We start from the raw sequence: 98,238 nt of genomic DNA, 5'->3' as shown, positions 1-98,238 counted from the left end.
GGCCTCGATCGGATCCCCCAACCTCGTCCCAGTCCCATGCGCCTCAACCACATCCACATCACCCCCCCGCAACCGAGCATTCGCCAACGCCGCCTCAATCACCCGCCGCTGCGCCAACCCGTTCGGCGCGGTCACACCGTTGGACGCCCCATCCTGATTCACCGCCGAACCACGAATCACCGCCCAAACCCGACGCCCGTTGCGCCGCGCGTCGGACAACCGCTCCAACACCAGCACACCCACACCCTCGGCAAACCCGGTGCCATCCGCCGCCTCAGCAAACGCCTTACACCGCCCATCCACCGACAAACCCCGCTGCCGAGCGAACTCCACGAGCAGGCCCGGGGTCGACATCGTCGACACCCCACCGGCCAACGCCAACGTGCACTCCCCGGAACGCAGGGAATGCACGGCCTGGTGCACGGCGACGAGCGACGACGAGCACGCGGTGTCGATCGACACCGCCGGGCCCTCCAGACCCAGCGCATAGGACACCCGGCCCGAGGCCAAGCTGGTGTAGGTCCCGGTGAGCGCGTAACCCTCCACCTCGCCGGCCGCCCCGCCGCCCATCCGCGGGCCGTAGTCGACGGCGTAGAGCCCGGTGAACACCCCGGTCGCCGAACCCCGCAGCCCGGCCGGGTCGATTCCCGCCCGTTCCAACGCTTCCCACGACGTCTCCAGCATCAGCCGCTGCTGCGGATCCATCGCCAGCGCCTCGCGCGGACTGATCCCGAAGAACTCCGCGTCGAACTCCGCGATATCAGGCAGAAAGCCACCGCGGCGCGTGTACGTCTTGCCCGGCGACTCGGGATCCGGGTCGTACACCGCCGGGTCCCACCCACGGTCCAGCGGGAGGTCATCCAGCGCGTCCACACCACCGGACACCACTGCCCACAGCCCTTCCGGGGAGGTCGCGCCACCGGGGAAGCGACACCCCAAGCCCACGACCGCGACGGGCTCGCAAGTGGACTCCTCCAACTCGCGCACCCGCTCGCGCAGGGTCTGCGCATCGCCGACGGCGCGCCGCAAGTAGGACCGGAGCTTGTCGACATCCTCCACCGGGGACCTCCCGAACTCATGCTTGGACGAACAGGCGGTGCTACACGTATCCGCGCTCGATCAAGGCGTACAAATCGTCGTCGGTGCCGCTTTCCGGACTCGTGTCCGCCACCGTTTCCAAGACATCGGGCACCTCCGGTTCGAGGAGGGCGAAGATGTGCAGCGCGAGCGTTTGCGGGGTGGGGTAGGTGAACGCGACGGTGGCCGGGAGCCGCACTCCGGCCGCCTCGGTGAGCCGGTTGCGCAGCCGCACGGCCATCAGGGAGTCGAAACCCAGATCCTTGAAGGTGTCGGTCGACCTTGCCGCGAGATCGACGCCGGTCAGCTCCCGGTCCTCCGTGCTCAGCACCGCTGCCGCCTCGGCGCAGACCAGATCGAGGACCGATCGTTCCGAACCCAGCTCCGCCGTCCTTGCGGACGGTTGCCTGCCGGACCGCGCGGCGGAGCCCGGGTTCGCGGTGTCGGTGTCATCGGGTGCCGTCAGCCAGTACCGCTGCCGCTGGAACGGATAGGTCGGCAGGTCGATCCGGCGCGGCCGGTCCGCGGCGAACGCCGCCGCCCAGTTCACCGGCACACCGCGCACGTGCAGCTCGGCCAGCGACGCAAGGACCTTGCCCGCACTCCCGTCGTCCTTGTGCAGGGTGCCCACCAGCACCGGCGAGGCCGTCAGTGCGTCGGCGGTCTCCGCCATCGCCACCGCGAGCACCGGATGCGGACTGACTTCCACGAACACCCCACCGCGGTCGCGCATGAGGTGCTCGACGACCTCGCCGAACCGCACCGTCGTGCGCAGGTTCTCGTACCAGTACGAGCCGTCCAGCTTCCGCGTGTCGAGCGGCCCCCCGGTGACCGTCGAGTGGAACTCCACCGCCGATGTTCTCGGCGACAGGCCCGAAGTGGCCGCCAGCAGCCGGTCCCGGATGCGTTCGACATGGTGGGAGTGCGACGCGTAGTTCGCTTTGATCCGGCGCACCCGGACGCCGGCACCGGCCGCCATCGCGGCGAACTGGTCCAGCGCCTCCTCGTCCCCGGAGATCACCACCGACGCCGGCCCGTTGACCACCGCCAGGGTGAGCCGCCCGGGCCACCGCCCCAACCGGTCCCGAACCCATTCGTCCGACGCGAACACCGCACTCAGCCCGCCGGAGCCGGCCAGCTCGGTCAAGGTCCGGCTGCGCACGGCGACGACCCGCGCCGCGTCCTCGAGCGAGAGCGCACCCGACACACATGCCGCGGCGATCTCGCCCTGCGAGGTCCCCACCACGACATCGGGAACCACTCCCAGCGACCGCCACACCTGGGCCAGCGACACCATCATCGCCCACAACGCCGGCTGCACGACGTCCACCCGGTCCAGCGATGCGGCCGACTCCGCACCGGTCACCACGTCCACAAGGGACCAGTCCACCCACGGCGCAAGGGCCCGCGCGCACTCGTCGATCCCGCGCGCGAAGACCTCCGACTCCGCGTACAGCCGCCGCCCCATGCCCGGCCACTGCGAACCCTGACCGGGGAACACGAAGACGACCGGACCCGCCGGACCGGAGTCCACCCCGCGAACCACCCGCGCCGAGTCACCGCCCGCCGCGACCAGGTCGAGACCGGCAAGCGCCTCCGCCCGGTCGCCGCCGAGCACGACCGCGCGGTGCTCGAACAACGACCGGGTGGACAGCAGCGAGTGCGCCACATCGACCGCCGGCACCGACGGGTCGGCGGCCAGGTGATCCCGCAGCCGCGCCGCCCATTCCCGCAACGCCGGCGCCGACCGCGCCGACAGCACCCACGGCAGCACCCCGGAATCGGCCACGGCGGCCGGGGCCGCGGCCGCGACCCCCTCCTCGGGGGCTTGTTCGAGGAGCACGTGCGCGTAGGTGCCACCCATGCCGAACGCCGACACCCCGGCCCGGCGCGGCCGGCCGGGCCCACTCGGCCAGGGCCGCGCGGCCAGGAGCACCTCGAAGTCCGCCTGGAAGTCCGGGATGTTCGGGTTCGGCGACCGGAAGTTCAGGCTCGGCACCAGGTGCGCGCGGTCCACGCAGAGCGCCGCCTTCACGAAGCCGACGATCCCGGCGGCCGGCTCGAGGTGTCCGACATTCGTCTTCACCGAGCCGATCGCCAGCGGGCGGGTCCGACCGGTCTCCCGGAACACCTGGCGCAGACCGGATATCTCGGCCGGGTCGCCGAGCCGGGTGCCGGTGCCGTGCGCCTCCACGTAGTCCACCCCGTCGAACGGGACACCCGCGCGTTCGACGGCGGCCAGCACGGCCGCCGCCTGCCCGCTGGGGCTGGGATCCGGCATCCGGGAGGACGCACCGCCGCTGCCGACGCCCCAGCCGCGGACCACGGCGTAGATGTGATCACCATCGGCGACGGCGAGGTCGAGCCGCTTCAGCAGGACGAACGCCCCACCCTCGCCCCGGCCGAACCCGTTGGCTCGTTCGTCGAAGGTGAAGCAGCGGCCGTCGGGCGACAAGGCGCCGAGGTTCGCAAGGCCGAGTCCGGCCGCCGGATCGACGATCAGGTGCACGCCGCCCGCGATCGCCAGGTCGACCGCGCCGCCGCGGATCCGTTCACAGGTCAGTGCCAACGACACGAGCGAGGAGGACTGGCCCGAGTCCGCGCAGAAACTCATGCCGCGGACGTCGAACAGGCTCGAGATCCGGTTCGCGATCAACGCACCGCTCGAGCCGAGCGCGGCGTAGTGGTCATCCCGGTCGCTGCCGGACAGCTTGCGCAGCACGTCGTACCCGGAGGGCGCGGTGCCGACCACGACATCGATCTCGCGCCCGGCGAGCGCGGTCGCCGGGATCCGGGCGTCTTCGACCGCCTCCCAGGCGAGTTCCAGCCCCAACCGCTGCACCGGGTCCATGGCGGCCGCCTCCGCCGGCGGCGTGCCGAAGAACTCCGCGTCGAACCCGTCGATCGAGTCCAGGAAGGAACCCGAGTTCAGCTCGGCGGCGTCCGGCTGGGACGGGTGGTTCGAGTCGGCCGCCCGGTGCGCGGGGAACGTCCCGACGGTCGAACACCCGTCCAGCAGCAGGCGCCAGAACTCCCGCAGGTCGCGCACTCCGGGAAAGCGGCACGACATCCCGATGACGGCAATATCGGTGGCTGCGCCACTCATGCGAATTCCTTCCGGTCTCACCGCCAAGAGGTCAACAGCTTCCGCAGCTCGTCCGGCGCGTCCATGAAGTCGTAGTGGCCGCCGTCGACAACCCGGAAGTCGACCGAATCCGAGTACAGGCACCAACCCTCGAGGTCGTCGAGGTGCACGTCGGGGTCGTCCCGCCAGTGCACGACGACGATCGGGCAGGGCAGCACGACCGGCTCCACCCGCCGGTACGCCCGCGCGGCGGCGTGATCACGGAGCAGCACGGACAGGCCGACATCGACCATGTCCGGCCGCGGCTCGATCCCCCGGCCGCGGATGAACGACTCCACCTCGGCGCGCAGCTCGGCCTCGGTCATGGTGAACATCCGGTCCCGCGCGGCGTCGTGCGGTGCCGGCTGGCCCGACACGAAGAAGCAGGCCGGCTCGGGCAGGCCGAGTTCGGCGAGCCGGACCACGGTCTCGAACGCGGGCAGCGCACCCGCGCAGTGGCCGAAGAACGCGAATGGCCGGTCGAGCAGCGGCAGCAGCGGTTCGACCAGGCTGGCTGCGAGGTTCTCGTAGCTGTCGTAGTGCGGGTGGGCCAGCCGGTTCTCCCGGCCGGGGAACTGCACCGGGCAGACCTCGACGCCGTCGATCGCGGCCGGCCAGGCGCTGAACGCCGAACCGCCGGACCCGGAGAAGGGAAAGCAGAAGATCCGGGCGGGGTGCGCGGTGGACTGCGGCCGGACGAACCACGGCGACGCGGGGTAGGGGGTGGAACCGGATGTCATGGTGTGGTTCGTTTCTGGGCGACGATGGGCAGGTGGGTCATCCCGGCGATGAAGTACGACCGCAGATGCTGCGGTTCGCCGGCGAGCTCGATCGATCCGAACCGCGCGAGCAGCTCTTCGAAGAAGACGCGCAGGGTCAGCCGGGCCAGCGGTGCCCCGATGCAGAAGTGCGGCCCGAACCCGAAGGCGACCTGGCGCTTGGCGTTGCTTCGCGTGATGTCGAACTCGTGCGGGTCGGTGAACTGGGACTCGTCCCGGTTGGCCGACCCGATCCACGCGACGACCGCCCCACGGGCCGGGATCGTGCCGCCGCCGATCTCGGTGTCGTGCACCGCGTACCGCATGAAGTTGCACGCGGCCGACGTCCAGCGCAGCCCTTCCTCGACCAGGTTCGGGATCAGCGACGGGTCGGCCTGCGCCTTCTCGAACTGCACCGGCCGCTCGATCAGCGCCTGCACCGTGCCCGAGACGGTGTGCGGCGTCGTCACGTTGGCGCCGAGGAGAATGCTGTACCCGTCGAGGGCGATCTCCTCGTCGGTCAGCGGCGCGTCTCCCGCGCGGACGCTCATCAGGTGGTCGAGCAGGCTCCCGTCCGCACCTCCGGCCGCCCGCCGCCGCTTCACCCACTCGGTGACGTAGGTGACCAGCTCGTGGTGCGAGATGGCCAGCGTCGCGGCTTCGTTGCCCAGCTGGAAGTGGGGATCCGACGGGGCGGTCACCATCGCGGTCAGCTGCACGAGTTCCGCCCAGTCCCGCTCCGGGATCCCCAACAGCGGGCCGGTGACGATCGCCGGGAGGAGCAGCGCCTGCTCGGCCAGGTCGAAGGTGCCGCCGTCGAGCGCCGGCTCGAGGAAGCGCACGATCGCCTGCCGGATCCGGTCCTGCCAGCCCGCCACCGCCCGCGCGGTGAGCTTGGCGCCGATCGCCCTGCGGACCTCGGTGTGCCGCGGCGGGTCGGTGGAGGTCATCAACTTGCCGGCCGCGACGTCGTCCTGCCCGAGGTGGGTGACCACCGTGCCGCGCTCCGAGGTGAACTCCCGGTGGTCGCCGAGCACGCGGCAGACGTCCTCGTACCGGGTCAGCGACCAGAACTCCCGACCGTCCGGCAGGACCTGGTGGTGCAGCGGCGCCTTGGCCCGCAGCACGTCCCAGATCGGGTGCGGATCGCCCGAGGTGTACAGGTCCAGGTCGAACAGGTCGACGCTGTCCAGGTCGACGTCGCGCGGGGCACCCGGCGTCAACCTCACCTGCCCGCCCTCCCCTGCTCGATCAGGTCGGCCACCCGGGCCGGGGTCAGTGCCAGGTAGAAGTCGCGCACGGAAAGCTGGACGCCGTAGTCCTGCGCCACCCGGTCGATGATCTTGATGCCGGTCAGCGAATTGCCGCCGAGCACGAAGAAGTCGTCATCCGCCCCGACCTCACGACAGTTGAGGTGTTCCCCCCACAACGCCGCGATCTCCTGCACCAGCGACACCGGCGCACTCGACGGCGCGAATTGTCGTTCCGATACCTCTGCTTGTCCAGCTCGCTGGTCGACCTGCGGCGACAATTCCATTGCCAGTCTTTCCTTTCCCCGCCGACCGGGAGTGCCCGCCCGCGTCATTGCCGGCAAGACAAAATTCATTGAATGGCCAGACGTAGTGTCGCCTGAATTCGTGGCCGGGCACACCGTGTTGGTGGTGTCGGGCGTTCCCCGTCCGGTGCGCTTGAGAATGTCCTGCCGACCGGACAGGACAAGTTCGGCAGCGGCTTCCCCGGGCCGGCACCGCGTTTCTTGACCGGCTGATCCCCTTCGGTCAACGTGGAGGTGATGTATCGACGTTAGCGGCGCCGTGGAATAGGGGAAACAACGTGGGACACACCGGCATGGACGCGGACGTGGTGATCGCGGGGGCCGGCCCGACGGGCCTGATGCTCGCCGGTGAGCTGCGGCTGGCGGGCGTCGACGTGCTGGTGGTCGAGCGGCTCGCGGAGCGCACCGGTGAGTCGCGCGCCGGCGGGATGCATTCCCGCACCCTTGAGGTGCTGGACCAGCGCGGAATCCTGGATCGCTTCCTGGCGATCGGCGAACCGCAGCCGGTGGGCCACTTCTCCGGCCTGTATCTGGACTTCGACGAGTTCGAGTCCCGGCACCCGTACCCGCTGATGATCCTGCAGTCCGCCATCGAGCGGCTGCTGGAGGAGTGGGCCGTCGAGCTCGGCGTGCGGGTGCGCAGGTCGTCCGAGGTGCGCGGGATCCGCCAGGACGGGACCGGCGTGACGGTCGAGGTGGGTACGGCCCAGGCGACCACCGCCACGCTGCGCGCCCGCTACCTCGTGGGCTGCGACGGTGGGCGCAGCGCGGTGCGCAAGCTGGCGGGCATCGACTTCCCCGGCACTCCGGCGACGATGACCGCGCTGATCGGTGACGTCGAACTCCCCGATCTGCCCGAGGACTACGTCTGGGTGCGGCGCTGCCCGACCGGCGACTTCTCGGCGATCGCCTTCGAGCCGGGCTGGCACCGGGTGATCACCTCCGAGTACGACCGGGACGCGGACCGCGACGACCCCCCGACGTTCGAGCGGCTCCGGGAGTCGCTGATCAGGCTCGCGGGCACCGACTACGGCATGCGCAGTCCCAGGTGGATCTCCCGGTTCAACGACGCCGCACGGCAGGCCGCCCGGTACCGGGCGGGCCGGGTGCTGCTCGCCGGCGACGCCGCGCACATCCACTTCCCGGCCGGCGGGCAGGGGCTGAACATGGGCGTACAGGACGCGGTCAATCTCGGCTGGAAGCTCGCCTCGGTGGTGCGCGGCCAGGCGCCGGAGAGCCTGCTGGACAGCTACCACGCCGAGCGCCACCCCGTCGCGGCACGCGTTCTGCACAACACCCGGGCGCAGGCGGCCCTGGCCCGCCCCGGCCCCCAGACCGACGCACTGCGCGAAGTGTTCGGCTCACTCATGGTGTTCGACGACGTCAACCAGTATCTGCGCGGCATGCTCACCGCTCTGGACATCCGGTACCCGACCGACGGCGACCACCCGCTGGACGGCCGCCGGGTCCCCGACGCCGACCTCAAGACGGCGGACGGCGCCACCCGCGTCTACGAGCTGCTGCATGCCGGCCGACCGGTCCTGCTCGACCTGCACGGCAGCACCGAGGTGGCGGCGGCCGCCGAAGGCTGGGCCGATCGCGTCGACCTCGTCGAGGCGCGCAGCGAGGACGACCACTGGCCCGTCCCGGCGATCGGCGAGATCCCCGCCCCCGCCGCGCTGCTCATCCGGCCCGACGGCCATGTCGCCTGGGCGGCCGACGCCGGCGACGCACCCGACACCGCCGCCCTCCGGACCGCCCTCACCACCTGGTTCGGCCCGGCCCAATCCAAGTGAGACACCGCCCGAACCGACCGGGCCCGCAATGCTGCCGGTCGGTTCGGGCTCGCATGACGGCGCCCGTCAAGACCTGGTTGTCCTGACGGGCGCCGCCTTCTGGTTGATCAGCGATCGCGGGCGGACTCCGCCTCGATCACGTCCAGCACCTCCCGGCCGAGGTCGACCAGATACATGTGGTCGCCAGGGAACTCCGCATAGCTGAACGCACCCGTGGTCGCCGCCCGCCACTGCCGGGCCTCGTCCGCGGTGACCAGTCCGTCCGAACTGCCGCGCAGCGAGCAGATCGGCACCGACACCGGTTCGTCGGTGCTCGGGACGTAGTCCTCGTGCATCTCACAGTCGGCCTGCAACGCGGGGAGAATCAGTTCCCGCATCTCCGGATGGTCGAGCGCCTCGTGCCGAAATCCGGCGAACTCCTCGACCCTGGCGAGGAACTCCTCGTCCGGGAGCCCCGCCGCCCGCCGCTCACGCTGGGTCCACGGCCCCGGGGAACCACTGACGACCAGCCGCTCGACCTGCACACCGCGGGTGCTCAGCAGGTGCACCAGCTCGTAGGCGAGCACCGCGCCGAGGCTGTGTCCGAACAGGACGGTCCGCGCCCCCGCGCCGAGGTCGGCGACGACGTCGTCGATCTCGTTCTTGGCCGCTTCGACGACGTTGCGGTACGGCGTCTCCAGGATCCGCCGCTCCCGGCCGGGCAGCTCGATCGAGGTCACTCGCCACCGGCCGGCGGACAGCTCCCGCCACGGATGGAAGAACGAAGGACCTGCTCCCGCGAACGGCACGCACAGCAGCGTGACCTGCTCGCCGTGTTCTTCGGACCTGCCGGGTTCTGTCACCCCGACCAACCCCAATCTCCATTCGATGGTTCGTTTCGACCGGCTGCGGAAATCGATTTCCGGTCACTCAGCCAGCTTGCGGTTGATTACCTCGAACACCTCGGCCACGGGTCCGGGCAGATGCATTTCGTGGTGCACGGCGCGGACATCGTGCACCTCGATGGCACCGAGGACGTACGGCCGCCACAGATGCATGTAGTGCTCGTCCTGAAGCGTCGCGTTGAAGAACACCACATCGCCCCGGTAGACCGGCGATTCGAACTCCATCATGCGGCCCATGTTGTTGGCCAGTACCTTCGACATGGCATCCAGGAAATCGCCCATGTTCTTGGTGCCGATGTACTGGCCGAAGTGGTCCTCGAGCTCCGCCCGGTACTCCGAGAGCTGCTTTCCGGCGTGGATCTCGGTGAATCCGTGGCCTCCCGGCTGGGCGTCCAGGATGGCCACCAGGGCGATCTCGTGGCCACGCCGGTCGAGCGCATCCGCGATGGCCTGCACCATGGTGCCGCCGTAGGACCAGCCGATCAGGTAGAACGGCCCGTCCGGTTGGATCTTCAGCATCTCGGTGACGTAGTCGTCGACCATCTCCTGCACCGAACCCGCGAGCGGCGACTCGCCGTCGGAGCCGCGGGACTGCAGGGCGTAGGCCGGCCGGTCGTGTACGTGCAGCACGAAACTGAAGTACGCCCAGCCAAGACCGCCCCCGCCGTGGAAGAACCACATCGGCGGCTTCCCGGTACCGGGATCGCTGTTCAACGGCAACACGACCGCGAACGGGTCGGCGAGGTCCACGGGAGTGTCGCCGCCGAGCAACAGCACGGCAAGCTCGGCCACCGTGGGAAACTTGATGATCGTCTTGAGCGGGAAGACGATGTCGAACTCGCCGGCGATGCGGCGGCTGAGCCGGGCGGCCAGGAGCGAGTGCCCGCCGAGCTCGAAGAAGCTCTCGTCGATACCGACCTTCTCCCGGCCGAGCAACTCGGCGAAGAGCGCACACAGCTTCTCCTCGTGCGCGTTGCGCGGCTCGCGGCCGATGACGATGGCCGGGTCCTCCGCCGGCAGTGCCCGCCGGTCGAGCTTCCCGTTCGGGGTCAGCGGAAGCTCCGGCAGCGAGATCACCGCGGACGGCACCATGTAGTCCGGCAGCCGCCCGCGCAGGTACTCGGACAGCTCGTCCGCCGGGACATCGGCGCCGGGCTCGGGCACCACGTACCCGACGATGCGCTTGTCGCCGTCCTGGTTCTCGCGCACCACGACCGCCGCCTGCGCCACCCCGGCGTGGCCGGCAAGCACATGCTCGATCTCACTCAGCTCGATCCGGAACCCCCGGACCTTCACCTGGTGATCGGTCCGCGCGATGTACTCCAGGTCGCCGTTCTTGTTCCACCGCGCCAGATCCCCGGTGCGGTACATCCGCGTCCCGGCCGCGCCGAACGGGCACGGCACGAACCGCTCCGCGGTCAGGTCCGGCCGGCCCTGGTACCCGCGGGCCACCCCGGCACCGGCGATGTACAGCTCGCCCGGCACCCCGCGCGGAACCGGGTGCAACCGCGCGTCGAGCAGGTACACCTGGGTGTTCCCGACCGGCGTCCCGATCGCCACCCCCGTCCCCGCCGTCACGGTCGCCATGGTCGACCACGTCGTCGTCTCGGTCGGGCCGTACCAGTTGCCCACTTCGGCGGCCTGCCCCGCCAAGGTCTCGGCCAGCCGTACCGGCACGGCCTCCGCGCCGGTGATGATCCGCAGCCCCTGCGCGGCCTCCGGCTCGTGCGTCAGCAGCAGCTGCCAGAACCCGGGCGTGGCCTGCACCGCGGTGACCCCGTGGCGGCGGATGAGCTCCAGCACGGCCGCCGGGTCGGTGACGGTGTCCTTGCGCGCCATGACCATGGTCGCGCCGCAGATGAACGGGAGGTACAGCTCGGTGTTCGCCATGTCGAACGACACCGTGGTGCTGAACAGCATCCGCTCCGCGGGCGCCAGCGGGAACCGCTGGCGCACCGATGCCAGGTAGTTCGCCAGCGCGCCGCGCGTGATCGTCACGCCCTTCGGGGTCCCGGTCGACCCCGACGTGTAGATCACGTACTGGGTGTTCTCCGGCCGGACGACCACCTCCGGTGCCACGTCCGGATACCCGGAGCAGTCCGCACCGGCCAGCGCATCGGCATCGAGCACCAGCACCGGATCCGCCTGCTCGAGGATGTGGTCGATCCGGGAACGCGGGTGGTCCGGATCGATCGGAACGTAGGCGCCACCGGACTTCTGCACCGCCAGCAGTGCCACGATCAGGTCCACGGTCCGGGGCAGGCACACGGCGACCAGCGACTCGGCCCGCACCCCGCGGTCGACCAACCAGTGCGCCAGCCGGTTCGACCGCTTGTCCAACTCCTGGTAGGTGAGCGACTCCTCCTCGCCGATGACGGCAAGTGCCGCCGGACTCGCCCGTACCTGCCGGTGCACCGCTGCCAGCAGCCCCGGCTCCAGGGTCGGCTCGGCGGTGTCGTTCACCTCGTCCAGCAGCCGCTCCCGCTCCCCCGCGATCAGCACGTCGACATCACCGACGCGGGTGTCAGGATCGGCGACCACCTGCTCGAGAACCTGCGCGAACCGAGCGGCCATGGCCTCGACCGTGTCCCGGTCGAACAGCTTGGTCCCGTACTGGATGTCGCCGTACAGCGTTCCCGAGTCGGCCATCGTCATGCTGAAGAACAGGTCCACCATGGTCTTCGAGGTGAGGGCCTGCACGAACTCCGCGTCGAGCCCGGGGAACTCGAGGACCGGCTTGGCGAAGTTCTGCCAGCCGCACATCACCTGGAACAGCGGCCGGTACGCCGTGGAGCGGTCCGGGTTGATCGACTCGACGAGCACGTCGAACGGCACGTCCTGGTGCTCGTAAGACGCCAGCGCCTTGTTCCGCACCTGCCTGAGCAGGTCGGTGAACGACGGGTCACCGGAGAGGTCCACGCGCAGCACCAGGTTGTTGACGAAGCACCCGATCAGGTCGGCAAGCGCTTCGTCGGTCCGCCCGGCGATCGGCGAGCCGATCGGCACGTCCTCCCCGCCGCCGAGCTTGCACAGCAGCAACGCCAGCGCGGCTTGCACGACCATCGACGTGGTCATTCCGTGATCGGCGGCCAGCTTCTCCAGTCCGCCAGCCACCTCCGGCCGCACGACGAAGCCGACCGTGTCGCCGTGTGTGGACAGTTCCGCGGTCCGCGGGCGGTCCAGCGGCAGGCGGAGCGGCTGCGGCACCCCGGCAAGCGCGGTGCGCCAGTACTCGAGCTGCTGCGCGCCGAGACTGTTCGGGTCCGCCAGGTCGCCGAGCACCTCGCGCTGCCACAGCGTGTAGTCCTTGTACTGCACGGGCAGCGGCTCCCAGGTCGGCGCCCGACCGTCCCGGCGGGCGGCGTAGGCCTCGGCAAGATCCCGGGCCAGCGGCGCGCTCGAGCTGCCGTCCGTCGCGATGTGGTGGATGACCAGGACCAGCACGTGTTCCCGGGGCGAGCAGCGCAACAGACTGGCCCGGAACGGGATCTCGGCCGCCAGGTCGAACCCGTGCGCGACGGCCTCGTCGATCGCGCCGGCCACGCCGTCCGGTGCCACCTCGACCACCGGCATCCGCGTCTGCGCCAACGCCTCCGCCACCGGCAGGATCCGCTGGTGCGGCTCACCGTCGTCGGTCGGCACGTACGTGGTGCGCAGGATCTCGTGCCGCTCGACCACGTCCTGGATCGCCGAGGCGAGGGCGGCCTGGTCCAGTGACCCGGTCAGCCGCAACGCCGCCGTCATGTTCCAGGTCTCCTCACCCTCCAGTTGGTGCAGAAACCAGTAACGACGTTGGGCGAATGACAGCGGAATCATTGCTTTCACTCCTTGACGGTCATCTTGCGCAGGCTGGGGCGACGGGGCGCAGCCGACTGCTCGGACCAGACGGCGAGCGCGGCCACCGTCGGCAGGTCGAAGATCTTGCGGATGGGTATCTCGATCCCCAGGTCGGCGCGGGCGCGGCTGATCAGCCGGGTGGCGATCAGGGAGTGCCCGCCGAGCTCGAAGAAGCCGTCGTCGATGCCGACCCGGTCCACGCCGAGCACCTCGGCGAACAGCCTGGCCAGGGCCTCCTCGCGCGGGGTGCGGGGCGCCCGGTAGGCGGCGCCGGTGAACTCCGGCTCGGGCAACGCCGCTCGGTCCAGCTTGCCGTTGGGCATCAGCGGCAGCCGGTCGAGGAGCACGAAGGCGGCCGGCACCATGAACTCGGGCAGCCGCTCGGCGACGAACCGGCGCAGCTCCGCCGAGTCGATCTCACCCGACGGCACCACGTAGCCGATGAGCTGCTTGCCGGTCTCGGTCCCGCGGAGGACCACGGCGGCCTGGGCGACCTCGGGGTGCGCGGTGAGCGCGGCCTCGACCTCGGCCGGCTCGATGCGGAAGCCGCGCACCTTGACCTGCGCGTCCCCGCGGCCGGCGTACTCCAGTTGGCCTTCGCCGGTGAAGCGGGCCAGGTCACCGGTGCGGTACATGCGGGTGCCGGGCGGGCCGTAGGGATCGGCCACGAACCGCTCGGCGGTCGGCTCGGCGCGGCCGTGGTAGCCGCGGCCCACGCTTCCGCCGACGTACAGTTCGCCGACCGTGCCCGGCGGCACCGGGGCCAGGCCGGGACCGAGCACGTAGGCCCGCATGTTGCCGAGCGGGGTGCCGACGGGTGCGCTGCCCCCGTTGCGCGGGTCACCGGCGACGGTGCAGGTGGTGGCGTAGAACGTCTCGCTCTGCCCGTAGGCGTTGACGATTCGCACGCCGGGGAAGGCCGCCCGGGTCTTGCCGACCAGCGCGGCCGGCAGGGCCTCGCCGGCGAAGACGATGGTCGCCACGTCGGCGCGGTGGGCGATCTCGTCGACCAGCTCGGCGAAGACGGACGGCACGGTGGAGATGACGCTGCCGGTCCAGCCCGTGCGCTCGCCGAGGACCAGGACGTCCCGGACCAGTTCGACGACGCCGCCGGTGGCGAGGGCGGTGAAGATCTCGAACACCGAGACGTCGAAGTTGACCGACGTGCCGGCCAGGATCCGGTGGCCGGGTTCCATGCCCACCAGGGCGGCGAGTCGCAGCACGCCGTTGACCACGTTCGCGTGGGTGACGGCCACGCCCTTGGGCTTGCCGGTGGAGCCGGAGGTGTACAGCACGTACGCCAGCGCCTCGGCGTGCCGCGGCGGTTCGGGGCCGGTGCCGGCCGCGGACAGCTCGAGCGTGTCGATCAGGACGTCCGCGGCGTCGTGCCCGGGCAGCGCCGCGCGGGTGGTCGAGTCGGTCAGGACGAGGTGCGGGCGCGCCTCGTCGAGGATGGCCGCGAGCCGGTGGCTGGGGTACTTGGGGTCGACCGGCAGATAGGCGCCGCCCGCCTTCAGCACCCCGAGCAGGGCGACCACCAGGTCCGCCGACCGCGGCAGCGACACCGCGACCACCGACTCCGGGCCCACCCCGCGGGCGGCCAGCTCGCCCGCCAGCCGGTCCGCCCGGGCGGTCAGCTCGCGGTAGGTGAGCGATCCGCCCTCGGCGACCACGGCGAGCGCGTCCGGGGTCCGCGCCGCCGCCGCATCGACCAGCCCGTCGACCGTGACGTCCGGAGTCGGGACGGCGGTGTCGTTGAACTCGGCGAGCAGCCGGTCGCGCTCGGCCGGATCGAGGATGTCGACCTGCGCGACCGTTTGCTCGGGGGTGGCCGCCAGCTGCGCCAGGACCCGCACCAGGCGGGCCGCGAACACCTCGACCGTGTCGTGGTCGAAGACGTCCTGCGCGTACTGGAGGATGAGCTGCAGGTGTGGGTCGGCCGCCGCCATCAGGGTCAGCGGGTAGTTGGTGGCCGTCGACGGGCGCAGGCCGGTGAAGGCGATCCCGTCCGCGGCGTCGGTGGCGGCGCTGATGCCCTCCCGGTCGACCGGGTACGACTCGAAGACGACCAGCGTGTCGAAGAGCCGCTGCAGGCCGACGGACCGCTGGATCTGGGTGAGCCCGTAGTAGTGGTGCTCGAGCAGACCGGCCTGCCGCAGCTGCAGCCGGGTGAGGACCTCGGCGAGGGTGTCCCCTGGCGCGTGCTCGACCCGGACCGGCAGGGTGTTGATGAACATCCCGACCATCGAGTCGACGTCGGTCACCGCGGGCGGCCGGCCGGAGACGGTGGCGCCGAACACCACGTCCGTGCGGCCGGTGAGCTGGCCGAGCAGCAGCCCCCAGGCGCCTTGCACCAGGGTGTTGATGGTGACGCCCAGCTCGGTGGCGCGCCGGGTCAGCGCGCGCGCCTGCTCGACCGGGAGCGCGACATCGACCTGCGCGACGCCCCGCTCGCCCGGGCCCTCGGAGCCGGGAGCGAGCAGGGTCGGCTCCTCGATCCCGTCGAGCTCGGCCGCCCACACCCGGCCGGACTCCGCCTCGTCCTGCCGGGCGCGCCAGGCCAGGAACTCGCCGAAGTCGCGGGTGGCGGGCAGACCGGACGGGTCGCCGTCGGAGGCGTACAGCAACAGCAGGTCCCGCATCAGCAGCGGCGTGGACCACCCGTCGACCAGCACGTGGTGGGCGGTGAACACCAGCTCGGCGCGGCCGGGTTCGAGGATGGCGAGGGCCAGCCGGATCAACGGCGGGGTTTCCACGTCGAAATGGGTGGCCCGGTCCTCGGCGAGGAACCGCTCGAAGATCTCGGTCCGCTCCGCCTCGCCTTCCGCGACCAGGTCGAGGTACTGCCACGGCAGCGCCACCGTCTCCGGCACCACCTGCACCACGTCGCCGTCCGGCCGGTCGACGAACGCCGCGCGGAGGCTGGCGTAGCGCCCGAGCAGTGCCTGCGCGGCCCGGTGCATCCGCTCCGGGTCGACCTCGCCGGACAGGTGGAACACCAGCTGCATGTGGTACGCGTCGAACGAGGACCCCGCGAGCATGGTGTGGAACAACATCCCGGCCTGCACCGGCGTCGTCGGCCATACCTTGGCCACCTTGCCGAACCGGGCCTCCCAGGTGTCGATCTCCGCTTGGCGCAGCTCGACGAGGGGCGCGTCGCTCGGGGTCAGCCCGCCGGCGTCGGGGGTCGTGGTGTGCCGGGCGAGGGCGGTCAGCGCATCGACCCACAGCCCGGCGAGCGAGGTCACCTCGTCGCGGGTGAGCACACCGGTCGGGAAGGTGAAGTAGGCGGTCAGCTCGTCACCGGCGGCGGTGGTGGCGGCCACCGCGTGGATCTCCAGCGCCGAGAGCACCGGCATGTCCTCGTCCGGCGCGGCGACCAGGTCCCGGTAGGTGTCGTCCGGGGCCCAGCCCTGGCCGCGCAGCTCTTCCGGGATGACCGCCCTGGTGTACTTGCCGAGGTAGTTGTACCCGATCTGCGGTTCCCGCTCGCCGGCGAGCGCGGCGGCGGTGTCCGGGTTGAGCCGGCGCAGCATGCCGTAGCCCATGCCGTTGTCCGGCACCGCCCGCAGTTGCTCCTTGACCGCCTTGATCACCCGGCCGGCGGCCGGACCGCCGTCGAACGCGTCCGCGACGTCGATGCCGGCCAGGTCCAGGCGCACCGGGAACATCGCGGTGAACCATCCGATGGTGCTGGACAGGTCCGCGCCGGGCACCAGGTGATCCTCCCGGCCGTGTCCTTCCAGCCGGACCAGCGTCGAGGACCCCGCCACGCCGCGCAGCTCGCGCCAGCGGGTCAGCGCCAGCGCCAGCGCGGAGAGCAGCCCGTCGTCGGCGCCGCCGCGGAACACCGCCGGCAGCGTGTTCAGCAGGGTCTCGGTGACGTCGACCGGCACCTGGACCCGCACCGTGTCCACGGTGCGCACGACATCGCGGGTCAGGTCCAGCTCCCGGGCGCCGAGCACGGGCTCGTCCTCGCGCAGGATCTCCTGCCACAGGGGCAGTTCGGCCACCCGCTCGGGGCTGGCCGACGCCTCGGCAAGGGCGTGCACCCACCGGCGCATCGAGGTGCCCGCCGCCGCGGGTGGCGCGGGCCGGCCGTCCCGGACCCGTTGCCACGCGGACACCAGGTCCGGGATCAGGATCCGCCACGACACGCCGTCGACGACCAGGTGGTGCAGCACGATCAGCAACCGGTCCGCATCCGGGCCGGTGAACCGGACGAACTGCGCCATGACGCCCGCATCCGGGTCCAGCCGGTCCGCGGCCGCGTCCAGTTCGGCGGGCACGTCGGCGCCAGTGCCGGAAACCTCCCGCAGCAGCGCGGCGGCGGCCACGCTGCCGGCCGGCTCGATCCACAGGCCCGGCTGCGCCCGGTCGAGCCGGGCGCGCAGCGCGTCGTGCCGGTCCAGCACGGCCTGCAGGGTGGCAACCAGCCCCGTGCGGTCGATGCCCTCGGGCAGGGTCAACATCGCGGACATGCAGTACCGGCCGAAACCGCCGCCCAGCGCGAGGATGTGCGCCGCCGTCGGCGGCAGCGGAGCCCAGCCGACGCCGCCGCCCGGCAGTTCGGCCAGGGTCAGGCGCTCCTCATCGGCCCGCCCCTCGACGAGTTCCGCGAGCCGGGCGACCGTGCGGTGTTCGAAGACCTCCCGGGTGCTGACCACGACGCCGCGCGTCTTGGCCCGCGCGACGACCTGGATGGACCGGATGCTGTCCCCGCCGCTGGTGAAGAAGTCGTCGTCGACGCCGATCTGTGCGGCGTCGAGCACATCGGCGTACACCTCGGCCAGGACCCGCTCCGCCTCGGTGCGGGGCGCCCGGTACCCGGCGCTGGACCACTCCGGCTCGGGCAGCGCGGCCCGGTCCAGCTTCCCGTTCGCGGTCAGCGGCAGCCGGTCCAGCACCACGAACAGGGCGGGCACCATGTAGTCCGGCAGCCGCTCGGCCACGAACCGGCGCAGCGCCGCCACCGAGAGACCGGCCCGCAGGACGGAGTCGCCGTCCTTGGCACCGGCCCGCTCGGCCACATAGCCGACCAGCCGCGCGCTGCCGGTGTGGTCCTCGCGCACCGTGACCGCTGCCTGGCCGATCGCGGGATGCTGGGCGAGGACCGCCTCGATCTCGGTCGGCTCGACCCGGATGCCGTTCACCTTCACCTGGGTGTCGGCGCGCCCGGCGTACTTCAGCCGGCCGTCCGCGTCCCACTGGGCCAGGTCACCGGTGCGGTACATCCGGGCGCCTGCGGGGCCGAACGGGCAGGCGACGAAGCGCTGCGCGGTCGCCGGTGCGCCGTGGTGGTAGCCGCGGGCGATGATGCCGGCGACATACAGCTCGCCGATCACACCGGGCGGGACCGGAGCCAGTTCCGGCCCGAGAACGTAGGCGCGCATGTTGGCCAGGGGCGCCCCGATCGGGATCGCACCGGTTCCGGTCCACCGCTGCGGGAGCGTGAAGGTGGCGGCGTAGAAGCTTTCGGTCTGTCCGTAGGCGTTGACGACCCGTACCCCGGGCAGGGCGTCCTGGACCTTGCCGACCAGGTCGGCCGCGAGCGCCTCACCGGCGAAGACGACGGTCTGCACGTCGAGCTGGATGCCGCCCGAGTCGAGCAGCGCGGAGAACACCGCGGGCACGGCACTGACGGTGGCGCCCGACCAGCTGCCGCGTTCGGCCAGTTCGAGCACGTCCCGGACGATCTCGACGCTCGCTCCGGTGGTGAGCGCGGTGAAGATCTCGAAGACCGAGACGTCGAAGTTGACCGAGGTCGCGGCCAGCATCCGGGACCCGGCCTCGACCCGCACCGTCCGGCGCAGCTCCCGGACACCGTTGACCACGGCGCCATGGGTGACCGCGACGCCCTTGGGCGTTCCGGTCGACCCAGACGTGAACATCACGTAGGCCAGGTTGTCCGGTCCGATCGGGACGACCGGGGCTTGCGGTGCGGGGCCGTCGAGGCTCAGGTCGTCGAGGTGCAGTACCGCCGGCCGGCTCCGGTGCACCGTCGCCGCCGTCGCGTGGTCGGTCAGCACCAGCGCCGGATCGGCGGTCGCCAGCAGGAGGTCGGCTCGGGCGGCCGGGTAGTCGGGGTCGATCGGCAGGTAGGCGCCGCCGGCCTTGAGCACGCCGAGCAGCGCGACCGCCAGGTCCGCGGACCGGGGCAGGGCCACGGCGACCAGGACGTCCGGCCCGACACCGCGGTCCCGCAGCACCGCGGCCAGCCGGCCCGCGCGGGCGTCGAGTTCCCGGTAGGACAACGCGGTCGGCCCGGACACCACCGCTGTGGCGTCCGGGGTCCGCGCCACCTGGGCGGCGAACAGCTCCGGCAGCGTCGCTTCCGGCGCCGCGACCGCCGTCTCGTTGCGCCGGGTCAGCCAGTCCCGCTCGGCCTCGGTGAGCACGTCCACCCCGCCGAGCCGGCTCCCGGGGTCGGCGACCACCTGGCGCAGCACGCGCACGTAGCGGTCGACGAGACTCTCGGCCGTGGCGTGGTCGAAGAGTTCCGTCGCGTACTCCAGGCGACCGTAGGCACCCCCGCCCGGGGCCGGGACGATGTTGAAGAACAGGTCGAACTTCGCGGTACCGGTGCCCGCCGGGACCGGGGTGACCCGCAGCCCCGGTATCTCGATCTGCGACCACTCGAACTGCCAGGCCAGCATCACCTGGAACAGCGGCTGGTAGGCGGTGGACCGGTCCGGGCTCAGCAGCTCGACCAGGCGCTCGAACGGCACGTCCTGGTTGTCGTATGCGGCAAGGGCCCGCTCGCGCACCTGGGCAAGCAGGTCGCCGAACGACGGGTTCCTGGACAGGTCGACACGCAGCACCCAGGTGTTGGCGAAGAACCCGATCAGGTCGTCGAGCTGTTCGTCGGCGCGGCCCTCGATCGGGCTGCCGATGGTCAGGTCGTTGCCGGCGCCAAGGTGGTGCAGGAGCACCGCGAGCACGGCCTGGGCGACCATGGGCGCCGTGGCACCGCCGTCCGCGGCCAGCTTCCCGATCCCGGCGAGCAGGTCCGCGTCCAGCTCGAAGTCGACATGGCCGCCGTCGTGGCCGGCCACCGTCGGGCGCGGCCGGTCCAGCGGCAGCTGCACCGGCTGCGGCACGCCGGCCAGCTGGTCGCGCCAGTAGTCCAGCTGCGTGGCGGCGAGGCTGTGCGGGTCGTCCTCGTCGCCGAGCAGTTCCCGCTGCCACAGCGTGTAGTCCTTGTACTGCACCGCGAGCGGAGTCCACTCGGGCGCGTCGCCCTGGTGGCGGGCCGCGTACGCGGACAACAGATCCCGCATGAACGGCGCCATCGAGGCCCCGTCCGCGGCGATGTGGTGGAACACGAACACCAGCACGTGCTCCTGCGGGGAGATGCGCAGCACGGTGGTCCGCAGTGGAAGGTCCGCCTCGAGGTCGAAGCCCTGGCACGCGGCCGCCCGGGTCGCGGCGTCCACCGCGTCCGCGGCCACGTCGGCCACCAGGAACTGCGGCGCCGCCTCCTCCGGGGGCAGGATCCGCTGCTCCGGCGTGCCGTCCGCGTTCTCGGCGACCAGGGTGCGCAGGCTCTCGTGCCGGGTGACGACGTCCGTCACCGCCGCGGCGAGGGCCGCGGTGTCCAGCGGCCCGTCCAGGCGCAGCACGAACGGGATGTTGTAGGTGGCGGACGGGCCTTCCAGCCGGTGTAGGAACCAGAGCCGGCGCTGGGCGAAGGACAACGGGATCATCGACGCGACTCCTGGACGTTCATCGGGCGCAGCATCGGGCGGAGCTGGGGTCGGTTCGACGTGGCCAGCTCCTCGATCTGCGCCGCCAGCTGGGCGACGGTCGGACTGCGGAACACGGTGGTGACCTTGACGTCGACGTTGAGCTCGTTGCGGATGCGGCCGATCAGCCGGGTGGCCAGCAGCGAATGCCCGCCGTGGCTGAAGAAGTCGACGTCGATGCCGACCTCGGCCACCCCGAGCAGTTCGGCGAACAGCCGGCACAGGACTTCCTCGGTGGCGTTGCGCGGCCCGCGTCCGGTCACGGCTTCGGTGTGGTCCGGGGCGGGCAGGGCCTTGCGGTCGAGCTTTCCGCTCGGTGTGGTGGGGAACTCGGCCAGCGGCACGATCGCCGAGGGCACCATGTACTCCGGCAGGTGCTCGCGCACCAGGTCGATGAGGGCCGAGGGATCCAGCCCCGCCGGACCGGCCGGGCCCGGCAGCACGTAGGCGACCAGCCGCTGGTCGCCTGCGCGGTCCTCGCGCACCACGGCCACCGCGCCCTCGACCTCCGGGTGCCGGCACAGCGCCTGCTCGATCTCGCCCAGCTCGATCCGGAACCCGCGGATCTTGACCTGGAAGTCGGACCGCCCGAGGTACTCGACCTGGCCGTCCCGGTTCCACCGCACGACATCGCCGGTCCGGTACATCCGCTTGCCCGGCTCGCCGAACGGGCAGGCGACGAACCGGTTCGCGGTCAGTCCCGGCTGGCCCAGGTAACCCCGGGCGAGTCCGGTGCCGGCGAGGTAGAGCTCACCGGCGACCCCGGGCGCGACCGGGCGCAGCGCCGCGTCCAGCACGTACACCTGGGTGTTCCACACCGGGGCGCCGATCGGCACCCGGTCCGCACCCGGCACGTGCTGCCACGCCGTGACCTCCACCGACGCCTCGGTCGGGCCGTAGAGGTTGTGCACCCCGCAGCCCGGCAGCACCTCGACCGCCTTGTTGGCCAGCGCGGGCGGGAACGCCTCACCCGCGACCTCGATCCAGCGCAGGCTGGTGCATTGCCCGGCCGAGGGCTGGGCGGTGAACGCCTCGAGCAGGGAGGGCACGAAGTCGGCGCCGGTCACCCGCTCCCGCCGGATCAGGTCGACGAGGTAGGCCGGATCCCGCCGCCCGTCCGGGCGGGCGATGACGACCGCCGCCCCCACCTGCAGCGGCGCGAACAGCTCCGGCACCGACACGTCGAAGCTCGCGGTCGTGCTCAGCAGCACCCGGTCCTCGGCGCCGACGTCGAAGTGCGCAAGGCCCCAGCTGAGCCGGTTCATGATCGACCGATGGGCCACCTGCACGCCCTTGGGGCCGCCGGTGGAGCCCGAGGTGTAGATGACGTACGCGGCGTTGTCCGGCGACAGCGTGCGCTCCGGGTTGGTCTCCGGGTAGCCGGCGGCGTCGGGCAGGTTCTCGTCGAGCACCAGCAGCGGCTTGGCGCTGTCCAGCACGAGCCGCACCCGGTCCTCGGGCAGTTCGGTGTCCACCGGCAGATAGGCCGCGCCGGCCTTGACCACGGCGTAGATGGCCACCATCAGGTTCACGGACCGGGGGATGCGCACCGCAACGGACCGCTCGGGGCCGGCGCCCCGCTCGATGAGCCAGTGCGCCAACCGGTTGGCGCGCCGGTTGAACTCGCCGTAGGTCAGCGTCTCCTGCTCGCCGATCACCGCCACCCGGCCCGGGTCGCGGTCCACCTGGGCCTCGAACGCGCCCGGCAGGGTGTCCACGGCCACCGGATGCGCCGTGTCGTTGATCCGCAGCACCAGCCAGTCCCGCTCCTGCTCGGAGAGCACCTCCATCGCGCCGACGAGCGTGGTCGGGTCGGCGAGGATCTGGTCGAGCACCCGGACCAGCCGGGCGGCGATCACCTCGGCCGCGCCGCGGTCGTAGAGGTTGCGCTGGTAGTCCAGGGACAGGCGCAGGTAGGGGTCGGAGGAGTTGAGGGTGAGCGGGTAGTGCGAGCCCGCGAACGGCCGGATGGCGTCGATCGTGAAGCCGGCCGAGACGTTCGCCTCGACGATGCCCTCCCGGTCGATCGGGTAGTTCTCGAACACGACGATGGTGTCGAAAAGGGCGGGCAGCCCGGCGTTGCGCTGGATGTCGGCGAGGCCGTAGTAGTGGTGGTCGAGCAGCGCGATCTGCCGGTTCTGCAGCTCGGTGATGACCTCGCCCACGGTGTGGTCGGCCCGGCACGGCACCCGGATCGGCAGGGTGTTGACGAACAGGCCGACCATCTCGTCGCTGCCGGGCAGGTCCGCCGGACGACCGTTGACCGCGGCACCGAACACCACGTCCTGCTGCCCGGTCAGCTTCGCGAGCAGCACCGCCCACGCACCCTGCAGGAGCGTGTTCAGCGTGACCCCGAGCTGCGCGGCGCGCCGGGCGAGCTCCCGCCCCTTGTCGATCGACAGCGGGACCTCGACCCGGCCGAGGGCGGTCGCCTCCCCCTCGGCGGAGGCGTCCGCGGCCATCAGGGTCGGCTGGTCGATCCCGGCCAGCTCGGCCGTCCACTTGGCCGCCGACGCCTCCCGGTCCTGTGCGGACAGCCAGGCCAGGTAGTCCCCGTAGCCGCGGACCGGAGCAAGGTCACGATCCCCGGCGTACAGCCGGATCAGATCCTTGATCACCAACGGCGACGACCAACCGTCGAACAGGGTGTGGTGCGCCGTCACGATGAGCTTCGCCTGCCGCGGCCCGCAGGTGAGCAGCGCCAGGCGCAGCAACGGCGGCCGGGTGGGATCGAGCCGGTCGGCCCGGTCCGCGGCGAGGGCCGCGTCGAGCGCCGCGTCCTGCTCGGCTTCGCCCTGACCGGTCAGATCGAGGTGCCGCCAGGGAATGGTGACCCGCTCCGGCACGACCTGTACCGGATCGCCGTCGCCCGTGCTGAGGAACGCCGAGCGCAGGTTCGGATACCGCTCAAGCAGCGCCTGCCCGGCTGCCTTCATCCGCGCCGGGTCCACGTGTCCGGTCAGGTGCAGCACGAACTGCATGTGGTAGACGTCGAAGGAGCCGTCGGCGAGCGCCGCCTGGAACTGGATGCCGGACTGCCCAGGGGCCTGCGGCCACACCGCGGCCAGCCGGCCGTACTGCTCCTCCCAGTCGTCGATCTCCTGCTGCCGCACCGAGACCAGCGGGGCGTCCGACGGCGTGAGCCCGCCGATCCGCGGGCGGGCGGCGTAGCCGGCCATGCCGTGCAGCACCTCGACCCACAGCCGCGCCAGCTCCGCGGTCCGCTCGCGGGACAGCACCCCGGTGGGGAACATGAAGGCGGCCTGCAGCCGGGTGCCGTCTGCGGTGTCCGTGGCGACCGAGCTGACCTCGAGCGCGGACAGCGCGGGCAGGTCCGGATCGGGCGCCGGGATCAGCTCGGCGGACCAGGACGCCGGCCCCCAGCCGTTGGCGCGCAGGTGCTCGGGTACGTCGGCGTCGGAGATCCGGCCGAGGTAGTTGAACCCGATCTGCGGTGCCGGGTACTCGGCGAGCTGCTCGGCGGTCTCCGGGTTCAGGTAGCGCAGCAGTCCGTAGCCCACGCCCTTGTCCGGGATCCCGCGCAGCTGCTCCTTGACCAGCTTGACCGCCGTTCCGGTCGCGGGGCCGCCGGCCAGCACGTCGGCAAGGTCCACCCCCCGCACGTCGATGCTGGCCGGGTGCATGCTGGTGAACCAGCCCACGGTCCGGGACAGGTCGGCCCCGGGGACCACGTCCTCCTCGCGGCCGTGTCCCTCCAGCCGGACCAGGGTCGGGCGCCGCGCACCGCGCCACCGGTCCACCGCGAGGGCGAGCGCGGCGAGCAGCACATCGGTGCCGGTGCCCTTGAACGCCGCGGGAAGCGTGGTCAGCACCGCCTCGGTGACCTCGGCGGGCAGCTCCACCCGCACGGTGTCGACCGTGGACCAGACGTCCACCGCCGGGTCGAACGCCCGGGTGCCCAGCGGGGGGTTCGGCGCCTCCAGCATGTCCCGCCAGTACTCGAGTTCCGCCTCCCGCTCCGGGGAGAACGCCTCGTCCTGCAGCGCCGACGCCCAGCGGCGGGCCGAGGTGCCCACCGCGGGCAGCTCGGCCGCCGTGCCGGACTTGACCTGCTGCCACGCCTCGGCGAGGTCCGACATGAGGATGCGCCAGGAGACACCGTCCACCACCAGGTGGTGCAGCACCACCAGCAGCCGGCCCGCACCCGACGCCGCGGCGAACCAGACGAAGTCCGCCATGGTCCCGGCCCGCGGGTCGAGCCGTCCGAGTGCGGCGTCCAGCTCCGCCTTCGCCGTCTCGAGCGCGGCCGGCTCGTCCCACCGGCCGGCGCAGTCGACCCGGTGGATCAGGTCCGCCGCCCGCACGGCGCCCCGCGGGCGCACGAGCAGGGAGGGCTCCTCGCCGGGCACGAGTTGGGCGCGCAGCAGGTCGTGCCGGTCGAGCACCGCGTCCAGCGTCGCGGCCAGCCCGTCCGCGTCGATGCCCGTGGGCAGCTCCAGCACCATCGACATGGCGAACCGGTTCGTTCCGCCACCGTGCTCGAACACGTGCCGGGCCACCGGCTGCAGCGGCATCGGGCCGACGCCGCCGCTCTCGTCCTCCTCGAGCACGGGCACCTGGTGCCGGCGGGCGGCGGCCACCTCGGCCAGCCGGGCCGCCGTGCGGCACTCGAAGATCTCCCGCGTGCTGACCTCGAGGCCCCGGGCCCGGGTCCGGGCCACCACCTGGATCGACCGCAGACTGTCCCCGCCCACCGCGAAGAAGTCGTCGTCGATACCGACCCGGTCCACCCCGAGCACGTCCGCGTACGCCGCGGTGATGATCTTCTCGGCCTCGGTGCGCGGCGCCCGGTAGGCCTCGCCGAGGAACTCCGGTTCGGGCAGCGCGGAGCGGTCCAACTTGCCGGTCGGTCCGAGCGGCAGCCGGCCGAGGGCCACGAACGCCGACGGCACCATGTAGTCGGGCAGTCGGGCCGCGACGAACTTGCGCAGCTCGGCAGCCGAGGCGCCGGACTGCACATCCACGTCGCCGATACCGCCTGCGCCGTCGTCGCCGACGGCTCCCTCGCCGGTGTGCACCACGTACGCGACGAGCCGCCGCCCGCCCGAGGGCACCTCCCGGCTGACCACCACGGCCTCGGTGATCCCGGGGTGCGCGGTGAGCGCGGCTTCGACCTCGGCGGTTTCGATGCGGAAGCCCCGCACCTTCACCTGGCCGTCGTCGCGGCCGACGCACTCCAGCTGACCACGCGCGTTCCACCGGGCCAGGTCGCCGGTGCGGTACATCCGCTCGCCCGCGGGGCCGAACGGGTTGGCCACGAAGCGCTCGGCGGTCAGGCCCGGCCGACCGTGGTAGCCGCGGCCCAGGCAGGTCCCGGCCACGTACAGCTCACCGATCACGCCCTGCGGCACCGGGGCGAGACCCGGGCCGAGCACGTAGGCACGCATGTTCCCCAGCGGGGTACCGATGGGCGCGACGTCGCACTCCGGCCACTCCGCGTCCGCATCGAGGGAGAACGTGGTGGCGTAGAAGCTTTCGCTCTGCCCGTAGGCGTTCACGACCCGGACGCCGGGCCGGGCCGCGCGCACCTGCCGCACCAGCCGGGCCGGAAGCACGTCGCCCGCGAGCACGACCGCGCGCACGTCGGTCGCCTTCTCCAGGTGTGCGACCAGTTCCCCGAGCACCGAGGGCACCGCGCTGATCACCTGGCCGTCCCAGCCGTCCCGCTCGCCGAGCGCCAGCGCGTTCGGCACCACCTCGGCCGTGCCGCCGGTGGACAGGGTGGTCAGCAGCTCGAAGACCGAGACGTCGAAGTTCACCGAGGTGCCGGCCAGCATCCGCCACCCGGGCGACGGGTCGAGGACGCGGGCGAGTTCCCGCACCCCGTTGACGACGCTGCGATGGGTGATCGCCGCGCCCTTCGGCTTGCCCGTCGAGCCGGACGTGTACAGCACGTAGGCCAGGTTGTCCGGACCGAGCGGCGAGGTCCGGTCGTTGTTTTCCAGCGCCCCATTCGGCGGCGCCCATTCCGCGCGGTGGTCGAGGTTGACGCACGACATGTCGCCCCGCGGCAGCTCCTGCCACGTCGCGGTGTCGGTGACCGCGAACCGCGGAGCCGATTCGGACAGCACGCTCTCCGCTCGCCCGGTGAGGTACTGCGGGTCCATCGGCAGGTATCCGGCACCGGACTTGAGGATCCCGAGCAGGCCGACCACCAGGTCCGCCGTGCGCGGCAGTGCCAGCACCACCAGGTCCTCCGGCCCGGCGCCGCGCCGGCGCAGCTCCCAAGCGACACCGTTCGCGCGGTCGTCGAGCTCCCGGTAGGTCAGCGTCCGGTCACCGCACACGATCGCCGGGGCGTCCGGCGTCCTGGCCACCTGGCTTTCGAACAGCTCCGGCACGGTCAGCTCGGAGCTCGCCGTGGCGCTGTCGTTGAACTGGACCAGCAACCGGTCCCGCTCGGCCGCGCCGAGCACGTCGATGCCGCCGATGCTGCGCCCCGGGTCGGGCACGAGTTGGTCAAGCACGCGCACGAACCGCTTCGCCAGGCCCTCGACCGTGTCCCGGTCGAACAGGTCGGTGGCGTACTCCAGCCGGACGCCCGCCCCGCCGGAGCCGTCCGGGATCATGTTGAAGAACAGGTCGAACTTGGCCGTCTTGGTCTCGAGCGCCGCGCACTCCACCTCGAGGCCGGCGAACTCCAGCTCTCCCAACGGTTCCTGCCAGGCGAGCATCACCTGGAAGAACGGGTGGTAGGCGGTGGACCGGTCCGGGTTGAGCAACTCGACCAACCGCTCGAACGGTATGTCCTGGTTGTCGTACGCGCCGAGGGCCCGGTCCCGTACCCGGTGCAGCAACTCGTGGAAGGTCGGGTTCCCGGAGAGGTCGACGCGCAGCACCCAGGTGTTGACGAAGAACCCGACGAGATCCCGCAACTCCTCATCGGTGCGACCCGCGATCGGCGCGCCGATGGGCACGTCGTCACCGCACCCGAGGTGGTGCAGGAGCACCGCCAGCGCCGAGTGCATGACCATCGACACCGTGATGTCCTGTTCCGAGGCCAGTTTCTCCACGGACCCGAGCAGGTCGGGGTCGATCGAGAAGGTGACCAGGTCGCCGCGGGGGCTCATCGCCCTCGGGCGCGGGCGGTCCGTCGGCAGGGCCAGCGGCTGGGCCAGACCGGCCAGGGTATCCCGCCAGTACGCCAGTTGCCTGGCCGCCAGACTGTCCGGATCGGACTCGGCACCGAGCACGTCCTGCTGCCACAGCGTGTAGTCCGCGTACTGCACCGGGAGCGGCTCCCAGCCCGGGGCCCGGCCCTGCCTGCGGGCCGAGTACGCCACGGTGAGATCGCGGAGCAGCGGCCCGAGGGATTCCCCGTCCAGGGCGATGTGGTGCACGACGAGCACCAGCGTGTGCTCGTGCGGTCCGGTCCGCAGCAGCCTGGCGCGGATCGGCACGTCGGCGGCCAGGTCGAAGGTCTGCCTTCCCACCTCGTCGACCGCCGCCGCCCGGTCCTGCTCCGCGACCTCGACGACCGAAAGGCCGAACGGCAGCTGACCGGCGGGCAGCACCTGCTGGTGCGGGACGCCGTTGTCGTCCTCGACGATCACCGTGCGGAGGACCTCGTGCCGGTCGATGACGTCGTGCAGCGCCGACTCCAGCGCGGCCACGCTCAGCTCACCGGTCAACCGCAGGGCGAAAGCGCCGTTGTAGGTCGCCGAAGGCCCTTCGAACCGGTCCACGAACCACAGCCGGCGCTGCGCGAACGACAACGGGATCATCGTTTCTCCAAATCGGTGGAACCAGGAAGCAGGTCGTCACTCAGCTCTGGTCGAGCAGCGTCAGCAGTTCGTCGTTGTAGAAGTCGTCGATGGAGCACGCCCCGGACAGCGTCGAGAAGTACCGGTCGATCTGCTCCTGGTGTCCGACCAGCTTCCGCAGCATCTCGACCCGACCCTCGGGCTTGAGCTCGGCCACGTTGAGCGCGCCCTGGTAGTGGCTGAAGGCTTCGCCGCTCAGGTCGTTCTCGTAGCGCCGCAGCGCCCCGGTGAGCGCGGTGTCGTCGTGCAACCGCTCGCCGATGTAGCCGGTGAGCGACTGGGCCTGGACCCAGGCCTCGGTGATGCCGCGGGCGGTGATGGAGTCCTTGTGGTTCACCGCGTCACCGACCAGCACCCACCCGGGTCCGTAGGCCTTGCGGAAGAAGTTCTCCTGGTGCCCCGTGCCGTACATCTGCTCCACCCGCTGGCCGCCGGACATCCGCTCGTACAGGTCGGGGGCCGTGCTGCGGACGGCTTCGAGGTAGGCGGGTTCCACCGACTTGCGGACCGCGGGGAACTCGTCCTGCGGGAAGTAGGTCATGATCAGGTTGAGGTCGTCGCTGGTCGGCACGACGGCGACCCAGCGCCCCGGCCGCTCGTACAGCTCGAAGATCGCCGGAACCCCGGCCCAGTAGCTGTAGTAGACGCAGGTCGCCCGCGCGTGCTCGATGACCTTCGGCGCACCGACCTTGCGGGCCACCAGCGATCGCATGCCGTCCGCGCCGACCACCAACCGCGCCCGGTCGGTGGCCTCGACGCCGCCGGGCGTCGTGTATCGCACCCCGACGACGCGGTCGTCCTCGAACAGCAGATCGTTGACCGCGCAGGACTCCCGGAACTCCACACCGGCCGCGACGGCACCCTCGGCGAGGATCGGGTCGAGCACGTAGCGCCTCGGCGCGTACGTGGTCTGCTGGCCGTCCATCGGCAGGGAGAAACCCTCGATGCGAACACCGGGCGCCTGGTAGCTCTCCCGGGTGATCGGCTGGCAGCCCGTGTCGCGAACCGTGTCGAGCAGCCCCCACCTGTTGAGCAGCGCCACCCCCTGCATGTGCAGGTAGTGCGAGGACAGCGTGTCCTGTGGGAACCGCACCTTCTCCAGGAGCAGGACGCGATAACCCTGCCGCGCGAACAGCATGGCCGTCGGCGAGCCCGCACAACGGGCACCTATGACAATGACGTCGTACATGGCAACCTCTCTTGCCAAGAACCAGGCCCGGCGCTAGGGGGCGACCGCACCCAAGGATTCGATGTAGACAGAAATCGACGCCACCGTCGGGTTGAGGAACATCTGGTCCACCGGGACCTCGACGCCCAACTCCTCGATGAAAGCGCCCTGAATCCTGGCCATGATCACCGACTGGCCACCAAGGGCGTAGAAGTCGTCGTCGACCGAAATGTCGTCGCGCTGCAGTTCCCGGCACCAAATGGCGCGCACCTTATCGGCAATCATCACAGTCCTCTCGGTGGTCAGCAAGGTCCGTCGACTATGCCGCCGTGCGGCTATCGGCGTTCTGGTTCCGGTACGCATCGACCAGTGCTGCGCGGTCGACTTTTCCGTGCGGGCTCAACGGAATCCGCGGGATGTTGATGAACTTGGCCGGAACCATGTTCCGCGGCAACGTTTTCAGCAGGTGGGCGCGCACGTCGTTCTCGGCGAGATCGTCCCCGGCCGGGACGAGGTAGGCGATCAGCTCGGCGTCACCGGAGGTGGTGTACGCGACGACGACGGCGGCCTCCCGGACCTCGGTCAGCCGGCCGAGCGCACGCTCGATGTCGGTGGGATCGATGCGCATGCCCCGCACCTTCACCTGCGCGTCCATCCTGCCGGCGACGACGAGTTCTCCGGCCTCGTCGACCTTGCCGCGGTCGCCCGTGCGGTACAGCCTGCGCGGCACGCCGTCGACCTCGATCGTCGTGAACCGCTTGTTCTCGGGGCCGGTTCCGTTGAGATAACCCGCGCCGACACTCACCCCGGAAATGCAGATCTCGCCGTACTCCCCCGGCCCGACGCCGCGCAGGTTCTCATCGAGGAGGTGGATGTCGTTGTTGTAGGCCGGCCTGCCGACCGGTGCGATGTCGTGCTCACCCGGCCGGTACTCGGCGAGGTCGTAGGACGACGCGACATCCGCGCACTCGGCGACGCCGTACTGGTGCAGCAGGGTGCACGTGTTGCCCGCGCGCCGCGCCCAGTCCACGATCCGTTCGACCTTCAGCGGCTCCCCGCCGAACAGCACGTAGTCCAGCCGGGTGAGCGCGTCACCGCCACGTGCGGTCTCCCAGTCCACCAACAGATACAGCGTGCTCGAGGCGCAGTGCACCGTGCGGATCTCGTGCTCGGTCAGCATGCGGTAGGCCATCGCGGCGTCGAAGTTCCGGCTCGCCATCAGGTTCTGGGTGGCGCCGCAGAACAACGGCATCATCAGGCTGCGCTGGGAGAGGTCGAATCCGAACGCGCTGACGACCAGGTTGTTCGACCCGCGATGCAGGCCGTACTCGAGCATCAGCCAGTTCAGCAGGTTGAACCAACCCTCGTGCCGCACCGCGGTCAGCTTCGGCGTACCGGTCGACCCGGACGTGAAGACCGCGTAGCACACGTCGTCCCCGGTGACCGGGAGGTCCGGATCGGTCGCCGGTAGACCTGCCAGCTCACCGGACAGCTGCTGGAGATCGATGACCTCGACGGCCGCCGACTCGACCAGCCCGGCCGTCGCCGGGGCGGCCACGATCAGGCCCAGATCGGGGATCTGCCCCAGCAGCAGTTGGAGTCTCGCCGCCGGGTAGGCCGGGTCGAGCGGTACGTAGGCCGCGCCTGCCTTCAGGGTGCCGAGGATGGCGACGACCATGTCGAGCGAGTAGTCGAGGCAGACGCCGACCTTCGCGCCCCGGCCGTGCCCGCGCGCGGCGAGGAGGTGCGCGAACCGGTTCGCCTTCGCGTTCAGCTCCGCGTAGGTCAACCGCTGTCCGGCGCAGAAGACGGCAACCGCGTCGGGGGTGGCTTTCGCGTGCGCCTCGAACCGGTTGTGGACCACGGGCGCCGACGGCAGGGCGACCCGCTTTCCTTGAAGGATCATCAACTGACTCCGGTGTGACAGGTGTCCGGTCGGGCGAGCCGCCGGCGCACCACGGGGAACGGGGCTTGTCCGGCACTCAGGCAGGCTGGCGGGCTATCCGGACCATCCGCATCGCACGGACGTTCATGAGCAGTGCCAACGGGTGCCGCAGCATCAACTCGACGATCCACGGCGCATCGGACCCTCGGTACATCGCGATTCACTCTCCCCTTGAGGATCTGACCGGCGTTCAGTCCGCTGCCATGGCCTCCCGCAGGCTCCTCGGCCGCATGTCGGTCCAGTTCCGCTCGACGTACTCCAGGCACTCGGCCCTTGCCGCCTCGCCGAAGACCACCCGCCAGCCGGCCGGCACGTCGGCGAACACCGGCCACAGGGAGTGCTGTTCCTCGTCGTTCACCACGACGTAGAAGCGGCCGTCCTCGTCATCGAAAGGGTTCGTGCTCAACTGCCACCGTCCTTATCGGTCACGGGTTTGACTCGAGTGGAGAATTCACATCGAAATCCACCGGTGCGTTGTGGATTGGAAATCACCAAGGCCGGACGCGGACCCGTCCTGTCGACAGGACGGCCGGCATCCCCAGCGCCCCTGGATTGCCTACGCCACCGTAGAACTCGGCCGCACGACGCCACAAGGGCGGCTGATCGCCTGCCCTCCCGCCGCCCGCCCGAAGCCGGATCCCTTTGGGATTCCTTGCCAACACGGTCGAAGATGAGCCCGGTCGCATTCGGTTTTCAGACAATTACGTCCGGTCAAGACGATTGACGGCACACGCGGCTGTACAGCCCCATTCCAGCCGAACACCGGCGCGCGGCCGCGATCGCACCTGCGCGGTTCCAGGCAACGTGTGGTGGGACTGATCCCGAATTTGAGTCGTAGCCGCGGCCGACGCCGGCGCTATCCGCGCGGCGGGCCCGCGGGCGCGTTCACGCGGTGGACGGCGCGTGGCCTGAAGGAGTCGATGGTTCGCGGAACAGGTTCCGCGAAGACGGCTTGGCGTTGGTGGTGTGCTCGGGCCAGCGGGCGGACGGTTCGGTGACGGGATGGCTGAAAACCATGCGCGCGGCGGTCTGGCCGCCCTTGGTTGTGGCTGTAGTGATGGCGATACTCCTCATTCATGGTGAGCGCCAATGCCTGGTGTGACTTCCAGGATCTGGCTGGGATACGTCCCGGTGCGACATCGGCACGGGGGTGCTGGGTGGCGCAGCCGTGACCCAGCTGGGGATGCGACGACCCTACCCGGTCGCCGGGGAATCCGCCCGGAGCGTGTGATCACACTCCAGCCATATAACCGTACCGGACTCCCATTGGTTCCCCCAGGCACCGTGTGGTGGCGCAGCTCACCGTAGCGGCCGGCGGCAGCGGCCACCGGCAGGCGGGTCCCCTGGTCGGTTCACGCGGCCCCGGCGTCCGATGGGGTACGGTTGGGCTGTCGAGAGCATCTCGTATGCCGGCGGTCGAGCCGGCTTCGTTCTTGGCGCCAGGTCCGGTCGCGATCCGACTGGAGACGGGAGCGCCATCGTGCTGGGCTCACCGACCCGCACCACTCTCCGCACCGCCAGCATGGCCGGCGAGCGGCCGGCACCGGCAGCCCGGCCCCGCCAGGCCGTCCGGGTCAGCCTCCCATGAGCCGCCCAGCCGATCCCGTCGGATCCCGGCCGCCCGCGTTCGCCGAAACCCGTGCCCAAGCCGAGATCGACACTCACCTGCTGCGCGTCCGCGCCGCCCGCACCGTCGCCGGCCAAGCCCTCGACGACGAGGACCGGGCCCGCCTGCTGTCCATGCTCGGTCTCGACGACCCCCCGCAACCCTCGCGCACCCGATACCACCAAACCGCGAGCGACCCGGAGACGGTCAGCCTGCCCGAGCTCGAACGCGCACTGGCCGGCTACGTCCACGCGGTGGCAATCCACCTCGCGGTCCCCGCCGAAGCCACCGGGTTCGAGATCAGCGACACCATCACCGCCTACCTCGGCCTTCCCGACCGGCACGCCGAGTGCCCCAACCGGGACCTGATGCTGGTGTGGAACGAACGGGACGGATGGCTCGTCGCCACCGAAGCCCGCCCAACCGAAACACCCCGGGTGATCGGCTACCTCGGCGGGCACGACATCCTGCCCCACCCGTACACCGTCGCCCAGTTCGTCAACAACCTGCGCAGCGGCCTGCATCCAAGCCGGCCCCACCCGATCCACCAACGCCACACCCACCGGCGCTTGGCCATCCTGCTGAGCCGCCACCGCATGCCACCGCCCGGCCCGACGGTCACCGGCCGCCACATCGGCCCACTGCCGTAACCGCAACGGCCACGAGCACGGCGCCGGTCACGGACTCAGTCCGCGGGTCCCTGGTCCGCTTCCCCGCGCCGCCGGGCCAGCAGCCGCAGTCCGGCGCCCACCAGTAGGGCCAGCCCGGCGGCGCCGAGGATGGCCAGCCCGACCCCGGTGGCGGCCAGCGATCCGCCGTTGCCGGTGGTCGGTGCGAGCGCCGCCGGGGGCGTCGTACCGCCGGCCGGCGGTGGCGTGCTGGTCGGCGGTTGTTCGCCGAGCTGCGGGGGCGCGACGACGACGATCACGTCGCCGAACCCGCACACGTTCGGGTTGCTGATCGCGCACCGCCGGTAGGTGAACGCGTCGGTGCCGGCGAAACCCGCGTGCGGGGTGTACACCAGCGGTGCCGCGGCGCCGAGCTCGGACAGGTTTGCGGCGTCGCGCGCATCGATCCGCAGCACGCCGCCGCCCGTGACGGTGCCGTTGGCCGGCGGGGTGGTGACCTCCGGCGGGGTGGCCTCGCCGAAGTCGTTGTCCTCAACGGAAATCACGACCGGCTCCGGCCCCCTAGTGCCCGTGACGTCGCTCTTCACCAGCGGTACGACCAGCACCGTGACCGGTGCGTGGGCGCAGATCGGCGGATTGGCCGCGGTGCAGGCCGAGTAGTTGAAGGAGTCGACACCGGCGAACGGTCCGGCCGGGCTGTAGGTGACGGTGCCGGCCGAGGCGATGGCGACGGTTCCGTTGGTCGGAGCGGTACGGATCGTGACCGCGGTGTCCGGCCCGACGAGATCGTTGGCCAGCACGTTCTTGTCGACCGACCGGCCGGAGTTGGTGGCCGCGCCGTCCTCGACCGCGACCAGCAGGACGGCGACCCGCACCTCCGCGGTGTCGCAGACCGTCGGCGCCGACGTCGCGCATACCCGGTAGGTGAACGAGTCCCGCCCGGCGAAGTTCGGGTCCGGGGTGTAGCGGACGAAGCCGGCCGCCACCTCCGCGACGGCATGGGCGGGCGGCACGGTGATCGTGACCGGACCGACGTCACCGCGATCGTTCGCCCCCACCGGGATGTCCACCCAGCCGCCGACGTCGACCGTCGCCCCGTCCGGCATGACCAGCGGGCGCACCGTGACCGGCACGTCGACGCTCGTGCACGCCGGTGTCGAGTCGTCGTCGCAGACGGTGACTCGGAACACGTCCGTCCCGGCGAAGTTCGCGGCCGGGGTGTAGGTGACGATCCCTTCCGGGTTGATGGTCGCCGTCCCATGGGACGGACCGGGGGCGATGGTGACGGTCAGGACCTGCCCGACGTCCGGGTCGTAGTACATCAGGTGCTCGCTGACCGGCCGGTCGGTGACCGTTTCGAGTTCGAGCGTCTGCACGACCGGGGGCCGGTTCGGTTGGGCGCCAACGGTGACGGCGACCGGGCCGTGCACGCACACCGTGGCGGCGGTGGCCGCGCACACCTCGTACTCGAAGAGGTCCAGGCCGGTGAAGCCGGGGTTCGGGGTGTAGGTGACCGTCTGGTTCGGCTGCACCACGGCCGTACCCGAGCCGGGGTCGGTCACGATCCTGGGTGCGCCGATGGTGCCGAGATCGTTGGCCGTGACCGGGATGCTCACCGCAACGTCCACATCGGTCTGAGCCGTGTCGGCCCGGACGACCGGGTTCACGGTCACGGTGACGGTGGCGTCGTCGCAGAAGGCGGTCCGGTCGGCCTCGCAGGCCTCGACCGTGAAGGAGTCGACCCCGGCGAACCCGGTGTTGGGCGTGTAGCTGAACGAGCCGTTCGGAAACACGTCCGCTACGCCGTGCACCGGCGGGGTGTGCAGCACGACGTTGACCGGCTCGCCGACTTCCGGTTCGTATACCGGCACGGTCGCGGTGACCATGGTGTTCACCACCGTGGTCACGGCGACATCGTCGGCGACCGGCGGCTCGTCCGGCGGGGCGTCCACGAACACCGTCACCGTGGCGGTTCCGCAGATGGAGGTGTCCGAGGAGGCGCAGGTCTTGTAGTCGAACTCGGCGACACCGATGAACCCGGCCGGCGGCGTGTAGACGATCTCGGTCCCGTCCACCACGGCGGTGCCCTGGGTCGGCGGGCTCAGCACGGACGGCGCGGTGGTCTCGCCGATGTCGTTGTGCAGCACGTCGATCCGGACCGGCGCGTCGATCACGCTGTAGGCGGTGTCCGGCACGGCCAGCGGTGCGACGACGATGGTCAACGTTCCCTCGTCGCACAGCACCGGACTGCCGTTGTCGCAGACGACCACGGTGAAGTCGTCCGACCCGGTGAACCCGAACCGCGGGGTGTAGTAGAACACCCCGGACGGGTTGAGTGTCACGAATCCGTTGCGGGGCGCCTGGTTCAGCGCGACCAGGTGGTTCTGCTGGGTGTCCGGGTCGGCGAAGGCGACGCTGCCGGCGGTGGGGAACGCGGAGATGGTGTCGAACGTGTTGTCCTCGACCACCGGCGGCTGGTTGACCGGCGTTCCGGGCTGGATCTCGGTGCTCAACTGCTGGACCTCGGTCGACCCGTCGTTGTTGCCCGGGTTCGGGTCGGCGGTGCTCGCCGTCGCCGTGGCCCTGTTCAGCAGGGTTCCGGTATCCGGCACCGTCCCGCTCACGGTGAAGGTCCTGCTGCTGCCCGCGGGCAGCTCGGTCAGCGTCCACCGGGCCGTCGGACCGGGCTCGAGGGTGCCGTCGGGAGCTTCCAGCGCGGTCAGCGCCGCCGGCAGGAAGTCGGTGATGACCAGGCTGCTCGCCGAATCCGGGCCGTTGTTGGCGATGATGAGCGTGTAGGTGATCCGGGTACCCGCGGCGATCACGGCCGGACCGACCTTGGCCACGGTGACATCGGCCACCGGATCTCCGCTCGGCACACAGTCGCCCGGCAGGCTGTTGGCGGTCAGCACGGCCACACTGCCCGTGACGACGTTGGCGACGGTGCCGGACTGGAGATCGAAGATGGCCGGCGGTGCCGGCGGGGTCAACTCGTCCACGACGACCGGCTCGGCGGCGCTCGCCCCGGCGAAGACGCCAAAGGTGCGGGTGAACCCGGAGAAGTGGTACCTGCCGAACCCGAACACCGCGCCTTCGTTGTGCAGCGCGGCGGAAGCGGTCACGCCGGTCGGGGTCTGGGTGTACTTCCCGTAGACGCGCAGGGTGCCGGTCGGGGCCTGGATCAGACCGTGATTGATGATGGTGCTGCTGCTGGTCACGATGACGTCATCGTCGGGGGCGGTGATCATGCACGAGTTCGTCACCGTGGACCCGAAGGTGAACTCCACCGGTCCGTCGAGGCTGATGATTCGGCCGGTGTTGAACAGCGGCCCCTCGAGCTCGAAACCGCCGCGGGCGGTCAGGTCGCCGGAGTTGACCACGGTGGCGCCGTTGCTGGTCTCGATCCCGCTGTCGAGCGTGCCGGCGTTGGTGGTGAGCGAGCCGGACAACAGCAGCAGTTGGCCCCCGGTCAGGCTGGCGCCGGCGACGACCTCGACCGACGACGAGCCGAGCAGGATCGTCTTGTTGATCACCACGGTGCCGGCGACGAAGAGCGCGAACCCCGATCTCGACGTGAACGACGGAAACCTGGCGGTCCCCTGGACGACCAGGCCGCCCGCCGGCTGACGGACGGCATTCGGGTTGAGGTTGGCGTCCGCCGCGACACACAGTGTGCCCCCGCTTTCGAGCAGGTCGATCGGGCCGGTGAAGGTCCCCCCGGTGAGCAGCACGACCTCGCCCGCCGCCACCCTGATCGTGCGGACGCCGCCGCCCGACTCGATGTCGTCCGGCGTGGCGCAGGCCGCCGGATCGACCGCCGCCCGCGCCGGCCGTGCCGCGTGGTACGCGCCTCCGGCGACCATCAGCAGCAGGAGTCCCGCCACGATCCCGCTCGACCATCGCCTGTTCTCACTGGCCCTGCGTGCACTCATGATGATGCCCGGAATCCAATTCGACGCAGCCGAAACCGAACCCCAGACCCCGCGAATAATCCCACGTGTTAGATTTCCGTAAAGCTAATCGTCGAAGTCTAAGCGTGTTCCCGCCGCCCTCGCAACCCGTCACGGGGCGCAATACCTCCACCCCAACGAATTACCACTATGGCCTCGATCGGGCCCCATTCAGCTACGCTAAGTCGCCGAAATCCCAGCTCAGGCCGCATCTCCCGAACGGATACGGCACCGGCGACGGACATTCATGCCAAGGGCCATGCGGCCCGAAGTTCGGATACTCACCCATTGCCGATCGGATTGGCGCGCATCATCGGTCCGGTGAAATAGACCATCACGCTGCCGTCATCCGGATGGCACACCGGTGCGCCACGGATGACAACCCGGCCATGCCGGCGTATCGGCCGGAGCCGGGCGCGGCCCCGGCCCGCCGCGAACGTTGCCGGACCAGGACCCACCCCGTTCGGGTGCCGAACCAGAAGCCGTGTTCCTCGAGAATGGCGCCGTGACCCACCCGCAGAAGCACCACCATCACCGGGTGATGGGGCTGGATCCGGAGCGAGCCATCTACGGCACCGTGGTCCTCATGTCGGTCCTGGCCGTCTACACCGGCTGGGAGGGTCACCCGCACTTCTTGGGAATCGCCGTCGTGATCGTCCTGCCCACGCTGGCGCTCATGCTGGCGCATCTGTTCGCCGGGTCGATGACCAGGCACATGGCCGTGAGGCGCGCGCTGACCCGGCCCGAATGGCGTCAGCTGCTGCGCGACGACGCCGAGTTCCTCCTGGTGGCCATCCCGCCGATCACCGCGCTCGGGATCAGCTGGCTGAGCCCGCTGGACGTGTTCGACACCATCGGCGTGATCCTCGGCCTTGGCACCCTCAACCTGGCCGGCTGGGGGTTCTACGCCGGCTACCGGGCCGGCATGACCGGCTGGCGGCTGTTCGCCTCGGCGCTTGCCGGCGGGGGCATCGGGGTGCTCGTGATCGCGATCCAGATCGTGTTCAAACCGCACTGAGCCGATCGCCCGGGTCCAGTGCAGGAGGCGGTCGACCACGGTGAGGGTGGCCGCCGCGGGGTTCTCTCTGGCCCAGCCGGGCGGGCAGCTGCTTGGCGGCGTCGCGGTGGGTGGCGGTGGTGCGGATCGTGCTGATGGCGGTGGCGAGCTTGGCGGGGGTGAGGGTGCGGCGGGACAGCGGGGGCGGGCTGGCGCCGAGGGCGTGCAGCCGGCAGGCCCAGAAGGGTTGGTTGCCGCCGGGCTCGGGGATGGTGACGGAGGGAAGTCCGGCGCGCAGGCTTCGGGTCGGCAACGGGCGGAACTCACCGGAGCCTGACCGGCCCGCAGGATGGCCTCCAGATCCAGCTTCGCCAGTTCGCCAAGCAGCTCGGGTTCCAGCTCCAGCTGGTCCAGCCGGCCACCGGTCGGCGACCGGCAGCTCAGCCCGCTCGGTGAACGTTCGCAACGGCGCACCCCGATCGGGCGCCGAGCGTCGGTTGGACGGGTCGATCAGGCGCCGATCCGCCCGATGCCGACTCCGGCCCGCACCAGCGCCGGGACGTTGGCCGTCGGATCGAGGGTGTAGGCGTAGGAGTTGCGGGGCTCGGCCACGCCGCCGGCGACCTCACAGGCGCCGGAGCCGGTGAAGATGTTGTTGCGCTGCACCAGCCGGCCCGGACCGGACTCGGCGTAGCCGCTGGCCGAGAAGCACGGGAACGGCACGTTCTCGAAGTAGTTGCCCTCGAGGAGAACCCCACCGTTCATTGTGGACGCGACGCCGTACAGCTCGTTGCCGCGGAAGTAGTTGTTGAACACGTGCACGGGCTCGCCGAACCGCACCCGCGGGTGCCGCTGCCGGGAACCGTCGAAGAAGTTGTGGTGGATGGTGACCGTGAGGTGGCCGGTGTCCTCGCCGGAGTTGCTGTCCGAGTGGCCGATCAGCATGGTCTTGTCGGTCTGGTTGAACCAGTTCCAGGACACGGTCACGTACTCGGCGCCGCGGACGATGTCGATGGAACCGTCGACCGGGGTGACGAACTCGTTGTGGTCGATCCAGATGTGGTGCGAGTTCTGGCCGACGTTGACCGCGTCGTCCTCGGCGTTGGTGAACTTGAGGTTGCGCACGATCACGTTGAACGAGCGGTAGAAGTCCAGCCCGCCACCGTTGATCACGCCCGACGTGCCCACCCCGACGATGGTCTTGTTCGGGCGCACGCCCTGCTTGCTGGTGATGTTCATCGTTCCCTGCACCCGGATCACCAGCGGGCCGACGGTGTCGATGTAGTCGAGGAACTGCTCGGAGGTGGTGGCGGTGACCACCGGTCCCCCGGCGCCGCCGGTCACGCCGTTCTGGCCGAGCGCGTTGACGCCGGCCCACCCGATCGGCGAGCCGGCCGGCGGCTGCTGGGGCGGAGTGCCGGTCGTGGTCGTTGTCGTGGTCGTGGGGGTCGGGCCCGAGGTGCCGCCGTCCACCAGGATGTCGTCGAACACCGCGCTCGCGTTGAAGGTCGCCACCCCGACCTGACCGGCGCCGTACTGGGTGTCGGAGGCCGACAGCGGCGTGCCGCCGTTCACCGAGCCGCGCAGCGTCGACCCGGACACCTCGAGGCGCAGCGTGTACCAGGTGCCGACGGACACCGGCACCTGCGCCGAGGCCAGCGTCTGCGCCGTGCCGCCGACCAGTTTCTTCAGCTCGACGACGTTGGAGCTGCGCAGCGCCAGGTAGTAGTAGTTGGTCGCGTTCTGCGCCCGGGCGAGCAGCGCGACGAACCGGTTCGACCCGTTGAAGGCGGTCGGTTTGACCCGCGTGGTCACCGTGTAGTTCGTCCAGGACGCCTGGCCGGCCCTGGCCCTGGCGTCGGAACTGGTGCCGGTCTGCTGGTAGACCCGGGAGCCGTCGGTGTCCACCGTCCAGGAACCGCCGCTGGTGGTCCAGCCGCCGGCGTTGCCGTCCTCGAAGTCGTCGCTGAACAGCGTCGCGGCCCGGGCGACCGGAGCCGGTGCGAGCAACGCGAAGATCGCCGTTCCGGCCGCCACCAGTACGGCGAGCACCGGGCCGATCCGCCGGAACATGGTTGGCGCGGGACGGGTTTCGGGCATGGCGAACCTCCCGTGTGGACATACGGGTTCACACCTGACAGTCAGGCTAGGGATGCCGCCGTGGACAATCACGCACATCGCGTGGATTTTGGAGCAGGAACTCGAGGATCGGTTGGGCCTGGCCGGCCGGGAAATGCCCGACACCGGGCAGCAGGCGCACCGTGGCGTGCGGGACGGTGCGGGCCAGCCGGCGGCGGGTGTCGCGCGAGTCGAGCGCGGCGTCCCGCTCGCCGGCGATGACCAGCACCGGCATGGTCAGCCGGCGCAGGGTGCCGTCGTCGAACACCGGCAGCCGCTCCCTTCGGGGCCGGAAGTGCCGCTGGACCAGCAGCATGTGGTCGAGAAAACGCCGCACACCGGAGGCGGGCAGACCGCGCGGCGGGCGGCCGAGGTAGAGCCGCATGGCCGCGCGCTTTCCCCACCGCCCGAACGGCATCAGCAGCAGGACCGGGATCAGCACGGCCCATTTCTGCCGGCCGATGCCGCCCGGGCAAAGCAGGACGAGCCGGTCCACCCGCTCCGGGCGACGGGTGGCGTAGTCGACGGCCAGCCAGCCGCCGAGCGAGGCGCCCACGATCGACGCCCGGTCGAGCCCCAGCCCGGCAAGCACGTCGTCCAGCCAGCCGGCGTAGGCGTCCGAGCCGAGCGGCGGCCGGGCCGGCGCGCTGCGGCCCGGCTCGCCGATGACGTCGACGGCGTACACCCGGAACCGGCCGGCCCAGGTGGGCACGTCCCCCTGCCACATGGCGGCGTTGGTGCCGGAGCCGTGCAGCAGCAGCACCGGCGGCGCGTCCGGCGGGCCGCTGGCAACCACGAAGGTCTCCCCCGCCCGGCTCGGGACCCGCAGCCGCTCGTGCGGTACCGGCCAGGCGTCCAGCAGCGCGCCGTAGCGCTCGTCGAGCAGCCGCGCACCCGCCGCCGAGTTGTAGATCACGGCAGTGCTGAATGGTTCGCTCCCGCTCACAGTGTCCATGGTTCGCTCCCGCTCGGCCGCTGCTGGCACCGGCTTCCCTCGTCCGCTGCTCGCCGCTCGTCCCTCACGGCTGCGCTGCTCCTCGGTCCAGCCGGCGCCGCGGCCTCGCTCCCGCTCACAGTGCCCAACGGTTCGCTCCCGCTCACGAGCCGTCCTCCAGCAGCGAGCCGACCAGCCGGAGAAGTTCGGCGGTGTCCTCCGGCCCGCCGACGATGACGATCTTCAGGCTGGCCCGCTCCTCGTCGTAGATCGTCTGGATCCGGATCCGCTCGCCGGTGCCGGCCCGGCCGTTCACCGAGGCGAGGAGCAGCGTGCTGAGCCGGCTCATGGTGTTCTGGTCGATCGCGTCGATCTGCACGATCGTCGTCGCCTCGACGCGCCGGACCCGGCCGGCGGTCTCCCGGGCCGGGGCCGCAACCGGTCCGCCGGTCAGCGCCTCCAGGTCGGCACGGGCGATCCGGTACTGCTTGCCGATCCGGACCGCCTTGAGCCGCCCGTCCCGCACGTAACCACGCACGGTCTTGACGTGCAGGCCGAGCAGGTCGGCGACCTGCTCGACCGAGTACAGTTGCTCATTCATTCCCTATCCTTCCTCAATGCTCCTCAACATACCTTATTTTGAGGGTTTATAGAGAGTTTTAGGGATAGAGGTCGCGCTGCGGGAGGTCGGCAAGGAACTCACCCCGCTCGGGTGAAGGCCAGCGGGTGATCGCCGGTCATATTCCCCATCACTGCCGGCATCGCGGAAAGAGGGCCCATGGACCAGCAAGTGCGCGAGGTGACCGGCTGGCACGCCCGTGCGGCTTCCGAAGTGGCCGAGTCCCTCGGGGTTGATCCGGAGCAGGGGCTGAGCGCGGCCGAGGCGCGCAAGCGGCTGGAGTCGGGAGGACCGAACCGGCTGGCCGGCGGGAAGAAGGAGAGCGCCATCGCGGCGTTCGTCCGGCAGTACCGGGACTTCATGCAGATCGTGCTGCTGGTCGCGGCGGTGGTGAACCTGGTGGTCACCGGGGATGTCGGGACCACGCTGGTGCTGGCCGGCCTGACCGTCTTCAACGCGGTGGTCGGGCTGCGGCAGGAGGCCAAGGCGGAGGAGAGCGTCCGCGCGCTGGCCCAGATGCTCAAGACCGTGGCCCGGGTGCGGCGCGACGGGATCGCGGTGGAGGTCGACGCCGAGGAACTGGTGCCCGGCGACGTCGTGCTGATGGAGGCGGGCAACCGCGTTCCGGCCGACGGGCGGATCTTCGTGGCGGCCACCCTTGAGATCGAGGAGGCCGCGCTCACCGGGGAGAGCCTGCCGGTCGGCAAGTCCACCGAGCCGGTCACCGGCGCCGACGTGCCCCTCGGCGACCGGACCGACATGGCGTTCATGAACACCGCGGTCACCCGCGGCCGGGGCGAGATGATCGTGACCGGCACCGGGATGGACACCGAGATCGGTCACATCGCGCACCTGCTGGCGTCCACCACGGCGGACAAGACGCCGCTGCAGAAGCAGTTGGACAGCCTGTCGAAGATCATCGCGACGATCGCGGCGATCGCGCTGATCCTGGTCGTGCTGCTCGGACTGCTCCGCGGGGAGTCGTTCGACACGCTGTTCATCACCGGCGTTGCGCTGGCCGTGGCGGCCATCCCGACCGGCCTGCCCGCCGTGGTGACCGCGCTGCTGTCCCTCGGCACCCGGGAGATCGCCCGGCGCAACGCGATCATCAAGCGCCTGCCCGCGGTGGAGACGCTCGGCTCCACCTCGATGATCTGCTCGGACAAGACCGGCACGCTCACGCTGAACAAGATGACCGCCCGCGAGCTGGTCATCCCCGGGCAGAACCGGTTCACCGTCACCGGCGAGGGATACCGGACCACCGGCGAGATCAAGCACGTCGGCGGCGGGGATCTGGACCTCGACCCGTACCTGCTGCCGATGATCCTGTGCGCGGACGCGGTGCTGGACGGCGAGAACCTGATCGGCGACCCGACCGAGGGCGCGCTGATCGTGCTGGCGGCCAAGAACGGGCTGGACATCGAGGAGACCCGGCACAGCTACCCGCGGGTGGCCGAGGTTCCGTTCGACTCCGACTACAAGTTCATGGCCACGTACCACCGGATGACCGACTCGCAGGGGAGGGCGGTCATCCGGTGCTACGTCAAGGGAGCGCCGGACGTGCTGATCGCCCGCAGCCGCTCCTACCGCAAGCCGGACGGCACCGTGCTGTCGATCACCGAGGAGAACCGGACCCTGGCCATCGCCGCGAACGACCGGATCGCGGCGGCCGGGGAGCGGGTCATGGTGGTGGCGGAACGGGACTTCGACCCCAGCACGTTCGACCCGGACGCCGAGCTGATCGGGCAGGTGCAGGACCTGACCCTGCTGGCCATGGTGGGCATCGTGGACCCGCCGCGCCCGGAGGCGAAGGCGGCGATCGCGGAGTGCAAGTCCGCCGGCATCCGGGTCCGGATGATCACCGGGGACCACGCGACCACCGCCGCGGCCATCGCAGGCGAGCTGGGCATCGAGGGACGGGCGATCACCGGCACCCAGTTCGCGTCGATGAGCGACGACGAGCTGCTCGCCCAGCTCCCGCAGATCGGTGTGATCGCCCGGGTGGCACCGGAGGACAAGCTGCGCCTGGTGCGGCTGCTCAAGCAGAGCGGCGCGGTGGTGGCCATGACCGGCGACGGGGTCAACGACGCCCCGGCGCTCAAGGCCGCGGACATCGGTGTGGCGATGGGGATCACCGGCACCGAGGTCTCCAAGGAGGCCGCGGTCATGATCCTCACCGACGACAACTTCGCCACCATCGTCGGCGCGGTCGCCTACGGCCGGGGGCTCTACGACAACCTGTTGAAGTACCTGCGGTTCCAGATGTCCACGCTGGTCGCCTACATCGCCATCTTCCTCGGCGCCGGGGTGCTTGGCATCGCAGGCGGGATCCCGCTCAACCCACTGCAGATCCTGTGGCTGAACATGGTGATCGACATTCCGATCGCGATCGCGCTCGGTTTCGACGACGCCACCCCGGGTTTGATGCGCCGGCAGCCACGCCCGGTCAGCGCACCCGTGCTGTCCGCGGCGAACTGGGTCCGGTTGTGCATTCAGGGCGCGCTGATGACGGTCGGATCCCTTGTGGCGTACCAGATCGGGGACGCGCAGGGCGGACCGGTGGTCGGCGCGACGGCGCTGCTGACCACGCTGTCGCTGTTCCACCTGCTGGCCGGGCTGCTCTCCCGCGACCAGTACAACACCATCTTCGACCGGAACAGCATCCCGGCCGTAACCCAGCTGCGCCGCTACGGCCTTGCGCTGCTGTTCATCATCCTGGCCACCACGTTCCAACCGATCGAGCGGCTGCTCGGCACCACCGAGCTGAACCTCGGACTCTGGTCGAGCTGCATCGGCCTGGCCCTGAGCCTGCTGCTGGTCGAGGAACTGATCAAGGTCGCGGTCCGCCACCACGACCGCCGAGTGGTGACCCCCCGGCCCGGACTGCGGGCATCGCCGGCCTGACCCCACATTCCCCAGCCCCAGAGAGGACCCGGCATGGCGTTCAACCTTCGCAACCGCAGCTTCCTGAAGGAGCTCGACTTCACCCCGGACGAACTGCGCTACCTACTGCGCCTGTCCGCCGACCTGAAGGCCGCCAAGTACGGCGGCTACGAGCAGCCCCGGTTGCGCGGCAAGGAGATCGCGCTCATCTTCGAGAAGACGTCCACCCGAACCCGTACCGCGTTCGAGACCGCCGCGCACGACCAGGGCGCGACGGTGACCTACCTGGAGCCGACCGGATCCCAGATCGGGCACAAGGAGTCCATGAAGGACACCGCCCGGGTGCTCGGCCGGACCTTCGACGGCATCGAGTACCGCGGCTACGGCCAGGACCGGGTGGAGACCCTGGCCGAGTTCGCCGGAGTCCCGGTGTGGAACGGGCTCACCGACGAGTTCCACCCCACCCAGATCCTGGCCGACATGCTGACCATGCAGGAGCACTCGACCAAGCCGCTGCCCGAGATCGCCTTCTGCTACCTCGGTGACGCGCGCAACAACATGGGCAACTCACTCATGGTGGGTGGTTGCAAGTTCGGCATGGATGTGCGCCTGTGCGCGCCGAAGCACCTGTGGCCCGCCGAGGAACTGGTCAAGACCTGCCGGGACATCGCCGTGGAGACCGGTGCGCGGCTCACCCTGACCGACGACGTGGACGAGGGCGTCAACGGGGTGGACTACCTCTACACCGACGTGTGGGTGTCCATGGGCGAGGACAAGTCGGTCTGGGAGGAACGGATCAACCTGCTCAAGCCGTACCAGGTCAACGCCGAGCTGATCCGCCGGACCGGGAACCCCGGGGTGTGCTTCATGCACTGCCTGCCGGCGTTCCACAACCGCGAGACCACGCTTGGTGAGCAGATCTACCAGAAGTTCGGCCTTGACGGGCTGGAGGTCACCGACGACGTGTTCGAGTCGCCGAACTCGATCGTCTTCGACCAGGCCGAGAACCGGCTGCACACGATCAAGGCGGTCCTGGTCGCCACCCTCGGTGATTGACGATGAGAGTCGTCATCGCGTTGGGCGGCAACGCATTGCTCCGGCGCGGCGAGCCGATGACGGCCGAGGCGCAGCGCGGCAACGTGCGCTCGGCGGCGCCGATGCTCGCGTCGGTGGCCCGCGAGCACCAGTTGGTGCTGACCCACGGCAACGGGCCGCAGGTCGGTCTCCTTGCCCTGCAGGGCGCGGCCTACTCGGAGACCGAGACGTTCCCGCTCGACGTCCTCGGCGCGCAGACCGAAGGCATGATCGGGTACGTGGTCGAGCAGGAGCTCGGCAACCTGCTGCCGGCCGAGGTGCCGCTCGCCACGATCCTCACGATGATCGAGGTCGATCCCGCGGACCCGGCGTTCGACAACCCCACGAAGTTCGTCGGACCGGTGTACGACAAGGAAAAGGCCGATGCGATGGCCGCCGAGAAGGGCTGGGTGTTCAAGGCGGACGGGCCGCACTGGCGGCGGGTGGTGCCCTCGCCGGAGCCACGGCGCATCTTCGAGATCCGGCCGATCCGCTGGCTGCTGGACAAGGACGTCGTCGTGATCTGCGCCGGCGGCGGTGGCGTGCCGACGATGTACCCGCCGGGCGAACGGAAGCTGGTCGGCGTCGAGGCCGTGATCGACAAGGACCTGGCCGGTGAGCTGTTGGCCCGCGAGGTGGGCGCCGAACTGTTCGTCATGGCCACCGACGTCGACGGGGTGTACCAGGACTGGGGCACCGACCGGCAGCGCCGGATCGCGCGGGCCACGACGGAGGAACTGGGCGGGACCGCGTTCGCGGCCGGCTCCATGGGTCCCAAGGTTGCCGCCGCCGTCCGGTTCGCCGAGCGGACCGGGAACCGCGCGGCGATCGGCAGCCTCGCCGAGATCGAGGCGATTGTGAACGGCGAAGCGGGGACCCAGGTGGTCACCGCCCGATGAATCGGGGAAAGCCATGCAGACATGGGGAGTTCATTCCGAGGTAGGCAAGCTGCGCAAGGTCATGGTGCACCGGCCGGACCTGAGCCTGCGCCGGCTGACCCCGACCACACACGACGACCTGCTGTTCGACGACGTGCTCTGGGTGGAGCGCGCCCAGTACGAGCACGACCAGTTCGTCGCCCGGATGCGGGAGCGCGGCGTGGAGGTGTTCCATCTGCACGAGTTGCTCGGTGAGGCGCTCGCGGCCAGCGACGCGGGACGGCTGCGGCTGATCGAGCTGGCCGCGTCCGAGTACACGGTCGGACTGTCCCTTGTGGACGAGGTCCGCGCGATGCTGTCCGGGCTCAAACCGCAGGACCTGGCCACCCATCTGATCGGCGGCATGACGGTCGCCGAGGCGGGTCTGGACCTCGACCTGTTCCGGGACACCTCGCTGCCCGCCGCGGCGCTGGACGACACCAGCGCGTTCGTGCTGCCGCCGCTGCCCAACACGCTGTTCACCCGGGACTCGTCGTGCTGGATCTACGGTGGCGTGACGGTCAACCCGATGTACTGGCCGGCCCGCCGGCTGGAGGCCTACAACGTGGCCGCGATCTACCGGGCGCACCCGATGTTCGCCGGTACCGACTTCCACTACTGGTATCCGGAGCTCGGTGACGACGGGCGGTTCCACGTCGCCGACTTCGGCCGCTCGTCGATGGAGGGCGGCGACGTCCAGCCGATCGGCAACGGCACGGTGCTGATCGGGCTGAGCGAGCGCACCCAGGCCCGGATGATCGAGCAGGTGGCCCGCGCGCTGTTCGAGCAGGGCGCGGCGGAGCGGGTGATCGCGGTGGTGATGACCAAGGACCGCGCGCACATGCACCTCGACACCGTATTCACCATGCTCGACCAGGAGACGGTCACGTTGTATCCCAAGGTGATCGACGAGGTGCGGGCGATCAGCCTGCGGCCGGGCTCGACCCGGAACAAGTTCCACATCACGGTCGAGGACGGGTTCCTGCCGGCGGTCGCCGACGCGCTCGGCGTACCGAAGCTGCGTGTGGTGGAGACCGGCGGCGACCGCTACGAGCAGGAACGCGAACAGTGGGACGACGGCAACAACGTCGTCGCGCTCGAGCCGGGTGTGGTGGTCGCCTACGAACGAAACACCCACACCATCGCCAAGATGCGCGAAGCCGGCATCGAGGTGATCACGATCGAGGGATTCGAGCTGGGCAAGGGACGCGGCGGTGGGCACTGCATGACCTGCCCGCTGCTGCGCGATCCGATCTAGGCGGTGGGTTCGTGGAGGAGGAAGCTGCCGACACCGGCACCGGCACAGACACCCGCACCGACACCCACGCTGGTACCCGGTGGGCGGTCATCGTGATCACGGTCGTGGCCATCGTGGCGCTGCTCGCGTTCGCCCGGGGGCGGGCGCAACGCGGCCACCATGCCGAGACCCTGGACGGGAGCGTCAGCGTCACCGCGCCTGCGGCGCACCGGGCCGATGTCTGACCAGACCGACGAGGCACCGCCCGCCGCGCCGCCGAGGGCACCCACGCTGCTCGACGCGGTGTTACCGGTCGTCGTCCTGATCGTGCTGCTGGTCTCGACGATCGTGCTGTTCGGGGTCGAGGCCACGGACGGGCCGCTGCAGGTGGCGTTGCTGCTCAGCGCGGCGTTCGCGGCGCTGATCGCGCTGAAGAACGGCTACACCGTCGCCTCGGTGTCCAGCGCGGCGATCGGCGGCGTCACCACGGCACTGGGAGCGATCTTCATCCTGCTCGCCGTCGGCGCCCTGATCGGCACCTGGAACATGGCCGGAACCATCCCGACCGTGGTGGACTACGGAATCCGGCTGATGAGCCCGGCCTGGTTCTACTTCACCGCGGCGGTGGTGTGCGCCGTGGTCGGCACGGTGACCGGCAGTTCGTGGACCACCGCCGGCACGCTCGGCGTCGCGTTCGTCGCGCTGGCACAGGTGATGGGCCTGTCCACCGCGGTGGCGGCCGGCGCGGTGATCTGCGGTGCCTACTTCGGGGACAAGATGACCCCGCTGTCGGAGACCACGATCCTGGTGCCCCAACTGGTCGGCCGGGGTCTGACCGTCGGCACGCACATCCGCAACAACTTCTGGACCGCCGGGCCGGCACTGGGCATCAGTCTGGTTCTGTTCCTGCTGATCGGGCTGTTCGCCGAGCCGGTGGCGGAGGTCAGCACGGCGGCCGCCCAGCAGGCGCTCGGGCAGGCGTTCAACATCTCGTTCATCAACCTGCTTCCGTTGCTGTTGCTGGTGGTCTTCACGCTGCTGCGGTTGCCGCCGTTCCTGGCGATCCTCGGTTCGGCGCTGTTCGCCGGCATCCTCGCGGCGTTCACCCAGCCGGCCGCGGTGCGGGCGTTCGCCGAGGACGCCGGGCTCGGCGCGGGAGCCAGCGCGATCAAGGCGATCTTCGCCGCGATGGGCACCGGGTTCGAGAGCCACTCCGGCGTGCCGGTGATCGACGAGCTGTTCTCCCGGGGCGGCATGGCCAGCATGTTGAGCACGGTCTGGCTGATCCTCGGCGCGCTGTCCTTCGCCGCCATCATGGAGCACGCGGGGTTCCTGCGCCGGCTGCTGGAACCGATCGTGGCGCGCACGAAGTCCCGGGGGTCGCTGATCCTTGCGGTCAACGGCAGCGGCGTCGGGCTCAACGTCGTTGCCGGCGACCAGTACGTGGCCGACGTGCTGCCGGCGCGGATGTTCCGCGACGAGTTCGCCAGGCGCGGCCTCGCCCCGCAGGTGCTCTCCCGGGCGGTGGAGGATTCCGGCACGGTCACCTCGGTGCTGGTGCCGTGGAACACCTGCGGCGCCTACATCTCCGGGGTGCTCGGCGTCTCGACGATCGCCTATCTCCCGTTCTGCTTCTTCAACATCCTCAGCCCGACGCTCAACGTGCTGTACGGCTACACCGGCTTCAAGGTGCAGGTCACTGAACCGGAGGAGAAAGTGCCATGACGGAACAGGTCACCGCGCCGGAGACGACGAGGAAGCGCCGGTTCACCCTCCCCTCCGCCTACACGATCCTGTTCGCGCTCATCGTGTTGATGGCGATCCTCACCTGGGTCATCCCGGCCGGCGACTACGACACCGACGACGCCGGCAGCCCGATCCCCGGCACGTACCACGAGGTCGATCCGAGCCCGCAGCGGGTCGTGGTCGACTCGATCACCGCGCCGATCAACGGCCTGTACGGGGTCGAGGACGAGACCGGGAACATCAACTACTACAACTCCGGCACCCTGTTCGGCGCCATCGACGTGGCGCTGTTCATCATCGTGATCGGTGGGTTCCTCGGCATCACGCTGCAGACCGGCGCCATCCAGGCCGGCATCGGGCGCATGGTCAACCGGTTGCGGGGCCGGGAGAAATGGCTGATCCCACTGCTCATGGGCGTCTTCGCGCTCGGCGGGACGACCTACGGGATGGCCGAGGAGAGCCTGGCGTTCTACGCGCTGGTGATCACCGTGATGGTCGCGGCCGGCTACGACACGGTGGTCGCGGCCGCGATTCTCCTGCTGGGCTGCGGGATCGGGGTGATCGGGTCGACGATCAACCCGTTCGCCACCGGAATCGCGTCCGGCTTCGCCGGCATCCCGATCAGCCAGGGATTCCTGCTGCGCCTGGCCACCCTGGTGGTGGCCCTCGGCGTCGGCATCTGGTTCGTGATGCGCTACGCGGCCCGGGTCAAGAGCGATCCGGCCAAGTCCCTGGTCTACGACATGAAGGCGGACAACGACACCCGGTTCCGGATGTCCGACGCGGACGAGCCGGAGGAGCTCACCGGCCGGCACAAGGTGATTCTGACGCTGTTCGGGCTGGCCTTCGGCGTGATGATGTACGGCGTGATCCCGTGGGAGGACATGGGGATCGGGCTGCCCATGCTGGGCTGGTGGTTCCCCGAGATGACCGCGTCCTTCCTGCTGTTCGCCGTCCTGATCGGACTCGTCGGCCGGATGCGCGAGGGCCAGCTCACCGAGTCGTTCGTCGCCGGGGCCCGGGATCTGCTCGGCGTGGCCCTGATCATCGGCATCGCCCGGGGCATCACCGTGGTCATGAACAACGGCCAGATCACCGACACCGTGCTGCACTGGGCCGAGACCGCGCTCGGGGACGTCGGCGCGGCCGCGTTCGCGATCGTCATGTTCGTTCTGTTCCTGCCGCTGTCCTTCCTGATCCCGTCCTCGTCCGGGCTGGCCACCGTCGCCATGCCGATCATGGTGCCGCTCGCCGGTTTCGTCGGCGCATCACCGGAGCTCGTGGTCACCGCCTTCCAGAGCGCCTCCGGCATCATGAACCTGTTCATTCCCACCTCGGCCGTCGTCATGGGCGGCCTGGCGATCGCCCGGGTCCCGTACGGCCGGTACCTGCGCTGGGTCTGGCCGCTGCTCGCGGTCCTGACCGCCCTCTGTGTCGCCATGCTCGCCCTCGGCGCCGCCGTCGCCTAGCTCCCGCTCCGCACCGCGGGCGCCGGCCTCAGGCCGGCGCCCGCGGTGCCGATGTGTAGGGGATGTCACGCCGGGGCGCGGAATGGTGATCTTCCCGATGGGGAATACCTGGTGTGATCACTTCGCTGTGTTCCGGTGGAGGTGGATCCTTGACGGTGCTTGTGGAGGAGAAGATGCGGGAACGTGCAGGCGAAGCCGCGCTGACGGATGCGCTCGACGCTGCCCAGAGCCTGCTTGCCGACGCACTCACCACGTTGCACACCGGCACGCCCGACGCGGACGAGCTGTCCGAGGCGGTGTGCGGGACCCATCGGGTGATCACCACGCTGGCGGATGTGGTCGAGGCGGTGCTGGAGCACGCGCCGACGATCGCCGAGGGGCACGGGCCGGACGTCGGCAAGGAGCTGGCCGCCGACCTGCGCGCGCTGCACGGGCGGCTGACCAGCGGAGCCCTGCTGCTCGCCCCGGCGCTGGACGACCTGGCCCAGCGGCCGACGAACTGATCACTTCCTCCGTACACACAAGACGGTTCGGCTAGGCTCTGCTCCGTGGATCATCGTCTTGGTCCACCCAACGCAACCTCAGGGGCACCGTGACGCGACCCAGCCACAATCAACCAGCCACCCGCACCTCCGCTGGAACGTAACGACAGCAGTTAATCCCGGAGAGGCGGGCCAGTGTTCGGGATCATCAGGCCGTGCCGGCACCGGCTGTCGCCGGCCCTGCACACGGCGTGGGGGGCGCACCTGTGCGGGCTGTGCCTCGCGCTGCGCGACGAGTACGGCCAGTTCGCCCGGCTGGTCACCAACTACGACGGGCTGGTGGTGTCGGCCCTGGTCGAGGCGCAGGCCACCACCGGCGACGGCACCCGACGCCGCACGGCCGGGCCGTGCCCGTTGCGCGCCATGCGGACCGCGGCGGTCGCGACCGGGTCCGGAGCCCGGCTGGCCGCCGCGGCCTCACTGCTGCTCGCCTCGGCCAAGCTCGCCGACCACGTCACCGACGGCGACGGTCCTCGGGTGCTGGCCACGGCGTCGGCCGGGCTGGCCGGACGGTGGGCCGAGCAGGGCACGCGCACCGGGCGGCGGCTGGGCTTCGACACCGGCGTGCTGCTCGACGCGTTGCGCCGGCAGCCGGAGCTGGAGGCCGCGACCGGGCCGGGTGACTCGCTGCTCGCCGTGACCGAGCCGACCGAGACGGCAACCGCCGAGATCTGCGGGCACACCGCGGTGCTGGCCGGGCGGCCGGAGAACGTCGCGCCGCTGCGCGAGGCCGGCCGGCTGTTCGGCCGGATCGCGCACCTGCTCGACGCGGTCGAGGACCGCGCCGAGGACGCCGAGCGCGGTGTGTGGAACCCCTTGACCGCAACCGGAACCGATCTCGCCGAGGCGCGTCGGCTGTGCACCGACGCGCTGCTCGGTATCCGGCTTGCCCTGCGAGAGGCCATGTTCACCGACGACGCACTGGTGCATGCGTTGCTGGTGCACGAGTTGGAGCACTCGGTGACGCGCATCTTCGGCCACGCCGAGCAGCCGCCGCCGAAGCCGCTGCGGCCGGGGCGCGGGCTGTGGCGGTGGCCGCGGCTGGCCGACCCACCGCACCGGCGCTCGGTCGCCGCCGGCTGCGCGGCGATCCCGTGGATGTGCTGCACCTGCCAGATCTGTTGCCGTGACCCGTTTCCCGGCCCGTGGAGCGGCAAGCCGCGCGAGGCGGTCGGCTGCGACTGCGACTGCTCCCCCTGCTGATCGCCGCAGTCGCCGTGTACCGTGGCGGGATGGGTCTGCGGGTCGGGCAAATGGTGGTTGCGGCGGCAATCCTCTCGGCGGCGGCGTGCAGTCCGGCGCCGGCCGCGCAGGGTGGCGCGGTCCATACCTCCGAAACCCCGGCCGGGCACGTACACGGCGCACCGCCGCCGCCTCCGGCCCCGCTGCGCGACGGCGAGCGGTTCCTCGAGGTCGGCCTTGGCCAGCCGTACCGGCCGGTGCCGCCGGCGGCCGGCACCGACGAGTACCGGTGCTTCCTGATCGATCCGAAGCTCGCCGAGTCGTCCTACATCATGGGCAGCCAGTTCCTCCCGCAGAACGCGGAGATCGTGCACCACGCGATCCTGTACAGCGTCGCACCGTCCCAGGTGGAGCACGCCCGGAGCGTGGACGCCGAGGCCAGGGGCGACGGCTGGCAGTGCTTCGGTGGGGCCGGGCTGGCCGAGGGCTTCCAGTCGTTCGGCGGCCGGGGCACCGGAGTGGACTGGATCGGCGGCTGGGCCCCTGGTGGCAAGGAGACGCTGATCGGCGAGCTGGTCGGCTACCCGATCGAGGCGGGCAGCCAGATCGTGCTGCAGGTGCACTACAACCTGATGTCCACCAAGGGAAAGCCCGGTCCGCTGGACCAGTCCACGGTGCGCCTGCGGGTACTGCCCGGAACCGCCGCGGTCAAGCCGCTGACCGCGGTCCGGCTGGTGGCCCCCATCGAACTGCCCTGCACGGCCACCGAGTCCGGCCCGCTGTGCGAGCGTGAGGCGGCGATCAAGGACCTGGTCAAGCGCACCGGAGCGCAGGCCCGGGCGATGGTCGGTGGCCTGAACTTCCTGTGCAACAAGGGCCAGACACCGGTCCCCGGTGACACCCAGCACTGCGACATCCCGGTCAACGAGCCGATGCTGGTGTACGCGAGCGCGCCACACATGCACCTGCTCGGCCGGTCCATCTCGGTCGAGCTGAATCCCGGCCGCCCGGACGCCCGGATGCTGCTGGACCAGAAGTCGTTCAACTTCGACGACCAGTCGGCCGTACTGCTCCCCCAGCCGGTCCAGCTGACCAAGGGCGACCTGCTCCGGGTCACCTGCACCCACGACGCATCGGTCCGGTCCAAGCTCGCCGAGCTCAAACAGCTCCAGCCGCGCTACGTCGTGTGGGGCGACGGCACCAGCGACGAGATGTGCCTGGCCACCCTCGCCGCCACCACCGGACGCTAGCCGGGCACGCACCGAACGGCGCGAACCGGTGACCCGGGTGCCGGAACCAGTGCGTACGGGTGCCCGCCGATCGGCGACTCGCCGAGCTGGAACCGGGGACTCGCCGAGCACGACCCCGACTGGTTAACCGTTTAAGCAGGCGGCGCGGTGCTCCCCCGCGGGGTCAGCCGGGGATGGGCGACCTGCACGCTGTGCCCCGAATCGGCGACGCCGGCCTCGGCCCGCTCCGCCTCGGCGATCACCTGACGCAGCAGCTCGGCGGCGCGGGCGCCGTAGGCGGGAATGTCCCAGGTCAGGGCCGTGAGCGGGGGGTGGAGCACCTGGCACAGCGGCGAGTCGTCCCACGCCACGATGGACAGGTCACGCGGCACCGCCAGGCCCATCTCGTGCGCCACGGACAGCCCGGCGACGGCCATGATGTCGTTGTCGAACAGGATCGCGGTCGGCCGGGCGGCCGCGGAGAGCATCGTGCGGGTGGCGTGCGCCCCCTCCTCGCCGGTGTAGTCGGTGGAGATCACCGCCGACGTGTCCACCCCGAGGGTCTCGCCGACCGTGCGGAACGCGGAGTCCCGATGCCGGGTGTGCAGCAGATCCGGCATCCCGGCGACCCGGCCGATCCGCCGGTGGCCGAGCGCGGCCAGGTAGCCGACCGTCTCGGTCACGGTCACGGTCTCGTCGGCCCAGCAGTGCGGCAGCGTGCCGACGCCGGTCGGACCGCCGACGATCACCGCGGGCAGGCCCAGCTCCTCGAGCAGGCCCACCCGGGGGTCGCCGGCCCGCAGGTCGGTCAGGATCGCCCCGTCGATGCGCCGCTCGCCCCACCACCGCCGGTACAGCGCCAGCTCGGTGTCCACGTCGCCGACCACCTGCAGCATCAGCGCGGAGCCGGCCTCGGACAGCACCGCTTCCATGCCGCTGACCAGCTCCATGAAGAACGGCTCGATGCCGAGCACCCGCGCCGGCCGGCGGATCGCCAGCCCGATCGCGTTGGCCGCGGCGCCGGACAGCGCCCGGGCGGCGCTGTTCGGCCGCCAGCCGATCTCCTCGGCGATGGCCAGGATCCGCTGCCGGGTGTCCGACGAGACGCCGGGCCGGTCGTTGAGTGCGTAGGACACCGCGCCCTTGGACACGCCCGCGCGGCGCGCGATGTCCGCGATCGTCGGCCGGCGCATGCCCACCTCCACTGAACCGTGTTTGTCAACATTGCCACGACAGGCGGCGAACTCTAGCATTGACCTGAACTTTTTCGGTTAAGCACGAGGGGGCCGCCGGTTGACCAGCTACCGCCCGTTGCACCACGGCTGGTCCCTTACCGGGCCCGACGAGCACGGCGTCGCCGGAGTACCCGCCATCGTGCCGGGTTGCGTGCACACCGACCTCCTCGCCGCTGGGATCATCCCCGACCCGTACCTCGACGCCAATGAGGACACGCTCGACTGGATCGGTCACGCGGACTGGACCTACCGGCTCGACTTCGACTGGGCCGGTGACCCCGCGCAGCGCACCGACCTGGTGTGCGCCGGACTGGACACGGTCGCCACGATCTCGGTCAACGGCACCGCGGTCGGCCGGACCGCGAACATGCACCGGTCCTACCGGTTCGACGTGCGGCGCCACCTCGCCCCCGGCGCCAACACCCTGACGATCCGGTTCGGCTCGGCGCTGCGCCACGCCGAGGCGCTGCGGCAGGCGCTCGGCGACCGGCCGAACGCCTATCCCGACCCGTTCAACTTCATCCGGAAGATGGCCTGCAACTTCGGCTGGGACTGGGGCCCGCGGCTGGTCACCGCGGGTATCTGGCAACCGATCGGGCTGCACGCCTGGAACACCGCGCGGCTGGACCACGTCCGGCCGCTGGCGACCGTGGATGGTGACGTCGGTCACGTCGTGCTCCACATCGGACTGGAGCGCGCCGGCGACGTGCCCGTGACGCTCACCGCCACGGTCTCCGGCGAAGAAGCGACCGCGACCGTGCCGCCCGGCGAGCACACCGCGACGCTTCGGCTGGCCGTGCCCAAGGTGCGGCGCTGGTGGCCGAGGGGACACGGCGACCAGCACCGCTACGACCTCGACGTCACGCTGGCCGACGAGGCCGGCAACCGGCTGGACCGCTGGAGACGGCGGATCGGCTTCCGCTCGGTGCGGCTGGACACCACGCCGGACGCCGACGGGACCCCGTTCGGCATCGTGGTCAACGACCGCCCGGTCTCCGTGCGCGGGTTCAACTGGATCCCGGACGACTGCTTTCCGCATCGGGTCGACCGCGCCCGCTATGCCGCCCGGTTCGGCCAGGCGATCGGTGCGGGCGCGAACTTCCTGCGGGTCTGGGGCGGCGGCCGGTACGAGAGCGCGGAGTTCTATGACCTGGCCGACGAGCTGGGAATCCTGGTGCAGCAGGACTTTCTGTTCGCCTGCGCGGCCTATCCGGAAGAGGAGCCGATCGCCGCCGAGGTCGCGGCCGAGGCCCGCGAGCAGGTGGTGCGGCTGGCCGCGCACCCCAGCCTGGTGCTGTGGACCGGAAACAACGAGAACATCTGGGGACACGCCGACTGGGACTGGGTTCCCCGGCTGGCCGGCCGCACCTGGGGCGCCGGCTACTACCTCGAGGTGCTCCCCCGGATCGTCGCCGAGCTGGACCCGACCCGGCCGTACTGGCCGGGCAGCCCGTACTCCGGCCGGCCCGACCTGCACCCGAACGACCCGGCCCACGGCAGCACGCACATCTGGGACGTCTGGAACACCCACGACTACACGCACTACGCCAGCTACCGGCCGCGGTTCGTCGCGGAGTTCGGGTTCCAGGGTCCGCCGGCGCACGCCACGCTGCGCCGGGCGATCACCGCCGGGCCGCTCGACGTGGCCTCCCCCGCCGTGCTGCACCGGCAGAAAGCCGAGGATGGCAACGGAAAGCTGCGCCGCGGCCTGTCCGGCCACCTGCCGGAGCCGGCCACTTTCGACGACTGGCACTGGGCCACCCAGCTCAACCAGGCCCGGGCGATCCAGTTCGGCGTCGAGCACCTGCGCGCGTTGCACCCGCTGTGCACCGGCGCCCTGGTGTGGCAGCTCAACGACTGCTGGCCGGTGATCTCCTGGGCCGCGGTGGACGGCGACGGGCGGCGAAAGCCGCTGTGGTACACGATCCGGCGCGCGTTCGCCGACCGGCTGCTGACCGTGCGGCCGGACGGTACCGGCCTCGCGGTGGTAGCGGTGAACGACACCGGGACCGAATGGACCGGCGAGATCTCCGTCGCCCGGGTCACGTTCACCGGCGATCCGAAGGCCACGGCCACGTTCGGGCTCGCGGTGCCGGCCCGCGGCGCGCTGCGGCTGCGGCTGCCCGACGAGGTGGGCCGCCCGGACGACCCGGCCACCGAGCTGCTGACCGTGTCCGCCCCCGGCACCCGGCGGTACCACTTCTTCGCCGAGGACGTCGACCTCGCGCTGCCCGAACCCCGCTACGACACCAGGATCGTGGCCACCCACACCGGCGTGGAGATCACCGTCACGGCCGGCACCCTGCTGCGCGACGTGGCGTTGTTCCCGGACCGGCTGGACCCGTCGGCGACCGTGGACGACATGCTGCGCACCCTGCTGCCCGGCGAGTCCGCGACGTTCCGGGTGCACACCGCCGGGCAGCTCGACCTGGCCGCGCTCACCGGGCCGCCGGTGCTGCGCTGCGTCAACGACCTGCTGTCCCGGCGCTGACCGCGGCCGAGTCGGGGCACGGCCGGTCCTCGCCGAGGGCGAGGCAGGCGACCCGGTGGTCGTCGGACACCTCGGCCAGCGCGGCGCCCGCGTCGTTCGCCGTGTGCACCGGGCACCGGCCGGCCACACCGGACAGCTCCGACTCGACCTGCTCCCACTTCCGGTGCAGCTGCGGCACCGAGGACAGCAGCCGCCGGGTGTACGGGTGGGTGGGATTGCCGAACACGGCGCCGGTCGCGCCGGCCTCGACCACGTTGCCCCGGCGCAGGATCACCGTCTGGTCGCTGACGTAGTTGCCGAGGGCCAGGTCGTGGGTGATGAACAGGATGGCGAGGCCGCGTTCCTTGAGGTCGCCCAACAGGTTCAGCACGTCGATCCGGGTGGACGCGTCGAGCATGCTGATGATCTCGTCGGCCACCAGCAGCTTGATGTCCAGCAGCAGCGCCCTGGCGATCAGCAGGCGCTGCAGCTGGCCGCCGGAGAGCTGGTGCGGGTACTTGTCCAGCACCGTCTCGGGCCGCAGCCGGACCGCGATCAGGGCATCCTCGACCTTCTCGCGCCAGACCGCGTCGCGGATCCGGGGAAAGTATCCGGTGCGGATCATGGCGAACACCCGGTCCGCCTTGAACACCGGGTTGTAGGAGCTGAACGGGTCCTGGAACACGCCCTGCACGGTGCGGTAGTAGTCCTTCAGCCCGCGCCCGTGGAACGCCGCGATGTCCTTGCCGTCGAACGTGATCGTCCCCCGGCTGACCGGGAGCAGGCGCAGCACCATCCGGCCGATCGTGGTCTTGCCGCTGCCGCTCTCCCCGATCAGCGAGACCACCTCGCCCGGCCGCAGCTCGAAGCTCACGTCCCGCACCGCGGGCACGTACCGGCTGCCGAGCACGCCGATCCGGAACGACTTCGAGATCCCGTCCAGTCGCAACATGGCTACGAGGCCCTCCAGCAGGCGGCGAAGTGGTCCGGCCCGATCTCGACGAACGGCGGCTCCTCGCCGCACTTGTCGAACGCGACCGGGCAGCGGTCCCGGAACCGGCAGCCAGACGGCGGGTTGAGCAGCGCGGGCGGGCTGCCCGGAATCCCGCTCAGCCGCTTGCCCTCGTAGCGCACGCCAACCTCGGGCAGCGAGGAGATCAGCAGCTGGGTGTACGGGTGCCGAGGCGAGTTGACCAGCACGTCGGTCGGCGCCTTCTCGGCCAGCTTTCCCGCGTACATCACCATGATCGTGTCGGCGATCTGGTACACCAGCGAGATGTCGTGCGTGATCACGATCAGGCTGTCCACGAACCCGTTGTCCCGGAAGCCGACCAGCGCCTCGGCGACCGCGCGCTGGGTGGACACGTCCAGCGCCGAGGTGATCTCGTCGGCGATCAGCAGCGACGGGTTGAGCAGCGTGGCGAGCACCATGACCGCGCGCTGCTTCATCCCGCCGGACAGCTCGATCGGGTAGCGGCCGAGCACCTCCCGGTCCAGCCCGACCAGCCCGAGCCTGCGCTCCAGCTCGGCGGACACCGTGTCGAACGGGATGCCCCGGGACTCCAACAGGTCCCGCACCATCAGGCCGATCTTGCGGGTCGGGTTCAGCGCGCTCATCGCGTACTGCGGGATCAGCGAGACCTCCTTGTACCGGAAGTCGTTCATGTCCGCGTCGTCCCAGATGGGCAGTTCCTTGTAGTCCAGGTCGACCCGGCCCTCGACGTAGCGCATCCGCCCGTCCAGCCGGATCAGGCTCTTGCCCAGGGTGGACTTCCCGCAGCCGGACTCCCCGGCCACGCCCATGATCTCGCCGTCCTCCACGCCGAACGTGACGTCGTCAAGCGCCCGCACGTCCCCGCGCAGCGTCCGGTAGTAGACCTTGAGGCCGGTGACCCGCAATGTCATCGGCTACATCTCCCTCAACTTGGGGTTGAACACCTCGTCCAGGCCGACGTTCATGATGTAGAGCGCGCCGACGATGGCCGTGATGCCCAGTCCCGGCGGGATGAACCACCACCACAGACCCAGATGCAGCGCGCTCCACTTGACCGAGTAGTTCAGCATCAGGCCGAGCGAGATTCCGTCCGTCGGGCCGAGCCCGATGAAGTCCAGCGTCGCGGCGAACAGCACCGCCCCGCCGAACAGCAGGATGAAGACCATGAACAGGTAGGAGGCCATGTTCGGGGCGATCTCCCGGAACACGATCCGGCGCACCGGCGCACCGGAGAGCCGGGCCAGGTCGACGAACTCCCTGGCGCGCAAGGTAAGTGTCTGCGCCCGGACCGCCCTTGCCACCCACGGCCAGGAGAACACCCCGATGATCAGGGCCTGGACCTGGACGCTGCGCACCTCGAGGTAGGCCGCGATGATCAGCAGCACGGCCAGCACCGGCAGCACCAGCACGATGTTGGTGATCATGTTGAGCACCTCGTCGACCAGCCCGCCGCGGTAGCCGGCGGTGAACCCGACCAGCATGCCAAGCACCGCGGCCAGCAGCCCGGCGAAGAACCCGACGAAGAACGTTGCCCGCAGGCCGTGCGCGAACTGGCCGAACACGTCCTGCCCGAACGTGGTGGTGCCGAACCAGTACTCCCCGGACGGAGCCTGTGCCGGCGGTCCGACGTAGGCCAAGGGATCCGGCCCGGTGAACACCGGACCGAACAGCCCGACCAGCAGGAACACCAGCACGACGGTCAGCCCGCCGACGAGCTTCTTGTTGCGCAGGGCGAAGTACACCGCCTCGCGCCGGATCACCCGGACAGCGCCGGGCACGCCGCCGATGCCGGGCACCGCCGCCACCACCGGGGTCGGCTCGGAGATCGGCGACTCGTCCGGACGGCCGGTCTCGTCGGGGATGATCATGCGTCCGTCCCTCCCATTCCGACCCTGGTGCGCGGATCGACCAGCACATAGACGATGTCGACGATGAAGTTGGCGACCAGCACGCCGATCACGATGAACAGGAACACGCCCTGCAGCAGGAAGAAGTCGCCGCTCTCGATCGCCTTGAGCACCAGGTAGCCGAGCCCGGGATAGGAGAACACGATCTCGGTGACCACCGCGCCGCCGACGATCACCCCGAGTTGCAGGGCGAGGCCGGTGATCTGCGGCAGCCGGGCGTTGCGGTAGGCGTAGTCCCGGACCAGCTTGCCGGGCGCGCCGAGCGCCCGCAGGTAGTTCGAGTAGTCCGACTCCAACTCGTAGATGATCAGGTTGCGCATCCCGATCGCCCAGCCGCCGAACGCGACCAGGAACAGCGACAGGAACGGCAGGAACCAGTGGGCGATCAGGCTGGCGATGAACTCGAAGGAGAACGACGGGGCGAGCAGAAAGCTGTAGCCGCCTGCGACCGGGAAGAACCCGGCGACGATGCCGAGGCTCCAGGCCAGCAGGATGGCCAGCCACATGTAGGGCGTTGCGGTCAGCACGTACCAGACCGGCAGCACGGCGTTGTCCATCACCTTGCGCCGGGCCGCGTAGGCGCCGAACCTGTTTCCCGCCCAGTAGCTGAGCAGGATCGCCGGGATCAGCAGCGCCAGCGTGTACGGCACCGCGTTCAGGATCACCGTGGTGACCTCCTGCGGGAACAGCCACAGGCTCAGGCCGAGGTCGCCGCGCAGCAACCCCGACCAGAACGAGAAGTACTGCTCCAGGATCGGAGTGTCCAGGCCGAACAGGCTGTTGAAGTACTCCCGCATGGCCTCGGCGGACTCCGGCGTACGCACCCCGGCCCGGGTGAGCATGCTCTCGATGGGATCCCCCGGCATGAACCGGGGGATCATCCAGTTGATCGTCACCGCGACGAAGAAGGTGAGCAGGTAGATGAGCAGCTTGCGCGCGAAGTACCGCCGCACGTGACCTCCTCGTCGCGGTTGCGGGCCGGGGTGGGCGAGTGCGCTACTTGTTCGCCGGCGGTGCGGGCTTCAGGTCGGCCAGCATCTTGATCGAGCCGCGCTGCAGGTAGCCGCGCCAGGTGGTCGGCAGGTACTTCGGCGCGTTGTCCGTCGCCGCCGGCCAGTTGGTCCACACCGCGTTACTGACCTGAGACCACAAACCGTTGTACCACAACGGAATAACCGGCATCTCGGCGAGCTGGACGCGTTGCAGCTGCGCGGTGATCCGCTTCATCCCGTCGACGTCTTCGATCTTGGTCTTGTCCAGCTGGTTGACCAGGTCCCAAGCCTGCTGGTTCTCGTACCGGCCGAAGTTGACCGTGGTCTGCTTCTCCTGAACCGGCAACCGGAACACGTAGTCGTAGTAGGTCCACGGCGTGTTGTCGATCTGGCGCTCGTTGTTCAGGATCATGTCGAAGCCGCCGCTGGCCCGCATGTCCTGGATGGCGGTGTCGGCCGGGAACTCGGTCTTGATGTTGATGCCGGCCGCCTTGGCGCCCTCGGCGACCACCCGGATCGCCTCCTGCCAGTCGGTCCATCCGGTCGGCACGGCCAGGCTGAGCTCGATCGGCGAGCCGTCCGGCGCCTCGACCAGGCCGTCGCCGTTGGTGTCCCGGTATCCGGCGCCGGCCAGGATGGACTTGGCCTTGTTGGTGTCGAAGCCGAAGCCCAGCTCGGAAACCACGCCCTGGTCGATGTACTTGTCCCAGATCGGCAGCAGGCCGGTGGGGTTGGCCGGTCGCACGATCTGGCCGTACACGCCGTTGACGATCTTGTTGACGTCGATCGAGTTGGCCAGCGCCCGGCGGAACGCCGCGTCGTCCATCGGCTTCTTCTTGGTGTTCAGCACCAGCCAGGTGGTGTTGGCCGAGAGCATGAACGGAGCTTCCGGGAAGTAGGTCTGCAGCTTGTAACCGCCCTTGACCAGGGTGGCGATGCCGGGCAGGAAGTTGTTGGACAGGTCGATGCCGCCCTGCAGCAGCAGGCCGAGCGCGGCCTCGTTGCTGGAGTTGACGATGTCCACGATGTACTTGGGTTTGACGTCCAGGTTGAGCTTCTCCTTGCCCCACCAGCTGTCGTTCTTCACCCAGACCTGCCGGTCCTGGTCGTGGGTCTGGTACTTGTACGGACCGGTGCCGACCGGGTTCTCGTTGGCGCCCGCGGTCACGTCCTGCTCGGACTTGCTCTCCCACAGGTGCTTGGGCACGATCGCGTTGAAGTAGATCCAGTTGGCCCACTGCTGGTAGTTCGGCGCGGCGCCGAAGGTGAACCTGACCGTCCGGTCGTCCGATGCCTCGGCGCTCTGCAGGAAGTTCCACAGGTTGCTGTACGGGACGGCCTTCATCCGCTTGCCCAACTCCGCGGTGAACACCACGTCCGCGGCGGTCAGCGGCTTGCCGTCGGTCCAGGTGATGCCGTCGCGCAGCTTGACCTCGTAGGTGGTGTCGCTGGTCCAGCCGCCGCTCTCGGCGAGCCACGGCTCGTACTTGTCGGCCTGCGGGTCGTAGAGGAACAGCGTCTCGTAGACGTAGCCGAGGGTACCGGTCGCGTAGGTCCAGTTCATGATCGGGTTCCAGTTGGACGGCGGACCCCACTGCGTGCCGCTGGTGAACAGCGTCTCGTTGCGCGGGTAGGACGCGGGCTGGTTGTCCGGCGCGCCACCCGGTACCCCGCCGGGCGGGCTGGAGCCGTCGCCGCTCGTGCAGCCGGCCAGCGCCAGCGCGGCCGCCGCCGCGAGCGCCAACAGGGACCTGGACCTGGTTCGCATGGTGCCCACCTCCACTGAACCGGATAAGTAACGGCAAGCGAACCACTGTGTGTATCCGTCGTCAATCCCCTGGTTACAACCGTGACTTGGGAGGAATGCCTGGTAAAGCGGTTAAGCCGGCGAACCGGTATGACAGGGTGACGGCATGTCCTACCCAGACCCCCGGTACTTCGGCGACACCGGCGAGATCGACACCCGTTTCCGGCCGGACGGCGAGCCGCCCGCCATCACCTATCCCACCGGCGGCACCGTGGACTACCTCGCCGGCGGAGCGTCCACCGACGGCCAGTTCGGGCTGTACCGCTGGAACTTCGGCGCCCAGGAGAGCGGTCCCGGTCCGCATTTCCACCGAACCATCACCGAGTCGTTCTACATCCTGTCCGGCACCGTGCGGCTCTACAACGGCGAGGAGTGGATCAAGGCGACCGCCGGCGACTTCCTGTACGTCCCGCAGGGCGGCATCCACGGGTTCCGCAACGTGCCCGGCGAACCGGCCTCGATGCTGCTGCTGTTCACCCCAGGGGCGCCGCGCGAGGACTACTTCGAGACCCTGGCCGAGATCGCGCGCGGCCGGCAGCTGACCCACGAGGAGAGCGCCGAGTTCTTCCTGCGGCACGACAACCACTGGGTCTGACCGGCATATTGGGTGCCATGGTGCATCCCAGTGACGACGCGCGCATCGACACGATCGCCGTGCACGGCGGTGAGCGGCGGCCGGGGCCCGAGGGCTCCCTGGTCTTCCCGATCTACCAGGGCACGGTCTACACCGTGGAGCCGGGCACGGGCTACCACGACATGAAGTACATCCGGCTCAACTCCACCCCGTCGCAGGCGTACCTGCACGAGAAGCTGGCCACCCTCGAGGGCGCCGAGGCGGCCCTGGCCACGGCGTCGGGCATGGCCGCGATCACCACGACGCTGCTCACCCTGCTGCGGCCCGGCGACCACGCGCTGGTCAGCGACTGCCTCTACGGCGGCACGCACGACTTCCTCACCCAGAAGGCCGCCGAGCTGGGCTGGAGCTACACGTTCGTCGACCCGCGGCGGCCGGAGACCTGGGCGGCGGCCCGCCGGCCGGAGACCCGGCTGTTCCTGGTCGAGACGATCACCAACCCGATGATCCGGGTCGCCCGGCTGCGCGACGTCGTCACGTTCGCCCGGCAGGAGGGCCTGACCACCGTCATCGACAACACGTTCGCCAGCCCGGTCAACTTCCGGCCGCTGTCGATCGGGTTCGACCTGGTCATGCACAGCGCGACCAAGTACCTCAACGGCCACTCCGACCTGGTCGCCGGCTGCGTGGCCGGGTCCGCCGAGCTGGTCGACCGGGTGCGGCACACGCTCAACCTCTACGGCGGCAGCCTCGACCCGCACGCCGGGTTCCTGCTCGCCCGCGGGCTGAAGACGCTGGCCGTGCGGGTCCGGGCGCAGAACCACAACGCGCTCACCCTGGCCCGGTTCCTTGCCGAGCATCCGAAGGTCGCCGAGGTGCACTACCCCGGCCTGCCCACCCATCCGGACCACGAGCACGCCGCGCGGCTGCTGTCCGGGTTCGGCGGCATGGCGAGCTTCCGGCTGACCGGCGGCGTCGCGGCGGCCGAGGCCCTCTTCGAGGCGCTCCGGATCCCGTACGTGGCACCGAGCCTCGGCGGCGTCGAGTCGCTGATCACCAGGCCGGCCGCCACCTCGCACGCCGGGATGTCCGCGGCGGACCGGGAGCGGATCGGGATCACCGACGACCTGATCCGGCTGAGCATCGGCATCGAAGACCCGGCCGACCTCACCGACGACTTCGACGCCGCCCTGGGCAAAGTCTGATCCGACCGGAACCCACCAACCCGGACCCGGCAACTCACCAACCCGGGCCCGGGAACTCGCCGAAGGCCCGGTGTTACCTCGGCGAGTCACCGATTCCCGCAACTGAACCCCCGCACCGACCCGGCGAGTCGCCATCCCATGCGCGAGTCCCCAGTTGCAGCACCCGAAACCCCAGTTCAGCAAACCGGTCCGGGGGGCTGGGCCGCGCGCAGCGCGGCCCACCTCCCGGAACCCGGAGCCCGACGAACGTCAGCGGCGGGTCAGGCCCCGGTGCAGCGCGCTGATCAGCTCACCGGAGGCGGTGTCGCCGTCCAGCGACCAGATCATCACCCCGCCGAGCCCGCGATCCCTGGCGTAGCGGGCCTTGCGGGTCATCTCCACCGGGTCGTCCCAGGTCCACAGCGTGGTGCCGTCGAACAGCCAGGCATGGCCGGCCCGGTTGTCCCGGTGCACGGTGAACTCGGCCAGCCGCGGCTTGAGGAACCGGTAGTCCTCGACGCCCGCCTCCAGGCTGCCCGGCGCCGGACCGGTCGCCGGCTGGAACATTCCGTCGTTCGCCTCCGGCACCCCGGTCCAGCCGCGGCTGAAGAACGGCACGCCAAGCACCAGCCGGTCCCGGGGCGCATCCCTGGTCACCAGCGCGTCGATCACGACCTGGGTGCTGAACTTCGGCTCGGTCGGGTCGCCGGCCGGGGTGCGCAGCGCGGACTGCTGGTTGGTGATCGGGTCCCAGGCACCGTGGTAGTCGTAGCCCTGGGTGGTGGCGAAGGTCAGGTACCGGAAGATCTTGCGGACCTCGAAGCCGCGCTCGATCTTGGCCGGGTCGGCCGGCAGGAACGCGGTCAGGTCGTACTGCCGGTGCGTGGTCCGGCTCAGCGCGGCGAGCTGGATCCGGTACTCACGCAGCAGCGCGGTGAAGTTCTGCCTGTCCTCCGGCCGGATCACGTTGCCCGGGTTGGCCTCGCTCGCCGGCCACTCCCAGTCCAGGTCGATGCCGTCGAACACGCCGGCCGCCGCGCCGGGGGCGGTGCCGGGCAGGTTTCCGCGCAGCCACATGTCGATGCAGGACCGGACGTGCGCGGCCCGGGACGCCGGGGTGAGCGCGGCGTCGGAGAAGTGCCGCGACCCGGTCCAGCCGCCGAGCGAGATGGCGATGCGCAGCCGGGGGAACCGCGCCTTGAGCTGCCGCAGCTGGTTGAGGTTCCCGGCGAGTGCCTGGCCGGGCTCGTCGGCGCGGCCGTTGACGCTCTGCTCGGCGCCGAACGGGCGCTGCCAGTCCGCCCACGGGTCGGCGCTGACGCAGCTGCCCTGCTCGTCGAGGAACCCGAAGGCGTAGTTGAGGTGCGTGAGCTTCGGCGCGCTGCCGTTCGAGATCAGGTCGCGCACCACGAAGTTGCGGCCGTAGATGCTCCACTGGGTGTAGTAGCCGACGGTTCGGGCATCGCGCCGGCCATGGTCTGCCGGTGCGGCTTGGGCCGCCGGCAGGACGGCCAGCGGGATGGACAGGAGGACGGCCAGCGCGGCCGCGCCCCAACTCCGCTTCGACATGGGTCACCTCCGGAGTGGTCCAGGCCACGGTAGCCATGAGGTCTAGACCATTTCTACGGCCGTTCGGCCGCACCTGGCCGAGCTTGACATGTGACCATATGGTCACATATTTTCTCCGGGTGACCGACGACGACCGCGTGTTCAAGGCCCTCGCGGATCCGACCCGTCGCTTCCTGCTCGACCTGCTCTTCGCCCGGGACGGCCGTACCCTGACCGAGCTGGAGTCCGAGCTGGAGATGACCCGCTTCGGCGTCATGAAGCACCTCAAGGTGCTCGAGGAAGCGGGCCTGGTCGTCACACGCCGCTCCGGCCGGGAGAAGTTGCACTTCCTGAACCCGGTCCCGATCCGGCAGATCCACGACCGGTGGATCGACAAGTACACCGAGCGCCAGGTCTCGGCGCTCCTGGATCTCAAGGCAGAGTTGGAGAGGGAACCATGACCAGCACCGCGACCACCACGCAGGTCCACCGGATCTACATCCGGGCCACCCCGCAGGCGATCTGGGACGCGATCACCAAGCCGGAATGGATGGACCGGTACGGCTACGGCGGGCACTACGAGTCCGAGCTGCGGACCGGGGCGCCGTACCGGATCCTCACCACCGACGACATGAAGAAGGCCGGCGCGGAGATGGGGTTCGAAGTTCCGGACGTGGCCGTCGACGGCGAGGTGGTCGAGCTGGACGCGCCCCGGCGGCTGGTGCTCACCTGGCGGATGGCCATGGACCCGGTCGCCGCAGCCGAGGGGTTCACCCGGCTCACCTACGAGATCAAGGAGGTCGCCGGCGGCTACGCCGAGCTGACCATCGTGCACGAGCTGGACGGCGCGCCGGCCCATGCCGCGCAGGTGGCCGGCGGGCAGGACGCCGCTCAGGGCGGTGGCGGCTGGCCGTGGGTGCTCAGCGACCTGAAGTCGCTGCTGGAGACCGGAAAGCCGCTGGCCGGCTGATCGCCCCGCGGCGGCCGGAAAAGTCGTAAGGTACAGGCGACCTCGGGACTCTCACCCCCGGAAGGCCGTCGTCGATGGGGAACGAATGAGGAACGACGCCGAACTGGTCGCCGGTGTGCTCGCCGGCGACCGGGAGGCGTTCGCCGCGTTGTACGACCGGTACGCGGACCGGTTGTACGACTTCTGCGTGTCGGTGCTGCGGGACCGGCACGAGGCAGAGGACGCGGTGCAGGACACGTTCGTCCTCGTCGCACAACGGCTCGGGCAACTGAACGATCCGGAACGGCTCCGGCCGTGGCTCTACGCCGTCGCGCGCAGTGTGGCGCTGCGGCGGGTGAAGGCGCGCGGCCGGGTCGTGCTGGACACCGAGGTGAGCGACATGGTCGACCCGGACGCCGGCCCGCAGCGGGCGGCCGAGCTAGCCGCGCTGCGCGAGCTGGTCTGGGGGGCCGCGGCCGGGCTGTCCGAGCGGGACCGGTCGCTGCTGGACCTGCACCTGCGGCACGGGCTGGACGGCGCGGAGCTGGGCGAGGCCATGGGGGTCAGCGCGAACCACGCCTACGTGCTGCTGACCCGGTTACGGGACCAGGTCGAGCGGTCGCTCGGCGCGCTGCTGATCGCCCGGCTCGGCCGCGAGGACTGCGCCGAACTCAACGACCTGCTTTCCGGCTGGGACGGCAAGTTCTCGCCGCTGATGCGCAAGCGGGTCGCCCGGCACGTGGACAAGTGCGCGGTCTGCGAGGACCGGCGGCGCGCCATGGTCAGCCCGTTCGCCCTGCTGGCCGCGATCCCGATGCTCACCGCGCCGCTGTACCTGCGCGACCGGGTGGTCGACGAGGTCGAGTTGGTGGCCCACCAGACCTCGGCCACCTCGCCGGGCGTCACCCCCGTGCCGCCGCCCGCCGACCCGCGCCGCCCCAGCCGGATCCCGATGGCCGCCGCCGGCGTCGCCCTGCTGCTCGTCCTGGGCCTTGCCCTCGTCTGGAACAACTTCAGCAACGAGCCCGGCATCCCCCTCGCCCAGGACCTCGCCCCGACAACGACATCGCCGACCGGCACCGGCCAGACCTCGACCTCTCCCCCACCGGCCACCAGCACGACCACCACGACGGCGCCGCCCACCACCACGACGACCACGACCCGCCGGGTCGCCCCGCCCGTGGTCACCACGACGACAACGACGAATCCCCCGCAACCGCCGCCGCCTCCTCCGGAGGAGCCGCCGCGGGACACCGCGCCGCCACAGGTCGTGGGGCAGAGCGCGACCCCGCCGCGGATCTTCGCCATCGGCTGCCAGCCGCCCAACACCAAGTCGGTCCAGGTGACCGCCACCGACAACGTCGCGGTGGCGGGGGTGACGCTGCGCTGGACCCACTCCAACGGGCAGACCGGCTCCAAGGCGATGACCCGCGACGGGGACTGGTTCGCCTCGTTCGGGCCGTTCCCGGCCGGCCGCGTCACGTGGTCGGTCCTCGCCGCCGACGCGGCCGGCAACACCGGCACCGGCAAGACGGAGACGTTCTCCGTCGAAAATTGCATCATCGGATAGTTGTAAGACCTCCTCGGTACGGCGGCTCATACCGGCGACAACTCCGTCACCGAGGAGGGAAACCCGTGGACCGAGTCTTTCGCCGCACCGCCCTGGCCGGCCTGATCGTGTTCGGCGGCCTGCAGTTCGGCGCCCTGCCTGCCATCGCCGCCCCGCCGGCACCGGTCGGTCCGACCGAGATCGCCGTGCCCACCGTTCCGCCGCTGCCGCCCAAGCCGCCGTGCAAGACGGTGCTGAAGTGCCAGCCGCCGACGCTGGAGCCGTGCTTCACCACCAGGACCGAGGACTGCCGGCCGAAGACCAGCACCACCGAGCCGACGCCCCCGACCAACGAGCCGTCCGAGCCGGCCACCCCGGCCCAGCCGCCTGCCGGAATTCCCACCCCCAACCGGATCGACACCGGCGGCGACCCCGGGGGCGGCGCGGCGACCGAGCCGGTGGCGGCGACCGTCGCGCAGCCGGACCCGAGCTGGCTGCTCTTGGCCGTGCCGGCCGGCGCGCTGGTGCTGTTCATCGCCGGCCTGTGCGGTGCCTGGATCGCCCGCTCCGAGCGGGAGCGGCGGCCGTGACCACCGGCCGGCTGGTCGTCGTGATGGTGGCCGCGGTCGCGGCCGCCGTCATCACCATCGTCGTGGCCGTCCGGATCGACCGGTCGGCCACCGGCCCGAGCAGCCGGGCCACCACGACCAGCGTTTCCACCCCGGTCGCCCCCGCCGTCCCGGATTCTTCGGCCGCGCCGGCCCGGGTCACGATCCCGGCGATCGGCGTGGACGCCCCGCTCGTCGCGGTCGGCCTGCAACCGGACGGAGCCATGCAGACGCCCGACTTCGGCAACGCCGGCTGGTACGACCGGGGTCCGCAGCCCGGCGAGCCCGGCCCGGCCGTCGTGGTGGCCCATGTGGACTCCAAGGCGAAGGGCCCGGACGTGTTCCACCGGCTGCGCGAGCTGCGCGCCGGCGACCGGGTCACCGTGCACTACCCGGACCACAGCACCACGTTCGCCGTCACCGCCAAGGAACAGGCGGCCAAGACGGAGCTGCCGGCCGGCCGGATCTGGAACACCACCGGCACACCGGTGCTCCGCCTGATCACCTGTGGCGGCGCGTTCGACCGGGCGGCCGGCAGCTACCGGGACAACGTCATCGTCTACGCCGACAAGCTCGTCGCCTAGGCCGCCAGCTCGCGACGATCCCCGGCGCGTCACCGGTTCCGCGCACTGGCCACCCGCTGGTGCGCGGATTCGGTCGGCCGGCCCGGACGGCAAATGTCCTTTGTGGACGACCGGCCGGGTCCCGCTGAACCCGGACTCGATGTCCACGGTGGCCGCCCGCCCGGCCGGCGCATCAGGGCACCGGCCACGGCCCGGGCCAACCCCGTTGCGTCGGGCAGCAGCAGCGGCGCGCCGGCTCGGTGCCGCGCGGCGAACGGCGTCACCGGGGACTCCCCTCGACGATCCCGGCCGCGATGGCCACGGCGTGCGGCTGCCCGGGGCAGGCGTGCGGCCCGGATCCGAACGGCAGCGCGGAGATGTCGACCAGGACGGTCCGGCCGTCGCGCACCCGCCGGGTGATCCGCACCGGTGGGTCGTCGCGCAGCGCGGCCGCCACCGCCGCGTCGGCGTCCGCCTCCGGCCGGCGCAGCGCGGCCCCGGCCAGTCCGGCGGTGGCGGCGCAGGCCTGGACCAGCAGGCCGATCCGGGCCGCGGTCGGCTCGTCCCACGCTTCCCCGCACCCGGCGACCAGCTCGGCGACGGCCGCGTCGGTGTCCGGTCCGGACGGCAGGTGCGGGTGGTAGGCGCGGGCCACGGCGGCCACCGCTTCCGCGGACCCGGTCACACCGAGCGCCTCGGCCAGCACCTCGACGGCGATCAGGTCGGGCGGCCGCGAGCCGGCCAGCTCGGCCGCCCGCCGGCGCAGCGCGGCCGGATCCACTGTGGCCAACGCGGCAACGGCCAGCGCGCGGCGCCGGTCATGGTCGGCGCCGGTGCTGAACCGGGCCACGCTGGCCCGCAGCCAGGCGATTCCGCGCGGGGCGAACGGGACCGCCGGCACGGGAAGATCGAGCGCCGCGGCGTCGTTGATGGTTTCCATGCGGGCACGGTATGGCGGCAACGTTTCGGACCCGGCCGACATGGCGCCGGGCATGGGTAACGTGAAGGACATGGATCCGCTCACCACGGAGCGGCTGCGGGTACGCCAGTGGCGGCCCGAGGATGCCGAGGCAGCGCTGGAGATCTACGGCGTGGCCGCGGTGACCCGCTGGCTCACCCCGGCGATGCTCCGGGTCGACGACCTGACCGCGATGCGGGAAGTCCTGCGCAAGTGGATCGACGAGCAGGCCGACATGCTGCCGCCGCGCGGCCGGTGGGCGGTGGAGCTGCGGGAGAGCGGCGAGGTGATCGGCGGCCTGGCGATCCGGCTGCTGCCGCCGTACAAGGAGGATCTCGAGCTGAGCTGGCAGCTGCGGCCGGAGTCGTGGGGGCACGGCTACGCCTCCGAGTCGGCCCGGGCACTGGCCCGGTGGGCGTTCACCCAGGACATCGACGAGCTGTTCGCGGTGGCCCGGCCGAACAACACGCGGGCGATCGGCACGGCGCGCCGGGTGGGCATGGAGTGGGTCGGTGAGACCGACAAGTACTACGGCTTGCGGCTGCAGGTGTTCCGGATCCGGCCGAGCGACCTGCTCGGCTGAGATTTGTCGGTGGCTCCTGGTTGACTGCGCGGCATGACAACCACCCTCGGGGACAAGGCGGCGCAGTTCCACGCGCTGCACCGGGACCGGGTCCTGGTCCTGCCCAACGCCTGGGACGTGGCCAGCGCGTGTCTCGTGGCCGGCGCAGGCGCGACCGCGGTCGCCACCACCAGCGCGGGCGTGGCCTGGAGTCTCGGCGCCCCGGACGGCAACCGGCTCGACCGGGATCCGGCCGTCGAGCTGGTCGCCCGGGTCGCCGCGGCGGTCGGCGTTCCGGTCACGGCCGACATCGAGACCGGCTTCGCCGACGAACCGTCCGGTGTGGCCGAGACGGTGCGCCGGGTGATCGACGCCGGCGCGGTCGGGATCAACCTGGAGGACGGCGCGCGGTCCGGACCGTTACCCCTGATGCCGATCGAGGAGTACACCGCGCGGCTGTCGGCGGCGCGGGCGGCCGCGGACGCCACCGGGGTCGCGCTGTTCATCAACGCGCGGGTGGACGTGTTCTTACGCCAGGTCGGCGAGCGGGACAGCCGGGTGCCGGCCGCGCTGGAGCGGGCCGCGGCCTACGTCGAGGCCGGGGCGGACGGGATCTTCTTACCCGGCGTGGTCGATCCGGAGACGGTCGCCACGCTGGCCAAGGAGGTCTCCGTGCCACTGAACGTCCTGGCCGGGCCGGGTGCCCCGTCGGTGTCCACGCTGGCCGACCTCGGGGTGGCCCGGGTCAGCGTGGGTTCGTCGCTCGCCCAGGCGGCCTACGCCGTGGTCCGGCGCGGCGCGCAGGAAGTGCTGTCCAGCGGCACGTACGAGTCGCTGGCCGGCGGCCTCGACTACGGCGAGCTGAACGCGGCGGTGGCCGGCCGGCCATGACCGAGACGCTGGCGTTCGGAGCGGTGCCGACCGAGCTCGGGGACGTCCTGGTGGCCGTCACCGAGCTGGGCGTTGCCGGCACGAGCTTCCGGGACTCGCCGGACGCCCGGCAGTGGATCGCCGACCGCCTCGGCCTGCCGGTGGTCGACGACCCGGCCCGCACCGAGCCCGCGAGGGCGGAGCTGGCCGCCTACTTCGGCGGCGAGCTGCGTGCGTTCGGCGTGGCCCTGGACTGGCGCTCGATGTCGACCTCCCGGCGAACCGTGCTGGCCACACTGCACGGGACCGTGCCCTACGGGGAGGTGGTCACCTACGGCGAGCTGGCCGAGCGCAGCGGCACCGGCATCCCACCGCGCGGCATCGGCGCGATCATGGGCAGCAACCCGATCCCGATCATCGTCCCGTGCCACCGCGTGGTCGCCGGCAACAGCCTCGGCGGCTTCAGCGGCGGCGAGGGCGTGGAGTCCAAGCGCCGGCTGCTGACCATGGAGGGACACCTGCCGCCGACGCTGTGGTGACCGGCGGAACCGGGACTCCCGGCCCCGGGCCTGGCCGTGCCACACTGAGCAGCACTTTTCACCAGCACGGCCCTGGGGGTAGTTCTGAACCGCAGCTTCCAGGTGGACCTTCGGGGCATCGTCGACCTGCTCAGCAACCACCTGTACGCCAGCCCGCGGGTCTACGTCCGTGAGCTGCTGCAGAACGCCGTCGACGCGGTCACCGCCCGGCGCGCGATCGAGCCGGACGCGCCGGCCGGGATCGGCATCGACGTCGACGGCGGCGCGCTGACCATCACCGACAGCGGCATCGGCCTCACCGAGGACGAGGTCAACGAGGTGCTGGCCACCATCGGGCGCAGCTCGAAGCGGGACGACCTCGGCTTCGCCCGGCACGAGTTCCTCGGTCAGTTCGGGATCGGCCTGCTGTCGGCGTTCATGGTGGCCGACGAGGTCCGGGTGATCACCCGCTCGGCCACCGGCGGGCCGGCGGTGGAGTGGGTCGGGCGCTCGGACGGGACCTACCGGATCGCCGCGGGCGAGCGGGACACCGCCGGCACGACCGTGCGGCTGGTCGCCCGGCCTGGCACCGAGCAGTGGTTCGCGCCGCCGACCGTGCTCGAACTGGCCCGGCTGTACGGCTCGCTGCTGCCCTACCCGATCACCGTGGCCGGCGAACTGATCAGCGGCGACGGACCGCCATGGCGGCGGGACCGGCGCGGCCCTGGGCAACGCCGGGCCGACCTGGTCGGCCACGCCCAGGACACGCTGGGCTTCACCCCGTTCGACGTGATCGAGCTGGACGTCCCGGAGGCCGGCCTCACCGGGGTCGCCTACGTGCTGCCGTTCCCGGCCAACCCGGCCGAGCGCGCCGGCCACCGGGTGTACCTGAAGCGGATGCTGCTCGCCGAGAGCGCCGAGAGCCTGCTGCCGGACTGGGCGTTCTTCGCCCGGTGCGTGGTGGACACGGCGGAGCTGCGCCCCACCGCGAGCCGGGAGGCGCTCTACGCCGACGGCCTGCTCGACCTCACCCGGGAGGCGCTCGGCGAGGCACTGCGCGGCTGGCTGGTCGGCCTGGCCCGCACCGAGCCGGCCCGGCTCAGCCGGTTCCTGGACGTGCACCACCTCGGCGTCAAGGCTCTCGCCCTGCACGACGACGAGATGCTGCGGCTGGTCGACGCCTGGATGCCGATGGACACCAACGTCGGCCGGATGACCCCGGCCGAGTTCCGGGCCCTGCACGGCATGATCCGATACACCGCAACGGTCGACGACTTCCGCCAGCTCGCGGCGGTGGCCGCGGCCCAGGACGTCGCGCTGATCAACGGCGGCTACACCTACGACACGGAGATCCTGGAACGGCTGCCGGTGCTCGAGCCGGGTCTGGCCGTGCACCGGCTGGACCCGACCGATCTGGCCACCCGGTTCGCCGCGCTCGAGCCCGGCGTCGAGCTGGCGCTGCGCCCGTTCCTGACCGCGGCGCAGCGGGCCATGGACCGGGTCGGCTGCGAGGTCGTGCTGCGCGCGTTCGACCCGGCCACGCTGCCGGTGCTGTACCTGCTCGACCGGGCCGCGGCGTTCCAGGGTGAGCTGCGGGCCACCCGGGACCGGGTGGACGAGCTGTGGGCCGGCGTGCTCTCCGTGTTCGACAAGCCGGTGGCGCAGCGGCCGCGGCTGGTGCTCAACCACCGCAACCCGCTGGTCCGCCGGGTATCCGAGCTGACCGACCCGGACCTGGTCACGCTGGCGGTCGAGGCGCTCTACGGCCAGGCGTTGCTGCTCGGCTACCACCCGATCCGGCCGGCCGACGCCGCGCTGCTGAACCGGTCGTTCCTGGGTCTGCTGGACCAGGCCGTGCCCACCGAGGAGCGCGGGTGAACGAGGACCAGCTCTGGGAACGGCTGGACACGACGCTGCGGATGCCCTATGGCCGGGGGCAGATCGCCGCCGTTGAGGAGATCGTCCGGCACGCGGACGCCCTTGGCCTTGCCCCGGTCCAGTTCGCCGCGCGGATGCTGGGCACCCGCGCCTACGTCTACGGCGGCGAGCCGGCCAAGGCGTTCGTCACGTTCGCCTGGTGCCTGGCCGCGCACGACCGCGGCGAGGCCGACCACCGCTACGACCACCAGCTGTACTGGCACTTCAAGTGGATCGTCAACGCGCTGACCAGGTTCCCCGAGATGTCGCTCGACCGGACCTACGCGGTGCTGGACGACATGGAGCGCCGGTACCGGGCCGCCGGGCACACGATGAACCCGGTGCACCAGTACCGCACCCAGGTCGCCGATCATGTCGGGGACCAGGACACCGCGCGGGAGCAGTACCGGCTGTGGTGCGCGGCGCCGCGCGGCGAGATGTCCGACTGCCTCGGCTGCGAGCCCGACCACAAGGTGCGCTACCTCAGCGCCCGCGGCCGGGACGAGGAGGCGGTCGCGCTGGCCTTTCCGGTGCTCTCCGGAAAGATCAACTGCACCGAGCAGCCGCACTCGATCCTGACCGAGCTGCTGGTGCCCTATCTGCGCACCGGCCGGCTGGACGAGGCGGTCAGCGCCCATCGGCAGGCCTACCGGGCGATCCAGAACAACCGGGCCGAGCTGGAGATGGTGGCCGGTCACGTCGCGTTCTGCGCCTACTCCGGCAACCCGGCGCGTGGTCTGGAACTCATCGAGCGGCACCTGGGCTGGTTGGACGAGCCGCGGGACCCGATGGCGGACATGTACTTCAGCGCCTCGGCCGCGCTGGTGCTGCGGGTGGTCGCCGAGGCCGGCCACGCCGGCGTCGCGGTGGGCACGACGACGGCCGGCGCGCTGTGCGTCGAGCTCCGCAGGCGGGCGCTCGGCCTGGCCGCGCGGTTCGACGCCCGCAACGGCACGACGGCACAGAGCGAGGCGATCCACGCGCTGCTGTCCGCCGAGCCGATCGTGGCCGAGCTGCCGCTGTCCGGGTCGGCTCGGCGGGCCGCCGTGCCGGAGCCGACCGCCGGGCCCGCGCTGCCCGGCACCCCGGAGGAGCTGGCCGCGCTCGCCCGGCAGGAGATGTGGCTTGGCAACCTGACCCGGGTCGAACGGATCTGGCAACGGTTCGACGAGCTGTGCCCGGACCCGGGGCCGGAACTGCTGGCCCACCGGCTGGCCGCCCGCGCCGCGGAGCTGTCCGACGCCGATCCCGAGGCGACCGAGGCGGCCCTGACCCGGTCCGCGGAGCTGTTCGCCGGGCTGGGCGACGAGGTCGCCCGGCAGAACATGCTCGGCAGGCGGGCGCTGGTGCGGCTGCGCGCCGGCCGGACCGGGACCGAGCTGACCGAGCTGACCGAGGTGGTCGACACGCTCGCCCGGATCGGCACCCCGGACGACCACGCCCGGGCGCTGGCCCGGCTGGCGATGGGCCACCGGTGCGTGGATCGGCCGGCGGAAGCGCTCGCCGTGCTGGACCGGGCGGCCGGCCTGGCCACCGAGGACACGCTGCGGGCCAGGATCGCGCTGGACCTCGCCGAGTGCACCGAGCAGCTCGATCCCGGGGACCTGCCAGGGGCGCTCGCGCACGTGCGGCGTGCCATCGAACTGTTCGCGCCGCTCGGCCCGTGCGACGGCCTGCACCGGGCGCAGCGCTACGCCGCCGCGCTGCTCGCCGACACCGGCGAGCCGGAGCGGGCCGCCGAGCTGTACGAGGCGGCCGCGCTGACCGGTGACCGGCTGCTGCGCGGCCAGATCCAGCACGAGCGCGGCCGGCTGGCGCTGAACCTGGGCCGGGACGAGGAGGCGCACCGGACGCTGTCCGCGGCGGTCGTGGACCTGCTGGCGGCCGGGGACCTCTGGCAACTCGCCCAGGCCCGCATCGTCCTGGCCGCCGCGGCCCTGGCCACCGGTGCCGCGACGGAGGCCGCCGACGCCGCCGAGGAGGCGATCACCGGGTTGAACGACTGCCACCGGGACGGCTGGGCGCCCCCGGAGGCGGTCGACCACGAGCTGTCCCGCGCCCGCTACCAGCTGGCCCGCGCCTACCGCGACCTCGGTCACGCCGAGGCGGCCCTCGGGTTGCTCGACCAGGTCGCGGCGCACTGCCGCGCGCAGGGCAACCCGGCCGGGGTGGGTCAGATGAACGGCATCGCCGGCGACATCCTCGACGGGTTCGACCGGGACGCCGAGGCCGCGGGCCGGTACACCGCCGCCGCCGAGGCCTGGGCCGAAGCGGAGGTGGCCGCGGCGGAGCTGAGAAGCCGGCGCTGTGCCGCCAAGTCCTGGCACTGGGCCGGCGAGATCGAGCGCTCGGTGACCGCGCTCGCCGCCGCCGACGCCGTGTGCCCGCGGGTGCCCGCCGAGGACCCGGACGGCGGCTGGGAGTTGGCGCTGCTCCGCTACGACGGCGCCCGAATCCTGGCCGACGCCGGCCGGCTGGCCGAGGCGGCCGGCCGCGCCGCCGCCGCGGCCGCGGCGTTCCGTTCGCTCGACGCCCCGGTCGAGGGCGCCATGGCCGACGCACTGCACGGCCGCATCCTGATCGACCTGGATCGGCCCGGCGAGGCCGAGCCGCTGCTGCGGGCCGCGCTGGCGGCGCTGCCCGCCGAGGCCGCCGGGCCCCGGGCGGACATCGCGGACCTGCTCGACGAGATCGCCGCTACTTGACCGCGCCCGCGGTGAGGCCGGACTGGATCTGCCGCTGGAAGATGATGTAGACCACCACCATCGGCACGATCGCCATGCTCAGCGCGGCGAACATGCCGGGCCAGTCCACCTCGTAGCCGGCGCTGGTGTTGATGTTGGCGATCCCCTGGGTGATCACCCACTTCTCCTGCGAGGGCAGCAGCACGATCGGCAGCAGGTACTGGTTCCACTGGCCGAGCACGTTGAAGATCGTGATGCTGATCAGCCCGGGTTTGGCCATCGGCACCATGACCTGGAAGAAGGTCCGGGTGTGCGAGGCGCCGTCGATCATCGCCGCCTCGGCCACCGAGGTGGACAGCGTTCGGAAGAACGCCGCCATGAAGAAGATCGTGAACGGCAGCGAGTAGGCGATGTAGACCAGGATCAGACCGAGGTAGGTGTCCAGCAGCCCGAGTTGGCGCACCACGAGGAACAGCGGCACGAGCGCCAGGAACACCGGGAACACCATGCCGGAGACGAACATGAAGTAGATCAACCGGTTGCCGAAGAACGTGAACCGGGCCAGCACGTAGGCCGCCATCGAGCCGAACAGCATCGTTCCGGCCGTGCTGAACCCGACCACCACCACCGTGTTGAGCATGTACTCGGGGACGCGCGCGGTGTCCCAGGCCCGGCCCCACGCGTCCAACCGGAACGCTCCGGGCAGCCCGAGCGGATCGTTGAAGATCTCGGTGTTCGTCTTGAACGACGACATGAACGTCCACACGATCGGCACGATCACCGTCACCGACCACACCACCAGGGCCACGTGGGACAGTCCGGTGAGGACATTGCGCTCGCCCGGCACGTAGCGGGACCGCTGTGGCGGCGCGATGCGCGGCGGAGGGCCGGCGGGCGCGGTGGTGTCTACCTGCGTCACGGCCATGTCAGTACTCGATCCGCTCGCGCCGGGTGACCCGCAGGGTCAACACGGCGAACGTGAGGGTCAGGAAGAACAGTGCGACGCCCATCGCCGACGCGTAGCCGAACCGGGAGAAGCTGAACGCCTGGCGCCAGATCTCCAGCGGGATCACCGTGGTCGCACCGTCCGGTCCGCCCCGGTCCACCGAAAGCACCTGAACCAGAACGAACGCGTCGAACGCGGCGATGCCCAGGTAGACCCAGGCCACCTGCAGGCTGTCCCACAGCAGCGGCAGCGTGACGCCGAAGAACAGCCGGAACTTGCCGCACCCGTCGAGCGCGGCCGACTCGTAGATCTCGGCCGGGATGGCGGCCATCCCGGCCGAGAACAACACCACGTAGAAACCGACGGCCTGCCACACCATCACCGCGATGATCGACCACAGCGCCAGGCTCGGTTGGGTCAGCCAACCGACCGGACTGATGCCGAACAGGCCGAGCAGGCCGTTGAGCACACCGGCCGAGTCCGGCCGGTACATCGCCTGGAACAGCACGCCGATCAGCGCGACGGCGAGGACCTGGGGGAAGAAGTACACGATCTTGTAGAACTTCGAGCCCCAGATCCCGCGCATCCCACCGCTGCGGCTGCCGCCCGCGATGTTGAGCAGGAACGCCAGGAACAGCGCGATGGTCAGGGTGATCACCGGCAGGGCAAGTAACAGGATGAGGTGATGCGTGACCGCTTTCCAGAACACCGGGTCCTGGATGAGCCGCGCGAAGTTCTCCGTGCCGATGAACTTCGGGTTGGCCGACACACCACGCCAGTTGGTCATCGCGATGTAGAAGGCTTGCGCGTACGGCCCGATCACGAATACCCCGTACAACGCCACCGGCACGATGAGAAAGCCGATGATGAAGGGGTACTTGCCCTGCCGCATGATCACTTGTCCCGGTGCTGCTTGGTCACCGACGAGTCCGCCTTGATCGCATCGGCCTTCTTCTGCATGTTCTCGCAGAACTGATCGGCGGAGCTGCGGCCGAACATGAGCGCGTTGGTCTGCGTGCGCAGCTCGGTCTCCAGCTCCTTGTACCAGCTCTCGAAGCGGCTGTCCGTGATCACGTTGTCGCCCGCGGCGGCCTGCGCGGCGGCCACGCTCTTGTTGCCCGGCGACAGCTGCAGGCCGTCCGCCGCGCCCTTGACGATGGTGAGGTTGCCGGACTTCTCGGTGAAGCCCTTCGCACCCTCCTTGGACAGCATCAACCGAAGGTACTCCATGCCGCCCGCGACGTTCTTTCCCTTGGACGGGACGATGTACCACTCGCCGGCCACCGCCCGGATCGCCTCGAACGGCATCTTGTCACTCGAGGTGATGCTCGGGGTCGGGGTGACCGCGTACTCGAAGGTGGCCGGGGTCTCCTTCTTCTGCTCGTTCTCCAGCCACGAGCCGGACGGGTAGAGAGCGACCTTGCCCTGGTTCTGCTGGGTCTGCACCTCGGTGTGGATGAGACCTTCGAAGGCCTTGTCCATGTAGGTGTTGCCGATCTCGGCCCAGGCCGCCGCGGACTTGCGCACCGCCTCGTTGGTCCAGGCGCCGCTCTCCAGGTTGTCGATGTCCAGCAGCACCTTGTTGGTGCCGATCTTGGCGGCCGAGATCAGGATCATCCAGTACTGGTAGTACGAGGCGTTCTTGCCGGCGTAGGCGTACGGCGTGACGCCGGCCGACTTGGCCTTCTCGCAGAAAGCCTTGAACTCGTCCCAGTTCTTCGGCCCGGTCCACGAGTTCTTGGTGAACAGGTTCTTGTCGTACCACAGGCCGAACGCGGTGTAGACGTAGGCGAGCATGTACGGCTTGCCGTCGATCAGGCCGATGTCGTAGGCGCCGGGCACCAGCGTGTCCTTGACCTTCTTGCTCGGGTCGTCGATCGACGGGGCCTCGAACAACGAGGTCAGGTCCTGCAGCTGCCCTTCGCTCTGCAGTGCCAGGTTGTCCATGTTGTCGCTGCCCGCGTTGGCGATCATGTCCGGCGGGTTGCCGGCCGCGAACCGCGGCTGCATCGTCTGCGCGATCTGCTGCGTCGCGACGTGCTTCACCTCGGCCTGCGGGTACTTCGCCTTGTACATCGGCTCGTGCACCTGGGTGGCGTACTCGTCGCCGAGCCCACCCTTGAAGATCACGACCTCGAGCGGGGCGTCCGCCTTGACGCCGAGGGGGTTGTTGGCGTCACCCGAGTTCGACACGTTGCCGGACGAGTCGCCGTCGTCACCACCGGTAGCGCAGGCGGAGAGCACTGCCGCGCCGGGTGCCACCATGAACGCGGTCAGGCCGATCCCACGCAGCATCTGCCGCCGGGACAGATCTGCGGAATCGCGGATGGATTCGGACATTTGTTTCTCTCTCCTTAGTGGGAACGCGAGGGAACGCAACATCAGGGGCGGTCAGGGCACTGTGGAGGTGAACAGCTCGTCCTGCGCCTGGCGTAGCGCGAGCACGAGCGCGCCCTCGAGCACCGGCTCGGCCGACAGCACGGAGAGCCGGACCGGTGGACGGGGCAGGGATATGGCGTGCAACTCCTGCTCGACGCGCATTCGCAGCGGCTCGCCCCCCGCAAGGGCGACGTCGCCGGAAAGCACGACAAGGGCTGGATCGACAACCGCGACGATCGCTGCCAGGCCCATGGCCACGCGGGCGGCCACCTCGCTGAGCGCGGCGTGCGCACGTTGCCGACGCTCGACGCCCTGGCCCTCGGTGAGGGTGCGGACGGCGAACCGCACGGCGGCCGCGGGATCGTGTCCGCGGAAGCCGTGCGAGCGCATGATCTTGTGGACCGCCGGTCCGCCGGCGTAGGCCTGCATCCCGTGGTTGGCGGTCCGGCCGACCTCACGGGCGGTCGGAGCGCCGGGCACCGGCATGTAGCCGACCTCGCCCGCACCGCCGGTCCAGCCTCGGTGCAGCCGGCCGTCGATGATCAGGGCCATGCCGATCCCGTTGCCGATCCACACGACGCTGAAGCTGTTCACGCCGGTGGCCACGCCGTAGGCCTGTTCGGCCTGGGCCACCAGGTTGACGTCGTTCTCCACGGCGACCCGCGCGCCGAGGCCGGCGGTGAGGGCCTCCACCAGCCGCGGGACGTGCCAGCCGGACATGTGCGGGGCGTAGCCGAGCCGGCCGGTGGCCGGGTTGACCGCGCCCGGAATGCCGATGACCACCCGGCCAAGCTCGCCGATGCCGATCCCGGCCGGACCGCACGCGCCGGTCAGGGCCAAGCGGACCCGGTCGACTACGTCGCCGCCGGTGCGGCCGGGGGTGGACAGCCGGTGCTCGCCGATCACTTCGCCGGTGATCTCGGCCACCCGCACCGCCATCCGGCCGGGGTTGACGTCGATGCCGGCGACGTAGGCCGCCTTGGGGTTGACCCGGTACAGCTCGGCGGTGCGCCCGGGCAGGCCCTCGCGGATGCCGTCCCGAACCACCAGCCCCAGCTCCTGTAACCGGGCAAGCAACTGGGAGGTGGTCGGCTTGGAGATGCCGGTGATGGACGCCAGCTGGGACCGGGTCAGCGGACCGCGCTCCAGCAGCACCTCGAGCGCCGCCTTGTCGTTCATGGCGCGGAGCAAGCTGGGCGTCCCTGGCATACGGTGGTTCAGACCTCTCGTTCGAGTTAGGAAGGTTTCCTAACTCGGGGAGGCTAGAAAGTGTCAGCGGTCACGTCAATGGTCTGGACCATACCGTTACCGCGCCGTATCGCCAAGACCGCGACCCCGAACACGCCCCGGAGTTGCGACGTTACTGGTTCAGACCATTACTCGACCAGGTCGACAACCCGACCAAGCACCGCCAGCCGCTCCCCCGGCGCCAGCCCCAGGTGATACAGATTGATCCCGCCCACCCCCGCCCGCAGCAACCTCCCCACATGCTCCACCACCCGCTCCGAATCAGCCGGCGGCAGCACCGTCACATAAGCATCCACCCGCACCCCCGTCCCGCCCGCGTCCCACTCCCCCGTCCCGCCCGCGTCCCACTCCCCCGTCCCTCCCGCGTCCCGCTCCCCCGTCCCTCCCGCGTCCCCCGTCCCCCCCGCGTCCACCCGCAGCCCTGTGCTGATCGCCGCCGCCACCAGTTCCGCACTCGCCGGCTCGGTCGGCCAAGCCGGCACCAGCAGCCCGTCGACCTCTCGCGCCGCCGCCTCGGTCAACCCCGGCGACGCCCCGGTCACCCACGGATCCGGGTGCGCGTGCACCGTCACCGGCACCCCCGGCGCCTCCTCCCGCAGCCGCTGGAGCACCTCCCCGCGCAGCAGGTCAGCCGACTCATGCCGAACCGCGAGCAACTCCCGGCCCCACTCCTCGTCCAGCCCACCCCCATCCACCGCGCCCTCCAGCCGCGTGTCCACCTGCGCCGGATCCGGCCCCCGGCCCCCCTGCTCGTCCGGCCCACCCCCGTGCGCCGCGCGCTTCAGCCGCGCGACCACCTCCGCCGGATCCAGCCCCCGGGCCCGCCAACCCGACCGACAGGCCGCGCAACAGCACACCGACAGCACCCGAGCCTGCTCCGCGGTCCACGCTCCCGCCGTCTTCTCGTGATGACTGTTGTGCTCGATCCCCAGCTGCCCACACGCCTCCAGCGACACCCCGTCGACCGCCACCCCGGCCACGGCCTCCCCCGCCAGCGTCGCCGCGTACTCGCGAACCTCCGCATGCCCCGGACAGAGCGCATACGGATACCGGTCCCCGAAACAGTTCCGCACCGCCAGATCCGGAAACTCGTTGCCCAACCGGGTGTTGTGCGTCAGCACGATCCATGCCGCCACCCTCAACCCGTTGCGCCGCAACGCCTCCGCCGCCACCCCGAACGGATCGCGCGCCGCCACCCAGTCCGCTCCCACCGGTCGCAGCCGCCGCCCGCCCCACACGCGCCCCCGCACCGGCCGGTACAGCGCCGCCATGGGCGCCTCCACCACCCGATGCTCCGGATGCAACGGCGTCGCCGCCCGGGTCGAGTGGTAGGCCGCCGCCAACGTCACCTCCGGAACCCCCAACCGCACCACCCGCTCGGCAAACCCCGGATCCCCCACCACGTCCCACGGATACGCATGCCCCGACACCCGCACCGTCATCGGACCACCTCGTAGTGCAGGTGGGTCACGCCGGGCGCCGGGACGGCCGCCAGCAGACGGAACCGCACGTGCTCCGGGAGTTCACGGAAGAAGCTGCGACCGCCGCCGAGCAGCACCGGCACCTGGTGCAGGATCACCTCGTCGACCAGCCCCGCCTTGAGCGCCTCGGTGACCAGACCGCCACCCATCAGGGCGACGTCCTTGTCGCCCGCGGCTTCGCGGGCCGCCGCGATCGCGTCCTCAACACCGGTGGTGACCAGCGTCTGGTCAGCGCTGATCCCGGGCGCGGACCGGTGACTCAAAACGAACAGCGGCGCCGTCGGGTGCGGGCTACCCCCGCCCCAATGGCTGGAATGCTCGTAGGTGGTGCGCCCCGCGACCGCCGCCCCCACCCGTGCCGCGATACCGTCGAAGACCCGGGCACTCGGCGCACTGAGCTTGAAGCCGTCGAACATCTGGCTCTGCGTGTCCCCGTCGAAGTACCAGTCGAAGAGCATGGGCGCGTCACCGAGACCGCTTCCGAACTCCTTGCCCCCGTCGGGCGTGCGACCACTGATGTAGCCGTCCACCGAGACCGCGTGAGCGGTGAAAACCTTGCTCATGTCCCTCCTGGACCATCGATCAGATCGCTTGACCAAGCCGAAGAACGGCGCGACCAGCACCATCCTTGCCCGCCGCCTGCCACCCACTGAGGCGCCGCCGAACCCGTAACCGCGCGAGGTACCCCACCGCCCTCGAGTGCGGCGCGGAACTCGTTCAGGGCGGTCACGAATCCGAATCTACGGCCGACACCCCGACGGGACTCAACGAATCGACCAGGGTCAGCCTCGCAGCGGCGGCCGGCTGCCGATAGCGAGAAAGGCCGCCACCCCGCAACGGCCAACCAAACGGCCGCCACCCACCCCAGTCACCAACCGGATGCCCGCTCACCCCCGCCACGATCACCCACCAGACGCCCGCCACCCACCAGACGCCCGCCATCCACCGCCGTCACCATCAGATGTCCGTCACCAGCCGCCGCACTAACCAGACGGCTGCCCCTGACCCATGCCACCCACCGGATGTCCGCCAACCGTCTCCGCAACTAACCGACGGCGCCACCCGGCCCATGTCACCACCGGATGGCCGCCACCCGGTCGCCACCATCAATGCAGAGGACTGCAGCCGCCGCCATCAACCGGCTGCCAGCTGCCCCGGCCAGTCACCAACCGGGATTGCGTCCACATATGTGGACGCGGTTCATAAACATGACGGGCGTCCGTATGGTGTCGTCCGCTAGGGTCGGGCCGGCAGTCGGCCGGTTGGATCGGGGTCAGGATGACGGAGCTGGACAGGGAGTTGGACAAGGACTTGGACGGTGCCTCTGGGCGCGACCTGTCATCGGTCAAGTCCGCCGAGCGGACCGTGCGGATCCTCGAGACCCTCGCCGCCTCGCCGACCCGGCTCACGCTCGGCGAGTTGCAGGACCGGATGGGCTACCCGCGCTCGTCGCTGCACGCGCTGATCCGCACCTTGCGTGAGCTGAAGTGGATCGAGGCGGACACCACCGGCTCGGCGTTCGGCGTCGGCCCGCACGCCCTGCTCTCCGGCTCCGCCTACCTCGATCTCGACCCGGCATACCCGTTCGCCTGCGAGGCCCTCGAGGACATCCGCGCCGCGGTCGGGCACACCGCCCACTATGGCCGGCGGGACGGGGCGCACGTCCTCTACCTGGCCAGCCGCGAGCGCCGGAACATGGAACCGCTGGTCTCCCGGGTGGGCCGCCGGTTGCCCGCCCACGTCACCGCTCTCGGACAGGCGCTGCTCGCCGCACTCACCCTCGACGAGGCCCAGGCCGTCCTCCCCCTGACGCTCGAGCCGTACACGCCGAAGTCGATCCGGAGCCTGGCCCTGTTGCACGGCGAGCTCGAGGGCATCCGCGGCCGGGGCTGGGCGTTCGAGCGCGGGCAGGGCACCCCGGGCGTCGCCTGTGTCGCCGCCGTCGTCGATTACCGCATCCCGGCCACCGACGCGATCAGCTGCTCGATGCCGGACTACGAGGCCACCCCCGAGGAGATCCAGCGCGTCGCCGCCGCGGTGGTCGACAATGCCAAGAAGCTGGCGGCCAGGCTGCGCCGCGCCGGGGTCAGGTAGCCCGGCCGGTCAGCCCACCGCCGCCGTACGGTGCGAGCCGGCGACCATGCGAAGAGTGACGCCGAAGCGATTCCAGGCGTTGATGGTGGCGATGGCGACCACCAGCGCCGCGAGGGTCGGTTCGTCGAAGTGCCGCTGCGCCTCCGCCCAGACCGGCTCGGAGACGCCGTCCGGGCCGAGCCGGGTGGCCTCCTCGGTCAGTGCCAGCGCGGCGCGCTCCGCGGCGGTGAAGAACGGTGCCTCCCGCCAGGCGACCACCGAGTACAGCCGCTCGTCCGACTCGCCGGCCACCTTGAGGTCGTGGCTGTGCATGTCCACGCAGTAGGCGCAGCCGTTCAGTTGGCTGGCCCGCAGCTTGACCAGTTCCTTGATGCCGAACGGCAGGGAGCTGTTCGACAGGAACCGTTCCAGCCCGAGCATGTGCCGATACGCCTCGGGTGCCAGCTCGGCGATCTTCATCCGTGGGGTGTGGGTCGCGTCCATAGCCTCGGGACGATACCGACCACCTCCGACGGGACCGGTCATTCCTGCACCGTGCGCGGAAGTCCGAGCGGATTGTGGTCGCGCAGTTCGGGCGGAAGGAGGTGCTGCGGCCAACCCTGGTAGGCGATCGGGACCTGCCAGCGCCGGATCGCGGTGCCGCCGACCGAGGTGTGTCCCGACGCGGTGGTGGCCGGCCACGGCCCCCCATGGTGCATCGCCCAGCAGACGGCGACACCGGTCGGCCAGCCGTTGTAGATCAGCCGGCCGACCAGCGGGCCTAGCGCGGCGGCGACCGCGGCGGCATCGTCCGGCTCGTCCTCGGTGGCGTGCACCGACCCGGTCAGGCTTCCGTCCATATGAGACAGTGTGGAGACCAGTTCAGCCACCGAGGCGTAGGTGACGACCAGGCCGGCGGGGCCGAAGATCTCCTCGGTGAACCGGTCCGGCCCGGCGGCGAAGGTCGCCGCGTCCACCTGCCACACCCGAGGCGCCACCGACCAGGCACCCTCGCCGGCCGCGCCCTCGGCGAGCGACGGCAGCGCGTCGCGGCCGGCCGCACCGTCCACATAGGAGTCCCGAATCCGCTCACTGAGCATCGGACCGGTGCTCGTCGCCCGGACCGCCTCGGCCAGCGCGGCCAACAGGGCGGCGTCGTCGGGCACGAACATCAAGCCGGGGTTGGTGCAGAACTGGCCGGCGCCAAGGGTGAGCGAGCCGGCGTATTCCGTGGCGATGTCCCGGGCCCGGGCCCGCGCGGCACCGGGCAGCACGACGACCGGGTTGACGCTGCCCAGTTCACCGTAGAACGGGATCGGGTCCGGCCGGGCCGCGGCGATGTCGAACAGCGCCCGGCCGCCGCGCAGCGATCCGGTGAACCCGACCGCCCGCATGGCCGGGTGCCGGACCAGCGCCCCGCCCGCGTCGAACCCGTGCACCAGGCCGAGAACGTCCTCGGACACACCAGCCGCGGCCAGCGCGCCGCGCAGGATTCGGGCCACCAGCACGGAGGTCTGCGGATGTCCCTCGTGCGCCTTGACCACGACCGGACAACCGGCGGCCAGCGCGGAGGCGGTGTCCCCGCCGGCGACCGAGAACGCGAACGGAAAGTTGCTGGCCGAGAACACCGCCACCGGCCCGATCGGGACGAGCATCCGGCGCACGTCCGGCCGGGCCACGGCGGGGTCGGCCGGGCTGATGATCGCCTCGACGTGCAACCCCCGGCGCAGCAGGTCGGCGAACATCCTGAGCTGGCCGGTGGTGCGGCCGACCTCGTTGCGCAGTCGGGTCTCCCCCAGCGCCGTCTCGTCGTCGGCCACCGCGACCAGTTCGTCGGCACCGTCGTCCAACGCGGCGGCCAGCGCGTCCAGCACACCGGCCCGGTCCGTGGCGGGCAGGCCGGACCAGGCGGGGAACGCGGCCGCGGCCGCACCGGCCACCCGGTCCACCTCGTCGGTCGGCGTGCCCGCGACGGCGTCGCCGACCGGTGCGCCGGTGCGGGGGTTGTAGCCCTGGACGTCGACAGTCATGTGCTGGCCTCCACGTCGTCGTTGGCGGGCGAGCAGAATCTCCCACCAACGAACTTACGGGCGAGTTCCCCGGCCGGCTTGACGTCGCCGGCGAACGCCTCGGCGTCGTCCTGCGGTTGGTAGCCGATCGCCTCGGCTTCGGCCAGCGAGACGAACCCTCGGGTGTTCGCGGAGACACCCCAGATGAGCCGGAAACCCGGCCGGGGCACGGAGATCGCCGCCTCGAGCAGCCGCGCGCAGTCGTCCGGCGACAGCCAGATGGAAAGCTCCCGGCTGTCCGTCGGCCGCTCGCGGCAGGCCCCGATCCGGATCGCGATCACGTCCAGCCCGTAGCGGTCGTGGTACAGGCTGCCGAGCGCCTCCATGGCCGCCTTGCTGACTCCGTAGTAGGTGTCCGGTCGGGGCAGCAGACCGTCCGGCACGGTGCCGCCATCCAGCGGGGCGAAGCCGACCGCATGGTTGCTGCTGGCCAGGATCACCCGGCCGACGCCGGCTCGCCGGGCCGCGTCCAGCACCGCGTGCGTCCCATTGATGTTGACGTCGAGGATTTTCGACCAGCTGTCCTCACCTGAGATGCCGCCCATGTGGATGACGGCGTCCACATCCTTGGACGCTGTACACATCGCTGGCAGGTCGGTGATCGACGCCGTCACCAGCTCGACCCGCTCCCCCGCCGCGGCCGGTTCCTGCGGCGCGAGGTCCAGCAGCCGGAGCACCCGGTCCGGCCGGGCCAGCCGGGAACGCAGCATCGTGCCGATCTTCCCGGCCGCACCGGTGAGCAGAATGCGTTCGGGCACAGGGACCCCCGGATCTCCTGGATCGTGGAGTGGATATGCCCTGGTCTTACCGCACGGTGACGGCGTCCGCAACGATGTTCTGCGTCCACATATGTGGACGATGTTCACGAGTGGAGACGACAGACCGGAGGATGTCATCTGCCCGCATGACGGTCGTCGACAGCAATGAGGACGAGATCCCATGGGTGTGCTCCGTCCCACCCTGGAGATAGATCCCGCCATGGAGATCCGGTCCAGTCATGAGGCGGTAGTCCCGGTTCACCCGCACCCGGCCGAGGTCGTCCAGCAGGCAGGATCCGGCCACATCTCCGAGCAGCGACAGCGGGTCGGCCGGACGGTACCCGGTGGCGTAGACCAGCAGGTCGCAGTCGAGCACGGCCCGCTCCCCCGTGGTCAGTGACTCGACGGTGGCGCGCACCCCGTCCACGGACTGGACCACCTCGGCCACCCGGGACAGGTTCTGGATCCGCAGCCGCTCGGTGCCCAGCACCTTCTCCCGGTACATCCGGCGGTACAGCTCCTCGATCAGGTCGATGTCGACGACCGAGTAGTTCGTGTTGCCGTGATAGTCCAGGATCCGCCGCTTCGCCTCCTCCGGCGCCGCGTAGAACGTGTCCACCGCCTCCGGGTCGAACACCCGGTTGGCGAACGGGCTGTCGTCCGCCGGGCTGTACCCGTACCGCGTGAAGATCCCGCACACCTCGGCCTGCGGGAACCGCTCGTGCAGGAACTTGGTCACCTCGGCCGCACTTTGCCCGGCACCGACCACCGCCACCCGACCCGCACCCAGCCGGCCGAGGGAGTCGATCCGGTCCAACAGGTCGCGACTGTGCCAGACCCGTGCGCCGAGCGTGGCGCCGTCCGGCAGGCTCGGCTCCAGCCCGAGACCCAGCACCAGGTTGCGCGCCCGGTTCGTGACCGTCCCCGACGCGGACCGGGCGACCACCTCGAACCCACCGCTCACCGGCCGCACCGTCACCGCCTCGTGCCCGTACCGGACCACGCCGGCGAACCGCTCAGCCGCCCATTCCAGGTAGTCGTGGAACTCCACCCGCAGCGGGAACAGCGACTTGTGGTTGATGAAGTCGACCAGCCGGCCCTTTTCGTGCAGGTAAGCCAGAAAGCTGTACTCGCTGGTCGGGTTCCGCAACGTCACCAGGTCCTTCAGAAAGGACACCTGCATCGTGGCGTCGTCGATCAGCATGCCGCGGTGCCAGCCGAACCGCGGCTGCCGCTCGAGGAACAGCCCGGTCACCGCGGCGCCGGCCCGGTTGTGCTCCTCGATGGCGATAGCCAGCGCGAGATTCGATGGTCCGAAGCCAACTCCGATCAGGTCGTACATCGGCACCGAACGTCCTCTCTCGCGGAACCCGAAGTTAGCCTAACCTAACATCGATCACCGCGGTAAGGATAGGCTTGCTTCACTTGAGCTAGGCCACGATCAAGGAGCAGCAATGCGGGTCGTCATGTTCGGATACCAGACCTGGGGCTACCGCACGCTGGAAGCGCTGCTGGACTCCGAGCACAAGGTCGTCCTCGCGGTGACCCACCCCGGCAGCGACCACGCCTACGAGCGGATCTGGGACGACTCGGTGGCCGAACTGGCCGCCGACCACGGCGTTCCGGTGCTGCTGCGCAACCGCCCGGACGACGACGACCTGGTGCACCGGCTCGAGGAGGCCGAGCCCGACATCATCGTGGCCAACAACTGGCGAACCTGGCTGCCGCCGCACATCTTCAACCTCCCCCGGCACGGCACCCTCAACGTGCACGACTCCCTGCTGCCGGCCTACGCCGGGTTCGCCCCGGTGATCTGGGCGCTGATCAACGGCGAGCGCGAGGTCGGGCTGACCGCGCACATGATGAACGGCGACCTCGACGCCGGCGACATCGTGGTGCAGCGCGCCGTGCCGGTCGAGGACACCGACACCGCCACCGACCTGTTCCACAAGACGGTCGCACTGATCCGTCCGGTCACCATCGAGGCCCTGACGCTGATCGCCACCGGCCGCACCGACTGGGTCAAGCAGGACCGCGACCGGGCCAGCTTCTTCCACAAAAGGTCCATTGAGGACAGTCGGATCGACTGGGGCTGGTCTGCCGAGGAACTCGAACGCCTGGTCCGCGCCCAGTCCGACCCCTACCCCAACGCGTTCACCTACCACCGGGACACGCGCATCCGCATCGTGTCGGCCGCCGTGTCGCAGGGTCGCTACGGCGGCACCCCCGGCCGCATCTTCATCCGGGAGGGCGACGGAGTGGTGATCGTGGCCGGCGCCGACGCCCGCCGCGGCCGCAACCACGGCCTGCTGATCAAAAAGATCCGCACCGACGACGGCACCGAACTCGCCGCGACCGACTACTTCCGCACCATGGGCGGCTATCTCACCGGCCATCCCGCTACCGTCGACCGGTGACCTCTCGCCAACTCGCCGACGGCCGGTCGATCCGGCTACCCGAGGTGGACCCGGACGAGCTGACCCCGACCACCGCGACCTTCACCGGCGCGTTCGACCTCGACTCGGCCCTGGTCGACGGCGGCGACGCGACCAACGCCACCGGTGCCGGCGCCCTGGAGGCCTGTCTGGTCCGCCAGCTCAACCTGTCCCACGCGAAGCTCAGCCCGCTGACCCTGGTCGACGTGATCATGACCGGCGTCGACCTGTCCAACGCCACACTGCACCGGGTCACCGCCCGCCGCACCGAGTTCCGCACCTGCCGCGCCATCGGCCTGCACCTGACCCTCGACAACGCCACCGACGTGTCCATCACGGACTCCCGGCTCGACTACGCCACCGTGGACATCGCCAAGGTCCGAGGCGCCCTGGTGTTCACCGGCTGCACGTTCCGCGAGTCCATCATCTCCGGCGACCTGTCCAACACCCTGTTCCTGGACTGCGACTTCCACGACACCGAGTTCCGCGCCACCCGCGCCGCCGGCTGCGACCTGCGCACCTCCCGCATCACCAGCGCCCACGGCCTGCTTTCCCTACGCGGCACCAAAATCGACGCCGAACAAGCCCTCTTCCTCGCCACCATCCTGGCCACCGAAGCCGGCCTGATCGTCGACTAGAGCCGGTCCCGTCGATCATCGCGTGAAGTCTCGGCCCAACCAACGCAACCTCAGGGGCACCGTGACGACACCCAGCCACAATCAACCCGCCAACCGCAGGAACGCAACAACAGCGGTTAATCCCGGAGCGGCGGAACGTCCACCATCGGAGGTCCCGGAGGGAGGACTGGTTCGGTGTCCGTGACGATGGCATCGGCGATCACTTCGCCGATGGCCGGGGCGTGTTTGAACAGGTTGTTGCCCCAGATGGCGGTCACCGGGCCGGCTCGGCGGGCGTGGATGCCGTCGCGCAGGCCCGGGATCTGGGTGCAGTAGACGGTCTCCAGCACTTCGTTGCCGACGCCGTGCAGGACGTCGCGGACGTAGTCGAGGACGAGCTTGCGGGACCGGGCGATCGCGGCGTCCGGGCCGGCGCTCCAGGGGATCTCCTCGTCGCCGAAGTGAGCCCCGACCGACCAGCGGTTGTCGCCGGACAGGTGCTGGTAGGAGGTGAAGCCGGGGCGCCACGACTCCGTGCGGTCCAGCCACGACAGCGGCCGGTCGGGTCGGTCCCGCAGCCGAAACGTGAACCGGGCGTGGTGTGCCAGCGCGCTCGGGGTGTCGATTCCGGCCTGGGCGGCGAGACCGTGGGTGCCCTGCCCGGCCGCGACGACGATCCGGTCGACCTCGTGCCGCCCCATCGTGGTCAGCACCGTTACCCGGTCGGCCGCGGGCGACAGCCGCCGCACTCGTTCCCGGCGAAGGCTCGGCCCGACAGCACCGCGCAGATACCAACCGGCCGATTCGGCGTCGAGCACCCGCGCGTTCGGATCGAGCAACAGCGGCCCGTCCGTCACCCCCGGCAGACCGCGCCCCCGGTCGAACGACGGCTCGTCGTGGAGTTGGTGCGCCACGCCGGCGAGAGACATCGCCCGCGCCCAGTGCCGCGCGACCTGACCGGTCACACAGAGCGCGCCGGGCCGGACGATGCGCGGCGTCCGGAGGTCGAACATGGCCGCGTATTCGTCGTCCCACTCCGACCACAGCGACGCTGACCGCCGCGCGAACGTGACCAGCGCGGGATCGCCGTGTGCCAACCGGAAGATCCGCGAACTCCCGACCGAGCGGGCCGCCATCGGCCGGTCCGCCTCCAGGCACATCACCTCGCATTCACGGCGCCGCAAGGCGCGCGTGACTGCCAGGCCGACCACGCCGGCACCCACCACCGCGACCCGCATCATCCAGCCCTCGCCCTCCGGCACCGATTATGCGGCTCAGGGCAATGCCCCGTGGGCGACGGTGCCGGCGACCAGGGTGGCCACGACCCCGATGCCGGCTATGCGGTTCGGGTCGACGTCGCGGGGGTCGTCGGCCAGGACGACGAGGTCGGCGTGTTTGCCGGGGGTGAGGGAGCCGAGTTCGTTCTCCCAGTGGCAGGCGTGCGCGGCGGCCGTGGTGTAGGCGCGCAGGGCCTCGTCGATGGTGACGGCCTCGGCGGGCCCGATGCGCTCGCCGGTGGCGGAGAGCCGTTGCACCATGAACTGGATGGCGCGCAGTGGGGCGCCAGGGGTGACGGGCCGGTCGGAGCTGGCGACCAGCGGAACGCCATGGTGGAGGAAAGACCTGCCGCGGTAGAGCCAGGAAACCCGACCGGGGCCCACGATTTTGGCGTAGTCGTCGCCGAAGTACCACAGGAAGCTGGGCTGGACGACCGCGGTGGCGCCGACCTCGGCGAACCGGGGCAACTGGTCGGGGCGGACCAGACCGGAGTGCTCGATCCGGTGCCGGGCCTCGGGACGCGGATACCGGGCCTGGGCCTCCGCCAAGGCATCCAGGGTCAGGTCGACGGCGCGGTCGCCGATCGCGTGGATGGCGAGCTGCCAGCCGGCGCGGTGCGCGTCGCGGACGTAGTCGCGCACGATCTCGGGGTCGGTGAAGTAGTCGCCGCTGTGATCCGTACCGGCATAGGGAGCGGTGAGCGCGGCGGTGCGCGGACCCATGCCGCCGTCGGTGAAGATCTTGATCGCACCGAGGGAGAGCCGATCGCCGCCGAAACCGGTGCGCAGACCGAGGTCGAGGCCCCGGGCGATGCCATCGGATGGGTTGGTGGCCAACGGATGCAGGGCTTCGGCGGCCACCATCAGGCGCATCCGGATCGGCAGCCGGCCCTCGTCGTGCAGCAGTTGGAAGGCGGCCGCCTCGGCGCCGCTGTAGCTGATCAGTCCACCGTGGACACCGATGCCGGCCTCGGCGGCGGCGGTCACGCCTTCCGACAGGCAGGTGCGCCCGGCGCGCTCGATCGCGTCGGCCAGTTCGCGCACCGGATACGGGTCGCGGACGCCGCGCACCGCGGTCATGCCGGCGTCGCCGAGCACACCGTCGGTGTGCTGCACGTTCGACGGGAGCCGGACCAGCACCGAGCTGCCGACCACACCGGCATGGCCGGAGACGTGCACCAGCAGCACGTGCCGGCCGGCACTGACCGAGTCCAACTCGGCGGCGGTGAGGTGCCGGCCGAGTACACGCTGGTCGTAGCCCTGGATCTCCGCCCACTCCCCCGGCGCCTTGGCCGCGACGGCCTCGGCCACCACGGCCAGCACGTCGTCGACCGAGGTGCGGCCGGCGACCGTGACCCCACTCTGTTGCAGCCCGGCCCAAGCCAGGTGCACATGCGGGTCGATGAACCCGGGCAGTACGGTCGCGCCACGCAGGTCGACGACCTCCTTGGCGGGCAACGAGGACACCGCGTCGTCCAGCCCGACGATCCGACCCTGCCACACCCCGATCTCGCGCCCGGCCGGAAGCGCCGGGTCCATCGTGACGATGTTCGCGTTGACCAACCGCAGATCCAGCATCATTTCTTGAATCCGGCCCGGCGCAAGGCGTCCGCCATCGACCCGCCGGCCGCCTCTTTCGCGGTGCCGCCACCGCGCTCCTGGCGGGGCTGGCGCGGCCGGTCCCGCGGCCCCGACCGACCGCCGGCGTCCCGGGCACCCGGCTCGTCATCCAACCGCAGGGACAACCCGATCCGTTTGCGGGGCACATCAACGTCGAGCACCTTCACCCGGACCACGTCGCCCGGCTTCACCACGTCCCTGGGGTCCTTGACGAACGAGCGGGACATGGCCGACACGTGCACCAGCCCATCCTGGTGCACGCCGACGTCGACGAACGCGCCGAACGCGGCCACGTTGGTGACCACACCCTCCAGCACCATGCCCGGTCGCAGGTCCTCGACCTTGTGCACCCCCTCGGCGAACGTCGCGGTCTTGAACGCCGGCCGCGGGTCCCGACCCGGCTTCTCCAGCTCGGCCAGGATGTCTGTCACGGTCGGCAGCCCGAACGATTCGTCCACAAAGGACTTCGGGTCGAGCTTGCGCAGTGTGCCGGTGTTCCCGATCAGCTTGGCCAGATTGCCGCCGGTGGCCTTGAGGATGCGCCGCACCACCGGATAGGCCTCCGGGTGCACGGCCGAGGAGTCCAGCGGGTCGTCCCCGCCAGGGATGCGCAGGAACCCCGCGCACTGCTCGAACGCCTTGGGCCCCAGTCGGGACACGTCCTTGAGCGCCCGGCGGGTGCGGAACGGCCCGTTGCCGTCCCGGTGCGCGACGATCTGCGCGGCCAGCCCCTCGCCGATGCCGGAAACCCGGGTCAGCAGCGGCGCGGAGGCCGTGTTGACGTCCACGCCCACCGCGTTCACACAGTCCTCCACCACCGCGTCGAGCGACCGGGACAGCATGGACTCGGGTAGATCATGTTGGTACTGGCCGACTCCGATGGACTTCGGGTCGATCTTGACCAGCTCGGCGAGCGGATCCTGCAACCTTCGGGCGATCGACACCGCCCCGCGCAGCGACACGTCCAGCCCGGGCAGCTCGTGCGAGGCGTAGGCGGACGCGGAGTACACCGACGCCCCTGCCTCGGACACCACGATCTTGGTCAGTCCAGGATTCAGCTTGATCAGGTCGGCGGCCAGCTTGTCGGTCTCCCGGGACGCCGTGCCGTTGCCGATCGCGATCAACTCGACGCCGTGCCGCTCGGCCAGCCGGGCCAGCACGGCCAGCGCCTCGTCCCAGCGCTGCTGCGGCTGGTGCGGGTAGATCGTCTCGGTGGCGACCACCTTGCCGGTGCCGTCGACCACCGCGACCTTCACGCCGGTGCGGAAGCCGGGATCCAGGCCCATGGTCGGTCGGGTGCCGGCCGGCGCGGCGAGCAACAGGTCGCGCAGGTTGGCCGCGAACACCCGGACGGCCTCCTCCTCGGCGGCCTGCCGAAGCCGCATCCGCAGGTCGATGTCGAGCTTGATCAGGATCCGGGCGCGCCAGGCGAGCCGGACGGTGTCCAGCAGCCAGCGGTCGGCGGCCCGGCCCCGGTCGGCGATGCGGAAGTGGCCGGCGATGGTGCGCTCGTAGTCGCTCGGCCCGGCCGGGGCTTGTTCCGGCGCGTCCTCGGCCAGCATGGTGAGCTCGAGGATCTCCTCCTTCTCACCGCGGAACATGGCCAGGATGCGGTGCGAGGGAAGCTTGGTGTAGGGCTCGGACCAGTCGAAGTAGTCGGCGAACTTGGCGCCGGCCTCCTGCTTTCCCTCGCGCACCTTGGCGGCGATCCGACCGGCGGTCCACATCCGCTCACGCAGGGTGCCGATCAGATCGGCGTCCTCGGTGAACTGCTCGATCAGGATGGCCCGGGCGCCGTCCAGCGCGGCGGCGGGGTCGGCCACGCCCTTCTCGGTGTCGACGAACCCGGCGGCCTCGGTCTGCGGGTCCCGGCTCGGGTCGGCCAGCAACAGGTCGGCCAGCGGTTGCAGCCCGGCCTCACGGGCGATCTGCGCCTTGGTGCGCCGCTTGGGCTTGTAAGGCAGGTAGATGTCCTCCAGGCGCGCCTTGGAGTCGGCGGCCATGATCCGGGCGGTCAGCTCGTCGGTGAGCTTGCCCTGCTCGCGGATCGACTCGAGGATCGCGGTGCGCCGGTCCTCCAGCTCACGCAGGTAGCGCAGGCGTTCCTCGAGCGTGCGCAGCTGGGCGTCGTCGAGGCTGCCGGTGACCTCCTTGCGGTAGCGGGCGATGAACGGGACGGTGGCGCCACCGTCCAGCAGCTCGACCGCCGCGTGGACCTGCCGGTCGCGCACGCCGAGCTCCTCGGCGATGCGCTCATGAATCGATAGCACCCGAGCATTCTGCTACGAGGCGCCGCCACGCGGGGATCGGGACGCTGAGCACGCCCCCGGCCGGGTGCTTCGAGTCCCGCACGGCGGCCCCCGCCGAGACCAGCGCCACCTCCACGCAACTGCTTGCGCCACCTCCGCTAAAGCTGCTCTTCCGCCAGTTCATCCCGTTCGCTCCCGCGCTCATGGTCGCTTGCCAGGGTGACAATCAACCCCCGCGATTGTCCTCCATCCATGGCAACCTCACCGAGAGTCGAGACCAGGCCGCGATACGGCTCGATATACCGGCGATCTTCCAGGAAGAGCACGGTCGCATGGTTGTCCAGGCACACCAGCGGTTGATATTCGGCGTACTCGAACAGCGCGAAGGGGCC

70 protein-coding genes are annotated in these 98,238 nt (G+C 70.8%); 29 read left to right on the top strand and 41 right to left on the bottom strand.

The window, feature by feature from the left end; translation table 11 throughout:
• The 5 genes from VFV67_RS17175 to VFV67_RS17155 all read right to left on the bottom strand — a co-directional run.
• The coding region (locus VFV67_RS17175) for a beta-ketoacyl synthase N-terminal-like domain-containing protein (protein ID WP_326471188.1) at window positions 1-1,059 on the bottom strand (1,059 nt) is incomplete at its 3' end.
• Window positions 1,060-1,099: 40 nt separating this feature from the next.
• Window positions 1,100-4,183, bottom strand: a complete 3,084-nt coding sequence (locus VFV67_RS17170; RefSeq protein WP_326471186.1) for a type I polyketide synthase — start codon at window positions 4,181-4,183, stop codon at window positions 1,100-1,102.
• A 17-nt stretch (window positions 4,184-4,200) separates the two neighbouring features.
• Entirely contained in the window at window positions 4,201-4,941 is a 741-nt protein-coding gene (locus VFV67_RS17165) for a thioesterase II family protein (protein WP_326471185.1), read from the bottom strand.
• On the bottom strand, window positions 4,938-6,188 hold the full coding sequence (locus VFV67_RS17160) for a cytochrome P450 (RefSeq protein WP_326471183.1): 1,251 nt from the start codon (window positions 6,186-6,188) through the stop codon (window positions 4,938-4,940). The genes VFV67_RS17165 and VFV67_RS17160 overlap by 4 nt, the downstream gene beginning before the upstream one ends.
• Window positions 6,185-6,415, bottom strand: coding sequence for a phosphopantetheine-binding protein (locus tag VFV67_RS17155; RefSeq protein WP_326471181.1), 231 nt, complete (start codon window positions 6,413-6,415; stop codon window positions 6,185-6,187). The genes VFV67_RS17160 and VFV67_RS17155 overlap by 4 nt, the downstream gene beginning before the upstream one ends.
• A gap of 377 nt (window positions 6,416-6,792) precedes the next feature.
• Between VFV67_RS17155 and VFV67_RS17150 the strand changes: the two genes are divergently transcribed.
• Window positions 6,793-8,310, top strand: coding sequence for an FAD-dependent monooxygenase (locus VFV67_RS17150; protein WP_326471179.1), 1,518 nt, complete (start codon window positions 6,793-6,795; stop codon window positions 8,308-8,310).
• Window positions 8,311-8,417: 107 nt separating this feature from the next.
• Here the strand turns inward: VFV67_RS17150 and VFV67_RS17145 are convergent, their stop codons facing one another.
• The 8 genes from VFV67_RS17145 to VFV67_RS17110 form a co-directional block, all read right to left on the bottom strand.
• Window positions 8,418-9,152, bottom strand: coding sequence for a thioesterase II family protein (locus VFV67_RS17145; RefSeq protein ID WP_326471178.1), 735 nt, complete (start codon window positions 9,150-9,152; stop codon window positions 8,418-8,420).
• A 63-nt stretch (window positions 9,153-9,215) separates the two neighbouring features.
• A complete protein-coding gene (locus tag VFV67_RS17140) occupies window positions 9,216-13,010 on the bottom strand; it encodes an amino acid adenylation domain-containing protein (RefSeq protein WP_326471176.1) in 3,795 nt (1,264 codons plus the stop codon).
• Between the two features lie 5 nt (window positions 13,011-13,015).
• Window positions 13,016-20,737: a non-ribosomal peptide synthetase gene (locus VFV67_RS17135; protein WP_326471174.1), complete on the bottom strand. Its 7,722-nt coding sequence runs from the start codon at window positions 20,735-20,737 to the stop codon at window positions 13,016-13,018.
• Entirely contained in the window at window positions 20,734-28,521 is a 7,788-nt protein-coding gene (locus tag VFV67_RS17130; protein ID WP_326471173.1) for a non-ribosomal peptide synthetase, read from the bottom strand. Before VFV67_RS17130 ends, VFV67_RS17135 begins: the two co-directional genes overlap by 4 nt.
• 40 nt (window positions 28,522-28,561) lie before the next feature.
• Window positions 28,562-29,749, bottom strand: a complete 1,188-nt coding sequence (locus VFV67_RS17125; protein ID WP_326471172.1) for an NAD(P)/FAD-dependent oxidoreductase — start codon at window positions 29,747-29,749, stop codon at window positions 28,562-28,564.
• Window positions 29,750-29,782: 33 nt separating this feature from the next.
• The gene (locus VFV67_RS17120; RefSeq protein ID WP_326471171.1) at window positions 29,783-30,037 is read right to left on the bottom strand and encodes an acyl carrier protein; all 255 of its coding nucleotides are present in this window, start codon (window positions 30,035-30,037) and stop codon (window positions 29,783-29,785) included.
• Window positions 30,038-30,047: 10 nt separating this feature from the next.
• Window positions 30,048-31,634 (bottom strand): amino acid adenylation domain-containing protein, encoded by a 1,587-nt coding sequence (locus tag VFV67_RS17115; RefSeq protein ID WP_326471170.1) that lies wholly within the window; start codon window positions 31,632-31,634, stop codon window positions 30,048-30,050.
• A gap of 229 nt (window positions 31,635-31,863) precedes the next feature.
• Window positions 31,864-32,079, bottom strand: coding sequence for an MbtH family protein (locus VFV67_RS17110; RefSeq protein WP_326471169.1), 216 nt, complete (start codon window positions 32,077-32,079; stop codon window positions 31,864-31,866).
• A 1,178-nt stretch (window positions 32,080-33,257) separates the two neighbouring features.
• On the opposite strand from VFV67_RS17110, the gene VFV67_RS17105 reads away from it, so the two are divergent.
• Window positions 33,258-33,929 carry a DUF6292 family protein gene (locus tag VFV67_RS17105; RefSeq protein ID WP_326471167.1) on the top strand — a complete coding sequence of 224 codons (672 nt, stop codon included), beginning with the start codon at window positions 33,258-33,260 and terminating at the stop codon, window positions 33,927-33,929.
• 35 nt (window positions 33,930-33,964) lie between these two features.
• On the opposite strand, the gene VFV67_RS17100 is transcribed toward VFV67_RS17105, so the two are convergent.
• Window positions 33,965-37,792 carry an Ig-like domain-containing protein gene (locus VFV67_RS17100; RefSeq protein WP_326471166.1) on the bottom strand — a complete coding sequence of 1,276 codons (3,828 nt, stop codon included), beginning with the start codon at window positions 37,790-37,792 and terminating at the stop codon, window positions 33,965-33,967.
• Between the two features lie 571 nt (window positions 37,793-38,363).
• Here VFV67_RS17100 and VFV67_RS17095 point away from each other — a divergent pair.
• The gene (locus VFV67_RS17095) at window positions 38,364-38,876 is read left to right on the top strand and encodes a hypothetical protein (RefSeq protein ID WP_326471165.1); all 513 of its coding nucleotides are present in this window, start codon (window positions 38,364-38,366) and stop codon (window positions 38,874-38,876) included.
• Here VFV67_RS17095 and VFV67_RS17090 read toward each other — a convergent pair.
• The 4 genes from VFV67_RS17090 to VFV67_RS17075 form a co-directional block, all read right to left on the bottom strand.
• On the bottom strand, window positions 38,863-39,168 hold the full coding sequence (locus tag VFV67_RS17090) for a hypothetical protein (RefSeq protein ID WP_326471164.1): 306 nt from the start codon (window positions 39,166-39,168) through the stop codon (window positions 38,863-38,865). The genes VFV67_RS17095 and VFV67_RS17090 overlap by 14 nt on opposite strands.
• Before the next feature lie 197 nt (window positions 39,169-39,365).
• Window positions 39,366-40,955, bottom strand: coding sequence for a hypothetical protein (locus VFV67_RS17085; RefSeq protein ID WP_326471162.1), 1,590 nt, complete (start codon window positions 40,953-40,955; stop codon window positions 39,366-39,368).
• A gap of 46 nt (window positions 40,956-41,001) precedes the next feature.
• Window positions 41,002-41,928: an alpha/beta fold hydrolase gene (locus tag VFV67_RS17080; RefSeq protein ID WP_326471161.1), complete on the bottom strand. Its 927-nt coding sequence runs from the start codon at window positions 41,926-41,928 to the stop codon at window positions 41,002-41,004.
• Window positions 41,929-42,070: 142 nt separating this feature from the next.
• A complete protein-coding gene (locus tag VFV67_RS17075) occupies window positions 42,071-42,508 on the bottom strand; it encodes a helix-turn-helix domain-containing protein (RefSeq protein ID WP_326471160.1) in 438 nt (145 codons plus the stop codon).
• Between the two features lie 177 nt (window positions 42,509-42,685).
• On the opposite strand from VFV67_RS17075, the gene VFV67_RS17070 reads away from it, so the two are divergent.
• The 10 genes from VFV67_RS17070 (at window position 42,686) to VFV67_RS17025 (ending at window position 54,826) form a co-directional block, all read left to right on the top strand.
• Window positions 42,686-45,430, top strand: a complete 2,745-nt coding sequence (locus VFV67_RS17070) for a cation-transporting P-type ATPase (RefSeq protein WP_326471159.1) — start codon at window positions 42,686-42,688, stop codon at window positions 45,428-45,430.
• A gap of 33 nt (window positions 45,431-45,463) precedes the next feature.
• A complete protein-coding gene (gene argF / locus VFV67_RS17065) occupies window positions 45,464-46,465 on the top strand; it encodes an ornithine carbamoyltransferase (RefSeq protein WP_326471158.1) in 1,002 nt (333 codons plus the stop codon).
• Between the two features lie 2 nt (window positions 46,466-46,467).
• Window positions 46,468-47,382, top strand: coding sequence for a carbamate kinase (gene arcC, locus VFV67_RS17060; RefSeq protein WP_326471156.1), 915 nt, complete (start codon window positions 46,468-46,470; stop codon window positions 47,380-47,382).
• A gap of 13 nt (window positions 47,383-47,395) precedes the next feature.
• Complete coding sequence (locus tag VFV67_RS17055) at window positions 47,396-48,658, top strand: arginine deiminase (protein WP_326471154.1); 1,263 nt, start codon at window positions 47,396-47,398, stop codon at window positions 48,656-48,658.
• An 11-nt stretch (window positions 48,659-48,669) separates the two neighbouring features.
• Window positions 48,670-48,882, top strand: a complete 213-nt coding sequence (locus tag VFV67_RS17050; protein WP_326471153.1) for a hypothetical protein — start codon at window positions 48,670-48,672, stop codon at window positions 48,880-48,882.
• Window positions 48,875-50,362, top strand: a complete 1,488-nt coding sequence (locus VFV67_RS17045) for a Na+/H+ antiporter NhaC family protein (protein ID WP_326471152.1) — start codon at window positions 48,875-48,877, stop codon at window positions 50,360-50,362. The genes VFV67_RS17050 and VFV67_RS17045 overlap by 8 nt, the downstream gene beginning before the upstream one ends.
• On the top strand, window positions 50,359-51,852 hold the full coding sequence (locus tag VFV67_RS17040) for a YfcC family protein (protein ID WP_326471151.1): 1,494 nt from the start codon (window positions 50,359-50,361) through the stop codon (window positions 51,850-51,852). The genes VFV67_RS17045 and VFV67_RS17040 overlap by 4 nt, the downstream gene beginning before the upstream one ends.
• A gap of 149 nt (window positions 51,853-52,001) precedes the next feature.
• Entirely contained in the window at window positions 52,002-52,355 is a 354-nt protein-coding gene (locus tag VFV67_RS17035; RefSeq protein WP_326471150.1) for a hypothetical protein, read from the top strand.
• Window positions 52,356-52,529: 174 nt separating this feature from the next.
• Window positions 52,530-53,597, top strand: coding sequence for a DUF5685 family protein (locus VFV67_RS17030; protein WP_326471149.1), 1,068 nt, complete (start codon window positions 52,530-52,532; stop codon window positions 53,595-53,597).
• A gap of 29 nt (window positions 53,598-53,626) precedes the next feature.
• Window positions 53,627-54,826: a hypothetical protein gene (locus tag VFV67_RS17025; protein ID WP_326471148.1), complete on the top strand. Its 1,200-nt coding sequence runs from the start codon at window positions 53,627-53,629 to the stop codon at window positions 54,824-54,826.
• A 131-nt stretch (window positions 54,827-54,957) separates the two neighbouring features.
• Here VFV67_RS17025 and VFV67_RS17020 read toward each other — a convergent pair whose 3' ends face one another.
• On the bottom strand, window positions 54,958-55,998 hold the full coding sequence (locus VFV67_RS17020) for a LacI family DNA-binding transcriptional regulator (RefSeq protein WP_326471147.1): 1,041 nt from the start codon (window positions 55,996-55,998) through the stop codon (window positions 54,958-54,960).
• Window positions 55,999-56,098: 100 nt separating this feature from the next.
• Between VFV67_RS17020 and VFV67_RS17015 the strand changes: the two genes are divergently transcribed.
• A complete protein-coding gene (locus VFV67_RS17015) occupies window positions 56,099-58,531 on the top strand; it encodes a glycoside hydrolase family 2 protein (RefSeq protein ID WP_326471146.1) in 2,433 nt (810 codons plus the stop codon).
• On the opposite strand, the gene VFV67_RS17010 is transcribed toward VFV67_RS17015, so the two are convergent.
• The 5 genes from VFV67_RS17010 to VFV67_RS16990 are packed head-to-tail and all read right to left on the bottom strand — an operon-like array spanning window position 58,506 to window position 64,171.
• Window positions 58,506-59,462, bottom strand: a complete 957-nt coding sequence (locus VFV67_RS17010; protein ID WP_326471145.1) for an ABC transporter ATP-binding protein — start codon at window positions 59,460-59,462, stop codon at window positions 58,506-58,508. The genes VFV67_RS17015 and VFV67_RS17010 overlap by 26 nt on opposite strands.
• Before the next feature lie 2 nt (window positions 59,463-59,464).
• Window positions 59,465-60,415, bottom strand: a complete 951-nt coding sequence (locus tag VFV67_RS17005; RefSeq protein ID WP_326471143.1) for an ABC transporter ATP-binding protein — start codon at window positions 60,413-60,415, stop codon at window positions 59,465-59,467.
• 3 nt (window positions 60,416-60,418) lie between these two features.
• A complete protein-coding gene (locus tag VFV67_RS17000) occupies window positions 60,419-61,372 on the bottom strand; it encodes an ABC transporter permease (protein ID WP_326471142.1) in 954 nt (317 codons plus the stop codon).
• Window positions 61,369-62,364, bottom strand: coding sequence for an ABC transporter permease (locus VFV67_RS16995; protein ID WP_326471140.1), 996 nt, complete (start codon window positions 62,362-62,364; stop codon window positions 61,369-61,371). Before VFV67_RS16995 ends, VFV67_RS17000 begins: the two co-directional genes overlap by 4 nt.
• A 43-nt stretch (window positions 62,365-62,407) precedes the next feature.
• The gene (locus tag VFV67_RS16990; protein WP_326471139.1) at window positions 62,408-64,171 is read right to left on the bottom strand and encodes an ABC transporter substrate-binding protein; all 1,764 of its coding nucleotides are present in this window, start codon (window positions 64,169-64,171) and stop codon (window positions 62,408-62,410) included.
• A 145-nt stretch (window positions 64,172-64,316) separates the two neighbouring features.
• Between VFV67_RS16990 and VFV67_RS16985 the strand changes: the two genes are divergently transcribed.
• The gene (locus VFV67_RS16985; RefSeq protein WP_326471138.1) at window positions 64,317-64,805 is read left to right on the top strand and encodes a cupin domain-containing protein; all 489 of its coding nucleotides are present in this window, start codon (window positions 64,317-64,319) and stop codon (window positions 64,803-64,805) included.
• 17 nt (window positions 64,806-64,822) lie between these two features.
• Window positions 64,823-65,989, top strand: coding sequence for an aminotransferase class I/II-fold pyridoxal phosphate-dependent enzyme (locus VFV67_RS16980; RefSeq protein ID WP_326471136.1), 1,167 nt, complete (start codon window positions 64,823-64,825; stop codon window positions 65,987-65,989).
• Window positions 65,990-66,238: 249 nt separating this feature from the next.
• On the opposite strand, the gene VFV67_RS16975 is transcribed toward VFV67_RS16980, so the two are convergent.
• Window positions 66,239-67,537, bottom strand: a complete 1,299-nt coding sequence (locus VFV67_RS16975; protein ID WP_326471134.1) for a glycoside hydrolase family 18 protein — start codon at window positions 67,535-67,537, stop codon at window positions 66,239-66,241.
• A gap of 98 nt (window positions 67,538-67,635) precedes the next feature.
• Between VFV67_RS16975 and VFV67_RS16970 the strand changes: the two genes are divergently transcribed.
• The 5 genes from VFV67_RS16970 to VFV67_RS16950 all read left to right on the top strand — a co-directional run bounded on the left by VFV67_RS16970 (window position 67,636) and on the right by VFV67_RS16950 (window position 71,206).
• The gene (locus tag VFV67_RS16970) at window positions 67,636-67,977 is read left to right on the top strand and encodes a metalloregulator ArsR/SmtB family transcription factor (protein WP_326471132.1); all 342 of its coding nucleotides are present in this window, start codon (window positions 67,636-67,638) and stop codon (window positions 67,975-67,977) included.
• Window positions 67,974-68,486, top strand: a complete 513-nt coding sequence (locus VFV67_RS16965; RefSeq protein WP_326471130.1) for an SRPBCC domain-containing protein — start codon at window positions 67,974-67,976, stop codon at window positions 68,484-68,486. The genes VFV67_RS16970 and VFV67_RS16965 overlap by 4 nt, the downstream gene beginning before the upstream one ends.
• Before the next feature lie 85 nt (window positions 68,487-68,571).
• Entirely contained in the window at window positions 68,572-70,035 is a 1,464-nt protein-coding gene (locus tag VFV67_RS16960; RefSeq protein ID WP_326471128.1) for a sigma-70 family RNA polymerase sigma factor, read from the top strand.
• Window positions 70,036-70,100: 65 nt separating this feature from the next.
• On the top strand, window positions 70,101-70,604 hold the full coding sequence (locus tag VFV67_RS16955) for a hypothetical protein (protein ID WP_326471127.1): 504 nt from the start codon (window positions 70,101-70,103) through the stop codon (window positions 70,602-70,604).
• Window positions 70,601-71,206 (top strand): class F sortase, encoded by a 606-nt coding sequence (locus VFV67_RS16950; RefSeq protein WP_326471126.1) that lies wholly within the window; start codon window positions 70,601-70,603, stop codon window positions 71,204-71,206. Before VFV67_RS16955 ends, VFV67_RS16950 begins: the two co-directional genes overlap by 4 nt.
• Before the next feature lie 259 nt (window positions 71,207-71,465).
• Here the strand turns inward: VFV67_RS16950 and VFV67_RS16945 are convergent, their stop codons facing one another.
• The gene (locus tag VFV67_RS16945; protein WP_326471124.1) at window positions 71,466-72,125 is read right to left on the bottom strand and encodes an oxidoreductase; all 660 of its coding nucleotides are present in this window, start codon (window positions 72,123-72,125) and stop codon (window positions 71,466-71,468) included.
• A 70-nt stretch (window positions 72,126-72,195) separates the two neighbouring features.
• On the opposite strand from VFV67_RS16945, the gene VFV67_RS16940 reads away from it, so the two are divergent.
• From VFV67_RS16940 to VFV67_RS16920, 5 genes are all read left to right on the top strand, one after another.
• Entirely contained in the window at window positions 72,196-72,726 is a 531-nt protein-coding gene (locus VFV67_RS16940) for a GNAT family N-acetyltransferase (RefSeq protein WP_326471195.1), read from the top strand.
• Between the two features lie 33 nt (window positions 72,727-72,759).
• The gene (locus tag VFV67_RS16935; protein WP_326471122.1) at window positions 72,760-73,596 is read left to right on the top strand and encodes an isocitrate lyase/phosphoenolpyruvate mutase family protein; all 837 of its coding nucleotides are present in this window, start codon (window positions 72,760-72,762) and stop codon (window positions 73,594-73,596) included.
• Window positions 73,593-74,114 carry a methylated-DNA--[protein]-cysteine S-methyltransferase gene (locus tag VFV67_RS16930; protein WP_326471120.1) on the top strand — a complete coding sequence of 174 codons (522 nt, stop codon included), beginning with the start codon at window positions 73,593-73,595 and terminating at the stop codon, window positions 74,112-74,114. The genes VFV67_RS16935 and VFV67_RS16930 overlap by 4 nt, the downstream gene beginning before the upstream one ends.
• A 72-nt stretch (window positions 74,115-74,186) precedes the next feature.
• Complete coding sequence (locus tag VFV67_RS16925; protein ID WP_326471193.1) at window positions 74,187-75,971, top strand: HSP90 family protein; 1,785 nt, start codon at window positions 74,187-74,189, stop codon at window positions 75,969-75,971.
• Window positions 75,968-78,715: a hypothetical protein gene (locus tag VFV67_RS16920; RefSeq protein WP_326471119.1), complete on the top strand. Its 2,748-nt coding sequence runs from the start codon at window positions 75,968-75,970 to the stop codon at window positions 78,713-78,715. Before VFV67_RS16925 ends, VFV67_RS16920 begins: the two co-directional genes overlap by 4 nt.
• On the opposite strand, the gene VFV67_RS16915 is transcribed toward VFV67_RS16920, so the two are convergent.
• From VFV67_RS16915 to VFV67_RS16890, 6 genes are all read right to left on the bottom strand, one after another.
• Window positions 78,708-79,613: a carbohydrate ABC transporter permease gene (locus VFV67_RS16915; RefSeq protein ID WP_326471118.1), complete on the bottom strand. Its 906-nt coding sequence runs from the start codon at window positions 79,611-79,613 to the stop codon at window positions 78,708-78,710. The genes VFV67_RS16920 and VFV67_RS16915 overlap by 8 nt on opposite strands.
• 7 nt (window positions 79,614-79,620) lie before the next feature.
• Window positions 79,621-80,532, bottom strand: a complete 912-nt coding sequence (locus VFV67_RS16910) for a sugar ABC transporter permease (protein ID WP_326471117.1) — start codon at window positions 80,530-80,532, stop codon at window positions 79,621-79,623.
• A gap of 2 nt (window positions 80,533-80,534) precedes the next feature.
• The gene (ngcE, locus tag VFV67_RS16905; RefSeq protein ID WP_326471115.1) at window positions 80,535-81,980 is read right to left on the bottom strand and encodes an N-acetylglucosamine/diacetylchitobiose ABC transporter substrate-binding protein; all 1,446 of its coding nucleotides are present in this window, start codon (window positions 81,978-81,980) and stop codon (window positions 80,535-80,537) included.
• A 51-nt stretch (window positions 81,981-82,031) separates the two neighbouring features.
• The gene (locus VFV67_RS16900) at window positions 82,032-83,198 is read right to left on the bottom strand and encodes an ROK family protein (RefSeq protein ID WP_326471113.1); all 1,167 of its coding nucleotides are present in this window, start codon (window positions 83,196-83,198) and stop codon (window positions 82,032-82,034) included.
• Between the two features lie 197 nt (window positions 83,199-83,395).
• Window positions 83,396-84,709, bottom strand: a complete 1,314-nt coding sequence (locus tag VFV67_RS16895; protein ID WP_326471112.1) for a hypothetical protein — start codon at window positions 84,707-84,709, stop codon at window positions 83,396-83,398.
• Window positions 84,706-85,311, bottom strand: coding sequence for a dihydrofolate reductase family protein (locus VFV67_RS16890; protein ID WP_326471191.1), 606 nt, complete (start codon window positions 85,309-85,311; stop codon window positions 84,706-84,708). The genes VFV67_RS16895 and VFV67_RS16890 overlap by 4 nt, the downstream gene beginning before the upstream one ends.
• Window positions 85,312-86,026: 715 nt before the next feature.
• On the opposite strand from VFV67_RS16890, the gene VFV67_RS16885 reads away from it, so the two are divergent.
• A complete protein-coding gene (locus VFV67_RS16885) occupies window positions 86,027-86,842 on the top strand; it encodes an IclR family transcriptional regulator (protein WP_326471110.1) in 816 nt (271 codons plus the stop codon).
• Between the two features lie 9 nt (window positions 86,843-86,851).
• Here VFV67_RS16885 and VFV67_RS16880 read toward each other — a convergent pair whose 3' ends face one another.
• Genes VFV67_RS16880 through VFV67_RS16865 form a run of 4 tightly spaced genes read right to left on the bottom strand, consistent with a single transcriptional unit; the run spans window position 86,852 to window position 90,990 of the window.
• Window positions 86,852-87,325, bottom strand: coding sequence for a carboxymuconolactone decarboxylase family protein (locus VFV67_RS16880; protein ID WP_326471108.1), 474 nt, complete (start codon window positions 87,323-87,325; stop codon window positions 86,852-86,854).
• 38 nt (window positions 87,326-87,363) lie between these two features.
• A complete protein-coding gene (locus VFV67_RS16875) occupies window positions 87,364-88,851 on the bottom strand; it encodes an aldehyde dehydrogenase (NADP(+)) (RefSeq protein WP_326471106.1) in 1,488 nt (495 codons plus the stop codon).
• The gene (locus VFV67_RS16870) at window positions 88,848-89,648 is read right to left on the bottom strand and encodes an NAD(P)-dependent oxidoreductase (RefSeq protein ID WP_326471105.1); all 801 of its coding nucleotides are present in this window, start codon (window positions 89,646-89,648) and stop codon (window positions 88,848-88,850) included. The genes VFV67_RS16875 and VFV67_RS16870 overlap by 4 nt, the downstream gene beginning before the upstream one ends.
• A gap of 46 nt (window positions 89,649-89,694) precedes the next feature.
• Window positions 89,695-90,990: a lysine N(6)-hydroxylase/L-ornithine N(5)-oxygenase family protein gene (locus VFV67_RS16865; protein ID WP_326471189.1), complete on the bottom strand. Its 1,296-nt coding sequence runs from the start codon at window positions 90,988-90,990 to the stop codon at window positions 89,695-89,697.
• A gap of 112 nt (window positions 90,991-91,102) precedes the next feature.
• On the opposite strand from VFV67_RS16865, the gene VFV67_RS16860 reads away from it, so the two are divergent.
• Window positions 91,103-92,065 carry a methionyl-tRNA formyltransferase gene (locus VFV67_RS16860; protein ID WP_326471104.1) on the top strand — a complete coding sequence of 321 codons (963 nt, stop codon included), beginning with the start codon at window positions 91,103-91,105 and terminating at the stop codon, window positions 92,063-92,065.
• Entirely contained in the window at window positions 92,062-92,721 is a 660-nt protein-coding gene (locus VFV67_RS16855; RefSeq protein WP_326471102.1) for a pentapeptide repeat-containing protein, read from the top strand. Before VFV67_RS16860 ends, VFV67_RS16855 begins: the two co-directional genes overlap by 4 nt.
• A gap of 116 nt (window positions 92,722-92,837) precedes the next feature.
• On the opposite strand, the gene VFV67_RS16850 is transcribed toward VFV67_RS16855, so the two are convergent.
• The 5 genes from VFV67_RS16850 to VFV67_RS16830 form a co-directional block, all read right to left on the bottom strand.
• Entirely contained in the window at window positions 92,838-93,941 is a 1,104-nt protein-coding gene (locus tag VFV67_RS16850) for an FAD-dependent oxidoreductase (protein WP_326471100.1), read from the bottom strand.
• A gap of 33 nt (window positions 93,942-93,974) precedes the next feature.
• Window positions 93,975-95,558: an amidohydrolase gene (locus VFV67_RS16845; protein WP_326471098.1), complete on the bottom strand. Its 1,584-nt coding sequence runs from the start codon at window positions 95,556-95,558 to the stop codon at window positions 93,975-93,977.
• Window positions 95,555-97,867: a Tex family protein gene (locus VFV67_RS16840; RefSeq protein WP_326471097.1), complete on the bottom strand. Its 2,313-nt coding sequence runs from the start codon at window positions 97,865-97,867 to the stop codon at window positions 95,555-95,557. Before VFV67_RS16840 ends, VFV67_RS16845 begins: the two co-directional genes overlap by 4 nt.
• Entirely contained in the window at window positions 97,851-98,030 is a 180-nt protein-coding gene (locus VFV67_RS16835; RefSeq protein ID WP_414636266.1) for a DUF397 domain-containing protein, read from the bottom strand. The genes VFV67_RS16840 and VFV67_RS16835 overlap by 17 nt, the downstream gene beginning before the upstream one ends.
• Window positions 98,005-98,238, bottom strand: a 234-nt coding sequence (locus tag VFV67_RS16830) for a Scr1 family TA system antitoxin-like transcriptional regulator (RefSeq protein WP_326471093.1), incomplete at its 5' end; no start/stop codon positions are given. The genes VFV67_RS16835 and VFV67_RS16830, both read right to left, overlap by 26 nt.

This window comes from Actinophytocola sp. (assembly GCF_035762905.1).
Taxonomy (GTDB): Bacteria; Actinomycetota; Actinomycetes; order Mycobacteriales; family Pseudonocardiaceae; genus DASYTH01.
The sequence above is the reverse complement of the archived record's forward strand: the minus strand, read 5'-3'. Positions and strand labels throughout refer to the sequence as shown.

Bases quoted from the DNA above. Each gene is read 5' to 3' on its own strand.
- VFV67_RS17135 (WP_326471174.1), bottom strand. From the start codon at position 20,737: ATGATCCCGTTGTCCTTCGCCCAGCGCCGGCTCTGGTTCCTACACCGG.
- VFV67_RS17025 (WP_326471148.1), top strand. From the start codon at position 53,627: ATGGGTCTGCGGGTCGGGCAAATGGTGGTTGCGGCGGCAATCCTCTCG.
- VFV67_RS16970 (WP_326471132.1), top strand. From the start codon at position 67,636: ATGGTCACATATTTTCTCCGGGTGACCGACGACGACCGCGTGTTCAAG.
- VFV67_RS17020 (WP_326471147.1), bottom strand. From the start codon at position 55,998: ATGCGCCGGCCGACGATCGCGGACATCGCGCGCCGCGCGGGCGTGTCC.
- VFV67_RS16890 (WP_326471191.1), bottom strand. From the start codon at position 85,311: ATGAGCAAGGTTTTCACCGCTCACGCGGTCTCGGTGGACGGCTACATC.
- VFV67_RS16845 (WP_326471098.1), bottom strand. From the start codon at position 95,558: ATGATGCTGGATCTGCGGTTGGTCAACGCGAACATCGTCACGATGGAC.
- VFV67_RS17115 (WP_326471170.1), bottom strand. From the start codon at position 31,634: ATGATCCTTCAAGGAAAGCGGGTCGCCCTGCCGTCGGCGCCCGTGGTC.
- VFV67_RS16975 (WP_326471134.1), bottom strand. From the start codon at position 67,537: ATGTCGAAGCGGAGTTGGGGCGCGGCCGCGCTGGCCGTCCTCCTGTCC.
- VFV67_RS17125 (WP_326471172.1), bottom strand. From the start codon at position 29,749: ATGTACGACGTCATTGTCATAGGTGCCCGTTGTGCGGGCTCGCCGACG.
- VFV67_RS17085 (WP_326471162.1), bottom strand. From the start codon at position 40,955: ATGCCCGAAACCCGTCCCGCGCCAACCATGTTCCGGCGGATCGGCCCG.
- VFV67_RS17170 (WP_326471186.1), bottom strand. From the start codon at position 4,183: ATGAGTGGCGCAGCCACCGATATTGCCGTCATCGGGATGTCGTGCCGC.
- VFV67_RS17010 (WP_326471145.1), bottom strand. From the start codon at position 59,462: ATGTTGCGACTGGACGGGATCTCGAAGTCGTTCCGGATCGGCGTGCTC.
- arcC (WP_326471156.1), top strand. From the start codon at position 46,468: ATGAGAGTCGTCATCGCGTTGGGCGGCAACGCATTGCTCCGGCGCGGC.
- VFV67_RS17130 (WP_326471173.1), bottom strand. From the start codon at position 28,521: ATGATCCCGTTGTCGTTCGCGCAGCGCCGGCTGTGGTTCGTGGACCGG.
- VFV67_RS16880 (WP_326471108.1), bottom strand. From the start codon at position 87,325: ATGGACGCGACCCACACCCCACGGATGAAGATCGCCGAGCTGGCACCC.
- VFV67_RS16895 (WP_326471112.1), bottom strand. From the start codon at position 84,709: ATGACGGTGCGGGTGTCGGGGCATGCGTATCCGTGGGACGTGGTGGGG.
- VFV67_RS16865 (WP_326471189.1), bottom strand. From the start codon at position 90,990: ATGTACGACCTGATCGGAGTTGGCTTCGGACCATCGAATCTCGCGCTG.
- VFV67_RS17075 (WP_326471160.1), bottom strand. From the start codon at position 42,508: ATGAATGAGCAACTGTACTCGGTCGAGCAGGTCGCCGACCTGCTCGGC.
- VFV67_RS16960 (WP_326471128.1), top strand. From the start codon at position 68,572: ATGAGGAACGACGCCGAACTGGTCGCCGGTGTGCTCGCCGGCGACCGG.
- VFV67_RS17070 (WP_326471159.1), top strand. From the start codon at position 42,686: ATGGACCAGCAAGTGCGCGAGGTGACCGGCTGGCACGCCCGTGCGGCT.
- VFV67_RS16910 (WP_326471117.1), bottom strand. From the start codon at position 80,532: ATGCGGCAGGGCAAGTACCCCTTCATCATCGGCTTTCTCATCGTGCCG.
- VFV67_RS16945 (WP_326471124.1), bottom strand. From the start codon at position 72,125: ATGGAAACCATCAACGACGCCGCGGCGCTCGATCTTCCCGTGCCGGCG.
- VFV67_RS17005 (WP_326471143.1), bottom strand. From the start codon at position 60,415: ATGACATTGCGGGTCACCGGCCTCAAGGTCTACTACCGGACGCTGCGC.
- VFV67_RS17165 (WP_326471185.1), bottom strand. From the start codon at position 4,941: ATGACATCCGGTTCCACCCCCTACCCCGCGTCGCCGTGGTTCGTCCGG.
- VFV67_RS17040 (WP_326471151.1), top strand. From the start codon at position 50,359: ATGACGGAACAGGTCACCGCGCCGGAGACGACGAGGAAGCGCCGGTTC.
- VFV67_RS17140 (WP_326471176.1), bottom strand. From the start codon at position 13,010: ATGATTCCGCTGTCATTCGCCCAACGTCGTTACTGGTTTCTGCACCAA.
- VFV67_RS16885 (WP_326471110.1), top strand. From the start codon at position 86,027: ATGACGGAGCTGGACAGGGAGTTGGACAAGGACTTGGACGGTGCCTCT.
- VFV67_RS17045 (WP_326471152.1), top strand. From the start codon at position 48,875: ATGTCTGACCAGACCGACGAGGCACCGCCCGCCGCGCCGCCGAGGGCA.
- VFV67_RS16860 (WP_326471104.1), top strand. From the start codon at position 91,103: ATGCGGGTCGTCATGTTCGGATACCAGACCTGGGGCTACCGCACGCTG.
- VFV67_RS17105 (WP_326471167.1), top strand. From the start codon at position 33,258: ATGAGCCGCCCAGCCGATCCCGTCGGATCCCGGCCGCCCGCGTTCGCC.
- VFV67_RS16935 (WP_326471122.1), top strand. From the start codon at position 72,760: ATGACAACCACCCTCGGGGACAAGGCGGCGCAGTTCCACGCGCTGCAC.
- VFV67_RS16990 (WP_326471139.1), bottom strand. From the start codon at position 64,171: ATGCGAACCAGGTCCAGGTCCCTGTTGGCGCTCGCGGCGGCGGCCGCG.
- VFV67_RS16985 (WP_326471138.1), top strand. From the start codon at position 64,317: ATGTCCTACCCAGACCCCCGGTACTTCGGCGACACCGGCGAGATCGAC.
- VFV67_RS17055 (WP_326471154.1), top strand. From the start codon at position 47,396: ATGCAGACATGGGGAGTTCATTCCGAGGTAGGCAAGCTGCGCAAGGTC.
- argF (WP_326471158.1), top strand. From the start codon at position 45,464: ATGGCGTTCAACCTTCGCAACCGCAGCTTCCTGAAGGAGCTCGACTTC.
- ngcE (WP_326471115.1), bottom strand. From the start codon at position 81,980: ATGTCCGAATCCATCCGCGATTCCGCAGATCTGTCCCGGCGGCAGATG.
- VFV67_RS16875 (WP_326471106.1), bottom strand. From the start codon at position 88,851: ATGACTGTCGACGTCCAGGGCTACAACCCCCGCACCGGCGCACCGGTC.
- VFV67_RS17080 (WP_326471161.1), bottom strand. From the start codon at position 41,928: ATGGACACTGTGAGCGGGAGCGAACCATTCAGCACTGCCGTGATCTAC.
- VFV67_RS16850 (WP_326471100.1), bottom strand. From the start codon at position 93,941: ATGATGCGGGTCGCGGTGGTGGGTGCCGGCGTGGTCGGCCTGGCAGTC.
- VFV67_RS16980 (WP_326471136.1), top strand. From the start codon at position 64,823: ATGGTGCATCCCAGTGACGACGCGCGCATCGACACGATCGCCGTGCAC.
- VFV67_RS17000 (WP_326471142.1), bottom strand. From the start codon at position 61,372: ATGATCATCCCCGACGAGACCGGCCGTCCGGACGAGTCGCCGATCTCC.
- VFV67_RS16930 (WP_326471120.1), top strand. From the start codon at position 73,593: ATGACCGAGACGCTGGCGTTCGGAGCGGTGCCGACCGAGCTCGGGGAC.
- VFV67_RS16900 (WP_326471113.1), bottom strand. From the start codon at position 83,198: ATGAACGACAAGGCGGCGCTCGAGGTGCTGCTGGAGCGCGGTCCGCTG.
- VFV67_RS16835 (WP_414636266.1), bottom strand. From the start codon at position 98,030: ATGAACTGGCGGAAGAGCAGCTTTAGCGGAGGTGGCGCAAGCAGTTGC.
- VFV67_RS16940 (WP_326471195.1), top strand. From the start codon at position 72,196: ATGGATCCGCTCACCACGGAGCGGCTGCGGGTACGCCAGTGGCGGCCC.
- VFV67_RS16965 (WP_326471130.1), top strand. From the start codon at position 67,974: ATGACCAGCACCGCGACCACCACGCAGGTCCACCGGATCTACATCCGG.